The organism is Buttiauxella cochleicola (genome assembly GCF_021282405.1).
Classification (GTDB): domain Bacteria; phylum Pseudomonadota; class Gammaproteobacteria; order Enterobacterales; family Enterobacteriaceae; genus Buttiauxella; species Buttiauxella massiliensis.
The window spans coordinates 1-105,906 of the sequence record NZ_JAJSOU010000016.1; the positions used below are offsets into that span (position 1 = coordinate 1).

The window sequence follows — 105,906 nt, forward strand, 5'->3', positions numbered from 1 at the left end:
ATGCCGAACTCAGAAGTGAAACGCCGTAGCGCCGATGGTAGTGTGGGGTCTCCCCATGCGAGAGTAGGGAACTGCCAGGCTCCAAATAAACAAACAAGCCTCATGCGAAAGCATGGGGCTTTTTTGTTTTGTGTGATTTATGAAACTTCACCGACTTACAGATAAAAAGATTAGCTTGCTCACAATTATTGATGCAACTACCTTGAAACAGACAACTCTGAATAGCATCTAAATAATCACCTGCTTTACTGGATCTTTGGGCTTTACGCTTATTCAGGAAGACAGGGGATTAAAAAATGACTGAAGCAGCAACAACACATCAGGACAACGGAACGCTGACAGGTTCAGATACACGCCGTCGTATTTGGGCAATTGTGGGAGCCTCATCAGGGAATCTGGTTGAATGGTTTGATTTCTATGTCTACTCATTCTGTTCCCTCTACTTTGCACATATTTTCTTCCCTTCGGGCAATAGCACAACACAACTTCTACAAACTGCCGGGGTATTTGCCGCAGGTTTTTTAATGCGTCCGATTGGTGGTTGGCTGTTTGGTTATATTGCCGACAAGCACGGGCGTAAAAACTCGATGCTCATCTCTGTTTGCATGATGTGTTTTGGATCTCTGGTAATCGCCTGTTTGCCTGGTTATTCCTCGATTGGCACTTGGGCACCGGCACTTTTGTTGCTGGCACGTTTATTTCAGGGGCTATCTGTTGGAGGAGAATACGGTACAAGTGCAACTTATATGAGTGAAGTTGCAGTAGAAGGGCGGAAAGGTTTTTATGCGTCTTTTCAATACGTAACACTCATTGGTGGGCAACTGTTAGCGCTACTCGTTGTGGTTGTACTTCAACAAGTTCTCAGTGACGGAGAGTTGCGTGAATGGGGCTGGAGGATACCTTTCGCACTGGGCGCAGTACTTGCTGTTGTCGCTCTCTATTTACGCCGTTCATTAGATGAAACTTCAGATAAAGCGACCCGGGAACACAAAGATGCAGGGACTCTGGGTGGGCTTTGGAAAAATCGCAGAGCCTTTATAATGGTGCTCGGGTTCACAGCCGGTGGATCGCTAAGCTTCTATACCTTCACAACTTACATGCAGAAGTACCTGGTAAATACCGCAGGTATGCATGCCAACACAGCCAGTGCATTAATGACCTTCGCATTATTTATCTTTATGTTGGTGCAACCCTTCTTTGGTGCGTTATCCGACAAAATAGGTCGTCGAAATTCGATGCTTTGCTTTGGTGGCCTGGCAACGGTGATGACAGTGCCAATTCTGACTGCTTTACAAAGCGTTAGCTCACCTTATGCCGCATTCGGTCTGGTTATTCTCGCGATGCTGATCGTCAGTTTTTATACTTCAATAAGTGGTATTTTGAAAGCCGAGATGTTCCCACCTGAGGTGCGTGCATTAGGTGTTGGTCTGTCGTATGCGGTTGCAAATGCCTTGTTTGGCGGGTCGGCTGAATATGTTGCACTCTCACTTAAATCCATCGGAATGGAGACTGCATTTTTCTGGTATGTCTCAGGAATGGGGGCGCTGGCGTTTCTGGTATCGCTATTGCTACACCGCAAAGGGAAGGGCATCAAACTCTAATATTTAGCGAATTGCCATATTGCATAGCCGGTGGCTGCACCGGCTACATCCCATGTGAAATCTTTCCAGCTCCATCCACTTCCAGTTGCGCGGCTATCCCATAATTCTTTCGTGGCCCCAAGACTTACCGAAAATAAGAAGCCAAAATTCGCACTATGGGAGTCACTCCAGCCCTGATGCTGGCCATATTCGTTCCCTGCTGCGGATAAAATAGCCGATGCGATAAAGTGCTGCGCTTTATCCTGGCCTGACCATTGATCTTGCGCCATATGGCTGCAACCGCTGAGAAGTAATACAGAAGGGAGTAAAAGACGTAGCATTCATGATCCTCTGGCTACAAAAAAACCCTGCAAGCAGGGCTTTTCAGTATAGCGATGAACTACAGAATACGACTGATTAAACGATCTATACGTATACGGCGCAGGCGGCGAATAAGCTTACGCACCTTAACGGGATATTCCGCAATACTCTGTAGATCACGATAATGTTGAACGACTGTAGTGTGTGTGCGGATCAGATCCAATTCGTGGTCACGCTGGACAGTGAGTTCCTGTTTAGGATCATGAATCAGAATTGCGTTCTCCAGATCCAGACGCCACGCTCTTGGATTAAGGTTATTACCCGTTAGAAGCATCCACTCATCATCGACCCACATGCCTTTTAGATGGTAACTGTTATCGTCATCTTTCCACAGGCGAACAATCAACTGCCCGCTGTTTACGTAGTATTGTAAGCGGCTCAGGAAGCGGCGAAGGTTAATTTCATAGAGATAAGGCAGGGCGCCGATAATCTTAAAGGGTTGATCTTCTGGAATATAAAAATCATTTGCCGTTTTATCACCGACAATAATCTCAACCTGTTTCCCTTCACGTAAGAGCTGAATAATATTACGTACCAGCACAGCAGGCAGGTTGAAATAAGGCGTACAGATAACCAGTTTTTGCTCGGTACACGGCATCAAATGGTAGATGGTTTTATTGAGCAGACTGGTTTTACCCAAACCGACTAAAGGCGTAACGGCAAGTTGTTCGTTATCTGCATTACCCTGGAAATGGAAACTGGCATCTCGTAGTTCCTGGCGGAACAGACGGATATCGTTTTTAATCTCCGGGCTTTTTGGCCTGTGTAGCTTATCCAGGCGATGTACCGCACGACCATGTACCAGATTTTCCTGCATCCAGTTATACATGATGTCGGAAAGCTGCGGGTTACAGATGACCTGATAGCGATCATAACGATATTTATCATGCTGATGCAGATAGACGTCATTCACACTGGCGCCGCTGTAAATCACGCAATCATCAACAATAAAACCTTTGAAATGCAGAACGCCCAATGCTTCACGCGTATTCACTGGCACGCCGTAAACTGGGATATCTACGCCGGGATATTCCTCGGTCATACGATGATACCAGTCAGCATTGGTGTTGGTAGCGGCAGCTCCGATACGGCCTCGCTGCGCGCGATGCCAGTCCACCAGAACGGTCACTTCTATTTCCGGGCGTTGCTGTTTTGCCTGGTAGAGCGCGGTTAACACGGCTTTACCAGCATCATCTTGTTCAAGATACAATGCGACAATACAGATGCGGCGAGTTGCGCTCGCAATTTTTTGCAGCAGAACTTCACGGAAATCCGCTGGGGAGAAAAGGGTCTTTACATCATCAACTGACTGAGAAAGCTTCGGCAATTGGGCAAGGTGTTGTTGATGTTTATTACGTTTAAATTTAGACAACATCACAGTGCGTATCTTCTCTATTCATTGGATGGCCTTCTGCAAAATCCAGACGTCAGAACCTGCTGATAATACCACTACTAACCCGCAAAGTGAGTAAGTTTTCCAGTACCTTACTCACGAATCTATGCTTTTTATCAATGGAAGAGTCAGACTTACGATGCCATCTTCCAGTTGTATATCGACATCAAATCCTAGTTTTCGAGCTAATGAGACCATGCCACGGTTGTTCGGCATCGTAATGCCATTCAATCTCTGGAGCCCATGCTCACCCGTGTAGGCAATCAGTTTTTCCAGCAGCCTGCGACCCAATCCCAAACCCTTCAAATCAGAACGCACAAGTACGGCAAATTCGGCATCAATATTATCGGGATCGGAGATCGCGCGCGTAACACCGATGATCTCACTCTCACCATTCAGTTGGCGAACAGCGACAAAAGCCATTTCTCGATCGTAGTCGATCTGGGTCATATTGGCTAAATCTTCATGGGTAAATTCGTTGATCTCACTGAAGTAGCGGTAGTAGAGATCCTCTTTGGTAACCCGCGAAATAAACTGTTGTAGCAACGGTTCATCTTCCGGAAGAATTGGGCGGAACAGGCACTGTTCACCATTCTTGAGGATGACATCTTCTTCCAACTGGTAAGGATAGGGCCGGATTGCCAGCCGAGTTTCTGCATCCCCCTCGAATTTAGCGAGCTGTAAGGTCACGTCCAGGAGTGTGAACTCATTACCGGAGGCTAAAAGCGGATGAATATCCAGACGGCGGATTTCCGGGCAATCCACAATCAGGTTTGAAACCTGCACCAGCACCTGGCTAATACCAGGCACATCTAACGGGCGTAATGCACTGCGCCCACGTATTTTTCCGCTTTTGATCGCCTGAATAACGAGGTAGCGGGCGAGATTCATATTGAGTGGTGGTAAGGCCACCACAGCCTGCTGATCGGGGCGCCACTCGACGCCACCTTCGCCCAGCATAATAAGTGGGCCAAAGACTGGGTCATGTTCAACGACGATGCGCAGCTCCTGGGCACCGGCACGGTTAGCCATGCTTTGAACCAACAACCCGTGGATACGAGCTTGCGGCCACGTCATTTTAACTCGATCAATAATCGCATCAGCTGCTTGCTGAACCTCAGTGGCGGTTCTCAGGTAAAGCATGACACCTTGAACTTCAGATTTATGCGGGATATCAGGGGAGCGTAATTTCAACGCGACCGGATACCCAATCTGCTCGGCAATATGCACGGCTTCTGCACTGTCGCTGGCAATCCAGGTTGGCAGAGTGTTTAGCCCGTACGCTTGTAAAATAGGGCGCACTTCATGGGTATCGAGAGAAGTGGCTCCTTCGTTCAGTGCTTGTTGCAGCAGGGCATGAGCTTCACTGGCATTGGCTTTCAGATTGGCAGGTAACGCTGGTGTCTCACGCAGCTGTTTCTGGTTTCGACGATATTCCACCATATGCATAAATGCTGTTACCGCGCCCTCAGGTGTGCGGTATGTAGGAATGCCTGCATCACTGAATAACCGTCTGGCTTCCTGAGAGGAAAATTCACCACACCAGTTGGTTATTAGTGTGATGTATTTGCCGCGAGGATGTTTGTGGATTAAGTCGATTAACGCGGTGGCGCTTACCGTCCCGGGGGCCGCAGCACTCGGGGCATGGATGATCATCAGGGCATCATAATCCTGGCTATCCAGTAATATTTCGATGGCTCGCAAATAACGTTCAGGAGTAGCATCGTCGCGGAGATCCAGTGGATTGCCACTTTCAACACTGACGGGCAAAGCGCTCTTTAGCTTATTGAGAACTTCATCACTCAGCGTTGCTAGCTTACCGTTACGCAGCCATAACTCATCCAGTGCCAGCGCCGCAGGGGCAGCGCCATTGCTGACTATCATTAAACGCTCGCCACGCAGTGGCCGCATGTGGCTCAGGGTTTCTACCGCCGAGAACAGCTCATGAGTGTCCTGAACGCGTAAAAGACCTGCTCGTTGAATGGCTGCATCCCATGCAGCATCAAGCCCCAGATGGGTTTTAAGCAGTTCTTGTGCTTTGGCGCTGCGACCGCTTTTAATTACCAGGATCGGTTTGTTACGCGAAGCACTTCGCGCCGCTGAAACAAAACGTCGGGCATCGCTCAGGTGTTCGAGATAAAGCAGAATAGCGCTGGTTTTGGTATCGCGAGCCAGATAATCCAGTAACTCATCAACATCAATATCCAGACTGTCACCGAGCGCGATAAACCATGAGAAGCCCATTTCACGCTGCTGGGCCCAGTCCAGAATTGTGTTGGAAACTGCCGCTGATTGAGAAATAAAAGCCAGCTTACCTTTCTGAATGGGTACGGGTGAGAAACTCGCATTAAGTCCTTGCCACGGCGCAAGTAAGCCAAGGCTGTTTGGCCCCAGCAAACGCATTTGCCATTGAGTGGCACAGGCTAATAATTCAGGTAGTTGCTCAGGCGGAGCGGAGAGGATAATGCAGGCTTTACAGCCCTTTTCACCCAAGGCTTGCAGTAATTCAAGATTACGTTTTGAGTTGGTACAAATGACGGCAAGATCGGGCGGGAACGGAAGGCTTGCGATATCTGGCCATGCAAGAACGCCGCAAACCGCTTTATGGCTGGGTGTCACAGGCATTACCGGGCCGTTAAAGCCTCCAGCCAGGAGATTACGCATCATTAAGTAGCCTGCGCGATCTATTTTTGCAGAAGCCCCGATAACCGCGATTGATTTGGGGCGCAGTAGCGCCTCCAGCCCACGTTGACTCATAGCTCTCTCCCCTGAGAATTAACTCAGTGAGTTTAAACGCTTTCTGTCTCTGCTGCTGTGATGCTGGACTGATGATGGGGTTTGCCTGCCAGATATCGCTCGCGAAAAAGCGTGAAATGTTCTGTGAGGCCAACAGCTGCGTGCTCGTCGTCTGCAAGTGCGAGCAATGCTGCTGCGACTTCTGCTGTGCAGTATTGCCCGTCCGCGTGAGCTTCACGGAGTCGGTAAGCCGAGACAATACTCAAATCCACTGAAATGACCGGAAGATTATCCAGATAAGGGCTCTTGCGGAACATCTTACGCGCTTCAGTCCAGGTGCCATCAAGCATGATAAAAAGCGGTGGTTTCCCACTTTTAGGTGGCATTGTCAGTACTTCTCGCCCAGCGCTTGCGTAAGAAGCGGGGAATACGACCATCGGTTGATAGTCTGGTGAACTGACTAAATCGAGCAGTGCCTGTGATGGTTCGGTTCGTGACCACTGAAAAGCTTCTGTATCCGGCAAAATATCTGCAATGAGTCGCCCAGTATTGCTTGGCTTCATCGGTTCGGTGTCGAACATCACCAGGCAGAAACGGCTACGTGCATTCTGCGGCTGTAGTGTTTCGCACAGGCATTGTTTTAGCGGCAGCAAGCAACGTTGACAACGGCGGATGCGGTTACCACGAGCAAGGAAAGGGCGGGTTGCACGCGCCAGGCGTTCGGCACGAAGACGTAGGACGGCGTTTTCAGTCATCAGATAAATAAGCTTAAAAACGCCATTCTAACGTAGATGAGGCATTCGGGCACAAGAAACGTGCCCGTGAAATTAGATGTTTTCGTTCAGCCAACTATCAAACGGTGCTTTAGGCATCGCGCCGTTTAGCATGTCGACCATTTCACCTTTTTTGAACACCATAATGGTCGGAATGCTGCGGATACGGAAACGTGTGCTAAGTGCAGGTTCTGCTTCTGTATTTACTTTCACAAAACGTACTTTTCCACTGCGTTCTTCCGCTACATCTTCGAAGATTGGCGCAAAGTTCACACATGGCCCACACCACGGAGCCCAAAAATCCACAACTACGGGTAAATCATCTTGCAGCAGTTTATCAAGGGTTTCACTGGTGGCATTAATCACTTCGCCATCAAAAAGCTCATGGCCACAACGACCACATTTCGCACCGTCGTCAATACGCTCATCGGGGATGCGATTAATCGCCTGGCAGGCGGCACAAACGGTATTCATAGCTAACCTCTAAAGGATACGTTGTCTGAAAACAGTCAACTCGTCAGTAATGTTTCTTATATGTTAAATATTATCGGCGATTAATAGAGTACCAGCCAAGTGATTTATTCGATGGATATAATAGTTATTGGCTTTTGACCAAAGTTAATGGCTAAGCCGTGCCACATCGGGTAATCTGCGCGCCACGCGCTCAGCCAGGTGGAGAGAAGAATGAACGACGAATTTAAAGGTAAAAGCGGCAAAGTCAAAGTGATGTATGTCCGCGGTGACGATGACAGCGAAAAACGCAGCCAAAACCCGCGCACAGGTAAAGGTGGTGGGCGTCCTGCAGCACCGTCACGGGGTGAGGGCCGTCGTGGTCCACGTCGCGATGATAAGCCTGGCGCCGGGCGTGATCGGAATCGTAGTGATGATCGTGACGATCGCGGTGATAACCCGTGGCGTACGGTTTCACGACCGCCAAGAGAAGAAGTAGTTGAAGCAGGCGAGCAAATGGGTGCCAATGGCAGACCAATTGTTGATCCTGAAGTGATTCGCCGCCAGCGTGCGGAAGAAACTCGTGTTTACGGCGAAAATGCTTGCCAGGCGCTGTTCCTGAGCCGCCCTGATTGCATCGTACGCGCCTGGTTTGTCCAGAGCGTGACTCCGCGTTTCAAAGAAGCATTACGTTGGATGGCAGCAAACCGTAAAGCCTACCATGTGGTAGATGATGCTGAGTTAGTGAAAGCATCAGGTACTGAGCACCACGGTGGCGTTTGCTTCATCATTAAAAAGCGTCGTGGTATCACAGTTGATAGCTGGCTTTCTAAAGCTGGTGAAGAAGATTGTGTACTGGCTCTGGAAAACGTGGCTAACCCGCACAACCTTGGCGGCATTATGCGCAGCTGCGCACACTTCGGTGTGAAAGGTTTGCTGGTGGAAGATGCGGCAATGCTGGAGTCTGGTGCTGCTGTTCGTACTGCTGAAGGCGGTGCGGAGCATGTTGAAGCCATCAGCGGCGAGACTTTCGAAGACGGCCTGGAGCAATTCCGTAAAGCCGGTTATGCGATTGTCACGACATCAAGCCACAAAGGAACTCCGCTTTTCAAAGCTGAGTTGCCGAAGAAAATGGTTCTGGTGTTAGGTCAGGAGCGCGAAGGCGTTTCCGATGCAACCTTCGAAAATGCTGATATGAGCGTGGCGATTACCGGTACTGGTAATGTTGAAAGCCTGAACGTATCAGTAGCAACCGGTGTGTTGCTCTCTGAATGGTGGCGTCAAAACAAAGCGTGATGCTTTGTTAATGACTGCTTTAAAAAGCCAGCGAAAGCTGGCTTTTTTGTCTCTTTAGTCTGGCAATACAGGCGTCCAGTTAATCGCTGGCTGGTTGCGCTCAGTCAGATACTCATTAGTTTTAGAGAAGTGACCGCAGCCCATAAACCCCCGATGTGCTGATAAAGGCGAAGGATGGGGGGCTTGTAAAACATGGTGGCGATTGCGATCGATAAAGCTACCTTTCTTCTGCGCGTGCGAACCCCACAGCAAAAAGACCACACCTTCACAGTGTTCGTTGATAAGCGCTATCACTTTATCCGTGAACGTCTCCCAACCTAATTTCGCATGAGAATGCGCATTGCCTGCTTCAACAGTTAGTACGGTATTGAGCAACAATACGCCCTGGTGCGCCCAGCTTTCCAGATAGCCGTGGTTTGGCCGCGTAAAATCAGCAATATCGGTCTGTAATTCTTTATACATATTGGCTAATGATGGCGGCACTGCAACACCGGGAAGCACAGAAAAGGCTAGCCCATGCGCCTGTCCTGGGCCATGGTAAGGGTCTTGACCAAGGATCACGACTTTCACATCACCCAGCTCAGTAAACCTGAAAGCGTTGAACACATCTTTCTGAGGCGGATAAACAGTTACACCGGCTGCTCGCCGTTCGGCAACGGTTGCCAGGGTATTTGTGAAATAGGGTTGCTGCTTTTCTTGCGCCAGCACGTCGTGCCAGGTGAGGGGGGTAGTCATCTCGCTCTCCTGCGATTCGGAATGATGTTAGCTTAACCACTTCTTTCTACTAAGCAAAATGGTTGAGCGTCTATATGCGCAGGAACCTAAAAAAATTTGAAAATTTACATATTTTTTAATTTGAACGAGATGAGCTAAGTTGATGTAAAACAAATAAATGATATCATAGCCACATTGTAGGCATGGATTTAATTGATTTAAATCAAAGTTTGAAGCGACTTTGGCTAGTATAAAGATCAGTAACGCAACAATGGTTTTACCAATGAGCCAGCTTATGGCCCGAAATAGAATCACAAAATTAGCCCATAGGGAGAAATAAAATGATTACTGGTATCCAAATTACTAAAGCTGCAAATGATTCCCTCCTGAACTCAATCTGGCTGCTGGACAGCGAGAAAGGCGAAGCACGTTGTGTTTGTGCTAAAGCTGACTTTGCAGAAGACGAAGTTGTAGAAGTAAGCAAATTGGGTGAAATCGAATATCGTGAAATCCCAGTTGAAGCAAAACCTGAAGTTCGTGTGGAAGGTGGTCAGCACCTGAACGTGAACGTGCTGCGTCGTGAAACTCTGGAAGATGCTGTTAAGCACCCAGAAAAATACCCACAGCTGACCATCCGTGTGTCTGGTTATGCGGTGCGTTTCAACTCACTGACTGCAGAACAGCAGCGTGACGTTATTGCTCGTACTTTCACTGCTAGCCTGTAATTTCTAAAGCATTTAAAAAGCCGGTGCTCATGCGCCGGCTTTTTTATGGGTTTGGCTTAATAACAGTTATTAAACGGTTAAAAACCTAACTCAGATCGTAAAAAAACCGCCTCAATGGAGACGGTTTTTATATTCACTGACGATTTATTCAGCTGATTCGGTTTTAGCACTGCTAGGTTTTCGGCGCTTCCCGACATTCTTTTTATCGCGCAGACGAACTTTCACACGCGGTTTTTCTTTCTCGTCTTTTTTCTTCTCTTCGCGCTTTGCGAGCACTTTCTTCGACGGCTTACCAGTGAGTTTCTCACTTGGCGCACGAGTCGTTGGGCGCAGCTCATCAATTACACGCGATTTCATTGGTTCTTTCATGTAACGCGTGACTTTGCCCAGCAGCAAATGGTCATGCGCTTCAACCAGAGAAATTGCGGTGCCTTTGAGACCCGCGCGGCCTGTACGCCCTATACGGTGCAGATAGGTATCAGCAGTACGCGGCATATCGAAGTTGAACACGTGGCTCACTTCTGGAATATCGATACCACGAGCGGCAACATCGGTCGCAATCAACACGCTCACACGGCCATCAGTCAAACGCTTGATAGCTTCGGTACGCTTCATCTGCACCATTTCGCCTTCGAGGTAGCAGGTGTTGATTCCCGCTTCACGAAGCCATGCAACCAGTTCATGCACACGGTCGCGTTTACGGACAAACACGATTGAACGTGTAGTGTCTGGCTGCTTAAGCAAATGCACCAGCAGTGCAGTTTTGTGCTCAACGTTGTCTGCGCGGTAGTACCACTGGTGGATTTTCTTGCGCTCGCGAGTTGAGGAGGTTGCAGAAACTTCGACCGGATCTTCTAACAAACGCTCTGCGAAGTTCTTGATCGCGTCGCCTTCAAGCGTTGCGGAGAACAACATGGTTTGTTTGCGCCAGCGTGTTTCAGCAGCAATGGTTTCGATATCCTGCGCAAAGCCCAGATCCAACATGCGATCGGCTTCATCAAGAATCAGTGTCTCTACCGCACGGCAATCAAAGTTTTCTTCTTTGATGTATTGCAGTAGACGACCCGTCGTTGCAACAACAATATCCTGGTTCTCGCTGAACACTTCCGCGTGGTTCATATAAGCCACGCCACCGGTGATGGTTGCGATATCAAGATGAGTATGTTTTGCCAGTTCACGAGCGTGATCGGCCACTTGCATTGCAAGTTCACGCGTTGGCGTGACGATCAAAATACGTGGTGGGCCAGATTTCTTACGCGGGAAATCGACCAAATGCTGTAACACAGGCAGCAAATAAGCGGCTGTTTTACCGGTACCGGTTGGCGCGGAACCGAGGACATCACGCCCTTCAAGTGCAGGTGGAATGGCGGCAGCCTGAATAGCTGTCGGGCGGGTAAAGCCCTTGTCCTGGAGCGCGAGTAACAAACTCTCGTCAAGTTCCAGTTCGGAAAAAGTGGTTACAGTCATGGTCTTCCTCTATGTAGGGCGCCGATTATAGACGTTATGGCTGCGATCTTCATCTGTTTGTGTGGGTAACTGACGCTTTTCCTGGCAGCGAGTTTCCCCTATGCTACACCCGTTTCTCTATAGGGTAGCTAAGATGTGCAGTCAAAAAGCAGTATTGCGTCGTGATGGATTCACCTTTAAACAGTTCTTTGTCGCGCACGATCGATGCGCAATGAAAGTCGGTACAGATGGCACACTGCTTGGCGCCTGGGTGCCTGTTGCAAACGTGACTAGCGTGCTGGACATCGGTACAGGTAGTGGTTTGTTGGCGCTGATGCTCGCGCAACGCACACCTGATAATGTCACGATCGATGCTGTGGAGCTTGATCCTGTTGCCGCTGAGCAAGCTGCGGAAAATGCCAAAGGTTGCCAGTGGGCCCCGCGCATAACTGTGCATTGTGCAGATATCCGTGAATGGGCCGAGCAGGCGACACAGCGCTATTCGCTGATTGTCAGTAACCCGCCATTCTTTGAGCAGGGCAGCAATTGTGCATCGGCAGAACGAGCACAGGCGCGCTACACCACGACATTGGATCATAGCGCGTTGTTAAACAGCGCAACGCAGTTAATTACGGAAGACGGTTTTTTCTGTGTGATCATGCCTGAAACGGCGGGAACGGCGTTTACTGAACTGGCTAAAAAGCAGGGATGGCATGTTCGTTATCGTACCGACGTTGCTGATAACGAAACGCGCTTGCCGCATCGTGTCATGCTGGCGCTGTCACCGACAGACGGTGAATATTATACCGATCGATTAACGATTCGTGGGCCAGACCAGCAATATTCAGAAGGCTACTGCAGCCTGACCCAGGATTTCTATTTATTTATGTAGAGTGGCGAGAGAATGCTTGGCCCTGAGTTTTCGGCTAAATCCGGGTAGTCCAGCGTGTAGTGCAGACCCCGGCTTTCTTTCCGCATCATGGCGCAGCGCACAATCAACTCAGCAACCTGCACCAGGTTGCGCAGTTCCAGCAAATTGTTCGAGACACGGAAGTTGGCGTAGTACTCGTCGATTTCTTGCTGCAACATGGTGATACGGCGCAATGCGCGTTCCAGACGACGCGTTGAGCGCACAATACCGACGTAATCCCACATAAACAGACGAAGTTCATGCCAGTTGTGCTGGATAACAACTTGTTCATCCGGATTATCTACACGGCTGTCATCCCAGTCAGGTAAAGAGCGGGAAATGCGCGCATAAGGCATGCGCTTCATTATATCTTCCGCTGCAGACCAGCCATAAACCAGGCATTCGAGCAATGAGTTTGATGCCATACGGTTTGCGCCATGCAAGCCGGTATATGTCACTTCGCCTATAGCATAAAGCCCGTCAACATCAGTGCGGCCATTCTCATCTACCATTACGCCACCGCAGGTATAATGCGCAGCGGGTACTACCGGCACGGGTTCTTTGGTGAGATCGATACCCAGGCCCATCAGTTTTTCATAGATAGTTGGGAAATGGTGGCGCACAAACTCTTCCGGCTTGTGGCTGATATCCAGGTACATGCAATCTGCACCCAGGCGTTTCATTTCATGATCGATGGCGCGTGCCACGATATCGCGCGGTGCCAGTTCGCCACGCTCGTCAAAATCAGGCATAAAGCGAGTGCCATCCGGGCGCTTGAGATAGGCACCTTCACCGCGCAATGCTTCGGTCAGCAGGAAGTTGCGCGCTTGCGGGTGGAACAGAGCGGTAGGGTGAAACTGATTGAATTCCAGGTTTGCTACACGGCAACCCGCTCGCCAGGCCATGGCTATACCGTCACCTGAAGAGATGTCCGGGTTTGTGGTGTACTGATAAACCTTTGATGCGCCACCGGTGGCAAGGACCACAGCTTTCGCCCGACAAGTTTCTACTTTTTCGCGGTTACGGTTCCAAATCCAGGCACCGACAACACGGCGCGTGCCCGGCAGGCCGATTTTGTCCGAGACAATAAGATCGACAGCATTACTGCGTTCAATAACGCGAATATTAGGATGGCTCAGCGCTTTACCGACTAGCGTGGTTTCAACTTCTTTACCTGTGGCATCAGCTGCGTGAAGAATTCGGCGATGGCTATGCCCACCTTCACGAGTCAAATGGTAGCTTTCCGCACCATTTGCCTGGACCTCTGTGTCAAACAGCACGCCCTGGTCGATTAGCCATTGCACACAGTGGCGTGCATTACTGGCGACAAACTCCACCGCGTCACGATCACAAATTCCAGCACCTGCGATGAGAGTATCTTCTACATGTGAATCAATACTGTCCGTTTCATCGAACACAGCAGCGATTCCACCCTGAGCATATAAAGTTGAGCCTTCATTGATTGGGCCCTTACTCAGAACAATAACTTTGCTGTTTTCGGCAAGCCGTAAAGCAAGAGAGAGGCCAGCAGCTCCGCTACCGACGATTAATACATCACAAGCTAGTTCGGAATTTGCGTTCATCGTGTTTAATTTACTAAACAAAGGTTGGGCCAGCATATCACCCGATGTGGGCTCTAACACGCTTTTTTTAATCCAGTGTTATATGAACTAAACAAAAGAACTGAAGATCTCAGTTTCATCTGAATTATGTGCTGAATAAGCCATATTTGTTACAGGTCCGATGTTAGTGGCAGATTTTCTGATGAAAAATCATGATTCATGCGATACTCTGCAAGCAGTTTAGCGATCGCCTTTTAGGATAAAAAAGGTGTCACGGTTTGTGCCACGAAACTTATAATCAAGAAGAGATAATTCGTGGAACAGATCAGGAAAACAAAGGCGTAACGGAACTTTGCTCAAATCGAGCGCTCCAACCGTGAACTTGCTCAGATATGCAGAGTTCGGGTGGCTTTTCAATTACGCGTGGAAATAGGTTTGGGGAGACATTACCTCGGATGAGCGAGCAGTTAACGGATCAAGTCCTCGTCGAACGGGTCCAGAAGGGAGATCAGAAGTCATTCAATTTACTGGTAATTCGTTATCAGCATAAAGTGGCGAGTCTGGTTTCCCGCTATGTACCTTCAGGAGATGTTCCTGATGTGGTGCAGGAGTCTTTCATTAAAGCTTATCGTGCGCTGGATTCATTCCGTGGCGATAGCGCGTTTTATACATGGTTGTACCGTATAGCGGTCAACACGGCAAAAAATTATCTTGTTGCTCAGGGACGCCGTCCTCCATCAAGTGATGTGGACGCAATTGATGCGGAAAACTACGAAAGTGGCAGCGCATTGAAAGAAATATCGAACCCTGAGAACTTAATGTTGTCTGAAGAACTGAGACAAATAGTTTTCCGTACTATTGAGTCACTCCCGGAAGATTTACGCATGGCAATTACGTTGCGGGAGTTGGATGGTTTGAGCTATGAAGAAATAGCCGTCATCATGGATTGCCCAGTAGGGACTGTACGTTCTCGTATTTTCCGTGCACGGGAAGCTATTGATAATAAAGTTCAACCGCTAATCAGGCGTTGACGATAGCGGGTTACTGGAAGGGTAATTAGGCATGCAGAAAGAACAGCTTTCCGCTTTAATGGATGGGGAAACTCTGGATAGCGAACTGCTCGGTACTTTGTCGAAGGACAAAACATTGCAGAACAGCTGGGAGAGCTACCACCTAATCCGCGATACTATGCGCGGCGATACCAGTGAATTACTTCATTTTGATATTGCAGCCAATGTCATGGCCGCGATTGAAAATGAGCCAGTGCGTAATGTCACGCCACTCATTACTGAACAGCAGCCCGAACCTCAGCAATGGCAGAAAATGTCATTCTGGAATAAGGTTCGTCCGTGGGCAAGCCAACTCACCCAAATGGGCGTTGCAGCGTGCGTATCGCTTGCGGTAATCGTCGGGGTGCAGCACTATAATGGTCAGTCTGACAACCCTGCTCAGCCCGAGGCTCCGGTGTTTAACACCTTGCCGATGATGGGTAAAGCGAGTCCGGTAAGTTTGGGTGTGCCGTCTGACAGCACAGCCAGCACAGGTCAGCAGCAGGTACAGGAACAGCGTCGACGTATCAATGCCATGTTGCAAGATTACGAATTGCAGCGTCGTTTACACGCCGAGCAACTCCAGTTTGAACAGGCACAAACCCAGCAAGCTGCGGTACAAGTGCCAGGAAACCAAACTTTAGGAACTCAATCGCAGTAATGAAGCAACTTTGGTATGCCCTGTCTCTTATGACAAGCAGCCTGTTGTTCACCTCAAATGCCTCGGCGGACACTGTTTCGTCCGGGGCATTGTTGCAGCAGATGAACCAGGCAAGTCAGTCACTCAATTATGAGTTGGCATTTATCAGCATTAATAAGCAGGGGATAGAATCTTTACGCTATCGCCATGCAAGGCTTGATAATCGTCCGCTTGCTCAATTGCTTCAGATGGATGGCCCACGTCGTGAGGTTGTCCAGCGTGGCAGTGAAATCAGCTATTTTGAACCAGGACTTGAGCCGTTTACGCTCACTGGGGATTACATCGTTGATTCGCTCCCATCAATCGTCTACACCGATTTCAAACGTCTCACCCCTTATTACGACTTCATCTCTGTTGGGCGTACACGTATAGCCGATCGCCTGTGTGAAGTCATTCGTGTTGTGGCACGAGACGGTACACGTTACAGCTATATGGTTTGGATGGACTCTGAAACCAAATTACCACTGCGTGTTGATTTGCTGGATCGTGATGGCGAAACGTTGGAACAATTCCGCGTTATTTCTTTCAACGTTAGCAAAGAAGCAAATACCATGATGCAAAGTCTGGCAAAGGCAAATTTACCGCCATTGCTGTCGGTTCCAGGTGCTGAGAAAGTCAATTTCTCCTGGGCACCGACCTGGTTGCCACAAGGTTTTAGCGAGGTATCCAGCAGCCGTCGTCCATTGCCAACTGTTGACGTCCCGATTGAATCACGTCTCTATTCTGATGGCTTGTTTAGCTTCTCAGTAAACATTAGCCGCGCTGTAAGTAATAGTACCGATCAGCTATTACGCACGGGTCGCCGTACGGTCAGTTCTGAGGTTCGTGACAAAACTGAGATCACCATTGTGGGTGAATTACCTCCGCAAACAGCAAAACGTATTGCTGACAGTATCAAATTCAAGGCTGCGCAATGATCAAAGAGTGGGCAACAGTTGTCTCCTGGCAAAAAGGTGAAGCATTGCTGAGCTGTGATGTAAAAGCGTCATGCAGCAGCTGTGCTTCACGCGCTGGCTGCGGTAGTCGCATACTCAATAAGCTTGGCCCGCAAACCAATCACACCTTATCAGTTGCGTGTGATACGCCGCTGGTGGCCGGTCAAAAAGTCGAATTGGGCATTGCTGAAGGTAGCCTGATTGGTTCTGCCTTACTGGTTTACATGTCACCGTTGGTCGGTTTATTTCTGGTTTCAGCTCTCTTCCAGGCCCTGTTTGGGACAAACCTTGCAGCGATTTGTGGTGCGTTGCTGGGTGGGGTTGGCGGTTTTCTTATCGCGCGCGGCTTCTCTTTGAAGCTCAGTCGTCGTGAAACCTGGCAGCCTGTTATTTTAAGCGTTGCTCTGCCGCCTGATGCACTGAGAGTCGAAACGGTTACTTCTGCGGACAATCGGTGAAGCCTCTTCTACCCACGATCTATTTGACACACATTCCACCGGCTTTTCATCACTCAGCTACGCTTGCATGATGACCTGTTTCCTCGCTTTCTCGTTGTAGTGTAGAATGCGGCGTTTCAGGCAAAAGACAGCCATTGACATCATGCTCTGTACAGCGCATTGCGCCGAGCTTTCCCGGATTTGTAAGGCATAAAACCTCTAACTATGAAGAATATACGTAACTTTTCTATTATTGCCCACATCGACCACGGCAAATCGACGCTGTCTGACCGTATTATCCAAATTTGCGGCGGCTTGTCCGACCGTGAAATGGAAGCCCAGGTTCTTGACTCCATGGATCTGGAGCGTGAACGTGGTATTACCATCAAAGCGCAAAGCGTTACGCTGGATTACAAAGCATCTGATGGTGAAACTTACCACCTGAATTTCATCGACACCCCAGGCCACGTTGACTTCTCTTATGAAGTATCCCGCTCTCTTGCAGCCTGTGAAGGTGCATTGCTGGTGGTGGATGCCGGGCAGGGTGTAGAAGCTCAGACACTGGCAAACTGCTACACCGCGATGGAAATGGATCTGGAAGTGGTTCCAGTTCTAAACAAAATTGACCTGCCAGCAGCTGATCCAGAACGTGCTGCGCAAGAAATTGAAGACATCGTCGGCATCGACGCCGCCGATGCTGTGCGCTGCTCGGCAAAAACTGGTTTTGGTGTGACGGATGTTCTTGAACGCCTGGTGCGTGATATCCCAGGCCCTGAAGGTGATCCGGAAGCGCCATTGCAGGCACTGATCATTGACTCATGGTTCGATAACTATCTTGGCGTTGTTTCTCTGGTGCGTATCAAAAACGGTACCATGAGAAAAGGCGACAAAATCAAAGTAATGAGCACCGGCCAGGTTTATAACGCTGACCGTCTGGGAATTTTCACACCGAAACGTGTTGATCGTGATGTTCTGGGCTGTGGTGAAGTTGGCTGGTTGGTTTGTGCAATCAAAGACATTCTCGGCGCACCGGTCGGCGATACCCTGACCCTTTCGCGTAACCCGGCAGATAAAGCGCTGCCAGGCTTTAAAAAAGTGAAGCCGCAGGTTTATGCAGGTCTGTTCCCGGTTAGCTCAGACGATTACGAAAACTTCCGTGATGCGCTTGGCAAGCTTAGCCTGAACGATGCTTCCCTGTTCTATGAACCAGAAAGCTCCACTGCGTTGGGCTTTGGTTTCCGCTGTGGCTTCCTGGGTCTGCTGCACATGGAAATCATTCAGGAGCGTCTGGAGCGTGAATACGATCTTGATCTGATTACCACTGCACCTACCGTAGTTTACGAAGTCGAAACCACGACCGGCGAAACTATCTATGTTGATAGCCCATCTAAACTGCCAGCACTGAATAACATCGCAGAGCTGCGCGAGCCAATTGCAGAATGTCATATGCTGATGCCGCAGGAATATCTGGGCAGCGTTATCACTCTGTGTATCGAAAAACGCGGTGTGCAGACCAACATGGTTTACCACGGTAACCAGGTTGCATTGACTTACGAAATTCCAATGGCTGAAGTGGTTCTCGACTTCTTCGACCGTCTGAAATCAACATCCCGCGGCTATGCTTCTCTGGATTACAACTTCAAACGCTTCCAGACTTCTGACATGGTGCGTGTTGATGTACTGATTAACGGCGATCGTGTGGATGCCCTGGCATTGATCACGCACCGTGGTAACTCGCAGTTCCGTGGCCGTCAGTTGGTTGAGAAGATGCAAGAGCTGATCCCACGCCAGCAATTTGATATTGCGATTCAGGCGGCTATTGGCGCACATATCATCGCGCGTTCTACTGTTAAACAGTTGCGTAAAAACGTATTGGCAAAATGCTACGGCGGTGACGTCAGCCGTAAGAAAAAGCTGTTGCAGAAACAGAAAGACGGTAAGAAGCGTATGAAGCAAGTCGGTAACGTCGAATTGCCTCAGGAAGCGTTCCTCGCCATTCTGCACGTCGGCAAAGACAGCAAATAAATTAAGGAGTTGGCATGGCGAATATGTTTGCGCTAATCCTCGTGATAGCGACGCTGGTAACAGGCCTTTTATGGTGTATTGATAAATTTATCTTTGCGCCAAAGCGTCATGAAAAACAGGCGGCAGCGCAAGCTGCCACTGGTGATGCACTTGATAGCAAAACGCTAAAAAAAGTCGCACCTAAGCCAGGTTGGTTAGAAACGGGGGCATCCGTATTCCCGGTGCTCGCTATTGTCTTGATCGTACGTTCATTTATTTATGAGCCATTCCAGATTCCATCAGGATCAATGATGCCAACGTTATTAATTGGCGACTTTATCCTGGTGGAGAAATTTGCTTACGGTATTAAAGATCCGATTTACCAGAAAACGCTCATAGAAACGGGTCACCCAAAACGCGGTGATATTGTGGTGTTCAAATATCCACAAGATCCACGTCTGGATTACATCAAGCGTGCCGTTGGTTTACCGGGCGATCGCGTCAGTTACGATCCAGTGGCAAAAGAAGTCACTATTCAGCCAAATTGCAGTTCAGGTCAGGCATGTGATAACGCTCTGCCAATTACCTACAGCAATGTAGAGCCAAGTGATTTTGTGCAGACTTTTGCGCGTCGTAATGGCAGTGAAGCTAATTCTGGTTTCTTCCAGTTGCCGCTGAACCAGACTAAAGAAGACGGGATTCGCCTGTCTGAGCGCAAAGAAACACTGGGCGATGTAACTCACCGTATTTTAACTGTGCCAATCGCTCAAGACCAACTGGGTATGTATTACCAGCAACCGGGCCAGCAACTTGCTACGTGGATTGTGCCACCGGGCCATTATTTCATGATGGGTGATAACCGCGATAACAGCGCTGATAGCCGTTATTGGGGCTTTGTTCCTGAGGCAAATCTGGTAGGTAAAGCAACCACTATCTGGATGAGTTTTGAGAAACAAGAGGGTGAATGGCCAACGGGTGTTCGCTTAAGTCGTATTGGCGGAATTCATTGATCAATTAAATCCATTCAGATAACGACTTTCTATGTCGTTATCTATAGAATATCCCCCCGTATTAAGGTTGGCTCCCATAAGGGAGCCACGGCAAACGAAACAGCGTTGGTTCTCTTTTTCAGGTCTGTTCCGTGTGCTGAATAATTGACGCATTCATTAATTGGTATCGCATGAACCCCATCGTAATTAATAGGCTGCAGCGTAAGCTGGGCTACACTTTTGTACATCAGGATCTGTTGCAGCAGGCATTAACGCATCGCAGTGCCAGCAGCAAGCACAATGAGCGTCTGGAATTTCTGGGTGACTCCATTCTTAGCTACGTTATTGCAAACGCGCTTTACCATCGTTTCCCTCGTGTAGACGAAGGTGATATGAGTCGTATGCGTGCAACGCTTGTTCGTGGAAATACACTGGCAGAAATTGCCCGTGAATTTGAATTAGGCGAATGTCTGCGCCTTGGGCCGGGTGAGTTGAAAAGTGGTGGTTTCCGCCGCGAATCTATTCTGGCCGATACCGTCGAAGCCTTAATTGGTGGTGTTTTCCTCGACAGCGATATCCAGAATGTTGAGCGTTTAATTCTTTCCTGGTATCAATCTCGTCTGGATGAAATTAGCCCAGGCGATAAGCAAAAAGACCCTAAGACGCGTCTGCAAGAATATTTGCAGGGTCGCCACTTGCCACTGCCAGCTTATTTGGTCGTACAGGTTCGTGGTGAAGCGCACGATCAGGAATTTACCATTCACTGTCAGGTGAGTGGCCTGCCTGAGCCGGTGATTGGTACCGGTTCAAGCCGCCGTAAAGCGGAACAGGCTGCAGCTGAGCAGGCGCTTATCAAGCTGGAGCTGGAATAATGAGCGAAGAACAAACCTTTTGCGGATTCGTGGCCATCGTTGGTCGCCCGAATGTCGGCAAATCCACGCTGCTAAACCAGTTGCTTGGGCAAAAAATCTCTATCACTTCCCGTAAAGCGCAGACCACGCGTCACCGCATTATGGGCATCCATACTGAAGGCCCGTATCAGGCGATCTACGTTGATACCCCGGGGCTGCATATGGAAGAAAAGCGCGCCATCAACCGCCTGATGAACAAAGCTGCCAGCAGCTCCATCGGTGACGTTGAACTGGTTATCTTCGTGGTTGAAGGCACTAAGTGGACCGCCGACGATGAGATGGTGCTCAACAAACTGCGTGACGCGCGCGCGCCGGTAATTCTTGCGGTGAACAAAGTCGATAACGTTCAGGACAAAGGCATTTTGTTGCCGCACCTGCAATTCCTCGGCAGCCAGATGAACTTCCTTGATATCGTGCCTATTTCTGCGGAACACGGTATGAACGTAGACACCATTGCAAGCATTGTTCGCAAGCGTCTACCAGAAGCAATTCATCACTTCCCGGAAGAATACATCACTGACCGTTCACAGCGTTTCATGGCGTCTGAGATCATCCGTGAAAAACTGATGCGTTTCCTGGGCGCGGAACTGCCATATTCCGTTACCGTTGAAATTGAACAGTTTGTAGAGAATGCTCGTGGTGGTTTCGACATCAATGGCCTGATTTTGGTAGAACGTGAAGGCCAGAAGAAGATGGTTATTGGCAACAAAGGCGCCAAAATCAAAACCATCGGTATCGAAGCGCGTAAAGACATGGAAGAGATGTTTGAAGCCAAAATCCACCTTGAACTGTGGGTTAAGGTGAAATCCGGTTGGGCAGACGACGAGCGCGCGCTGCGTAGCCTGGGTTATACCGACGATCTGAAATAAGAAAATGGAAGGCTGGCAACGGGCTTTTGTCCTGCATAGTCGCCCCTGGAGCGAAACCAGCCTTCTACTTGATCTTTTTTCTGAAGAGTCCGGGCGCGTTCGTTTAATTGCGAAAGGCGCTCGTTCTCGCCGCTCTAATCTCAAAGGGACTCTACAACCCTTTACCCCCTTGCTGGTTCGCTGGGGCGGGCGCGGAGAAGTTAAAACACTCCGTAGCGCCGAAGCTGTCTCGCTTGCACTTCCCTTGAGTGGTATCACGCTTTACAGCGGCCTGTACGTAAACGAGCTGATTTCACGCGTGCTGGAAGACGAAACCCGTTTCTCCGAATTATTCTTCGATTACCTCCACTGTATTCAGGCTCTCGCTGGAACGAGCGGTTCACCCGAGCCCGCTTTACGCCGTTTTGAATTAGCTCTGCTTGGGCATCTGGGTTATGGCGTGGATTTTCTGCATTGCGCAGGAAGCGGCGAAGAAGTCAGCGATACCATGACCTATCGATACCGTGAAGAAAAAGGCTTTATCGCAAGCCTTGTTGTCGATCATTACAGCTTCACCGGACATGAATTAAGAGCGCTTGCTAACCGTGAGTTTCCTGACGTCGCCACGTTGCGCGCGGCTAAACGTTTTACGCGTATGGCCTTAAAACCCTATCTTGGCGGCAAACCTCTCAAAAGCCGCGAATTGTTCCGCCAGTTTGTGCCCAAAATTCGACCACTCAAATCACCTCAAGACCCGCAATAACGCAAGGCCCGTAGCCACGCTTTCCTTACCCGGTGTAAACTGCCTCAACTAAAACCGTTCTGACCTCGAGGATTGTCATGGCTGAATTACTGTTAGGCGTCAATATCGATCACATCGCAACTTTACGTAATGCGCGCGGTACGGCATACCCAGACCCAGTACAAGCAGCATTTATCTGTGAACAAGCTGGTGCTGATGGCATTACGGTTCACTTGCGTGAAGATCGCCGCCATATCACCGACCGTGATGTTCGTATCCTGCGTCAGACTCTTGATACACGCATGAACCTTGAAATGGCTGTAACCGAAGAGATGATTGGTATTGCTTGCGAAACCAAACCTCATTTCTGCTGCCTGGTGCCGGAAAAACGTCAGGAAGTGACCACTGAAGGTGGTCTGGATGTTGCTGGTCAGCTGGATAAAATGCGTGATGCCTGCAAACGCCTGGCTGATGCCGGTATTCTGGTTTCCCTGTTTATTGATGCTGACCACGCGCAAATTGATGCGGCTGTCGCTGTTGGCGCGCCATATATCGAAATTCATACTGGTTGCTACGCAGATGCAAAAGACGAAGCGACTCAGGCCAAAGAACTGGCGCGCATTGCGGAAGCGGCAACGTACGCCGCTGGTAAAGGGCTGAAAGTGAATGCGGGGCACGGTTTGACTTATCACAATGTGAAAGCCATTGCTCGCCTGCCAGAAATGCATGAGCTGAATATTGGTCACGCGATTATTGGCCGTGCGGTGATGAGTGGCCTGAAAGAGGCAGTGGCAGAAATGAAACGCCTGATGCAGGAAGCGCGTAGCTAATGGCGATTCTTGGCCTGGGCACCGATATTGTGGAGATTGCGCGTATTGAAGGCGTTATCTCGCGTTCGGGAGACCGACTGGCAAAGCGTGTACTCAGTGCCAACGAATGGCTGCAATATCAGGCGCACCAGCAACCGGTGCGCTTTTTGGCTAAACGTTTTGCAGTAAAAGAAGCGGCGGCGAAGGCGTTTGGAACGGGTATTCGCAACGGCCTGGCGTTTAACCAGTTTGAAGTGTTTAACGATCCGTTGGGTAAACCGCAATTACGTTTTTGGGAAGAGGCCGAGCGAGTCGCGCAAAAATTAGGTGTGCGTTCAGTGCATGTGACGCTTGCTGATGAGCGCCACTATGCCTGCGCAACAGTCATTATTGAGAGCTAAAGCTTGTCGGCGTGATGCAACTGGACAAATTTGTCCCACAGTTGCTCTTCGTTCTCAATGCGAGCCGGATCTTTGATGATGGTATTCGGGATCGGGCAGACTTTCTGGCAGGTTGGCGTTTCGTAATGCCCAACGCACTCGGTACAACGATCGGCGTTGATCTCATAAATACTATCGCCCATGGAAATGGCCTCGTTCGGGCACTCCGGCTCGCACATATCGCAGTTGATACATTTTTTAGTGATAAGTAGCGCCATGGGAAGATCTCGATAACATCAGAAACAGGGCGGGCATTATACGCCCAATCCCCGATCAAACCAGTTTTTTTACCAGTGCTTCACTGTGCCGAATACGCTTCGGTGCGTGCTCCAGATCCCTCTGTACCAGCGCCATAAACAGTAAATCGGTTAGCATCATCTGCGCGCTGGTGGAGGATATTGCCGCACTGCGTGTCGCCTGCTCTTCGGCGATGGTGTACAGACACAGCGTCGCGCGCTGCTGTAAAGCATTTGGCGTAAAGCCTGTGATGGCGAGGATCTTCGCGCCGGTGCGCAGGGTTTCATCTGCCGCGAGGTTTATCTCACGCCGTTCACCAGAATAAGAAATCGCCAGTAATACATCGTCACTGCTTGAGGCTTGTGCCGTCGCAAGTAGCGCATGCATGTCTTGCTCTGCCACTGCATTAATCCCGATTTTCATCAGCTTCCAGGCAAAGTTTTTGGCAACCAGCCCGGATGCACCGATGCCAACCAGCAGCACGCGTCGCGCGTCGCGCAGCATATTCACGCTCGCCAGTAGCTTTTCTTCGCTGTTGACATCAAGTGTTGCGTGCATCGCTGCCATATTATCTTTGATCAGTTTCTCGCCCACCAGCCGCAGCGGATCGTCTCCAAGAATAAGATTATGTACCGCGACTGATTGTGGTTGCTGGCCGCTGGCCATCGCTTCACTAATAGCGAGTTTCAGGGCAGGGAAGCCTTTGAACCCCAGTTTTTGGGAAAACTTCACCACGCTTGACTGGCTCACACCGGCTTCAGTAGCAAGCTGCTGAGAACTTAAATGGCGGGCGTAGTCGGGCTTTTCGAGCAGAAAGTCGGCCAGTTTACGGTCACTCTGTGCAAGCGTTGAGTAGCGGCTTCGGATACGCAGTAAACAGTTCATGTCCTCTCCAGTCTGCCGGGTCAATAATGTGAGCCGCTCCATAATAACGTAAATTACGCTCGCCTGAATGAATTTTATATTCCATTATGTTGGAACAGTAAGGAATTAAATATTCAAAGGTGCATGATGAATCTCGGCTCACTCGTTTCTGAAACTCGTAATCCACAAACAATGGATCTCGATTGCCTCTCAACACTCGAAATGGTTGAGCGTTTTAATCAACAAGACGCTCTGGTGGCGGGGGCAGTTGAAAAAACATTGCCGGAAGTTGCTCTTGCCGTCGATGCCGCAAGTGAATCACTCAAGGCTGGCGGGCGTTTGATTTATATGGGCGCGGGAACCAGTGGGCGTCTTGGCGTTCTGGATGCCTCCGAATGCCCACCAACGTTTGGTGTTCCGCACGGTTTGGTCATTGGCTTAATTGCGGGTGGTCCAGGGGCATTGCTGAAAGCCGTCGAAGGTGCCGAAGATAACCAGCAATTGGGTGAAGACGATCTGAAAGCATTAGACCTGACGGCTAACGATATGGTGGTTGGGCTTGCAGCGTCCGGCCGCACGCCCTATGTGATTGGCGGCCTGCGTTATGCGCGTAACCTTGGTTGCCGTACTGCCGCCATTTCCTGTAACCCGGGTTCCGCTATTGCGCAGGAAGCTGAAATTGCTATTTCTCCGGTCGTCGGCCCGGAAGCGTTGACCGGTTCTACTCGTCTGAAATCTGGCACTGCGCAGAAGCTCGTATTGAATATGATTTCCACTGGCGCGATGGTCAAATTAGGGAAGGTTTACCAGAACCTGATGGTGGATATGAAAGCCACCAATATCAAGCTGGTGGACCGCGCCTGCCGTATTGTTGTTGAGGCTACCGGTGCTGCTCGTATCGATGCCGAAAACGCGCTCAAACAAACTGATTATGAAGTAAAACCCGCCATTCTTATGATACTCACCGGCGTGGATGCTCAAACCGCGCAAGTGCGCCTGGCTGATAGCCACGGTTATCTCCGCTCCGCCTTAAAATAAAGGTACTGAATCATGGATAAGACAGCGGCTCTGGCCAGTGAGATTTTGCTCGGCATCGGTGGGCAGGCAAACATCGCCCGTCTCGAAAACTGCATGACCCGCGTGCGGGTAGAAGTGAATGACGATGACCTGCTGGATATTGCTGGTCTGAAAAAACTGCCAGGTGTCAGCGGTTATGTGAAACAGGGCCAGCAGCATCAGCTGATTGTCGGGCCAGGGCGTGCCGCACAAGTAGTGGATGCCATGCGCGAGCTGCTGCAAAGCAGCGGGCAGGTCATCACAGCAGAAGATGATATTGCGCAGAATAAGGCTCAAGCCAAAGCGCGTTACCAGGCGCCGATGAGCGAAGCGCTGCGTAAACTGGCTAATGTCTTTATTCCATTGATTCCAGCTTTTATTGCATCGGGTCTGATTACTGGAATTATCAACATTCTGAAGCGCCCGGATATTGTTGGCGACATGGCCACCCAGTACCCGAACATTCTCGGCTTACTCGCCATCTTCGGTAGCGCCGTGTTTGCTATCATGAATATTCTGGTGGGCGTCAACGCGGCCAAAGTATTCGGCGGTTCGATGGCGATGGGTGGCGTGATGGCGGGGATACTTTCCAGCCCGCAACTCGCGCAAATCCATCTGTTTGGTGAAAACCTCCAGCCTGGCCGCGGCGGCGTTATCGCCGTGTTGCTGGTGGTAGCGTTGATGTGCTGGATTGAAAAACGCTTACGCAAGTTGTTGCCCGGTTCAATTGAGCTGATCCTCAACCCGCTCCTGACGACTTTGATTACCGCTTCGATTGCTATTGTTGCTTTGCAACCGTTGGGTGGCCTGATTTCTGATGCGATTGCTCACGGCGCCACAATGGCAATCGACAAAGGTGGTCTGGTGGTTGGCGCGGTGCTTTCCGGCGCATTCTTGCCATTGGTGCTTTCGGGTTTGCATCAGGGGCTGGTGCCGATTCACGTTGAGCTTATCCAGACTCACGGGCAGAACGCCTTACTGCCAATTCTGGCGATGGCTGGGGTTGGGCAAGTTGGCGCTGCGCTTGCGGTCTACATGAAAACCCGCAATCAGCGGCTGAAAAAACTTATCAAAGGGGCATTGCCAGTCGGGCTGCTCGGTATTGGTGAACCGCTGATTTTCGGGGTGACTTTGCCGCTTGGTAAACCGTTTATTGGCGCGTGTTTGGGTGGTGCGGTTGGCGGGGCATTAATTAGCTACTGGAAAGTGGCGACGGTTATTACATTTGGCATTTCAGGTTTACCACTGGCATTAACCATTGTTACCGGAAAAGTGATGCTCTATCTGTTAGGCTTTCTGATAGCGGTTATCGCAGGGTTCTTATTTACGTGGTTTATGGGCTTTAACGATCCAGAGGAGTAACGTTTGACAACTCAGAGTGAGCGTCGGGTAGTATTTTTCGATTTAGATGGCACGCTTCATCAGCAGGATATGTTTGGCAGCTTCTTGCGCTTCCTGCTGCGTCATCAGCCTCTCAATCTGTTACTTGTCATTCCGCTTTTGCCGGTGATAGGTGGCGCGTTGCTGATTAAAGGACGTGCTGCTCGCTGGCCAATGAGCCTGTTACTGTGGGGGGCGACCTTTGGTCATAGCGAAACGCGCCTCAAGCAGTTGGAAGCAAACTTCGTCACCTGGTTCCGTGGGCAAGTTACAGCTTTTCCTGTTGTGCAGCAGCGCCTTACCGATTACCTGACAAGCTCAGATGCTGATGTCTGGCTGATTACTGGCTCACCGCAACCGCTGGTGCAGCAGGTGTATTTCGATACTCCCTGGTTACCGAAAGTGAAGCTGATTGCCAGCCAAATCAAGCGTTCCCACGGTGGGTGGGTGCTCACATTACGTTGCCTTGGGCATGAAAAAGTCTCACAGCTGGAACAGCAAATCGGCACACCTTTGCAACTCTACAGCGGTTACAGCGACAGCAACCAGGATAACCCTCTGCTCTATTTTTGCCAGCACCGCTGGCGGGTTACGCCGCAAGGTCAGTTACAGCAGCTCGAATAATTCCGTCTGGCATAACGACTGTGTATAATGCGCGCCCGAATATAGGCCGGAGAATCCCTTGTCAGAAAGCGAATTGAACCACGAACACTGGATGCGCCATGCGCTAACCCTTGCCCGCCGTGCGTGGGAAGAAGGTGAAGTTCCTGTCGGTGCAGTGCTGGTCCATAACAACCTGGTGATTGGTGAAGGTTGGAACCGCTCTATCGGGCGACACGATCCGACAGCCCATGCTGAAATTATGGCGTTGCGTCAGGGCGGTTTGGTGCTGCAAAACTACCGACTGCTGGAAACAACACTTTATGTCACCCTCGAACCATGCGTTATGTGTGCAGGTGCGATGGTGCATGGACGTATCGGAAACCTGGTGTTTGGTGCGCGTGATGCTAAGACCGGAGCAATTGGATCTCTGATGGACGTGGTAGGGCACCCTGGTATGAATCACCAGGTTATGGTGACTGAGGGCGTACTGGCAGAAGAGTGCTCGGCAATGTTAAGTGATTTTTTTCGAGCCCGCCGTCTGGAGAAAAAGGCCCTAAAGGAAAAGGCCCGTAGCTCGGAGTAGCTAGTTCTACAGGAGCTACTGCCGGGTAAGCTTCGGCATATTTTTCTTCTTGCGCTACCTGTTTCTCTTTTTCAAGCAAATATCCCGCAAGGCTAATGTGATACTTACGGATATTTTCCACATAGGCGTACGCCTCATGACCACGGGCGTAGCCATAAGTCGTTTTGCTGTAATACTGTTTTTGGCTCAGTAGCGGCAGCCGAGTTTTGACATCCGCCCAACTGTCCGGGTTACCTTTCTGCTTCGCCGTAAGCTGACGGGCATCAAGCATATGCGCATACCCCATATTATATGCCGTCAGAGCAAACCAAATACGCTCCTCCTCTGGCACGCTATCGGGCACTTTTGACATCATATCTTTCAGATAACGACTCCCACCTTCAATGCTTTGCTCTGGGTCTAAGCGGTCAGTAACACCGAGACTTTGCGCGGTATTTTTGGTCAGCATCATGAGCCCGCGCACGCCAGTTGGTGAGGTGGCCTGATCATCCCAGTGCGATTCCTGATACGAAATCGCCGCCAGCAAACGCCAGTCTATTTCAGTGGCATATTTTTCGAATAACGGCTGAAGCGTTGGTAGCACGGTATCAACCGCTTTTAGGAAGGTACGTGTATCTACGTAGTCAAAATCCCCAACGTGACCGAGATATTTCTCTTCAAGACGCGCAAAGGTGCCATCGCTATTAAGGCGGTTATAGAAATCGAGTAGCGCCGCGGAAAGGCTATCATCATTATCTAACGCGCTAAACCAGGTGACCGGCTGCTCGTCGGTCACATCCAGAGCGACAGCAAGCTGTGGATGGACGCGTTGGAAGGTGCTGATGGCAACAGAGTCCGCAATGGTAAAGGCAATCTCTCCATCAACCACTTTTTGCATCAGTTCAGTGCTGCTGTGTTGTTCATCGACTCGCCAGCTTAAATCCGGGAATTTTTCTGCTTTCAGCTTGTTCAAAGCATTAAGTGAAGTTACGCCAGGCGACAGTACCAGTTGGTTATCTTTGACACCTGCCAGCGTTTTGGGGCGTGGGCTGCCGATGCGATAAACCATCTGCTGAGAAACTGAATAGTATGCTGGTCCAGCTTGATAACGCTGACCGCGTTGCGCGTTATAGACCAGTCCTGCCGCAATCACATCGGCATCGTTATTATCAATGTCATCAAACAGTTCCTGGATATTCGGACGAACGGTGACTTCCAGCTTTACGCCAAGGTAGTCAGCAAACTGCTGAGCCAACTCGTAATCGAGGCCTATTTTTTTGCCTTGATAAAGGGTGTAGGTCAGCGGTGACTCAATAGTACTGACGCGTAAAACCCCCCGCGATTGAATAGCGGCGATACGGTTTTCGGCTTGTCCGAACCAGGGTATGGAGGGCCAGAGCGCCACTGCCAGCAACACGGTTACGGCACCGATGAGCAGATAATTAATCTTAAATCTTTTCAAATAGTTAATCTTCTGCGGTGCGTCGAGTCTTCGCTAACAACAGGCTTCAAAAGTTGAGGTTATACAAAAAGGTGTGGCGCATTTTGCTTAACAAAACGCCACCGCGCAACTTATTCAACATTTCTGGCTGAATTTTAACCAATGAAAAGTAATCCACTTATTTCTACGCAAACGGTTTCGTCGCGGCGGCGGATTATCTATAATGGCGCCCGTTTTCCCCTTGCGCCCACTGAAGCGTCCCCCTGGCGTTTCGAAGACGAGAGATCTTTGATGATGGAAATTCTGCGTGGTTCGCCCGCTTTATCGGCATTTCGTATTAACAAATTACTGGCCCGCTTTAATGACGCCAACCTTCCGGTCAGCGACATTTATGCCGAGTATGTTCACTTTGCCGATCTCGACGCGCCGTTAACGGCTGAAGAGCACGCCCGTCTGCAACGGTTGTTGAAATATGGTCCAACCCTTGCCGACCACGCCCCGACCGGCGACCTGATTCTGGTCACGCCGCGTCCTGGCACCATCTCACCCTGGTCCTCCAAAGCCACCGACATTGCCCACAACTGCGATCTGGCCAAAGTTAAGCGCCTTGAGCGCGGCGTGGCGTATTACATCACTGCCAGCACGTTGACCGATGCACAGCGCCAGGAAGTTGCCGCGCTGCTACACGACCGCATGATGGAAAGCGTATTTGGTTCGCTTGATGGTGCACAGCAGTTGTTCTCTCATCACACGCCTGCGCCGGTGCAAAGTGTTGACCTGCTCACGCAAGGTCGCGAAGCACTGGTTGAAGCCAACATCCGTTTAGGGCTGGCTTTAGCAGAAGATGAGATCGACTACTTACAGGATGCGTTCACCAAACTGGGGCGCAACCCGAACGACATCGAGCTGTATATGTTCGCGCAGGCCAACTCCGAACATTGCCGCCACAAAATCTTTAACGCCGACTGGGTTATTGACGGCGTTGAACAGCCTAAATCGCTGTTTAAAATGATTAAAAACACCTTCGAGAAAAACCCTGAGTACGTGTTATCAGCTTATAAAGATAACGCCGCAGTCATGGAAGGCTCACAGGTTGGGCGCTTCTTTGCCGACCACGAAGCGGGCCGCTACGACTATCACCAGGAAGATGCTCATATCCTGATGAAAGTCGAAACCCACAACCACCCAACAGCTATTTCTCCATGGCCGGGTGCTGCAACTGGTTCCGGTGGTGAAATCCGTGATGAAGGTGCAACGGGCCGTGGTGCTAAACCGAAAGCGGGTCTGGTAGGTTTCTCGGTATCAAACCTGCGCATTCCAGGTTTTGAACAGCCTTGGGAAGAAGATTTCGGCAAACCCGATCGTATCGTCACCGCGCTGGATATCATGACTGATGGCCCTCTGGGTGGTGCGGCGTTTAACAACGAATTCGGTCGCCCGGCTCTGACTGGCTACTTCCGTACTTACGAAGAGAAAGTGAATAGCCATAACGGCGAAGAGTTACGTGGTTACCACAAGCCAATCATGCTGGCTGGTGGCATCGGTAACATTCGTGCCGACCACGTTCAGAAAGGCGAAATTACCGTGGGCGCGAAACTTATTGTGCTCGGTGGCCCATCAATGAATATTGGTCTGGGTGGCGGTGCTGCATCCTCTATGGCATCCGGTCAATCTGACGCAGATCTGGATTTTGCATCCGTACAGCGTGACAACCCAGAAATGGAACGTCGCTGCCAGGAAGTTATCGACCGTTGCTGGGAACTGGGCGATGCCAACCCAATTCTGTTTATTCACGATGTGGGCGCAGGTGGTCTTTCCAACGCCATGCCTGAACTGGTTAGCGATGGCGGTCGTGGTGGTCGTTTTGAACTGCGCGATATTCTGAACGACGAACCTGGCATGAGCCCGCTGGAAGTGTGGTGTAACGAATCCCAGGAACGTTATGTTCTGGCGGTTGCGCCAGACCAGTTGCCGCTGTTTGACGAACTGTGCCGCCGTGAACGTGCGCCATATGCCGTCATCGGTGAAGCGACTGAAGAAAAACACCTGACGCTTAACGACAGCCATTTCGACAACCAGCCTATTGATATGCCGCTGGACGTGCTGCTCGGCAAAACGCCGAAAATGGAACGTAACGTTGAAACCCTGAAAGCGAAGGGCGACGCGCTGGACACTCGCAACATCACCATCGCAGATGCAGTTAACCGCGTATTGCACTTGCCGACCGTTGCTGAGAAAACCTTCCTTGTGACCATCGGCGACCGTTCCGTTACCGGCATGGTGGCGCGTGATCAGATGGTTGGCCCGTGGCAAATCCCGGTCGCTAACTGTGCGGTCACCACCGCAAGCCTCGATAGCTATTACGGCGAAGCGATGTCGCTTGGCGAGCGTGCTCCGGTTGCGCTGCTCGACTTCGCAGCATCGGGCCGCCTGGCTGTTGGTGAAGCACTGACCAACATTGCAGCTACGCAAATTGGCGCGCTCAATCGCATTAAACTCTCCGCAAACTGGATGTCCGCCGCAGGTCACCCTGGTGAAGACGCTGGTCTTTATGAAGCGGTAAAAGCAGTGGGTGAAGAACTTTGTCCAACGCTTGGCCTGACCATTCCGGTCGGCAAAGATTCGATGTCGATGAAAACCCGCTGGCAGGAGGGCACCGAGCAACGCGAGATGACCTCTCCACTGTCGCTGGTTATCACCGCGTTTGCCCGTGTTGAAGATGTGCGCCGCACCGTAACGCCACAGCTGCAAACTGAAGATAACGCCCTGTTGCTGATTGATTTGGGCGCGGGCCATAACGCGCTGGGTGCAACGGCGCTGTCTCAGGTTTACCGTCAACTGGGCGACAAACCAGCCGATGTGCGCAGTGCTGAACAACTGAAAGGCTTCTTTAACGCGATTCAGGCGCTGGTGGCCGAACAGAAACTGCTGGCTTACCATGACCGTTCCGACGGCGGTCTGTTGGTTACTCTGGCAGAGATGGCATTTGCTGGTCACTGTGGCATGGAAGCGGATATCGCAACTTTAGGTAGCGACCATCTGGCGGCACTCTTTAATGAAGAGTTAGGTGCAGTAATCCAGGTGAGAGCGGCAGATCGCGAAGCGGTTGAGAAAACACTGGCAGACCACGGCCTGGCAGATTGTGTTCACTTCCTCGGTAAAGCTGTTATGGGTGACCGTTTCACGCTGACCGCTGATAAGCACACGGTGTTTAGCGAAAGCCGCACCACGCTTCGCATGTGGTGGGCAGAAACCACATGGCAGATGCAGCGCCTGCGTGATAACCCAGAATGTGCCGATCAAGAGCATGAAGCGAAAGCCAATGACAACGATCCTGGCCTGAACGTTAAGCTCAGCTTCGACATCAAAGAAGATATCGCGGCACCATTTATCGCTAAAGGTGCTCGTCCGAAAGTTGCCGTGCTGCGCGAGCAGGGTGTGAACTCCCACGTTGAAATGGCGGCAGCCTTCCACCGTGCGGGCTTTGATGCCATCGACGTGCACATGAGTGATTTACTGGCCGGTCGCCGTGGTCTGGAAGATTTCCAGGCGCTGGTGGCATGTGGCGGCTTCTCTTATGGTGACGTGCTGGGTGCAGGTGAAGGCTGGGCGAAGTCCATTCTCTTTAACTCACGGGTGCGTGACGAGTTTGAAACCTTCTTCCACCGTCCGCAAACCCTGGCTCTGGGCGTGTGTAACGGTTGCCAGATGATGTCGAACTTGCGTGAACTGATCCCGGGCAGCGATTTGTGGCCACGCTTTGTGCGTAACCACTCAGATCGCTTTGAAGCGCGTTTCAGCCTGGTTGAAGTGACTTCAAGCCCGTCGCTGCTGTTGCAAGGCATGGTCGGCTCACATATGCCAATCGCGGTTTCACACGGCGAAGGGCATGTGGAAGTGCGCGATGCGGCTCATCTGGCGGCACTGGAAAGCAAAGGTCTGGTGGCACTGCGCTTTATCGATAACTTCGGTAAAGTTACGCAGAATTACCCGGCGAACCCGAACGGTTCACCAAACGGTATCACTGCCGTAACCAACGAAAGTGGGCGTGTCACCATTATGATGCCGCACCCTGAGCGTGTGTTCCGTACTGTTAGCAACTCCTGGCACCCAGCCGAGTGGGGCGAAGATAGCCCGTGGATGCGTATTTTCCGCAATGCGCGTAAGCAACTTGGTTAAGCCTTAATAGAGTCCCTGCTTCGGCAGGGATTTTTTTGTCACTAAAACCCGACATTCACTATTTTTTACTGTCTCCAAATGGAGACGTTTAACATATTGATTTTAAAGGTCTGTGAGGTGGGGCTCTATTGGTGTTGCTAAATAGCGACAGTGCGCTCAAAAAATAGCCTATGTTATTCATGTGCGTTATTGCAAATAAACATAATGGAAACATTGATGTATGTAATTTGTAGCAACTGTGGCACATATAATGCATAATACTGCGCAGTGGCTCATTCACCTTCTTATGTCAGCCCCCGCAAGGGTTGTGCTACATAAACCATAGAATGATGCACTCAAGGTGCCTGCCGTCCGACTTTTGATTATTGCCAGTCTTGTACTGCTTTATCATGCTCCGGGCGAAACGTTGAGTAAGGCACCGCCTGATTCCAGAACAAAGGCAGAGATTATTCTCTGCCTTTGTTGTTTCTGCGTTCAAGACTTTAAACTCCCGCCAATCCCCGCTAGCATCAAATTATCCGCAGTCCCAATGAGATAAGTCTATTGAACCAGTGGCATTTTTTCCCGCGATCCTTACGTCAGCTCGTCATGATGGCCTTTTTGCTGGTGCTGGTTCCACTGTTGGTTCTGGCATGGCAAGCCTGGCAAAGCCTTAATGCGCTCAGCGATCAGGCTGCGTTAACTAATCGCACCACGCTGGTGGATGCTCGCCGCAGTGAAGCTATGACAAACGTTGCTCTGGAAATGGAACGTAGCTATCGCCAATATTGTGTGCTGGATGATGCAACGCTTGAGACGGTCTACCAGGGGCAGCGAAAGCGTTACACGCAAATGCTCGAAGCGCATTCCGGTGTTTTGCCTGATAACCATCTTTATAAAGACCTCAGCCAGTCGTTAAACGACCTTGCCAACATACAATGCAAAAATAGCGGCCCAGATACCGCTGCTGCTGCACACCTTGAGAACTTCGCGGCCAAAAATGCTGAGATGGTACAAGCGACACGCGCGGTGGTGTTTTCCCGTGGACAGCAACTTCAACAAGAGATTGCCGAGCGCGGACAGTTCTTTGGCTGGCAGGCGCTGGTATTATTCCTGTTGAGCTTTGCATTGGTCATTATCTTTACGCGCATGATTATCGGCCCGGTGAAAGGTATCGAGAAGATGATTAATTTACTCGGTGAGGGGCGTTCATTGGGTAATTCGGTATTGTTTAAAGGGCCGAGGGAACTACGTTCTGTTGGGCAGCGAATTGTCTGGCTCAGTGAGCGCCTTTCCTGGCTTGAGTCCCAGCGCCACGAATTTTTGCGCCATATTTCCCACGAATTAAAAACACCGCTAGCCAGTATGCGTGAAGGTACCGAATTGCTTGCCGATCAGGTTGTTGGGCCGCTGACCACCGACCAAAAAGAGGTGGTGGAAATTCTTGATAACAGTAGCCGCCACTTACAAAAATTGATTGAGCAGTTACTGGATTACAACCGTAAACTGGCAGATGTCCCACTCGAGATGGGTAAAGTTGAACTGGCACCACTGGTGGATGTCATTATTGCCTCTCACAGTTTGCCTGCACGGGCTAAAATGATGCGTACCGAGTGTGATATTAGCCCGGTTGCTTGTCTGGCGGAGCCGATGTTGTTAATGAGCGTGCTGGATAATCTCTATTCCAATGCGGTGCACTATGGGTCTGAATCCGGTACCATTTATCTACGAAGCTCGCAGGTGGGTCACTTGCTCTATATTGATGTGGGTAACACAGGTGACCCCATTCCGTCCGCGGAGCGAGAGATGATCTTTGAACCTTTTTATCAGGGAAGCCACCAGCGTAAAGGTGCAGTTAAAGGTAGCGGCCTGGGATTGAGTATCGCCCAGGATTGTATCCGTCGTATGCATGGCGAATTGCACCTGATTGATGATGAAACGGCAGATGTCTGCTTCCGAATCGAGTTACCTGTCTTTCCCGAGAACAAATAAAAAATGAAAGCGACTATTTTTCACGTGTTGCGTAACGGCTTAATCCCATGCCTACGCAGCCCAGTTTCAATTCGCCCGCTGTCCGCATTACTTGTGCCATTACTATTGGCGAGCTGTGTTCAGAATACTGTGCCAAAAGATGTTAAACACCCACAACTAGCGGAAGAGCCGGAACAGCAACTGGCCGATTACTTGTCTACGGAGTGTGAGGATATCTGGCAAAACCAGAGCCATGACTCAATGAGTAACCCTCTCTATTGGCTTCGGGCGATGGATTGTGCGGAGCGTTTAGCGCCGATTCAGGCGCGGGCTGAAGCACGTCGCTGGCCATCTGATAGTTGGCGCGACACGTTCAAAAGAGGGATTTTGTTGGCGAATGCCAAAATTAGCCCAACCGAGCGCCGCCGTTACATGGTTAAGCTGGATACGATGACGACAGAAGTGCCTTCACAGGTGCGCTCGTTATTCCAGGTCTGGCGTGATGGGCAAGCGTCATTGCTGGCGCTGTCAGATGAACGTACCCGCTACAGCAAACTACAACAGTCGTCAGACAACGAGCTGGATACGTTGCGTGAACAACAGCAACGTCTCAGAGGCCAGCTCAGCCTGACGACTCGCAAACTGGAAAACCTGACGGACATCGAACGCCAGCTTTCCAGCCGCAAACCTGCCGGTGCTGAGTTGCCGGACAATACCAAGCCCGCGCAGGAGGCGAAACCATGACGCAACGTAAGCCTGCAAGACTCCTGTTGGTCGATGACGATCCAGGCCTGCTTAAACTTCTCGGTATGCGCCTGACCAGTGAAGGTTATACCGTTTCCACCGCGGAAAGTGGTGCTGAAGGGTTACGTCTCCTGGGACGAGAAAAAATCGACTTAGTGATTAGCGACCTGCGGATGGATGAAATGGATGGCATGGCGTTGTTTGCCGAAATCCAGAAAGCACAACCGGGAATGCCGGTTATCATTCTGACCGCTCACGGTTCTATTCCGGATGCCGTGGCCGCAACACAGCAGGGCGTATTTAGTTTCTTGACTAAACCAGTTGATAAAGATGCGCTCTACAAGGCGATTGACGATGCTCTCGAGCATACGGTCACTGCCGGTGATGATATGTGGCGCGACACTATTGTTACACGCAGCCCGACGATGCTGCGCTTGTTGGATCAGGCGCGCATGGTGGCCCAGTCGGATGTCAGCGTGCTGATCAACGGGCAAAGTGGGACCGGTAAAGAGATCCTTGCGCAGGCTATTCACAACGCTAGTCCGCGCAGCAAGAAGGCATTTATCGCTATCAACTGCGGCGCGTTGCCGGAACAGTTGCTGGAATCCGAACTGTTTGGTCATTCACGCGGCGCATTTACTGGCGCGGTCAGCAGCAGAGAAGGGCTGTTCCAGGCCGCAGAAGGCGGCACGTTATTCCTTGATGAAATTGGCGATATGCCGATTCCTTTGCAGGTCAAATTACTGCGCGTGTTGCAGGAGCGCAAAGTGCGCCCGCTAGGCAGTAACCGCGATCTCGATATCGACGTACGTATTCTTTCCGCTACCCACCGCGATTTACCCAAAGCGATGGAGCGCGGTGAGTTCCGTGAAGATCTGTTTTACCGTCTGAACGTGGTGAGCCTGAAGATCCCGGCCCTGCAAGAACGCGCGGAAGATGTGCCTTTGCTGGCGAATCATTTATTACGTCAGTCAGCCGATCGCCATAAGCCATTTGTTCGTAGCTTTTCGACCGATGCAATGAAACGCCTGATGGCGGCAAGTTGGCCTGGCAATGTGCGCCAGTTGGTTAACGTGATTGAACAGTGCGTTGCCTTGACATCCGCTCCCGTTATCAGCGAAGCGCTGGTTCAGCAGGCTCTGGAAGGTGAGAATACTGCGCTGCCTACTTTCGTTGAAGCACGTAACCAGTTTGAGCTGAACTATCTGCGAAAATTGCTGCAAATGACCAAAGGCAATGTGACCCAGGCGGCACGTGTAGCGGGGCGCAACCGTACCGAATTCTACAAATTACTCTCACGCCATGAACTCGATGCCAATGACTTTAAAGAGTAGTTTGTGGTAGTTTGAAGCCACGATTACTGTAACCAGGCAGCACACTTGAGTTGTGCGGGAACCGGAAATACCATGAAAAAAATTGATGCGATTATTAAACCGTTCAAACTGGATGACGTGCGCGAAGCGCTGGCAGAAGTTGGCATCACCGGCATGACGGTAACTGAAGTTAAAGGTTTTGGTCGTCAGAAGGGGCACACCGAACTGTACCGTGGTGCCGAGTACATGGTGGATTTCCTGCCAAAAGTAAAAATTGAAATTGTCGTAACTGACGACATCGTTGATACCTGCGTGGACACCATTATCCGTACTGCGCAAACCGGTAAAATCGGCGATGGTAAAATCTTTGTCTTTGATGTGGCGCGCGTAGTGCGTATCCGTACTGGCGAAGAAGACGACGCAGCAATTTAATAATTGTATGTCGGATGTCGCTTGCGCTAATCCGACATACAAAAAGCAGTCCCACGGTGGATTAGCGCGAGCGACATCCACCGTGTTTTTTGATCACATCACTTTATGCGGACCAAAACATTCATAATGAATCCGGTCTTGCTCAACACCCAACTTCACCAATTGCTCAGCAGCAAAACGCATAAAACTCACCGGGCCGCACAGATAAAACTGCATATCTGGCGCGCTGATTTTGCTCTCAAGTGCGACTAAATCCATCAGCCCTTCGCTATCAAATTTTGCCTGTGCACGGCAGCTTTCGGATGGTGTGCGATACCAGACGTGGCGCTCAAAGCGTGGCAACTGTTCACCCAGGTGATTCACTTCATCCGCAAATGCATGTACGTCACCATGTTCAGCCGCATGGAACCAGTTCACCTGCGCGCTATGGTCATTTTTCGCCAGCGTATCGAGCATTGCCAGCATCGGCGTTTGGCCAACCCCTGCTGAAATCAACGTAACCGGCGTTTGCGCTTTCACGTCCATAAAGAAATCACCGGCAGGCGCGGCCAGATGCACTTCATCGCCCACTTGTGCGTGATTGTGTAACCAGCTTGAAACCTGGCCTAAATCTTCACGTTTCACCGCAATGCGATAGCTTTTGCCATCTGGCTTGCGGGTCAATGAATATTGGCGAATCTCCTGATGCGGGAAGCCTTCAGGTTTGAGCCATACGCCAAGGTATTGGCCTGGTTGATAATCAGCGACCGGTTTGCCATCCAGCGGTTCAAATTCGAAGCTAGTGATAAGTGCGCTCTGCGGCTCTTTTGCCACAATCCGAAAAGCACGTGTCCCTTCCCAGCCGCCATTTTTCGCCGCGTTATCCTGGTAAATTTCAGCCTCACGGTTGATAAATACGCCAGCCAGAACACCGTATGCTTTGCCCCAGGCATCCAACACTTCCTGGCCCGGGCTAAACATTTCATCCAGCGTTGCTAACAGATGACCACCGACGATGTCGTACTGTTCCGGTTTGATCTGGAAGCTGGTGTGTTTCTGCGCGATTTTTTCTACCGCTGGTAGTAACACCGCCAGATTTTCAATATTGGTCGCATACGCACAGATGGCATTGAACAGCGCTTCACGCTGATCGCCATTGCGCTGGTTGCTCATATTGAAGATCTCTTTCAACTCGGGATTATGGCTGAACATGCGATCGTAAAAGTGCGCGGTAAGTTTTGGACCGGTTGCTGCAAGCAGGGGAATAGTCGATTTCACTGTAGCGATGGTTTGTGCATCAAGCATGGTGTTTCTCCATTTTCGGGCAGGTTTTCTAATTGATGTATTTTAAATGCATCTTATAAAACTCGCCGCCAAAATAAAAGTACTACATTGTAAATGGATACTTACTGAGTCGATTCGGCTCACAGAACATGAAATTTCTGCATGTTGATGATGAATTAATATCCGCAGAAATAGCTTGCCACTTTTGGCTTCAAACCCTTGCTGGATGCCGAGCCAATCGTTTGCGTAAAAACCTCTGTCAAGACCTATCACCTGATACCAATTCGGTTTACACTGTTGCCCGTTGTTTGAGAGAGCCCTCAAAGCTGTTCGAATTTTTACTGTTAGCTGAGTCTGGAGATGCGAATGTTAAAACGTGAAATGAACATTGCCGATTACGATGCCGATTTATGGCAGGCCATGGAGCAAGAAAAAGTACGTCAGGAAGAGCACATTGAACTGATCGCCTCCGAAAACTACACCAGCCCACGCGTGATGCAGGCTCAGGGTTCTCAGTTAACCAACAAATACGCTGAAGGCTACCCAGGCAAACGCTACTACGGCGGTTGCGAATACGTTGATGTGGTTGAACAACTGGCTATCGACCGTGCAAAAGAGCTGTTCGGCGCTGATTACGCTAACGTGCAACCGCACTCCGGTTCACAGGCTAACTTCGCGGTATACACCACTTTGCTGGAACCAGGCGACACCGTTCTGGGTATGAACCTGGCACACGGTGGCCACCTGACTCACGGCTCCCCGGTAAACTTCTCCGGCAAGCTGTACAACATCGTTCCTTATGGTATCGATGAAAGCGGTCATATCGACTACGCAGATCTGGAAAAACAAGCTAAAGCCCATAAGCCGAAAATGATCATCGGTGGCTTCTCTGCTTATTCCGGCGTGGTTGACTGGGCAAAAATGCGTGAAATCGCAGACATGGTTGATGCCAAACTGTTCGTGGACATGGCACACGTTGCTGGCCTGATTGCCGCGGGCGTTTACCCGAACCCGGTTCCACATGCGCACGTTGTTACAACGACTACGCACAAAACTCTGGCAGGCCCACGCGGTGGTTTAATCCTCGCGAACGGCGGCAGCGAAGAGCTTTATAAGAAACTGAACTCCGCTGTGTTCCCTGGTGCGCAGGGCGGCCCACTGATGCATGTCATCGCGGGTAAAGCTGTTGCACTGAAAGAAGCAATGGAACCTGAGTTCAAAACTTACCAGCAGCAAGTTGCTAAGAATGCAAAAGCAATGGTTTCTGTGTTCCTGGATCGCGGTTACAAAGTGGTTTCTGGCGGTACTGACAACCACCTGTTCCTGCTGGATCTGGTTGATAAAAACCTGACCGGTAAAGAAGCTGATGCTGCATTGGGTCGCGCGAATATCACCGTGAACAAAAACAGCGTGCCAAACGATCCGAAGAGCCCGTTTGTGACTTCTGGTATCCGTATCGGTACTCCAGCGGTAACTCGCCGTGGCTTCAATGAAGCAGACGTTCGCGAACTGGCTGGCTGGATGTGTGATGTGCTTGATAGCATCAACGACGAAGCTGTTATCGAACGCACCAAGCAAAAAGTTCTCGATATCTGCGCACGTTTACCTGTGTACGCTTAATATCGTCTGACATTGAAACCCCGGCTTGCCGGGGTTTTTTTATTCCTGCTCGTTATTACATCTCATTTAACGCGACTTCTGCGTACAAATACCCAATCCCCATGACTTGCTGTGGCCTGCTTAATTGCCCAAAACTAATCTGTGTGGCATTCATCTTTAATGAGTCGCCGTGATCAAATGGATTGAATCCAATTTGCCTGTCGATAGTTGCGAGCCAGCTGTCACCAAAAGCACAGCTTCTACCATAAAACAGAATCTGATTGATATTCAGGATATTGAGGAAGTTGTACAGACTTAGCCCAATAGCGTTTGCGGCACTTTCGACCCAACGGCGTACTTGTTCATTGCCTTCGTGCCAGGCAGCAATAAGCTGTGTTGAGGTAATCGATTCAGGGTCGAGCTTAGGCGTTCCTGGTTGTGATTTTAACCATATGCGCGCCTGTTTTTTTAACGCACTTAACGAAGCTACTGTTTCCAGGCAACCATAGCGCCCGCAGTCACAAGCCATGCCGTCTGGGTTCACAATGGTGTGACCGATTTGCCCACTGCCATACAAACTGCCGCGATAAATCTGCCCGTTGATGACAAACGATGAACCAATTCCATAATCGACATTTATCACGCAGAAATCCTGGCGGTTTGCTGGATTTTGCCACTTTTCTGCCAGAGCTAGCATCACACAGTCGTTATCGACTCTTACCGTTACACCAAGCTTTTCCTCCAGCAGATATTTAATTTCTACCGGCTCACGCCACGGAGCCTGTGGCATGGTTTGCGAAACACCTGTCACAGGATCGACTTGTCCATGAATAGCCAGAGCGAGATTGATGACTTTTTTCGACCAGATTTTGCGTTGATTACGCCAGATGTTCTCAATAGCAGCCAGTAACGCCTGCGGTGCGGCGGCATTCACATGGATACGCTCAAATTCCCCTTGCGGTGAAAGCTGTGCGTCGCACAGTTGGCTTTCAATACTGGTGGGGGTGACATTCATGCACAGAATGAAATCGCCATCAGGTGGAATTTGGTAACTGCCGCTGTTAATGCCTCGGTTGCTGAGGTTTTCGCTGGAGTGGCTCAGTTTGCCATCGCTCACCAACTCCTCAAGGATCTTACTCACCGCTGGAATGGACAGCCCGGTGTACTGCGCAAACTGCGATTTACTTAGCCGCTTATGCTGCCAAACCAGTTTCATAATCGTCTGGCGGTTAAGTTGGCGCACGCGTTGATTATTCAGCCCTGAATTATGCATTTCACTAAACCCCGTTAACTTTATTGTGTGAGCATTAAGCGCTCTAAGCCGTAATGAGTTCTCTACACTGCAAACATAACGTATTTCACTGTTATTTGTTTACTGGAGAGGCGAAATGTACGGAGCCGTTAGCGTCTGGCAAGAGACGATTGCTTTACCCACCTGGACTACCGGTGCGGAAGACCCGAATCCTATGTTTCTGGAGAACCGTGTCTATCAGGGATCTTCAGGTGCTGTTTATCCTTACGGTGTTATTGACACACTTACTGGCAATCGCGAGATGCGTGATTACAACGCGGTGTGGATTGAGAACGACTTTATCCGCGTAATGTTATTGCCTGAGCTGGGAGGCCGTATTCATCGCGCCTACGACAAAGTGATGGAGCGCGACTTTGTTTACTACAACGAAGTGGTGAAACCAGCTTTGGTTGGACTGGTCGGGCCGTGGATTTCCGGTGGTATCGAATTTAACTGGCCGCAGCACCATCGGCCAACCACGTTTATGCCGGTAGATGTGACTTTCCAGAAACATGAAAACGGTGCGCAAACCGTCTGGCTCGGTGAAGTTGAGCCAATGCGCGGCCTACAAGTGATGACCGGCTTTACGCTATATCCAGAAAAAGCGCTGATTGAAATTACCGGAAAAGTATTCAATGGCAACGCCACGCCGCGTCATTTCCTGTGGTGGGCGAACCCCGCGGTAAAAGGCGGTGATGATCACCAAAGCGTATTCCCGCCCGATGTCACGGCGGTATTCGATCACGGTAAACGCGATGTTTCCGCTTTCCCGATGGCCCACGGCACTTACTACAAAGTTGATTATTCCGCAGGCGTGGATATCTCGCGCTACAAAAATATCCCGGTACCAACCTCGTATATGGCGGATAAATCAGATTACGATTTTGTTGGCGCCTACCATCATGGCGAGCAGGGCGGTTTATTACATATTGCGGACCACCATGTTTCACCGGGTAAGAAACAATGGTCATGGGGAAACTGTGATTTCGGCCAGGCCTGGGACCGTAATCTAACCGATGAAAATGGTCCTTATATTGAGTTGATGACCGGTGTGTTTACCGATAATCAGCCCGATTTCACCTGGATTGCCCCTTACGAAGAAAAAGTCTTCGTCCAAAACTTCCTGCCATACAGCCAACTTGGCACTTTGCAAAATGCCAACACTCAGGTGGCGATAAAACTCGAACGTCTCAACGGTGAACTACATCTCGGCGTGTACGCCATTGCGCCGTTGGTTGGTGTGACGCTGGAAGTTGAATCGGCAGGAAACACACTGTGGAAAACCACGCTTTCTCTGCAACCGGCGCAGGCGTGGCAAGAAACGGTCAACGACACCTGGCCGCAGCGCCTGACGCTCAATCTGCGTGATGCGCAGGGCTCACTCATTCTCAGCTATTGCGAACATGTCCCTGAAGATTTACCACTTCCACAACCAGCAAGCGTGCCCGCTAAACCGCATGACATCACCAATTGTGATGAGCTGTATTTTATCGGACAACATTTGGAGCAATACCTCCATGCCAGTCGTTCAGCATTAGATTATTACCAGCGAGCGCTGGCATTAGATCCCGAGGATTACCGCTGCAACGTGGCGCTCGGCCAGCTTGAATTTAACCGTGGCAACTGGGAACTTGCTGAACAGTACGCAGATGCGGCATTGAAACGCGCACATCGTCTGAATAAGAACCCGCAAAACGGTGACGCAAGTATGTTGCGCGGTGCTGCCAAAGAGAAGCAGGGCGAGCTCGATGGCGCATTTGATGATTATTTCAAAGCAAGCTGGAGTGGCAACTGCCGCGATGCAGCATTCTACGCGCTGGCACGTCTGGCGCTGCGTAAGGAGGAGGCTTCTCAGGCACTGACTTTGGTAAACCAAAGTCTGAAATTTAATGCCAGCAATAACCTGGCGATGGGGCTGAAAGCGTTGGCACTGCATCAAACGTGTGAATCACAAAAAGCACTCGACTGGATTGCGCAGCAGCTTGAGGAATACCCGCTGAGCTATGTTCTGCACTACGCTCGCTGGACCATCACGCAAAGTGAAACGGACCGCGCCGAACTGCTGCGTGTCACTGGCAAACGCGGCGTGAACGCATGTGTGTTAGCTGGCTGGTTGGTGAGTATTGGTAAAGACTCGGCGGCGAAAGATCTACTCAAAGTGCTCGATTCGCAAGAAGCGATGCCGCTGTTATGGCGAGCTTCTCTTGAAACTGACCACGCCCTGCAACATGCGTTTGTGCAGCAGGCGCAGGAACGCTTTGCTCGTAAAGTGCGCTTCCCAAATACCCTGGATGAAGTGCAAATGCTGCAACGACTGCCACACGACGGTTTTGCGCAATACCTGCTCGGCTGTTTCTGGTACAGCAAACGCCGGTATAACGAGGCGGTTGCCTGTTGGCAATTTGCCGCGCAACAACTTCCCGAGTTTGCTGCAGTACAGCGTGTGTTGGGGATTCATGCCTGGAATAAAACACACGATTTAAGGCTCGCCGAAAGCTATCTGCAACGAGCGGTTGAACTTGAGCCCGATAACGCCCGCTTCCTGTTTGAACTCGATTATCTGCAAAAACTTAACGGGCGCGCTACCGAGACGCGTTTGGCGAATCTCGCAGCTCGTCGTGATGTGGTACTTAAACGCGACGACCTCACCGCTGAATTGTTGAGCTTGTGGAATATTCACGGTGAAACTGATGCGGCGGCGCAAGTCCTGGCACGGAGAAAGTTCCATCCTTGGGAAGGTGGTGAAGGCAAAATCACCGGGCAGTATCTGATTAACCTGCAATACCGTGCGCTGGAGTGCATTGCCAATAAACAGTTTGGCGAAGCAGAAGAGTTACTTCAGCAAGCGCTCAGTTACCCGGAGAACTTAGGTGAGGGGCGTTTAGTTGGCCAGAGCGATAACGATATTTGGTATCTGCTCGGCTGGTGTGCACAGCAACTCCAGCAGCCGGAGCGTGCTCAGCTTTATTTTGAACGTGCGCTGGAAGGGGGCTCCACTCTGGAAGCCGGACGTTACTACAACGACCAACCCGTCGATTACCTGTTCTACCAGGCGATGGCGCTGGTGCGCACAGGTGACAAAGAGCAGGCTCAACAGCAATTCCGTAGCTTTATTACCTGGGCTGATACGCACTTTAACGACCCGTCTGAACCCGATTTCTTCGCCGTATCGCTGCCAGATTTGGTCGCGCTGGATGGTGATCGTCAGACTGCACACCAGCAACACTGCCTGTTTGTCGCAGCCCTTGGGCATCTGGGATTGGGGGAACACTCCGAGTTCGAAGCAGCATTGAAAGCTTTACTGTCACAAAACCCGGCACACGACAAAGCGCACTTGCTGCATTTGGCAATGCAGCGCGGCGTCTTTGCCTGAGCGCTGAAATAACAATAAACGGCGGGAGATAAATCCCGCCTCCTCTGTATCTCTACAAAGTGAGGAATAACAATGAAAACTGTGCAGACACAACTACGCATGGGGTATGTATGGACTATCTGTCTGGTGGCCGCCTGTGGCGGTTTGCTATTCGGATATGACTGGGTGGTAATTGGTGGTGCTAAACCCTTCTACGAAGCTTACTTTTCAATAACCGATCCCGCTCAGTCCGGCTGGGCGATGAGTTCCGCATTGGTAGGTTGTATTTTCGGCGCGCTGATTTCCGGCTGGTGTGCAGACCGGTTCGGGCGCAAAACACCGCTTATCATGTCGGCGATACTGTTTACTGCATCGGCCTGGGGTACGGCGATGGCCAGTAACTTCGATATGTTTGTGGTTTATCGCATCGTCGGTGGCGTGGGGATTGGTCTCGCATCAGCATTAAGCCCGATGTATATCGCGGAAGTGAGCCCGGCTGAAAAACGCGGCAAGTTTGTTGCTATCAACCAGCTAACCATTGTGATTGGCGTACTGGCAGCACAGCTTATTAATCTATTGATTGCCGAACCGGTTGGTACCGCGGCGACCATGCAGCAAATTACTGAAAGCTGGAACGGGCAGGTGGGCTGGCGCTGGATGTTTGGTGCAGAACTGGTTCCGGCGCTGGCGTTTTTAGTGCTGATGTTCTTTGTCCCTGAATCGCCACGCTGGCTGGCACGTGCCGGGAAAAATGAACGCGCTCACCAGATGCTTAAACGCATCGGTAACCAGAAATACGCCGACGACACCCTGAATGATATTTTGCAAACGCTGAACAATGACACGCAAAAAGTCTCCTGGAGTGCGCTGTGGCAGCCGCAGGTCAAGCCGATCATTATCATCGGTATGGTGCTGGCTGTGTTCCAGCAGTGGTGCGGGATTAACGTGATATTTAACTATGCGCAGGAGATTTTTGCCTCCGCAGGTTTTGATATCAACAGCACGCTGAAATCCATAGTCGCGACGGGTTTGATTAACCTGATCTTCACCCTCGCCGCACTGCCGCTGGTGGACAAAATTGGCCGCCGCAAGCTGATGCTGTTTGGTGCTGCGGGTTTGACCATCATCTATGCATTAATTGGTGCAGCATATGGTCTCGGTATTATGGGGCTGCCGGTGTTGATCCTCGTTCTGGCGGCGATTGCGATTTATGCTCTGACATTGGCACCTGTTACCTGGGTTCTGCTATCAGAAATTTTCCCTAACCGTGTGCGTGGTCTGGCGATGTCCTTAGGCACCCTGGCGTTATGGGTTGCCTGTTTCTTGCTGACGTATACCTTCCCGTTATTGAACGCCAGTCTCGGGGCTGCGGGTAGTTTCCTGTTATATGGCGTGATTTGTGCGGCAGGCTTTGTCTATGTGCGCCGTTATGTTCCGGAAACTAAAGGCGTGAGCCTGGAAGCGCTGGAAAAACGTATGGCAGACCAATACGGTGCAGCGGCAAAAGTGCGTGCTGAAAGAGCGGCGCACTGAGTTATGGAAAGTCTGAAACTCGAAAATGAACACTTACGTTTAGCCGTCGCCCCGCAAGGGGCGGCAATCCTCAGCCTGGACTCGCTAAAGCACCAGGAACCGATTCTTTATACAGCTGAAAATGCATTATTCCCGATGCTGCCGCTGGCAAACCGAGTCGCCGGGAATTGCTTTCGGCTACACGGAGAAATGGTCACACTGCCGAAAAGTCCGGTCGATGAACAATTTTTTCTCCATGGGGATGGCTGGCTGAAAAGCTGGCAGGTCGAAACCGAGGATAGTCAGCAGATTGTTTTAACGCTGGATAGTCAGCATGAGTGCGGGTTTGATTATCACGCGCGGCTGGTTTACCGGCTGGAAGATAAATGTTTTATCGCGGAGCTTCAACTCACTCACCGGGGAAGTAAGCCGATGGTTTATGGGCTGGGTTTTCATCCCTTTTTCCATCTCACACCCACGACACACGTGCAGTTTGGAGCAACGGGCTTCTGGCCTGAAGGAGAGAGTCACTTACCTCTTGAGTGGAGTGACCAACTGACGGCACAAACCAATTTCATCACGGCGAAAATTCCGGACAACCACTGGCTGAATGTTGGCTATTCCGGTTGGAACGGTTTGGCGTTGATTGAATCTGGTGACCTGCTTGTGCAGCTAAAATGTTCCACGCCGTACTTGATGGTGTTCCGTATGGCAGACGAACCATTTATTTGCCTTGAGCCACAAAGCCACCCGGTGAATGCCCATAATATGGCCGGGCAGCCGGGTTTGGTGTTGTTGAGGCAAGGGGAGACGACACGGTTGCAGATGGAAGTCGTTGTTTTGTAGTGAGCGGCAGTTTTGTGTCGGATGACCATACTATTTCAACGTGTTATTAGTCTGTTAATGATTGCTTGCATGCCAGCCAGTGCTCGGACACACTAACGCCTCCAAAACGGGAGGGATCATGGTTTTGCATTCAACGCGCTGGCTGGCGCTCAGTTATTTTACCTACTTCTTTAGCTACGGGATTTTCTTACCATTCTGGAGCGTATGGCTCGCTGGAGTAGGACTACCGCCTGAAACCATCGGGCTGTTATTAGGGGCAGGATTAATCGCCCGTTTCCTCGGCAGCTTGCTGCTGGCACCTCGAGTTACCGACCCCTCCCGACTTGTCTTTGCACTCAGAATCCTCGCCTTACTCACATTACTTTTCGCCGTCGCATTCTGGTTTGGGCAAACCGCCACCTGGCTGTTGATTGTGATGGTCGGTTTTAACCTGTTCTTCTCACCGCTGGTGCCGCTTACCGATGCGTTGGCCGGAACCTGGCAGCGTCAAATCACCATGGATTATGGTCGTGTGCGCCTGTGGGGATCGCTGGCGTTTGTGATTGGCTCCGCCATGACGGGCAAGCTGGTGAGCATGTATAGCTACCAGGCAATTCTGGTGCTGCTGAGTATTGGTGTCGCGTCGATGTTAATCGGCATGATGCTGCGCCCATCCGTGATGCCGCAAGGTGAAACTCGCCATAAAGAAGGTGCGGGTTGGCCTGCGTGGAAGAAACTGGTGCTCGGTTCATGGCGATTCCTGGCCTGCGTGACATTACTTCAAGGCGCACACGCGGCTTACTACGGATTCAGTGCGATTTACTGGCAGGGCGCGGGATATTCCGCCTCGGTTGTCGGCTATTTATGGTCGCTGGGCGTGGTCGCGGAAATTGTGATTTTTGCTCTGAGCAACAAGCTGTTCCGTAACTGGAGTGCGCGTGACTTGCTGCTGCTTTCTGGTGTGACTGGAATACTGCGCTGGAGTCTGATGGCGTATACGACCGATTTGCCGTGGCTGATTGCTGCGCAAATCCTTCACTGCGGCAGCTTCACTGTTTGCCACCTGGCGGCGATGCGTTATATCTCGGCTCGCGAGGGTAATGAAGTCATCCGTTTGCAGGCCGTCTATTCAGCGGTAGCAATGGGTGGTGGTATTGCCATTATGACGATGTTCTCCGGCTACCTTTACCAGCATATGCAGGGTGGGGTGTTCTGGATTATGGCGTTGGTGGCCGTTCCTGCATTGTTCATTCGGCCACGTCCCATCTCATATTGCGTTAACACTCAATAATCTTACGGATCTGCTGCTGCTGGTGTTCACCCAGCGGCAGCGTTACGTGAATCAGTGGCGGTGAGTAAAGTGGCAAAGTGGTGGAGTAGGGTGTAATCACCAACACCACTTCTTTCGGCGCTCCCTCTTTTTGATAGCTGTGAATCGTCAGATGTTTAATATTGAGCGGCAGTAACGTGAGCTCGCGCAGCTGCTGTTCAATACTCTGTTCAAGTTCAATGTTGTTGCCAGTGAGCAGCAAAACCTGCTTTTCATGCAGATCATTTTCCTGCATCAGCCACGCTCCGAAGATCACCGCCACCAGTCCCACTTCTTCATCTGAAAAACGCATTTCAAAATGGTTTTCAAAATCATTGAACGCTTCACGTGTGGTGCGCATCAGGCGTGGGTAAAGACGAGTTATTTCTTCCGGTAGGCTGTTATCAATCCCAATACCGAACTGGCAACGATCCAATGCCTGAGCAAGATGGATGTAGAGCTGGTCGCTCAGGCCTTGTTCATCGCTAAAGGACATACCCGCCAGCTCGCGAAAGCGCGCAATCATTCCGAAAATGGCCGAGCGTAAGCGTAAATCTTGCTCATGATTGTCACGAATCGGGTCGGGAGTACGTAGTAACTGGAATAATAGGGCCAGGAATAATTGCTCGTTTTCGTTGGCTGATTGCAGCACGCGACGCTTCCAATGGCGGGCAATCTCAAGTGCCGCCACAAACTCCGGGCGAATTTGTGTCCACGCGCGTTGCTGCTCGGTGAATTCTGGCGTGATCCCGGCATGGTGCTGGTGCAAGCAGTACTGCAAAAACAGTGTTAAAAATTGCACATCACGGCTATCAAATTGCCTTTGCAAGCGTCGTGCGCAAAGCCCGATCAGCGCCTGGAGGTTCTTCTCGTCATATAACGCGGTCAGAATTCCTTGCTGTTTAAGCTGTATTTTGAGCGCCGGGGTAAAATGCTGCTGCACAAAGTGTGGGCACAAACGCAATGCACGGCGTAGCCAATGCAATAAGCACAGACGGCGGTCTAAAGGCGTGCCCTCAATCCGATAGCTACCATCCTGTTGCGTGATAAGTCTCAGCCGGTGATAGCGCTGGATTTCATCACCCGTGTCGGCTATATCTTGCAGGGCTTTGGTGTCATCGACCCCGTTGAGTCTTGCGAGGATCTCAGGAGTGACGGTTTGGCCCGGTATGTATAGCAACAAAAGCAGGTGGCAGCGGCGCTGCGGACTGGAGAGTACAGATGGTGGTGGGGAGAGCAGTGTCATCATCCGCATAACCGAGTCAAAGTAATTAATGCTAAGAGTAGCTAAACCTTTTGTCGTAGAGAGTCACATTTGAGCTTTTTAATTACGTAATTCTGACTGGCTCACAGAATTTTAAGCTTGAGAGAATAATGAGCAGGAAAATGTGTAACAGAATTGCGTTTTTCGCCTTAAATAGCGTGCTTTTTAGCCCAGTGGCTTTGGCACATCCACATAGTTTTATCACCCTTGTGACGACGGTGATGACCGAAAATGACCAGCTTACTGGTCTTAAAATGCAGTGGACGATGGATGAAATCACTTCAGCAGATCTACTGTATGACGCAGGGAATGCCAAACCGGACTCGCCAGTGTGGAAGAAGTTGGCAGCCGAAGTCATGGCCAATGTTTTAGGCCAGCATTACTTCACCGAATTCTGGCATAACGGTAAAAAAGTGACCTTTAATAACCTGCCACCAGAGTATGGCCTTGCACGGGTAGGGCACCAGGCAGTATTGACCTTTGTTTTACCCCTTGCACATCCGCAGCCATTGAAGGGGCAGACGTATCAGTTTGCGACGTTCGACCCGACCTATTTTGTTGATATGAGTTACGACAACTCCAGTGATGCCAAATTGCCGAAAACATTAGCCTCACTTTGCAAAATCTCAGTGAAAACCCCGCAGCCGAACGAAGATACGCTGGCCTTCGCACAATCGCTGGATAAAGCCGATGCCCCTCCCGAAGATATGGAACTGGGTAAACAGTTTGCTCAACAGGTGATATTGCAATGTCAGTAATGCCTTCAGCTAAACCCCATTCACGCCGTTGGCTTCACCTGTGGCCGCTGGCATTTTTCCTGCTGGTTTGCGCAGGAGCACTTTACAGCTTGTGGCATTACTGGCCGCAAATCCTCATTGAAAGTGCGATGTGGCAGAAATCGATTAACCAACAAATGAGCACCCTCCTGCGTGAGGTTGCCGAGAACCCTACCCGGGCGGGTTGGTCATTGCTGTCATTTAGTTTTGTTTACGGTGTGCTTCACGCATTGGGGCCAGGCCATGGGAAAATAGTTATTACGACCTGGCTTGCGACACATCCTTCGCGCCTGAAAAGCAGCCTTAAATTGACGTTTGCAGCATCTTTATTGCAAGGAGTGGTGGCGATTGGGTTGGTAACGGTAGTGCTGGGGATTTTGGCTCTGCCTTCGCGCCAATTGCACATGAGCAGTTTTTGGCTCGAGAAGGGAAGCTATTTGCTGGTGGGTGTTTTAGGTGTGATGTTGTGCGGTCGAGCCCTGGGTAAATTGCAACGTGTGCTGCGAAAACCGAAGCGTTTCACTTCATTCACGCCTCATCATGTACATGATGAAAAATGTGGTTGTGGCCATCAGCATTTACCCACGCAGGAACAGCTTGCAGCAGGAGAAGACTGGCGTGCCCGAATGATGATTGTTTTATCCATGGGTATGCGCCCATGCTCTGGGGCAATTATGGTGCTGCTGTTTAGCAAAGTGATTGGCGTGTATAGCTGGGGAGTGTTGTCGACGCTTGCGATGGCTGCAGGTACATCTATTACCATTTCTGGCCTGGCTTTTTTAGTCCACGGTTTCCGTCAGCTTGCGGTACGCATTAGCGGGAATAAAGCACCCGTTTTATGGCGGCAAGTCGCCTGGGCGACACTGGCATTTGCAGGTGGTGGAATTTTAGTATTAGCAGCAGTGGTGATGTGGCTGAGTGCTCAACCGGTAATGCGAGGGATACGACCGTTTTAATTGAATGCCTTCCCGACGGGAAGGCATTTTCCGAGATTAACGCTTCAGCGCTTCGCTCAGTTCATCACGCATTGTTGCCAGCATCGCTTTAACAACACGTGGGTTACCTGCAACGATGTTGCCGCTGGTCAGGTAGTTGTGGCCGCCGGTGAAATCACATACCAGGCTACCAGATTCGCGAGCAATCAGTTCACCTGCTGCGAAATCCCAAGGCTTCAGGCCAATCTCGAAGAAACCATCAACACGGCCAGCCGCAACGTATGCCAGATCCAGAGCAGCAGAACCGGTGCGACGGAAGTCAGCACACTGCGTGAACAGTTTGGTCATGATGTTCATATAAGGAGTAGCGTGTTGCTTCAGTTTGAACGGGAAGCCAGTTGCCAGAATGGTGCCATCGAGGTCGCGTGCATTGCTGCCGCGCAGACGGTAACCGTTCAGCTGTGCGCCTTGACCACGAACAGCTGTGAACAGCTCATTACGCATTGGGTCATAAACAACAGCAACTTCGGTGCGGCCCTTAACACGGACAGCGATAGATACAGAGAAGTGTGGCAAACGTTTGATGAAGTTTGAAGTGCCATCCAGAGGATCGATAACCCATTGCACATCCTGCTCGGTACCCGCCAGTTCGCCTGATTCTTCAGCGATAATGGTGTGTTGCGGGTAGGATTTGCGGATAATTTCGATAATCAGACGCTCGGCGTCTCTATCTACGTTAGTCACAAAATCGTTACTCCCTTTTTGACTCGCTTCTACAGCGTCAGGGGTTTCGTAGTTCTTGACAATTAAATTGCCCGCCTTGCGCGCTGCGCGCACGGCGATGGTGAGCATCGGATGCATCGGTCTCTCTCTGGATGTTAAAGAACGGGAAAACGCGGCGGAGTATAGCAGAGCGTTCGGAATATGTCCCAGGGTTATGATAGGATATCGCGATAATCTTTTCAGGCTATGAGTCAACGATGCTGCAAAACGTACGTATAGTGCTGGTTGAAACCTCCCACACCGGCAACATGGGCTCCGTAGCCCGTGCAATGAAAACCATGGGGCTGACAAATCTGTGGTTGGTTAATCCACTGGTGAAACCTGACTCTCAGGCAATCGCGCTCGCTGCGGGTGCCAGTGATGTTATTGGCGAAGCGAAAATTGTTGATACCCTCGACGAAGCCCTGGCGGGTTGTAGTCTGGTGGTAGGAACGAGCGCTCGTTCACGCACGCTGCCATGGCCGATGCTCGACCCACGCGAATGTGGTCTAAAGACCATTTCTGAAGCGCAAGATGCGCCAGTGGCGATTGTGTTTGGCCGTGAACGTGTTGGTTTGACCAATGACGAATTGCAGAAATGCCATTATCACGTCGCGATTCAGGCTAACCCGGAATACAGTTCACTGAACCTGGCGATGGCGGTACAAATCCTCGCTTATGAAGTGCGCATCGCCTGGCTTGCTACACAAGAAGAAGGCAAAGAAGCTGTCGTTGTTGAAGACCAGACTCAGTATCCATCGGCTGACGATCTCGAGCGTTTTTACGTTCACCTGGAGCAAGTATTGCTGAAAACCGGCTTTATTCGCACCAGCCATCCGGGCCAGATTATGAGCAAATTACGCCGCTTGTATAACCGCGCACGCCCGGAAACTCAAGAACTTAACATTCTGCGCGGCATGCTTTCTTCTATTGATAACGAGAAAAAATCCGGCAAATAATACTTGAGTAAATTACTAGGTTAAATAGTTGACCAATTTACTCGGGAATGTCAGACTTGCGACCTGCTATGTGACAATCACATTTATAAAAAACCCCCGGTTCGAGGGGCGATTTGAGGTTAAGTAAGACATGAGACTGACATCGAAAGGACGTTATGCCGTGACCGCAATGCTTGACGTTGCGTTGAACTCCGAATCAGGCCCGGTACCGTTGGCTGATATTTCTGAACGTCAGGGAATCTCTCTCTCCTACCTGGAGCAGTTATTCTCCCGTCTGCGTAAAAATGGCCTGGTTGCCAGCGTACGTGGTCCAGGCGGTGGTTATCTGCTGGGTAAAGAAGCAAATAGCATCGCAGTTGGCGAAGTTATCAGTGCTGTAGATGAATCTGTTGATGCCACGCGTTGCGCGGGCAAAGGCGGTTGTCAGGGTGGCGATAAGTGCCTGACTCACGCGCTGTGGCGCGACCTGAGCGATCGTCTGACCGGTTTTCTGAATAACATCACCTTGGGTGAACTGGTGAATAACCAGGAAGTGTTGGACGTCTCTGGCCGTCAGCAAAATGAAAACCATCGTAGTACGCGCGCTCAAGACGCAATCGACGTCAAACTGCGCGCCTAATTTACCCGTCATATTTCGGGTTGCAACTATGTTGGCCGCACTTGTTCACCCCAGTCACTTACTTGATGTAAGCTCCTGGGGACTCTCAAGTTTGCCGCCTTGCTGCAACACGAACTATTTAGGGTAAAGATAAAATAGAATTTTAGAATGCTTGTCGTTTCTTAAAGAACGGCAATTCCCAAAATATTTCAAGTTGCAGGAAGGCGGCAAACGAATGAGTCCCGATGAGCTTAGTAAACTAAGTGATTCGGGTGAATGAGAGCAGCCAACGCATCTGTAACTTGAAAGATGAAGGGGATTTTGAATTGAAGTGATGTACGGAGCTTAAGAGCAATGAAATTACCGATTTATCTCGATTACTCTGCGACTACGCCGGTTGACCCGCGTGTTGCGCAGAAAATGATGCAGTTTTTGACTATGGACGGAACCTTCGGTAACCCGGCTTCTCGTTCTCACCGTTTCGGTTGGCAGGCAGAAGAAGCTGTAGATATCGCCCGTAACCAAATCGCTGAACTGGTTGGTGCAGACCCGCGTGAAATCGTCTTTACCTCCGGTGCAACTGAATCTGATAACCTCGCTATCAAAGGTGCGGCTAACTTCTATCAGAAGAAAGGCAAGCACATCATCACCGTTAAAACCGAACACAAAGCTGTGCTGGACACTTGTCGCCAGCTTGAGCGTGAAGGTTTTGAAGTGACTTACTTAGCACCACAGAGCAACGGTATCGTTGACCTGAACGTGCTGGAAGCGGCGATGCGTGACGACACCATTCTGGTTTCTATCATGCACGTGAATAACGAAATCGGCGTGGTGCAAGATATCGCGGCAATCGGCGAAATGTGCCGCGCGCGTGGCATTATCTATCACGTGGATGCGACTCAGAGCGTGGGCAAGCTGCCTATCGACTTGAGCACCTTGAAAGTTGACCTGATGTCGTTCTCTGGTCACAAAATTTATGGCCCTAAAGGCATCGGCGCGCTGTATGTTCGCCGTAAACCACGTATTCGTATCGAAGCTCAGGTACACGGTGGCGGTCACGAGCGCGGTATGCGTTCTGGTACTCTGCCTGTTCACCAGATTGCTGGTATGGGCGAAGCTTACCGTATCGCGAAAGAAGAGATGGAGACAGAAATGTCCCGTCTGCGCACGCTGCGTAACCGTTTGTGGAACGGCGTGAAAGATATGGAAGAAGTCTATCTGAATGGCGACCTGGAAAATGGCGTGCCAACTATCCTCAACGTGAGCTTTAACTACGTTGAAGGCGAGTCGCTGATTATGGCTCTGAAGGACCTCGCGGTTTCTTCCGGTTCTGCCTGTACATCAGCAAGCCTCGAGCCATCCTACGTGCTGCGCGCACTGGGCATGACCGACGAACTGGCTCACAGCTCTATCCGTTTCTCTTTGGGTCGTTTTACTACTGAAGAAGAGATCGACTACACCATCGAACTGGTACGTAAGTCCATTGGCCGTCTGCGCGAACTTTCTCCACTGTGGGACATGTTTAAGCAGGGCGTGGATATTAATTCCATCGAATGGGCTCATCACTAATCGTTCGTTTCGAACGTCGATATCGGATTCAGGAAAACTAAAAATGGCTTACAGCGAAAAAGTAATCGATCACTACGAAAACCCACGCAACGTTGGTTCTTTTGATAATAGCGATGATAACGTCGGTTCCGGCATGGTGGGTGCACCAGCGTGTGGTGATGTGATGAAGTTGCAGATCAAAGTCAACAATGAAGGTATTATTGAAGACGCTCGCTTCAAAACCTACGGCTGTGGCTCTGCCATCGCTTCCAGCTCGCTGGTGACCGAATGGGTCAAAGGTAAATCTCTGGATGAAGCGCAAGCCATCAAAAACACCGACATTGCAGAAGAACTCGAACTGCCACCGGTGAAGATTCACTGCTCAATCCTGGCAGAAGACGCGATTAAAGCGGCTATTGCGGATTATAAAAGTAAGCGTGAAGCTAAATAGTCTTTTCAAAATAATTTGAGTTGCAGCCAACGCCGCTGCAGCTTAAAGAATGAAGAAAAATCAATTGAGGTTGTTGTATGTCGATTACCCTTAGCCACAGCGCTGCCGATCGTGTGAATGCCTTCTTAGCTAATCGCGGTAAAGGATTTGGTCTGCGTTTGGGCGTTCGTACTTCAGGCTGCTCCGGCATGGCTTATGTTCTTGAATTTGTTGACGCACCGATGGCAGAAGACACCGTGTTCGAAGACAAAGGCGTGAAAGTGGTCGTCGATGGTAAAAGCCTGCAATTTTTGGACGGCACCGAACTCGACTTCGTGAAAGAAGGTCTGAACGAAGGGTTTAAATTTACTAACCCGAACGTAAAAGATGAGTGCGGCTGCGGCGAAAGCTTCCACGTCTGATTTCAGCTCATACCCCACGCCTGTGGGGTATGACGCTTTACCACCATGTTAACCCTGAGTCTGTTATGGATTACTTCACCCTCTTTGGGTTACCGGTAGGCTTCACCCTCAACAAAGAGCTGCTGGCTACCCGTTACCAGGAGCTGCAACGCCAGTTCCACCCTGATAAATACACCAGCCGTCCACAAGCGGAACAACTGCTTGCGGTGCAACAATCTGCGAACATTAATCAGGGCTGGCAAACGCTGCGTCACCCGCTGCCGCGCGCTGAGTACATCCTTTCATTAAACGGTTTTGATCTGGCGAATGAACAGCATACCGTGCGCGATACCGCGTTTTTGATGGAACAACTCGAATTACGCGAAGAGCTTGATAACATCGAGCACGCCAAAGACAGCGACCGCCTGGAATCCTTTAGTGCCAACGTGAATGCGATGGTGAAAACCCGCATGGCGCAAATGGTACAGCAACTGGACAACCAGGAGTGGACGCAAGCGGCGGATACTGTGCGTAAACTTCGTTTTCTCGATAAACTGCGCAGCCAAATAGAACAACTCGAAGAAAAGCTGCTCGATTTTTAACTGGAAGCTCAATATGGCGTTATTACAAATTAGTGAGCCGGGTCTGAGTGCGGCACCTCATCAGCGCAAGCTGGCGGCGGGCATTGACTTAGGCACCACCAATTCACTGGTTGCAACTGTTCGCAGCGGGCAAGCTGAAACGCTGCCTGACCATGAAGGTCGTCACCTGTTACCTTCTGTGGTGCACTATCAGCAACAAGGTCTGAATGTTGGATATGACGCGCGTGCGCAAGCCGCAACTGACCCGGCAAACACCATCAGCTCGGTAAAACGTCTGATGGGCCGCTCGCTGGCGGATATCCAGACGCGTTACCCGCATCTGCCTTATTCATTCAAAGCGAGTGAAAACGGCCTGCCGATGATCGACACCCCGGCCGGGCTGCTGAACCCTATTCGCATTTCATCCGACATCCTTAAAGCCCTTTCCGCACGCGCAACCGAAGCGCTGGAAGGCCAGCTTGATGGCGTGGTGATTACCGTTCCTGCTTATTTCGACGATGCACAACGTCAGGGCACTAAGGACGCAGCGCGTCTGGCTGGCCTGCATGTGCTGCGCCTGCTCAATGAACCGACCGCAGCGGCTATCGCTTACGGCCTGGATTCCGGCAAAGAAGGCGTGATCGCGGTCTACGATTTAGGCGGCGGTACCTTTGATATTTCCATTCTGCGCTTAAGCCGTGGCGTGTTTGAGGTGATGGCAACCGGCGGCGATTCTGCGCTGGGCGGCGATGACTTTGACCACCTGTTAGCCGACTGGCTGCGTGAGCAAGCCGGCGTGGCTGACCGTAGCGACGACCGTGTGCAGCGCCAGTTGCTGGACGCCGCGATTGCCGCCAAAATTGCCTTAAGCGATGCCGAAACTGTCACAGTGGAAGTAGCTGGCTGGACTGGCTCCGTCACTCGCGAGCAGTTCAACGAGCTGATTGCAGCGCTGGTAAAACGTACTTTGCTGGCCTGCCGTCGTGCGCTGAAAGACGCAGGCGTGGACGCTGACGAAGTGCTGGAAGTGGTGATGGTTGGCGGTTCTACCCGTGTGCCATTAGTGCGCGAGCGTGTCGGCGAGTTCTTCGGTCGCACGCCGCTGACCTCCATTGACCCGGATAAAGTCGTCGCCATCGGCGCGGCAATCCAGGCGGATATTCTGGTGGGTAACAAGCCGGACAGCGAAATGCTGCTGCTGGATGTGATCCCGCTGTCGCTCGGCCTCGAAACCATGGGCGGCCTGGTCGAGAAAGTCATTCCACGTAACACCACTATTCCGGTTGCGCGTGCTCAGGACTTCACTACCTTTAAAGACGGCCAAACGGCAATGTCGATTCACGTGATGCAGGGCGAGCGCGAACTGGTAAAAGATTGCCGTTCATTGGCACGCTTTGCACTGCGCGGTATTCCGGCGATGCCTGCGGGCGGGGCGCATATTCGCGTTACCTTCCAGGTTGATGCTGACGGCTTATTGAGTGTTACCGCTATGGAGAAATCCACCGGCGTTGAAGCGTCTATCCAGGTGAAACCTTCTTATGGCCTGAGCGATGGCGAAATCGCCAGCATGATTCAGGACTCCATGAGCTATGCCGAGCATGACGTGAAAGCGCGCATGCTCGCAGAACAAAAAGTCGATGCGGCCCGCGTACTGGAAAGTTTGCAGGGTGCATTAGCTACAGATGCTGCGCTGTTGAGCGGTGCAGAACGCGCAGATATCGACGCGGCAATGGTGGCACTCCATGCCGCTGCTGCCGGTGAAGACATTGATGCGATTGAACAAGCCATTAAAAACGTAGACAAACAAACACAGGATTTTGCCGCTCGTCGTATGGATGAATCAATCCGTAAGGCGCTGAAAGGCCACTCCGTGGACGAGGTTTAACATGCCAAAGATTGTTTTTCTGCCTCATCAGGATTTGTGTCCAGATGGCGCAGTTTTGGAAGCGAATGTCGGTGAAACCATTCTTGATGTTGCGCTGCGCAACGGTATCGAGATTGAACACGCCTGTGAAAAATCCTGTGCTTGCACCACTTGCCACTGTGTGGTGCGTGAAGGTTTCGACTCCCTTGCTGAAAGCACGGAAGACGAAGACGACATGCTGGACAAAGCATGGGGTCTCGAACCTGAAAGCCGCTTAAGCTGCCAGGCGCGTGTAACGGATGAAGATCTGGTGGTTGAAATGCCACGTTACACCATCAACCATGCACGTGAGCACTAACAGGAGTAGCTTATGGGACTGAAATGGACCGATAGCCGCGAAATTGGTGAAGCTCTGTATGACAGCCGTCCGGATCTTGATCCAAAAACGGTACGTTTTACCGATATGCATCAGTGGATCTGCGAACTCGAAGATTTTGACGACGAGCCAGGCGCATCCAATGAAAAAGTTCTGGAAGCTATTCTGTTAGTCTGGTTAGATGAAGCGGAATAAAAATCAACGGGCTGCCTCTGGCGGCCCGTTTTTCTATGAAGCATGAGCTGAAAAGTATAAGGAAAAGAAAATGTCAGAAGCCATGAAAATCACGCTATCCACGTCGCCTGCCGATGCGCGTTGGGGCGAAAAAGCCGCGTATAGCATCAACGACGAAGGGATTACCCTGCACCTGACAGGCAAAGATGACCTGGGGCTAATCCAACGTGCGGCACGTAAAATTGACGGCCAGGGTTTGAAGCACGTCCAGCTGGCGGGTGATGGCTGGGATGTCGAGAAAAGCTGGGCATTCTGGCAGGGTTACCGTGCGCCAAAAGGTACCCGTAAAGTGGACTGGGCTGTACTGAACGACGAAGAACAAAAAGAACTCAATAACCGCCTGAAAATCATTGATTGGGTTCGCCACACCATCAACACACCAGCCGAAGAACTCGGCCCAGAGCAACTTGCTTCTCGCGCGGTTGACCTGCTGTGTGATGTCGCCTGCGACAACGTTTCTTACCGCATCACCAAAGGCGAAGATCTGCGCGAGCAGAACTATATGGGTATTCATACTGTTGGCCGTGGTTCGGAGCGCCCACCAGTACTACTGGCACTGGATTACAACCCAACCGGCAACCCGGATGCACCGGTTTATGCCTGCCTGGTCGGTAAAGGTATCACCTTCGATTCCGGTGGCTACAGCATGAAGCAAAGCGCGTTCATGGATTCCATGAAATCCGATATGGGCGGCGCTGCCACCATTACCGGTGCACTGGCGTTTGCTATCACTCGCGGCCTGGACAAGCGCGTGAAACTCTACCTGTGCTGTGCTGATAACCTGGTAAGCGGTAACGCCTTCAAATTGGGTGACATCATTAAATATCGCAACGGCAAAACCGTTGAGATCATGAACACCGATGCGGAAGGCCGCCTGGTGTTGGCTGATGGCCTGATTGACGCTTGTGCACAAAAACCAGAACTGATCATCGACTGCGCAACCTTAACCGGTGCGGCGAAAACCGCGTTGGGTAACGATTATCACGCGCTGTTCAGCTTCGACGATGGGTTGGTAAACCGTTTGATGGAAAGCGCTGCGGCAGAAAACGAGCCATTCTGGCGCTTGCCGCTAGCTGAGTTCCACCGCAACCAACTGCCGTCTAATTTTGCCGAGCTGAACAACACCTCCAACGCGTCCTTCCCTGCGGGTGCGAGCACGGCTGCCGGGTTCTTGTCCCACTTCGTGGAAAACTATCACGAAGGTTGGCTGCACATTGACTGCTCTGCTACTTACCGTAAAGGTGCGGTTGAGCAGTGGTCTGCTGGCGCAACAGGCATTGGTGTGCGCGCGATTGCGAATCTGTTGACTGGAAAGTAACGTTACCTCAAGTTAATGTCGGATGTCGCTAACACTAATCCGACCTACGAAGGTAATGAAAGCAGTTGTAGGGTGGATTAGCGAAGCGACATCCACCATATTGCTGGTAAGCGAGCGGTGGATAGCACTCTATTTATCTACCCAACAAATTTTCATTCTGTTTTCCCCTGGAACCACCATGTCAGAAGCAAAAAACGATCTCGAAACCCTGCTTGAGCAGGCCGCCACTGAACCTGCTCATCGCCCGGCATTCTTCCGCGTGTTACTGGAATCCACCGTTTGGGTACCGGGAACCGCCGCTGAAGGCGAGGCCATTGACGCGGATAGTGCCGTTGAATTGCAACACTGGGAAAAAGACGATGGCACCTCAGTCATTCCGTTCTTCACTTCTGTTGAGGCGCTGCAACAAGCCATCAGCCACGAGCAGGCATTTGTTGTGATGCCCGTGCGTACGCTGTTTGAAATGACGCAGGGCGCGACACTGTTTCTGAACGCTAAACTGCCGACCGGCAAAGAATTTACCCCGCGTGAAATCACTCATTTAATCAGTGATGAAAGTGACCCTTTAACTCAGCAGGAAGTGCTGGATGGCGGGACTTCTTTGCTGCTTTCCGAAGTGGCTGAACCGCCAGCACAAATGGTCGACTCCCTGACTACGCTGTTTAAAAACCTGAAAACCGTGAAGCGTGCGTTTATCTGCTCCATTAAAGAACGTGCAGACGAGCAGCCGAACCTGCTAATTGGCATTGAAGCAGAAGGGGAAATCGAAGCGATTATTCGCCAGGCGGGAAGTGTCGCGTCCGATACCTTACCGGGCGATGAACCGGTTGATGTTTGCCAGGTCGTAGAAGGCGAGAAAGGTATTAGCCACTTTATGATGGCTCACATCACACCTTTCTACGAACGCCGTTGGGGAAGTTTCCTGCGCGATTTCAAAACCAACCGCATTATTTGATGGTTTATGCTGTTGCCTGCAACAGCAGTAAATCAATCAGCATCACCAGATTCGACTCAAAAGACGTAATGCCTGCGGCTTCGGCCGCATAGTGAATCGCCTCGTCGTACAGTGCAAAATGCACGTCAGCCAGCCCTGATAAACTGTTTGGCGAAGCTCGCGTAAATGCCACAATCGACATTCCCACATTTTGCGCAATTCGCGCCTTATCCAACACCTGCTCAGTTTCACCGCTACGAGAAATGGCGATGAATACTTGATACTTCGAGGCATTACTTAGAAATATTCCCCGGCTATCGCCTGGCCCGGAAATAAAGGCAGTTTTTCCCAGCACCTGAAGTTTCTTTGTCAGATATTCCGCGAACAAATAAGAAAAACCAGCACCGTACAAAAAGAAGCTCTCTTTTTCACGTAGCAATGCGGCGAACTGCGCCATTAATTCCGGCGTTACCCAACGGAATGTCTGGCGGTAATTATCGACAAACTGATCAAATAAAACCGGCAGTGCGGAAGCAGACTGGGCTGGCTGGTTAGCAATATGCGGAGTGCTGGAAAGTAGTTGCTTACAGTGCCAGATAAACTCGCTAAAACCGCTAAACCCTAGCTTTTGGCACAGGCGCATGATGGTCGCGCTGGAAACAAATGTCGCCTGGGCCAGTTCCCGCACCGTGATATTCCCCACCAGCAGCGGGTGGTTGGTCAGATGCGAGAGCACGCGATATTCAGCGCGGGTTAAAGATTCCCCGCGCTCCAGCAGACCGGCCAGGCGGTTATCCATTATTGTGATTGAGCCGGTTCAACAGGCAAATCTGAACGCGCACCCCATTCGCTCCACGAACCGTCGTACAGTGAAACGCCATTCACACCCAGCGTGGTTAACGCCAGCACCACAACTGCGGCGGTAACGCCGGAGCCACAGCTTGCGATAATCGGTTTTTCAAAGCTCACGCCCTGACGGGTGAAGATTTCATTGAGATCGTCGGTGGTTTTCAACTGGCCATTTTCAACCAGATCGTTCCACGGCACGTTGAAAGCACCAGGAATGTGCCCACGCCGTAAGCCGGGGCGCGGCTCGTCAACTTGCGCGTTAAAACGTGGAGCAGGGCGGGCATCAACAATTTGCGCAGTGCCTTCATGGCTAACCAGCAGAACATCGGTCAGGCGCTTAATAACCATTGGATCGAAATTCACGTCGAATTCACCTTCCGGTAATTTAACGTCACCCTGCTGTAGAGGCAGTTCTTCGCGCTGCCAGTCGGCCAGGCCGCCTGCAAGAATCGACACATTTTCAACACCGAAAGTACGCAGCATCCACCATGCTCGCGGTGCGGAGAACAGGTTGCCTTCATCGTAAACAACCAGATGTTTATCACTACTGATACCCAGCTCTCGCATGGCGACTGCAAAGGCTTCAGCACGCGGCATCATATGCGGCAGAGGGCTGGTGTGGTCAGAAAGGGCTTCAATATCGAAAAATATCGCGCGTGGCAGATGGCCAGCACGGTATTCGCCAGCGATATCCCGATGCTCCTGGCCTGGAGGCAACATGCGAGCATCAATAATCTGGATATTCTCATCATTAATATGTTCTGCGAGCCAGTCGCCTGCAACGAAGAAAGAAGTGGACATGGTTGCCTCCGAATGATTATTCACTATCGGATTGTCGGTGTTTTTCACCAAACCGACAAGCAACCATGTCCACTGCTGCGAGGTGCCTCGTATTTATACCCGTCATACTTCAAGCTGCAGGGGTGTTGGCTGCGCTCACTTACCCCGGTCACTTACTTAAGTAAGTGACCGGGGATAAGCTCCCTTGCCGCCTACCTGCAACTTGCAACTTGCAACTTGAATTATTTAGGGTACATCACAAAACTAAACCACTTTTTCGCCATCTTTCCATGCTTGTTGTAGTTTCGGCCAGTAATCGCGATTGGCTTCAATCATATCGTCGAGAATCGCTTTGGCGTGCTGCATCGTCGGCACGGTGCGGTTAAGCGTAAACGCCTGTAATGCCTTCTCGTAACTGCCTTCGATGGTCGCTTCAACCAGCAGTTGTTCAGATGCTAACTGCTGCATCAACAATGTCTGGTGGAACAGAGGAACCGCACCCATGCGTACCGGTTCTGGCCCTTCTGAAGTGATATAAGCTGGGACTTCAACCATTGCGTCATAAGGCAGGTTTGCAATCGCCCCTTTGTTTTCCACAATCACCAGATGGCGCTGGCGCAAATCAAAGGCCAGTGAACAGGCGACATCAACAATAAAGGCACCGTGTACGCCGACATGGAATGCGTCAGGCAAAATACCGGTTTGCTTATATTCAGCGGCGGCAGAAAACAGTTTCTTCTCGCGCCCATCCATCACTTCGTTGGCACGAGTGTAATCAGGGTTTTGGTGCTCAACGATGTCGTTTGGCATCAGGTAATACTGCAAATACGGGTTCGGAAGATATTCCGGGAAATGGTCCATAATCGGCTTAATGTGACGCCAGGTTTTCACCCATGACGGGTCGGAATGCTGCGGATCGGTTTGCGCGGCATCTTCTGTCAGCAGGCCAAACTTAGCGATATGGCGACGCAGCTCTGGCAGGCGGTCTTCACCATCAACCAGCACGCGGGTAAACCAGCCGAAATGGTTCAGGCCGAAGTAATCAACTTCGAGCTTGTGGCGATCAACTCCGAGGATGGCACCCATATTGCGCATTGCCGCAACCGGCATATCGCAAATATTTAAAACGCGAGCTTTCGGGCGCAGACGGCGAACCCCTTCAGCAACAATTGCCGCCGGGTTGGAATAGTTCACAATCCACGCTTTTTGATGGGCGTAACGCTCAACAAAATCACATAACTCGACCATCGGCAAAATGGTGCGCAAACCATATGCCAGCCCGCCTGGCCCGCAGGTTTCTTGCCCAACCACACCATGGCGTAGTGGGATTTTTTCATCCTGCTCACGCATCTTGTATTGCCCAACGCGCATTTGTGCGAAGACAAAATGAGCTCCGCTAAACGCCACTTCCGGGTCAGTTGTTACGGTGAATTTTATACTTTGGCTATGGTCGCGGATGACTTTCTCAACCACCGGAGCAATGACCGACTGGCGCTCGCCATCAATATCGTAAAGGCGAATTTCAGCTAACGGGAAATCGGCCAGGCGCACCATCAGGCTTTTAATAATGCCCGGAGTGTAAGTACTTCCGCCACCGGCAATGGACAAAATAAATGGGGGTTTAAACATCATTGACTCCTTTAGAGAAACGTCTCTACTGCTTCACGCATTTTTTTGACATGCAGCCCGTAGACCACCTGAACGTTATTACCTTGTTTAATCACCCCTTTCGCACCCGTTGATTTGAGGCGGGGTTCGTCGATAATTGACACATCGCGCACCGTAACGCGCAGACGGGTGTAACAGTTGTCGACCACTTCAATATTCGCGCGGCCACCGAGGCCTTCGACAATCGCTTCACCCAAGCCATCATTGTTGCCTTTGGCTTGATATTCTTGTTTGCTATACAGTTTTGTCTCTTGGTCATCGCTCTCACGCCCCGGTGTTTTCATATCGAAACGGCGAATCAGGAAGCGGAACACCAGGAAATAAATCACCGACATCATCAGCCCGACGGCGATATACATCGGCCAGTTGGATTTTTCAGTCCCAAGCGGCAGGTTATAGAGAATGAAATCGATAATCCCGTTGGCACCGATGGCGTGAACGCCCAGCAAATAGAACAGCATCATGCCGATGCCGGTCAGAACCGCATGCACGCCAAACAACAATGGGGCGACAAACAGGAAGGAAAACTCCAGTGGCTCCGTGACCCCAACCAGCATGGATGTCAGCGCTGCAGGGATGAGAATCGCTTTGGCCGCAGCTTTGCGTTCGGGTTTCGCCGTCATGTACATGGCGAGTGCTGCCGCAGGGAGGCCGAACATTTTGCTGATTCCACGGGCGTCCCACACCACAGTGCTGCTCAGTTGATGCACGCTCGGGCAGGCCATTTCTGCAAAGTAAATATTGCGCGCGCCCTGGTAAATATTGCCGCAAACATCGGCCGTACCGCCTAATTCGGTATACAGGAATGGGGTATAAACAAGGTGATGCAGGCCCGTTGGTACCAGAATGCGTTCCAGGAAACCGTAGATGGCTACGCCAAACGCCCCGGCACCTTTAATCGCCAGCGCCAGTGCGCTGATGCCATGTTGAGCAAACGGCCAGAGTTCGCTCATCACTACGCCGAGTAACATTGAAACCGGCAGCATAATAATGGCGACAAAACAGTGACCGGAGTAAATCGCCATCGCACCAGAAAACTGTACGCTGGAATAGCGGTTGTATAAGTATCCCGATAGTGCGCCTGTGAGGATCCCAGCGAAAACGCCCATCTCAAGCACCTGGACACCCAACACCATGCTTTGCCCTGCGGCACGCATTTGGTCGGCAGGAGCCAGTTCGCCTTGAAGCTGTAACGTTACGTTCATCGCATTAATAAATACGATAAAAGTAACCAGACCAATTAATGCAGCATATCCTTTGTCTTTGGCCGCCAGACCAATGGGGATGCCGACGCCAAATACCAGCGCCAGGTTCGCCAAAACCGATACCGCTGATTTGGAGATGAGAACGCCCGTGTGTTGAATAGAGGAATGGCCAAGGAACGGTAAATATTCGGCCAGGTTGCCATTGCCCAATACATTACCAAACGCGATAAATAAACCGACGATGGGTAAAATAAGCACAGGCCCGTAGAGTGATTTTCCGAAGTTTTGTAGAGCGTTAACGGCACTTTTCATTTAGCAATCTCTTATTATCACTTTGGCTAAACACCGCGTTGAGGCAGCGACTCAGAGCGAAATGTAGCAAGGAAAAAGGCATGCAATCCATCTATCTTATTGTTTTAAAAACAAATAACTCAGAAGGTAACATGTAACCTTTCAGGCTGTGATCGCGCTTGCACTTTGACACGGTTTACTGATGAAACCGTTGCACGATGCCAGCTTCCCTTTGCGAGTGAGTACGCAATGCAGAATTTGGATACTTTCGTTTTTCTGATGAACCCGCATAATAGTTGTAGAACTTGGTGATTTAATGGGCCTTATCGGCCAGGGATAAAAATGAGATCAATTCGTCTGGTAGGACTGGCTGCAACGCTAATGGCTGCATTGGCGCTTACGGGCTGTGACAATAACGACAAATCAAAACCGGTGGCGAAGAGCGAAACTTCCGCTCAGCAACAGGTTGCTGCCCCTGTTAAGCCTGATGCCTCGCAGCTCGAAAAACTGGCGAAGGATTCTGCGGGCAAGCAGCTGAAATTGCTTGATGCCTCTGAAGTACAGCTTGATGGCGCAAGCACGTTGGTCCTCACATTCTCTATCCCTTTAGATCCCAACCAGGACTTCTCCCGGGTGGCGCATTTAGTCGATAAAATCAGTGGGAAAGTTGATGGCGCGTGGGAGCTTTCAGCCGACCTTAAAGAATTGCGTTTACGCCATCTCGAGCCGAAACGTGAACTGATTTTGACCGTTGATAGTGGGCTGCTTGCGCTCAATAAAGCGACATTCGATAGTAATTTTGAGAAGCAAATTTCAACCCGTGATATTCAACCGAGCGTTGGTTTTGCCAGCCGGGGGTCATTACTTCCCACTAAAGTTATTGCCGGTTTACCGGTCATGGCGCTCAACGTCGATAAAATTGATGTCAATTTCTACCGCATAAAAAGTGAATCACTAGGTTCCTTTATTAGCCAGTGGCAATACCGAAACTCAGTATCTAATTGGGAATCAGACAATTTATTAAAACTTGCTGACTTAGTTTACAGCGGCAGGTTCGATCTTAATCCTGCGCGTAATACCCGTGAAAAACTATTGCTACCGTTAGGCGAGATTAAACCGCTGCAACAGCCAGGCGTTTATATCGCGATTATGAATCAGGCGGGGCATTACAGTTACAGTAACGCGGCAACGTTGTTCACTTTGAGTGACGTCGGGGTGTCAGCGCATCGTTACCATGACCGCCTGGATGTGTTTACTCAAAGCCTTGAAAATGGTGCTGCACAATCAAATGTCGAAATCACGTTGCTTGATGAAAAAGGGCACACGCTGGCACAGGCTAAGAGTGATGGCGATGGTCACGCGGTGCTTGAAAAAATAGAAAAAGGCACGTTGTTGCTGGCGAGAACAAGCGAGCAGACTACGATGCTGGACTTAAACCGCCCGGCGCTGGATCTGGCCGAGTTTAACATTGCTGGAGAACCCGGTTTCAGTAAGGAGCTGTTTATGTTTGGCCCAAGGGATCTCTACCGCCCTGGGGAAACAGTACTGTTGAATGCATTGTTACGTGATAGTGATGGGAAGGTATTACCAGCGCAGCCAGTAAAACTGGAAGTTGTAAAACCTGATGGTCAAGTCGCCAGAACGCAGGTCTGGAAATCAGAAAATGGCTTATATCAGTTCAGTTATCCGCTAAGCCAGGATGCACAAACGGGTAATTGGCAAGTGCGTGTAAATACGGGTGATAACCAGCCACGTATTTGGGCTTTTAAAGTTGAAGACTTCATGCCCGAGCGTATGGCTCTGAACATCACAAACCAATCGCAATCCATTGGCCCTGATGAGTCTGTGAGCTTCCAGATTGCCGGGCGGTATCTCTATGGTGCACCAGCCTCGGGGAACAGCTTGCAAGGGCAATTGTTCCTGCGTCCATTACGTGAAGCTGTATCGTCCTTACCAGGTTTCCAGTTTGGCGACATCAACGAGGAAAACCTCACCCGAAATCTTGATGAGGTTCAGCTTCAGCTTGATGAACAAGGCAAAACAACGGTAAGCACCGATAGCCAATGGGCAGATGTTCACTCTCCGTTACGGCTGGTGCTGCAAGCCAGCTTGCTGGAATCAGGTGGCCGTCCGGTAACACGCCGTGCTGAGCAAGCTATCTGGCCTGCTGAAGCACTGCCAGGCATTCGTCCTCAATTTGCTAGTAAAGAAATCTACGATTACCGCACTGACAGCACACGAATCCAACCGATAGTCGACGAGGACACGAACGCTGGTTTTGATATTGTTTATGCCAATGCTAAAGGTGAGAAACTGGCGGTTTCTGGTCTTGATGTGCGTTTAATTCGCGAACGTCGGGACTACTTCTGGAACTGGGAAGAGGGCCAGGGCTGGCAGTCGCAATACGATCAGAAAGATCTCGTAGAGGCTGAACAAAAACTGGATCTTGCCGCAGGTGAAACGGGCAAAGTGGCTTTCCCGGTTGAGTGGGGTTCCTACCGTCTGGAAGTTCGCGATCCTGACACTAATATCGTCAGCAGCATTCGCTTTTGGGCAGGCTACAGCTGGCAGGACAACAGCGATGGAGAGGGGGCTGTGCGCCCTGACCGTGTAACGCTGAAAATTGATAAACCGAGTTATAAGCCTGGTGACACCATCAATCTGCATATTTCTGCTCCGGCGGCTGGCAAAGGCTATGCAATGGTTGAATCCAGCGATGGCCCGCTGTGGTGGAAAGAAATTGATGTTCCGGAGAAAGGTCTGGATATCGCGATTCCGGTCGATAAAAGTTGGCAGCGGCATGATCTCTATCTCAGCACGCTTGTTATTCGACCTGGGGATAAGAGCCGCGCCTCCACGCCAAAACGTTCTGTTGGGATTTTGCATCTGCCACTGGGAGATGAAAGTCGCAGACTGGCGCTTTCTTTAGAAGCACCAGCCAAAATGCGTCCGAATCAAAACCTCACGGTAAAAGTAAAAACCAAGCCGATTAACGGTGAAATGCCAAAGCAAATTCATGTGCTGGTTTCAGCTGTTGATAGCGGCGTACTGAATATTACCGACTATAAAACCCCAGATCCGTGGGAAGCCTTCTTTGGCCGTAAACGTTATGGAGCGGATTTATACGATATCTATGGCCAGGTTATTGAGGGTGAAGGGCGGCTTGCAGCTTTACGTTTTGGTGGTGATGGCGATGAAGGTGACGAATTAAGCCGTGGCGGTAAAAAGCCGGTAAACCATGTCACTATCATTGCTCAGCAAGCTCAACCTGTACAACTGGATGAAAAGGGTGAAGGTACTGTCACGCTCCCTATTGGTGATTTTAATGGTGAGCTACGGGTAATGGCGCAAGCCTGGACCGATGACCATTTTGGTAACAGTGAGGAAAAAGTTGTTGTTGCGGCTCCGCTGGTTACTGAACTTGCAGCACCACGCTTTATGGCCAGTGGAGACAGCAGCCGCCTGGCTATGGATCTCACCAACCTGACAGACCAACCTCAACAACTCAGTATTAACCTGAAAACTACCGGCTTGATTGCGCTGAACTCTGCTTCAGTGCAATCCGTGACGTTATTACCAGGTGCGCGTAAAACCGTGTTTATTCCGGTTCGTGCATTGGACGGTTTCGGTGATGGGGAATTAACAGCACAAATTACTGGGCTTAGCTTGCCGGGTGAAACTTTTGCCGCACAGCAAAAACAGTGGAAATTAGGTGTCCGTCCTCCGTTCCCGGCGCAAAACATCAACAGTGGTGCGGTGCTTGCAGCGGGTGAAGTGTGGGATATTCCACCGCAGCATATTTCCGGCCTGGCACCAGCAACACTTGAAGGCCAGTTGCTATTGAGTGGTCGGCCGCCGCTAAACCTCGCCCGCTATATTCGTGAACTGAAAGCCTATCCATATGGCTGCCTGGAACAGACGACTAGTGGGTTGTTCCCGTCGCTTTATACCAACCAGGCACAGTTAGCAGCTCTGGGTATTACAGGAACTAGCGATGAACAGCGCCGCGCTGCAATCGACCTGGGGATTGCTCGCCTGCTGGATATGCAACGCGACAACGGCAGTTTTGGGCTATGGGATAAAGAAGGGCCAGAAGAATACTGGCTAACAGCGTATGTGACCGATTTCCTTGTTCGTGCGAGTGAGCAGGGTTATAGCGTTAATACTGATTCGCTAAATAAAGCTAACCAGCGCCTGCTACGTTATCTCCAGGATTCCGGAGTTATCGCTTTACGCTACAGCGATGATGCTGCTGCCAGTAAATTTGCTGTTCAAGCGTACGCCGCTCAGGTATTAGCCCGTCAGCAAAAAGCGCCATTGGGTGCCTTGCGTGAACTTTGGTTGCGCCATAGCAGCGCTCGTGCAGGCTTACCGCTGGTACAACTTGGTGTGGCATTGAAGTTGATGGGGGACGCACCACGAGGCGATGAAGCTATCAAGTTAGGTTTGCAAACCAGTCGTAGCGACGAGCGTATCTGGATGGCAGATTATGGCAGTGAGTTGCGTGATAAAGCGATGATGCTAAGTCTGCTTGAAGAGAACAAATTGCTACCAGAACAGCAGAATCAATTGCTGATGGACCTCTCTAATCTTGCATACAGCCAGCGCTGGCTTTCCACGCAGGAAAGTAATGCGTTGTTCCTGGCGGGTCGCAACTGGCAAACGGCGAAAGGGGATTGGCAGTCACAGGTATCTTTTGCAACCGATTCATTATCGGGTACTCAATCAGTGACTCGTAATTTGTCCGCTGAACAACTCGCTGGCCTACAGATTACTAATACCGGGACGGGTAATCTCTATCTTCGATTGGATACGGTTGGTTTTCCGCAGCAGGCTCCAGCGCCTTACAGCAACGTGTTGCATATTGAGCGCCATTTCCTTGATGCGAAAGGCAACAGCAAGTCGTTGTCAGAATTGAAAAGTGGTGAACTGGTGATGGTCTGGCTGGATGTATGGGCAGATAAAAATGTGCCTGATGCACTGGTGGTCGATTTGTTGCCTGCCGGGCTTGAGTTGGAAAACCAGAACCTTTCTGAAAGCAGCGCCAACCTGAGTGACAGTGATAGCCAGGTTCAGGGTCTGTTAACCCAGATGCAGCAGGCGGATATCCAGCATATGGAGTTCCGTGACGATCGCTTTGTTGCCGCGTTACCGCTCAATGAAGGGCAGCATGCGACCCTGGTTTATCTTGCTCGCGCTGTGACTCCGGGAAGCTATAACGTGCCGGTTTCGCAAGTGGAGTCGATGTATGTACCTCAGTGGCGGGCAACAGGAACCAGCACCGGCATGCTGACTGTTCATCCGTAACTGGCAAGGCAAAATGCTAAAGCCATTTCGCTGGCGGCATCGCTATTTCCTGGTGGTGCTGCCAATTATTTTATGTCTGGGGATTTGGCTGGCAGACAAGCTTTGGCCGCTGCCGCTTTCTCAGGCTAATCCCGCTCGAGTTGTCGTCGCGGCTGATGGTACTCCATTGTGGCGTTTCGCTGATGAGAACGGGATCTGGCGCTATCCGGTTACGTTAAACGATGTTTCACCTCGTTATCTCGAAGCATTAATCAACTATGAAGATCGCTGGTTCTGGGATCATCCGGGAATTAATCCTCTATCGATTTTGCGTGCAGCCGGGCAGGATTTGCTTAGCGGCAAAGTGATTTCCGGTGGCAGTACATTGACGATGCAAGTCGCCCGCTTGCTTGACCCGCACCCTCGCACATTTGGGGGCAAAATCCGCCAGGTTTGGCGCGCTTTGCAACTCGAATGGCATCTATCGAAAGAACAAATTCTCACGCTCTACCTTAACCGCGCACCGTTTGGCGGGACGTTACAGGGAGTGGGGGCTGCCAGTTGGGTTTACCTCGGAAAATCCCCGCAACACCTGAGTTATGCTGAAGCCGCTTTACTGGCGGTTCTTCCGCAAGCACCAAGCCATTTGCGCCCGGATCGCTGGCCTGAGAGAGCTCAAGCCGCACGTAACAAAGTTCTTATGCGTATGGCTGAGCAAGCCGTCTGGGAGCCACAGCAGGTAAAAGAATCTCTCGAAGAACCGGTATGGCTGGCGCCACGGCAAATGCCGCAATTGGCCCCGTTGCTTTCACGCTATTTGGTGAATCGCAGCAAAGATCAGAAAATAACGACGACGCTCGATGCGCCATTGCAGCGCCAGTTGGAAGAACTGGCACTCAACTGGAAAGCTCAGCTCCCGCCTCGCTCATCAATGGCGATACTGGTCGTCGATCACACCACGATGGAAGTGCGTGGCTGGGTAGGTTCAGCCGATATCACCGATCAAAGCCGTTTCGGGCACGTCGATATGGTGACTGCCATTCGTTCGCCCGGATCGGTGCTGAAACCCTTTGTTTATGGTCTGGCGCTGGATGATGGGCTGATTCACGCCACGTCATTGTTACAGGACGTGCCGCGCCGCTTTGGTGATTATCGGCCAGGGAATTTTGATACCGGTTTTCATGGCCCGGTGAGTATGAGTGAAGCGTTGGTGCGTTCGCTTAATCTCCCGGCAGTTCAGGTGCTAGAAGCGTACGGCCCTAAACGTTTTGCCGCGCAATTGCGGAACATTGGTTTGGATTTGCGCTTCCCGCAAGGCAGTGAACCTAATCTCTCGCTGATCCTTGGCGGCGGCGGTGCGCGTCTTGATCAGATTGTCGCCGCATATAGCGCTTTTGCTCGCCATGGTCGAGCCGCGCAGTTACGTTTACAGCCAGAGCAACCATTAGTCGAACGCCCCTTGATGTCGGCTGGTGCTGCCTGGATTATTCGCCGCATTCTTGCGGGAGAGGCGCAGCCGCAGCCCGATGCCACATTGCCAGCAATCGTGCCTTTAGCCTGGAAAACAGGCACCAGTTATGGATATCGAGATGCGTGGGCAGTTGGAATTAATCCACGTTATGTGATTGGTATCTGGACAGGGCGCCCGGATAGCACACCGGTTGCGGGGCAGTTTGGCTTAGGAAGTGCTGTACCGCTACTTAATCAGGTTAACAACTTACTACAAGCCAGCTCCGCGGTGCAGCAGGCGCGTCTGCCGGTTGACCCTCGTCCGCCGTCTGTTTCCGAAGGGCAAATTTGCTGGCCGGGTGGGCAGAATTTGCCAGCCACAGACCGTAATTGTCGGCGCAGATTAACGGGCTGGTTACTCGATAATAGCGAGCCGCCCACGCTTGAAGCACCGGGCCAGGAGGGGATTCAGGGGTTAAGAAAGGTCATCTGGTTAGATGAACAGGGAAAACGCGTGGCTGCTGATTGCTCGGGAGCCAGACAGCAGATTATCTCTTTGTGGCCGCTGCCGCTTGAACCATGGTTACCGATAAGTGAAAGACGTACGGCCCGCTTGCCGGAAGTGTCAGAACAATGCCCGCCCCAGCAGAAAGATGAAGTTACGCCTTTATTGTTGTTAGGGGTTCGCGAGGGCGCTATTTTGAAGCGTCTTCCCGGTGAGTTGCGTTTACCGCTTCGTTTAAGTGCTCAGGGAGGACAGGGCGATCGCTGGTGGTTTTTGAACGGTGAACCGGTCAATGGAAATAGTAGCGGAATCGCACTAAATCTGGATAAACCGGGAGCGTACCAGGTTTTGGTTCTTGATGAAGCTGGGCAGATTGCCGCGGCTCATTTTGTATTGCAGTAGAGCGTTAGTCTAATTTTTAGGCGTTTGCATTAAAAATGTTGCTGATATTCATCTTATTTTAAAAAAATGTTACCCGCATCCATAGGCAACGCGAGACTTGCTCATTATAATCGGCGCCAAATCATAACCGGTTATCCCTACAGGGTCCGGGCAAACAGAACAAACACAGAGGTAATCATGGCTATTGAACGTACTTTTTCCATCATCAAACCAAACGCGGTGGCAAAAAACGTTATTGGTAATATTTATGCTCGTTTTGAGTCCGCAGGGTTTAAGATTGTTGGCGCAAAAATGCTGCACCTGACTTCTGAACAGGCTCAGGGTTTCTATGCTGAGCACGAAGGCAAGCCTTTCTTCGACGGTCTGGTTGCATTCATGACTTCCGGCCCAATCATGGTTAGCGTACTGGAAGGCGAAAATGCCGTTCAGCGTCACCGTGACATTCTGGGTGCAACAAATCCGGCTAACGCTTTGGCTGGTACTCTGCGTGCAGATTACGCTGACAGCTTCACCGAAAACGGCACTCACGGTTCTGATTCTGCTGAATCTGCTGCGCGTGAAATCGCTTATTTCTTCGCGGAAGGCGAAGTTTGCCCACGCACTCGCTAATAAGCATTAACTGTTAAGCTACAGTTACATTTTATTTGTATGTACGTCGCTTTCAGCCATGGCTTCTGTGCCATAGAATTTGTACAATGATACGCCCCGGATGAGCTTGCTCTTCGGGGCGTATCTTTTTAACCCACCTGGGGCCGTAACGTGTAACAACGAGGCCGGAAGAAATTATGTCAGAGCAAATTGTCACTCCTGAGACACCTGTTTCAGTCGTTTCCAACAAGTCCGAAAAAATTAACCTGTTGGACCTTAACCGCCAGCAACTGCGTGAGTTTTTTGCCGAAATGGGCGAAAAACCATTCCGCGCCGATCAGGTCATGAAATGGATGTATCACTATTGCAGTGATGACTTCGATGAAATGACTGACATCAACAAAATTCTGCGTAACAGACTTAAAGAAGTCGCTGAAATCCGCGCTCCTGAAGTTGCCGAAGAACAGCGTTCTGCCGATGGCACCATTAAATGGGCAATCCGCATCGCTGACCAGCTCGTTGAAACGGTGTATATCCCTGAAGAAGACCGCGCCACACTGTGCGTTTCTTCCCAGGTTGGGTGTGCTCTGGAATGTAAATTCTGCTCAACAGCTCAGCAAGGCTTCAACCGTAACCTGCGTGTTTCTGAAATCATCGGTCAGGTATGGCGTGCGGCGAAAATTATCGGCGCGCAAAAGAAAACTGGCGTACGTCCTATTACCAACGTCGTGATGATGGGCATGGGTGAACCGCTGCTGAACCTCAACAACGTGGTTCCAGCAATGGAAATCATGCTTGATGACTTTGGTTTCGGGCTTTCCAAACGTCGCGTTACGCTTTCTACTTCAGGTGTGGTTCCGGCGTTGGATAAGTTGGGCGACATGATTGATGTGGCATTAGCCATTTCTCTGCATGCACCGACTGACGAAATTCGCGACCAGATTATGCCAATCAACAAAAAGTACAACATCGAGACTTTCCTGTCCTCTGTGCGTCGTTATCTGGAGAAATCCAACGCCAATCAGGGCCGTGTCACTGTGGAATACGTTCTGCTGGATCACGTCAACGATGGTACTGAGCATGCGCATCAATTGGCAGAATGCCTGAAAGATACGCCATGTAAAATTAACTTGATCCCATGGAACCCGTTCCCTGGGGCGCCATATGGCCGTAGCTCCAACAGCCGTATCGACCGTTTCTCAAAAGTATTAATGAGTTACGGCTTCACTACCATCGTGCGTAAAACGCGTGGCGATGATATTGACGCGGCTTGTGGTCAGCTGGCTGGCGAAGTGATTGACCGCACCAAACGTACGTTACGTAAGCGTATGCAAGGTGAACCTATTGATGTTAAAGCAGTCTGATAAACTATTGCGCTAGTCAGATAAGAACCCTGTGGCAGTGATGCTGCGGGGTTCAAAAAACACATAGTTATATCTTGCAGTTATGCAAGTTTGGCTAGTGACTTTAAGATTAATAATTACGGTGCGTTTCACCGTACTTTAAGGCAGTATGTAACGGTACAACAATAGTTTAGGCGCATCTATTTAAGCCATCGCTGGTCGCAATTGACTGACAACATTAAAAATGGTGTCTATGGTTAACTCATCAGTGATTAAGTCGTTCACAAAATGCAGCATATTTATGTGAACAAGTAGTTTGAGCTGAATGTTATGTTGTCTGGAGTTTTACCTTCCAGAACACAGATTTGTTTCGCGAAGCGGGAGAGCGTGGTCAAGCGGAAACGCTGTGCTACAAGACTCCTGCCTAATTCCTCAATCGAACAGTCCCAGCAATTGTAGCTAATGAATACTGAAGCCACTCACGAATCAAATGCAGAAAAAACCACGGGTGAACGTTTACGTATTGCCCGTGAAGAACTCGGTCTTAGCCAACAAGCCGTGGCCGAACGCCTGTGCCTGAAAGTTTCTACCGTTCGGGATATTGAAGATGACAAGGCACCTGCCGAGTTAGCGTCTACCTTCCTGCGTGGTTATATCCGTTCTTATGCACGTCTTGTGCGTATTCCGGAAGAAGAACTGTTGCCAATGATGGAAAAACAGGCACCTATCAGGGCTGCTAAAGTGGCTCCGATGCAAAGTTTTTCACTGGGGAAACGCCGTAAGAAACGTGACGGTTGGCTGATGAGCTTTACCTGGCTCGTGTTGTTTGTCGTTGTCGGCCTGACAGGTGCATGGTGGTGGCAAAACCACAAAGCGCAGCAGGAAGAGATTTCGACTATGGCCGATCAATCTTCAGCTGAACTTTCTGCCAGCAACAGCAACTCTCAGTCAGTACCTTTAACTACCAGCGATTCATCTACTGCTGATACTTCTGCACAGCAACCTGTGCAGACTCCAGCGGCATCGCAGCCTGCTCCAGTGACTGACTCAGCATCAAATCAGGCTCCGGCAGAAACGGCTCAGCAAACCACTACAGCGGATTCTTCCGCAGTAGTGGCACCAAGCCAGGCACCTGTAGATAACGCGCAAGCCACTGCAACACCTGCGACTCCGGCGCAAAATGCCGCACTCCCTACCGATCAGGCTGCTGTGGCTACGGCTCCTGCAGCTGACCCGAATGCATTAGTGATGAACTTTAACGCTGATTGCTGGCTTGAAGTGACTGACGCAACCGGCAAGAAATTGTTCAGCGGTATGCAGCGTAAAGATGGCAATTTGAATTTAGCCGGTCAGGCACCTTATAAGTTGAAAATTGGTGCTCCAGCTGCGGTTCAGATTCAGTTCCAGGGTAAACCTGTCGATTTGAGTCGCTTCATCAGAACAAGCCAGGTTGCACGTCTGACAGTAAGTGCTGAATAATCGCAGCCAGCATGACGCGTAATTGTGGAGATTTATAATGCATAATCAAGCCCCAATTCAACGTAGAAAATCCAAACGGATCTACGTAGGGAATGTGCCAATCGGCGACGGGGCACCGATCGCCGTTCAGTCTATGACCAACACCCGTACTACGGATGTTGAAGCTACTGTTAACCAGATTCGAGCCTTAGAAAGAGTTGGGGCAGATATCGTTCGTATATCCGTGCCAACGATGGACGCAGCAGAAGCGTTCAAGCTCATCAAACAGCAGGTCAACGTCCCGTTGGTCGCTGATATCCATTTTGACTATCGTATCGCCCTCAAAGTTGCTGAGTATGGCGTCGATTGCTTACGCATCAACCCTGGCAACATTGGCAACGAAGAGCGTATTCGCGCCGTTGTAGATTGTGCCCGGGATAAAAATATTCCGATCCGTATCGGTGTTAACGCCGGATCGCTGGAAAAAGATCTGCAAGAGAAGTATGGCGAGCCAACGCCCCAGGCGTTGTTAGAATCAGCGCTGCGTCATGTCGATCATCTGGATCGTCTCAACTTTGATCAGTTCAAAGTGAGCGTAAAAGCCTCCGACGTTTTTCTGGCGGTTGAATCCTATCGTTTACTGGCTAAGCAAATTGATCAACCGCTGCATCTTGGGATCACCGAAGCTGGCGGCATGCGTAGCGGATCAGTGAAATCGGCGATTGGCCTCGGCTTACTGCTTTCCGAAGGCATCGGTGACACGCTGCGCGTATCACTGGCTGCCGATCCGGTTGAAGAGATCAAGGTCGGTTTCGACATTCTGAAATCTTTGCGAATCCGTGCTCGCGGTATTAACTTTATCGCCTGCCCAACGTGTTCACGCCAGGAGTTCGATGTTATTGGTACCGTGAACGCTCTCGAAGAGCGCCTGGAAGACATCATCACGCCAATGGATGTTTCAATTATTGGTTGTGTGGTGAACGGGCCGGGCGAAGCGCTGGTTTCCACTTTGGGCGTGACCGGTGGCCACAAAATGAGTGGTTTCTACGAAGACGGTGTGCGTCAGCGCGAGCGAATGGATAACGAAAACATGATTGCGCAGCTTGAAGCGCGTATTCGTGCCAAGGCTTCCATGCTTGATGAATCGCAGCGGATTAGTATCCAGCAGTTGGAAAAATAGAGCGAAACATGGGAAGCATTCGGCTTCCCGTGTATGATTGAACCCGCCAGACGTTTTGCTAAAGCAAGCAGTCTGATTTCGGGTTCATTTTTTGTATAAATTCGGTAGAGAATAAACGTGGCAAAAAACATTCAAGCCATCCGCGGCATGAACGATTACCTGCCTGGCGAAACCGCCATTTGGCAGCGCATTGAAGGCATTCTGAAACAGGTGCTCGGCAGCTACGGTTACAGTGAAATCCGTTTGCCGATTGTAGAGCAGACCCCGTTATTCAAACGCGCAATCGGTGAAGTGACCGACGTGGTTGAAAAAGAGATGTATACCTTTGAGGACCGCAACGGCGATAGCCTGACTCTGCGTCCTGAAGGCACCGCGGGCTGCGTGCGTGCCGGTATCGAACATGGTCTTCTGTACAATCAGGAACAGCGCTTGTGGTACATCGGGCCGATGTTCCGCCATGAGCGTCCGCAAAAAGGGCGTTACCGCCAGTTCAATCAGCTGGGTGTCGAAGTATTTGGTCTGCAAGGGCCAGATATTGATGCTGAGCTTATCATGCTGACCGCTCGCTGGTGGCGTGCATTGGGTATCGACCAGCACGTAAGTCTGGAACTGAACTCAATTGGTTCGCTAGAAGCGCGTGCTAACTACCGTGATGCGCTGGTCGCGTTCCTGGAACAGCATAAAGAGAAGCTTGACGAAGATTGTCAGCGTCGCATGTACAGCAACCCATTGCGCGTACTGGACTCTAAAAATCCTGAAGTTCAGGCTCTGCTGGATGATGCGCCGACGCTTGGCGACTATCTGGACGAAGAGTCCCGTGAGCATTTCGCAGGGCTGTGCCAATACCTGGATGCTGCTGGTATCGCGTATACCGTGAATCAGCGCCTGGTACGCGGTCTGGATTACTACAACCGCACCGTTTTCGAATGGGTGACAAGCAGCCTGGGTTCCCAAGGCACCGTTTGCGCGGGTGGCCGTTACGACGGTTTGGTCGAGCAACTGGGGGGCCGTGCGGCACCTGCTGTTGGCTTCGCCATGGGTCTGGAACGACTTGTTTTACTGGTTCAAGCTATCAACCCGGAATTTAAAGCAGAATCTGTTGTCGATATTTACCTGATATCGTCAGGTCAGGGAACGCAAGCGGCAGCGATGCTGTTAGCTGAGCAATTACGTGATCAGGTCCCGGCTATTAAGCTGATGACCAACTATGGCGGTGGCAACTTCAAGAAGCAGTTCGTCCGTGCTGATAAGTGGGGCGCTCGTGTAGCTCTGGTGCTGGGCGAAACCGAAGTTGCAAGTGGTCAGGTCGTCGTGAAGGATCTGCGCACAGGTGAGCAAACTACCGTTGAGCAAGTAAACGCGGTCGCTCATTTGCAGGCGCTACTGGGTTAATTTCCCCGGTGATAAATCGTTAAGGAGAAGGACTGCGTGGAAATTTACGAAAACGATAACGAACAGGTTGATGCAGTAAAACGCTTCTTTGCTGAAAACGGCAAAGCGCTAGTGGTTGGTGTCGTATTAGGTATTGGCGCACTGGTTGGTTGGCGTTACTGGAACGGTCATCAGGTTGAAAGCTCGATGGCTTCTTCTCTCGAATATCAAACTGTGACAGATGCTGTGCGTGCCGATCAACCTGCAACACTGAGTGCTGCAGAGAAATTCGCTGCCAGCACAAAGAATACATATGGTGCTTTAGCGTCGTTGGAATTGGCTCAGAAGTATGCTGATAACAATGATCTGGCGAAAGCGGCAGCTCAATTGCAGCAAGGCCTGAGCAGCACCAGCGATGCAAATTTGCAGGCGCTGATCAACGCACGTCTGGCACGTATTCAAATACAACAAAAGCAATCTGATGCGGCGCTGAAAACCCTCGACAGCATTAAAGGCGAAGGTTGGGTAGCGATTGTTGCTGATTTGCGCGGTGAAGCGCTGCTCAGCAAAGGGGACAAGCAAGGTGCACGCGATGCGTGGAGCAAAGGCTCACAAACTGATGCTTCTCCAGCCCTGCGCGAAATGATGCAGATGAAAATTAATAATTTGTCGAGCTAAGAGGGACCCGATGCAATTGCGTAAACTACTTGTACCAGGGCTGATTTCTCTGACGCTGCTCAGCGGTTGTTCACTGTTTAGCGGTGAAGAAGACGTGGTAAAGATGTCTCCACTGCCGACAGTTGAAAACCAGTTTGAACCTGAAAAATCATGGAGTACTTCCGTTGGTAGCGGTATTGGTGATTTCTATTCCAATCTGCATCCAGCATGGCAGGACGGCAATATTTATGCCGCAGACCGCCGTGGTACCGTTAAAGCCGTTAACGCGGATGATGGTAAAGAAGTCTGGTCTGTTGATCTGTCTGAAAAGACAAACTTCTACTCCAGCAACCTGCCAGCACTGCTTTCTGGTGGTGTAACAGTTGATGGTGCACACGTATACATTGGGAGTGAGAAAGCGCAGGTTTATGCGCTTAACACCTCTGATGGTAGTATTGCGTGGCAAAGTAAAGCTGCAGGCGAAGTCCTTTCTCGTCCTGTGGTCAGCGACGGTGTAGTTCTGGTTCACACCAGCAATGGCCAGCTTCAGGCATTTGATGAAACTGATGGTGCAGTGAAATGGACCGTCAACCTGGATATGCCAGCACTTTCTCTGCGCGGTGAATCTGCACCGGCAGTAGCGTTTGGTGCTGCGATTGTCGGCGGTGATAACGGTCGCGTTAGCGCTGTGTTAATGAAGCAAGGTCAGCTTATTTGGCAACAGCGTATCTCTCAGGCAACCGGTGCTACCGAAATTGACCGTTTGAGCGATGTTGATACCACACCTGTCATTGTTAATGGTGTGGTCTATGCTCTGGCATATAACGGTAACCTGACTGCACTGGACTTACGTTCAGGTCAGGTGATGTGGAAACGTGAACTGGGTTCAGTAAACGACTTCATCGTTGATGCGAATCGTATTTTCCTTGTCGATCAGAATGACCGCGTTGTGGCTCTGAATGCTGATGGCGGTGTAACGCTGTGGACGCAAAGCGACCTGCTGCACCGTAATCTGACCTCTCCTGTTCTGTACAACGGTTATCTGGTTGTAGGTGACAGCGAAGGGTATATGCACTGGATCAATGCCGACGATGGCCGCTTTGTTGCTCAACAAAAAGTGGACAGTTCTGGCTTCCAGACTGAGCCAGTTGTTGCCAGCGACAAGCTGTTGATTCAGGCGAAAGACGGTACGTTGTACGCTATCAAGCGTTAAATTTGCCTGAAGTATTTTTAAGTGCGAAACGGTTCCGGTAGTCCAGGAGCCGTTTCCTGTTTTTAGAAACGATGTGATTTGACGTCGTTTTAAGATGAATTTTGAGTTATGAGGTTTTAATCATGGTACCTGTGGTTGCGCTTGTCGGGCGCCCTAATGTCGGAAAATCCACGTTGTTTAACCGCTTGACGCGTACCCGAGATGCGCTGGTCGCGGATTTCCCGGGGCTGACTCGCGACCGCAAGTATGGTCGTGCTGAAGTGGAAGGTCGCGAATTTATCGCTATTGATACCGGTGGTATTGATGGCACGGAAGACGGCGTTGAAACGCATATGGCGGCACAATCGTTGTTGGCGATTGAAGAAGCCGATGTCGTGCTGTTTATGGTTGATGCGCGTGCAGGCCTGATGCCTGCCGATGAAGCTATTGCTAAACACCTGCGCTCACGTCAGAAACCTACCTTCCTGGTAGCGAATAAAACTGATGGTATGGACCCTGACCAGGCGGTTATTGATTTCTACTCTCTGGGTTTAGGTGAGATTCACCCTATTGCTGCTTCTCATGGCCGTGGCGTGACAACCCTGCTTGAACACGTTCTGATTCCTTTCATTGACGAAAAAAATCCGCGTGAGCCGGAAGAAGAAATTGATGAAGATGCAGCCTATTGGGCTGCATTCAATGCTAAACATGGCATTGTGTCTGAAGATGACGAGATGGAAGAAGAAGAGGAAGAAGAAGCCTTCAACCCTATCGATTTACCCATCAAGCTGGCGATTGTTGGCCGTCCGAACGTAGGTAAGTCAACGCTTACTAACCGTATTCTTGGCGAAGACCGCGTTGTGGTTTACGACATGCCGGGCACTACCCGTGACAGCATCTACATCCCAATGGAACGTGATGAGCGCGAATTCATTCTTATCGACACCGCAGGTGTACGTAAGCGTGGGAAAATCACTGAAACCGTTGAGAAATTCTCGGTAATCAAAACGCTGCAAGCGATTGAAGATGCCAACGTTGTATTGCTGGTAATTGATGCTCGTGAAGGTATTTCCGATCAGGATCTCTCTCTGCTCGGCTTTATCCTGAATAGTGGGCGCTCACTGGTAATTGTGGTCAACAAGTGGGATGGTCTGAGCAACGAAGTCAGAGAGCAAGTTAAAGAGACCCTGGATTACCGTCTTGGTTTTATCGACTTTGCTCGCGTTCATTTTATCTCTGCGCTGCACGGTAGCGGTGTAGGCAACTTGTTTGAGTCTGTTCGTGAAGCGTATGACAGTTCTACTCGTCGCGTAAGCACGGCGTTACTGACTCGTATCATGTCTATGGCTGCTGAAGATCACCAGCCACCGTTGGTACGTGGCCGTCGCGTTAAGCTGAAATATGCTCACGCCGGTGGTTATAACCCACCAATCGTTGTGATTCACGGTAACCAGGTAAAAGACCTGCCAGACTCCTACAAACGTTATCTGATGAACTACTTCCGCAAATCGCTGGATGTAATGGGTACGCCAATTCGTATTCAGTTCAAAGAAGGGGAGAACCCGTTTGCCAACAAACGTAACACCCTGACGCCGAACCAGATGCGTAAACGTCAGCGCTTGATTAAACACATCAAGAAAAGCAAATAATTTGTTGCGGAGATAACCGCTTACGAAAAGTAAAAACCCGGTTTTCACACCGGGTTTTTTTATAACCGTTATTCCTTAATTTGATACTTACTTTGCAGTTCACTCAAACGCTGTTGATAAGAGTCTGCAAGGCATGCGTTTTTATCGTCTTCCTTCCAGCACTCATTTCTTCCTTTAATCCATCCACGCTGCTCGGCTTTAAGCGTTGAATTATTATGGGATTTTACCAGCGCCTGTTTGTAGGTTTCGGTCAATTTAAGATCCATTGCTGATAGCGTGGAGCTTTGGCAGATAAGATCTTCCATGCTGCCTTTAGTTACCGCAGCACAAGAAAATGATGGGCCAGCTTTGGCTGGGGTTTTCTTCTGTGCAGTAGGCGCAAAACTCACTTCATCCTCGGCTAAACAGACCCCATGGATACGGTTCGGGCCTGTGAAAGAAATGTCAGGATTACCTTCTGTTGAACGCACAATACTGATAACCGTTTTTCCACTGGTTGCTTCCCAGTAGGATGGGCTGCTCTGTTTAACCGTTGCTTTTTTGCCATCAACCCAAACGCCACCATTGCCGTCGCTGTAGACGCCAGTAGTTTTCCCACAGCTAAAATTGAATGCCTGTGGCGGAGCGGCGAATGAAGCCAGAGGAAGTAGGGCAAGTGCAATGAGAGTGTACTTTTTCATGATCAAACCTTAGGTCAAAGCAGTGATATTTTACTAACGATTATAATATAAAAAGTAAAATAAAATATAATAAGGTCTCATATAATTGTGGTTCTATAACTCATACAATATAAAATCCCACAAAGAAATATCACTTTGTTATTAATGAAACGATAATGCATTCATAACAAAAAATATAAAAATGATACATTATCTATATCCTTTCTAAACGAGCGGCTTTTAATCACCTGAAAGCTTGCATCATCAAACCTCTCTATGTATTACTTAATAAAAGAGAACACATTAGCGAACAATCAAAATGTTAAAGTCAACACTTGGTCTGATGAAATATGTTGTGATTTTGTTTTTTTCTTTATTTTCATTTATTGTCAGGTCAGATGATTCGATAACTAATATTAAAAATAATCACAGCATTACTTTTTCCTATTTGGAGGGTGAGTTTCCATTTTCCTACACACTGGCAGGTAAACCCACGGGTATAGCTATTGATTTATGCAAAAGCGTGGCTGAACATCTTGGGAAGGAATTGGGGGGAAAGCCACTGGAGATTCATTGGATTAAAGTATCTCCAGCCGCACGTTTCCAGTCACTGCTGACTCATAAATCTGATGTTGAATGTTCTAACATAACCAATACCAGTGATCGAAGGCAATTTCTATTATTTTCAATACCTTATTTTTATGCTTCTACCGCATTTATTTCACATAAAGAGGATCACCTCGGCAGCATCAAAATGTTGTCCGGCCATACTATTTTTGTCACTTCCGGTGATATCGCCGTGGAGGCTGTAGCAAAGTTAAATGTTAGGTTAGGTTATTCGCTTTTTACCCATCTTTCTCAATCGGCAGTATCGGGGTTTGAGGAGATGAAAGTGACTAATAATTCTGTATTTGTTGCTGATGATGTTTTGCTGTATTCGCTCAAGGCTGCAAGTGCAAAACCGGGTTGCTATAATATCTCCCAGGATAATCTTATTGCTGCACAACCATTTGCATTAGCGTTGCCCCGTCAATCAATTACGCTGCAAAAAGCAGTTAATAATGCAATGATGGAAATGTTTTTTACTAACGAATTTGACAAGATTTATAACAAATGGTTTTTATCGCCAGTACCACCGGATAACATTTTAATTAATATGCCGATGCCAGCTCGGTTGAAGCAGGAAATAGCGAAATGGAACGTTCAATATCCGTCGCTGGCCCATAAAAAACTATTCTAAACCGATAAGCGGCTTAATTCTCTGCCGCAAGGCGGGGTTATCGCTTTCATCTTTCAGTTTTACACCAGTTAAACGGCGCAAAAATGCTTGCTCTAGTAACCAGGCGAGTTTAAATGCGCCAGCACAATGACTCAGCCCTTCCGGGCGAATATTAGAAATACAGTTGCGTTCTGACTCCAGTCGTTTGCGCTCTGGTTTCCACGTCAGATACACGCCCAAACTATCAGGCGATGAAAGTCCGGGGCGCTCGCCAATCAGCATTGCTACGGCTTTGCAATTTAGTATCTCACCAATATCATCTCCAAGTGCAACACGCGCCTGATGCGCCAGTACGACTGGGGCAAGCGTAAGCCCAAGCGTTTTTACATAGGGCAGAAGTTCACGAATTAACGCAACAGATTGACGGTGGACCGCATGAGAAGAAAGCCCGTCACCAATCACCAGCAACAGGTCGTAACTTCCAATATTGCTGGTTAGTAGCGTATTCCGACTTCCATCACTCAACTGGCGACCTAAATCGGGCCGGTTCAAATAGATGTGTCTGTCTTCAGCAGCACTCTTAACTGTGAAGGTCATTAGGCCCAATTCGGCTAATTCGTTGCTGATCTCATCACTATGGAATGGTTGATGAACTGCGTCCCTGGCCTGCGCGTGAGCAAGGCCAAAATTCAGCACTTCTTTGGTTGGCAGACTTGCGCCACTGCGTCCAAGTGCGATGCGCGCATCGGTGAACTCCCGCAGCAATGTCCAGGCATCTGAATTCATAAGTTTACCCCTTAAGGGAGAGCGGCCAGCAGTGGATGGTTGATCCCGTTTAAGCGAAGCTGCCCATGAGTATCAATGATCTGCATACGGATCAGCCATTCAGCGAACTCAGGTGCATGTTTAAGTCCCAACAAGCGGCGGACATACAGGGCGTCGTGGAATGAAGTGCTTTGATAGTTGAGCATGATGTCATCAGCACCCGGCACACCGATTAAAAAGGTGAGCCCGGCGTTGCACAGCAGAGTAAGCAAGGTATCCATATCATCCTGGTCCGCTTCGGCGTGATTGGTGTAGCAAACATCACAACCCAACGGCAGCCCCATCAACTTGCCACAGAAATGATCCTCCAGGCCGGCACGAATAATTTGTTTACCGTCATACAGATATTCAGGGCCAATAAATCCTACGACTGTGTTTACCAGCAACGGATTGAAATGACGTGCGACAGAATAGGCGCGGGCTTCGCAAGTTTGCTGATCAACACCATGATGCGCATTAGAAGACAGACAACTGCCCTGGCCGGTTTCGAAATACATCACGTTAGTGCCGAGCGTACCGCGATTTAAACTTAACGCTGCATCGTAAGCCTCTTGCAACAGCGCCAGATTAATTCCAAAACCACTGTTGGCGGCTTCGGTTCCCGCTACAGACTGAAAAACTAAATCTACGGGGGCACCACGTTCAATCAGCTGCAATGTGTTAGTCACATGAGTTAATACGCAGGACTGAGTCGGAATAGCAAAACGGCTGATGATGTCATCCATCATGTAGTTCAGTCGTTCAAGCACGGGCAGGCTATCGCTTGCCGGATTAATACCCACCACCGCATCACCTGCACCGTACAGCAACCCATCGAGCATACTGGCAGCTATACCTTTCAAATCATCGGTTGGGTGATTGGGTTGCAAACGTACGCTGAGCCGGCCAGGTAATCCGATGGTATTGCGAAATTTTGTCGTCACCTGGCATTTGCTCGCTGCCAGGATCAAATCCTGGTTGCGCATCAACTTACTTACTGCTGCTGCCATTTCCGGTGTGATGCCTTTTGCGACGCTGCGTAAGGTCTCGCTATCGGTGGTGTCATCAAGCAGCCAGTCACGAAAATCACCTACGGTTAAATGGCTGATGGTCTTGAAAGCAGTTTTATCGTGAGTATCAATAATCAGGCGGGTGACTTCGTCATCTTCGTATGCAATTAGCGGGTTATCGAGAATTTCACGCAATGGTACGTCAGCCAACGCTATTTTTGCGGCCATCCGCTCTTCAGCTGATTCTGCTGCGATTCCTGCCAGGTTATCCCCGGATCTCGCCGGGGATGCTTTAGCCATTAGCGCCTTGAGGCTGGCGAACCGATAACTGCGATGCGCCAGAGTGGTGTTATACATTTCTCCTCCTCAGGAGATTGCCCGAAGTTGTGGATCCAATGCCGCACGCTCTCGTGCACTCGCTGTGGTTCTGAACCAGATATAACCTGCCAACATCATGGCGGCGAAAATCATCGCCAGTAATGTGTTGTAGTATACCATCGCAGCCAGACACAAGACGGCCATCGCCAGGGCAAAGGCAGGGGCAAACGGGAAGAGTGGGGCTCTGAAAGGGCGGATGAGATTTGGCTCGCTGCGGCGCAATTTAAACAGTGCCGCCATCGATGTGATGTACATAACAATCGCGCCAAATACGGACATTGTTACAATACAGGCGGTGAGCGGCATTCCACTGATGGTGATAAGTGAGTCAGAGAAAATAGCTGCGATTCCCACAACACCGCCCGCAAGAATTGCCAGCGTCGGCGTGCGAGTCCGGCTATTAAGTTTGGCGAGACTTGCAGGTAGATAGCCCGCTCGTGCCAGAGAATAAATTTGGCGGGAATAGCCCATAATAATGCCGTGGAACGAGGCAACTAAGCCGAACAATCCCAGCCAAACCAACATATGCAACCAACCGCTGTTACTGCCAACCACCACTTTCATTGCCTGCGGTAGCGGGTCGTTAATGTTAGCTAGCGTACGCCAGTCGCCGACGCCGCCAGCGAAAACCATCACGCCAATGGCCAGAACAGTCAGAGTGATAATACCGCCGCCAAGTGCGCGTGGAATGGTGCGTTGTGGGTCTTTTGCTTCTTCTGCCGCCATTGAAGCGCCTTCAATGGCGAGGAAAAACCAGATAGCAAAGGGAATTGCGGCAAACATCCCAGGTAATGCCAGCTCGCTGAAACTATTTGAGCCAGCCCAGCCATTGGCCGTGAAATTCTCCCAAGAGAAACCCGGTGCTACCACGCCCATAAATACCAGCAACTCGAAGATAGCCAGCAGCGTGACAATTAATTCAAAGGTGGCGGCAATACCGACGCCAAGAATATTGAGGATCATAAAGATGAGATACGCGCCGCAGGCTATCCACTTAGGATCAATCGCCGGGAATTGAACATTGAGATAGGCGCCAATTGCCATGGCAATGGCGGGCGGTGCGAAAACAAATTCGATAAGCGTCGCGAAACCAGCAATGAATCCTCCGGTAGGCCCAAATGCCCGGTAAGCGTAAGCAAACGGCCCACCGGCATGAGGAATTGCCGTAGTCAGTTCGGTGAAGCTAAAGATAAACGCGCAGTACATTGCGGCAATCGCGATTGCGACAATCAGGAACCCCATCGTTCCCGCCTGAGCCCATCCATAACTCCAGCCGAAATACTCCCCGGATATTACCAGCCCTACAGCAATTCCCCAAAGACGGAAGCTGCCCAGTGTTCTTTTTAGTGTTGTTGTTTGCGTTGTCATTATTTACTGCCTCGCCATTAGTCACAGTATTTGTAAGGCGATGCAAACAGAATGCCAGAATATAAAATTAAAATTAATCATATAGATAGTGATGTCTGGATGAACAAGACGGGAAGTGTTGAAGTGTGTTGCACTGTTTTGGGGTGCGATATTGTTACATTTGGGAGAGTAGGCGACAAAGAGCGTTAATGATGCTTATTCGCCTGTTTGTCTTTATCATCGAAGACAACAGGCTCAGGCTTTCATTGAAGTGTTGTAAGGAGTGATGATGGAAATTAAATGCCCAGTGTGTGAACAACTGCTACAGCAAACAGACTCAGGTGCGCACTGCGAAAGATGCCAGCAGGAATTTCACCTGGAGGCCCGCTGCCCGGATTGCCACAAACCGTTGGAAGTCTTAAAAGCTTGTGGGGCCGTCGACTATTTCTGCCAGAACGGCCACGGGTTGATTTCAAAAAAACGCGTCGAATTTGTGCCCGTTGCTGACTAAATTCTAACTTTTCGCCGCAATTTTACGTTTGCGAACAGGTTTCACCGGTGTAATGCCGGTGACCTGGCTTTCCACCCAGCCATCTTCAAGACGCGTAGTGAGCGTATCCCCGGAATGCACCTGTTTGGTTTTCTTCAGCACTTTGCCGTCTGTCGCGGTTGTCACGCTATAACCACGCGCAAGTGTCGCCAGAGGACTGACCGCTTCAAGCTGTGCGATAGCGGTACCAAAGCGCTGGCGGGTATTGTTCAGCTGTGCGGTAACAACCTGCGATAAACGATATTCAAGCTGTTGCAGGCGAGTCTGCGCACGATGGATTCTTGGCTGCGGTTGTTGCTGATTCAAACGCTGCATCAGGCGTTGCTGCAGTTGGGTACCGCGGCGCAGCTTTGCGTCCATTGCGACGGTCAAGCGTTGCTGTAAACGCTCAAGCGTGGTTTGCTGGCGTGCTAAACGCAGTTGCGGATGTTGCTGTTGTAAACGGTGATACAAACGAGTGAAACGCTGCGTGCGTTGGGCGAGATAGTAATCCATCGCCATTTCCATACGCTGCTGGTGGGACTGAATCTGGCGCAATAATTCAAGCTGGTTACGGCTGATAATCTCTGCGGCAGCAGAAGGAGTAGGGGCGCGAACATCTGCCACAAAATCGGCGATCGTGACGTCAGTTTCATGCCCTACGGCGCTAACGACCGGGATCTTACTTGCGAAAATAGCCCTGGCAACGCGCTCATCGTTAAAGCTCCACAAGTCTTCCAGTGAACCGCCGCCGCGCCCAACAATCAGCACATCACACTCTTTGCGCAGGTTCGCAAGTTCGATGGCGCGAACAATTTGCATTGGCGCATCGTTACCCTGCACCGCAGTCGGGTAAATGATCACCGGCAGCGAGGGATCACGACGTTTTAGCACATGCAAAATATCATGCAGTGCAGCACCGGTTTTTGACGTGATGATGCCAACCTGACGGGCAGGCGCCGGCAATGGCTGCTTGTGAATTTGGTCGAACAAACCTTCAACGGTGAGGCGCTGTTTTAATTCTTCATATTGCTGCTGCAACAGCCCTTCACCGGCAGGCTGCATACTTTCAACGATTATCTGGTAATCGCCACGCGGTTCATAAAGCGTGATGGTGGCACGCACCAAAACCTGCTGCCCATGTTGCGGGCGGAAAGTCACTCGCCGATTACTGTTGCGAAACATTGCTCCGCGAATCTGAGCTGTATCGTCTTTAAGTGTGAAGTACCAGTGACCGGAAGCCGGTTGGGTAAAGTTGGAAATTTCACCGCTGATCCAGACTTGCCCCATCTCTTGTTCCAGCAGCATGCGGACCGTCTGATTCAGACGGCTGACGGTAAAAATTGAAGGGGAATTTATCGATGACATGTGAGCCAGATCAAATTTTAAATCAGCGGGTTATTCGGTCAATAGTATCTTTCATATCGTACTTGGCAAGGAGTTTTCTGAAAAAAGTGTGGATGCAATCGATTCCGCTCTGTATAATGCCGCGGCAATATTTTATCTGTTCTCATTCACCCCAGGTTGAGATATTGCCATGCTACGAATCGCTAAAGAAGCACTGACGTTTGATGACGTTCTCCTCGTTCCAGCTCACTCTACAGTTCTGCCTAACACGGCCGATCTCAGCACCCAACTGACCAAAACTATTCGTTTGAATATCCCTATGCTGTCCGCAGCCATGGATACCGTAACGGAAGCCCGTCTGGCCATTGCATTGGCTCAGGAAGGTGGACTTGGTTTCATTCACAAAAACATGTCGATTGAACGCCAGGCTTCTGAAGTCAAACGCGTGAAAAAACACGAAAGTGGTGTTGTTACTGACCCACAGACCGTGTTGCCGACAACCACCCTGCACGAAATTAAAGAACTCACCGAGCGTAACGGCTTTGCGGGTTACCCTGTCGTGACCGAAGGTAACGAACTGGTTGGTATTATTACTGGCCGTGATATTCGTTTCGTTACCGACCTGAGCCAGCCTGTTAGCGTGTACATGACTCCGAAAGAGCGTCTGGTTACCGTGAAAGAAGGCGAAGCGCGTGATGTCGTTTTATCCAAAATGCACGAAAAACGTGTTGAGAAAGCGCTGGTTGTAGACAGCAATTTCCATCTGCTCGGCATGATCACCGTAAAAGACTTCCAGAAAGCAGAACGTAAACCTAACGCCTGTAAGGACGACCAGGGCCGTCTGCGTGTTGGGGCAGCCGTTGGCGCAGGTGCAGGCAACGAAGAGCGTATCGACGCTCTGGTGGCCGCTGGTGTCGATGTTTTACTGATTGACTCCTCTCATGGCCATTCCGAAGGCGTTCTGCAACGTATTCGTGATACTCGTGCTAAATATCCTGACCTGCAAATCATCGGCGGTAACGTCGCGACTGCTGCTGGCGCTCGCGCTCTGGCTGATGCCGGTGTGAGTGCGGTTAAAGTGGGTATCGGTCCAGGTTCAATCTGTACTACTCGTATCGTTACCGGCGTAGGTGTTCCGCAAATTACTGCGGTTGCTGATGCTGTTGAAGCACTGGAAGGGACGGGCATTCCTGTTATCGCTGACGGCGGTATTCGTTTCTCTGGTGATATTGCTAAAGCTATCGCTGCTGGTGCATCTGCGGTAATGGTTGGCGGCATGCTGGCAGGGACTGAAGAATCTCCAGGTGAAATCGAACTTTACCAGGGCCGTTCTTTCAAATCCTACCGCGGTATGGGTTCTCTGGGCGCGATGTCTAAAGGCTCTTCTGACCGTTACTTCCAGACTGACAACGCAGCCGACAAACTGGTACCGGAAGGTATCGAAGGTCGTGTGGCGTACAAAGGTCACCTGAAAGCGATCGTTCATCAGCAGATGGGCGGCCTGCGTTCCTGTATGGGCCTGACCGGCTGTGCTACCATCGACGACCTGCGTACCAAAGCGGAATTTGTACGCATCAGTGGTGCGGGCATTCAGGAAAGTCATGTGCACGATGTGACGATCACTAAAGAGTCCCCAAATTACCGCATGGGCTCTTAATTCTTTTCGACCTGATTGCTCGTCATACTTCGAGCTGCAAATGCGTTGGCTGCACTCGCTCACCCCAGTCACTTACTTTTGTAAGCTCCTGGGGATTCACGAGCTTGCCGCCTTTTTGCAACTCGAATTATTTAGAGCCAATGTTTAGGGCGATTTACTTTATCTGTTTCACTTGCCTCGGAATAAGCGTCAATGACGGAAAATATCCATAAACATCGCATACTTATCCTTGATTTCGGTTCTCAGTACACCCAACTGGTTGCGCGCCGTGTGCGTGAGTTGGGCGTCTACTGTGAGCTGTGGGCATGGGATGTCACGGAAGCACAGATTCGTGAATTCAATCCAAGCGGTATCATCCTTTCTGGTGGCCCGGAAAGTACTACTGAGCTGAACAGCCCACGCGCTCCTGAATATGTCTTTACCGCTGGCGTGCCTGTATTTGGCGTGTGCTACGGCATGCAGACCATGGCGATGCAGCTTGGTGGCCATGTTGAAGGCTCCAACGAACGTGAGTTCGGTTACGCGCAAGTTGAAGTGAAAACTGACAGCGCGCTGGTTCGTGGTATTGAAGACTCCCTGAGTGCAGATGGTAAACCTTTGCTGGATGTCTGGATGAGCCACGGCGATAAAGTCACCGCGATTCCTTCGGACTTCGTGACCGTTGCCAGTACTGAGACTTGCCCGTTTGCAATTATGGCAAACGAAGAAAAACGTTTTTATGGCGTGCAGTTCCACCCGGAAGTGACTCATACCCGCCAGGGCCAGCGTCTGCTGGAGCGTTTTGTTCTGGATATCTGCGGCTGCGAAGCGCTGTGGACGCCGGCAAAAATTATCGAAGATGCGATTGTTCGCCTGCGTGAACAAGTCGGCAACGACAAGGTGATTCTTGGCCTGTCCGGTGGCGTGGATTCTTCCGTTACCGCGATGCTGCTGCACCGCGCCATTGGTGACCGTCTGACTTGCGTGTTCGTAGATAACGGCCTGCTGCGTTTGAATGAAGCAGAGCAAGTGATGGATATGTTTGGCGACCACTTTGGCCTGAATATTATTCACGTTAAAGGCGAAGAGCGTTTCCTGTCCGCGTTGAAAGGCGAGAACGATCCAGAAGCGAAACGTAAAATCATCGGCCGCGTGTTTGTTGAAGTGTTCGATGAAGAAGCGCTGAAACTGGAAGATGTGAAGTGGTTGGCTCAGGGCACCATTTACCCTGACGTTATCGAATCTGCTGCCTCAGCTACCGGTAAAGCACACGTCATCAAATCTCACCACAACGTGGGCGGCTTGCCGAAAGAGATGAAGATGGGGCTGGTTGAGCCGTTGCGTGAACTGTTCAAAGACGAAGTGCGTAAAATCGGCCTGGAACTCGGCCTGCCTTACGACATGCTGTACCGTCATCCGTTCCCGGGCCCAGGCCTTGGCGTGCGTGTGCTGGGCGAAGTGAAGAAAGAGTATTGCGACCTGCTGCGTCGTGCTGATGCGATCTTTATTGAAGAACTGCATAAAGCAGATCTCTACAACAAAGTGAGCCAGGCGTTCACTGTGTTCTTGCCGGTGCGCTCTGTTGGCGTGATGGGAGATGGCCGTAAATACGATTGGGTTGTCTCACTGCGTGCAGTTGAAACCATCGACTTTATGACAGCGCATTGGGCGCACCTGCCATATGATTTCCTTGGCCGTGTCTCCAACCGCATTATCAACGAAGTTAACGGCATTTCCCGCGTGGTTTACGATATTTCTGGCAAACCGCCAGCAACTATCGAGTGGGAATAATCAGTCGTTAGGTAACAATAATAACTGTCGTTTCTTCATTGAATTAAAGCCCATTTTTTAATGGGCTTTTTTTTATGGTGCAGTCTGGCTGAGTCGAGTGTGCAGCCAGGGGAGCAGCTGTTTTTTGCGACTTAACATTCCGGCGATGGTAACGGGCGCGTTATCGGCAAGTGCCGGGCCAGCAAAATAGAGCCTTGAGCACTCCGTGCTGATATCGGTCAGCATCAAAACAACCAACCCGGCCCCTGATGTGGTGACCCGCAGATCCATGGCTGATTTAAGCTCATCAATCAGCGGCTCCGCCTGCTCAAGAGAATATAATTCGAGTTGTGCGGCGAGGACTTTATTCCCCAAAATATCGAACATTTTACTGTCTTTGTTGAGCAACTCATCCGCGCTCAAGCCGATGATATCTGTCTTGGCCGTCAGCAAATCACGAATGAAATCCTCACGCTCAATTTTTGCGAGAGCACAGAGCTCATCAACGGCCAGGTGGTCGTCTTCAGTGGTGGTCGGTGATCGAAGTGCGACGGTATCACTTAATACGGCACCCAATAGCAAAATGGCTTCACCAGGGGATATCTCACGGCGATGAGCGGGAGCCATCAACTGCCATAACAATGTCGCACTGCTGCCGACAGGTTTAATCCAGACTTCAGGAGGGAGTTGGGTGATCAGGCCGCCAAGACGGTGGTGGTCGATAATTCCGACAACATTGCTTTCATTGAGCGAGGCCGGCCCTTGTGCGGGTTCGGTGAAATCAACCAGCCAGACATCTTTGCCAGCAAGAGAATCATTAAGCAGTGGCGGGGGCGTCAGGTCAGCATGGCGGAAAATGTAGGCTGTTTCTTTATTTAACTCACCTAGGCGAAACGCCTGAGCATGTTGCCCTTTAATCGTTAGCCAACGCGCAGCCACATAGGCCGTGCAGATGGTATCGCTGTCCGGATTTAAATGGCCAAAGACATGTATCATTTAATCTCTCCTGCTCACAATTCTATGTGCTTCGCGGCTTAAGCTAAAATTCGTTCTGCCCAGACGCTTATATCATCACCGCTGCCGAGGTCGGCCTGCACCAGGCCATTCACCATGAAGGTCGGTGAAACATGAATCCCATTCTGGCGGGCATATTTACTGTGCCACTTAATATCATTCTGCAATGCCGGATGAGCAAATGCCTGCGCCAACTGCACGCCGCTATAACGTTCGATACGGTCAATAATCTGCTGCGGAGTAGCATCCATATTTGGCCCGCTGCAATGATCGGTAAACTCAAATTCTTCACGATGATCGGCAACGGCTTGCATCACTTTAAGCGCCGCTTCCCGGCCTTCTGGCAGGGTGGATGCCGCCAGAATACAGCGCACAATCACACCTGAAAACATGTGCCATGGTTGCGACTGAAGGCGAATTTTCACCGTGACGTTATCTTCACCCACTTTTTCCAACAGTGCGCCGAGCTTATTGAACGCGCGAACTGAGAATGGGCAGGTCGGCTCAAGAAAAACTTCAAATGTACGTGGACCATGACCCAAGACAAGTGGCTGGGCATTCGGTTTATCGTTTTGACTCATAGCGATCCCTTTATTGTGTTTTCAGCATTGGTATGCGAAACAACTTATCAGATATTGAACGGATTTATACTTCGTCTGAAGACCAAACCGGATAGTCGGTATAACCCGCTTCTTTGCCGCCAAACAGTGCGGCGTGATTGCTAATAGGTGCCAGCGGCAAGTTTTCCTCAAGGCGGCGCGGGAAATCAGGGTTGGCAACAAACGGGCGTCCAAAAGCAACTAAATCGACGATACCTGCCGCCAGATACTTTTCTGCTTTCTCCTGGGTGTAATTCCCCGCCACGATAATGGCACCGCTGAAAGTCGCCCGTAGTGTTTCACGGAATTCATACGGCACCTGAGGTGCGTCATCCCAGTCGGCTTCCGCCAGATGGATAAAGGCAATGCCTTTTTGCTCACACCATGCCGCCAGTGCCAGAATCGCTTCGATGGCCTGCGGGTCGTCCATTCCACGCTGAGTAATAAACGGAGCCAGGCGAATACCGGTTTTGTCGGCACCAATGGCATCGCTAATGGCTTCCAGCACTTCTTGCGCAAAACGCACGCGGTTCGCCAGGCTACCGCCGTATTCGTCGGTGCGTTTGTTGGAGCTGCGGCGCAGGAACTGGTCAATCAAATATCCGTTGCCACCATGAACTTCTACGCCGTCGAAACCGGCGTCAATGGCATTGAGCGCCGCCTGGCGATAATCGGCAATCACCTGGCCAATATCGTCGTGCGTTAATTCGCGCGGAACGGGGCAGTCCACCATTCGACCTTTGCCGTCTTCGCCCACGACCCAAACTTGTGCATCCGGCGCTAATGCTGAGGGCGCGACCGGCTTGCCGTCCGCATGGAAACTTTCATGGGACATGCGGCCAACGTGCCACAGCTGCGAGAAGATTTTCCCGCCCACCTGATGAACCGCATCCGTCACCAGGCGCCAGCCGGTAATCTGCTCCGGAGAGTGGATACCCGGCGTCCAGGAATAACCCTGACCTTGTGGCGAAATTTGCGTGGCTTCGGTAATGATAAGTCCGGCACTTGCACGTTGTTGGTAATACTTTGCCATCATCGCGGTAGGGATATTACCTGGCTGCGCGGAACGAGAACGCGTCATTGGCGCCATAACAATACGGCTACGGGTTTCAACTGATCCTACACGAGAGGCCTCAAACAGGTGACGTGATTTCATTTATTCGACTCCGAGATAATTATGACGCCTTGACTTTACGTCCTGCTTGCCGTTTTGATAATGGCATTGAAATCTGATTATCTATTCAGGAAATTAGAATAATGGGTAAGCTCGAAGATATGACCCTGCTAGTTGCCGTGGTTGATGCCGGTGGGCTGGCGGCAGCGGGTAGGCGGATGAATTTGTCGCCTGCGACCATGACTGCGCGACTAAAAGCATTAGAGGAACGCTATCAGACGCGCTTTTTTAACCGTTCAACACGGGCCATTGCATTGACTCGTAGCGGTGAAGAGTTTTACTACGCCGCTCTGCGTGTGCTTGAGGAAGTGGAATTGGCCGAATCGAAACTGATGCAGAAAGAGGGCATTCTGAGCGGCACGTTACGGATTGCAGCACCGTCTGATTTTGGGCGTCAGTACTTATCACCTGCGTTACTCGATTTTTCTCGCCAGCATCCGGAAGTTAAAAGTTCGTTGTATCTGAGCGAGGATGTGGTGGATCTGATTTCTTTGCGGCTCGATATGAGCATTCGCTTTGGTAATCTGCCGGACAGCAATCTGGTAACGAAAGTCATCAGGCAAAACTATCGCGTGCTGGTGGCATCGCCTGCTTATCTTCTTGCTCATGGGGAACCGCATTCAGTGCAAGATCTGGCCGGACATCGCTGCCTGGTGATGGAGCGTCGTGGAACGCTGATGAATGAATGGCGCTTTGAGGCTGAAGGGGAAATGCAAAGTGCACGCGTTACACCTGCCATGGTGTGCGATGACGGTGCACTTTTGCGCCAGTGGGTGCTGGCCGGGGCCGGTATTGCCAGTAAATCCTGGTGGGATGTTAAACGCGATGTTGAACAAGGGCGGCTGAAAGTGTTGTTGGCAGACAGTTTCATTGGCTTTAGCAGGCACGACAAAAAACAGGTGGGGCTACAGTTTGTTTACCCGCAGCGCCGCTTTCAGCCATTACAGGTTTCCATGTTCAGCGAATTTTTCATCAACTGGTTGGATAATGAATAAATCGGCCGGGTAATAGGCGTGACAAATCCCACTGGCGGTTATCAGTGTTATAATTTTTAATTAAAATAAGGCGTTACCGGTTAGTGCTATCCACTGACAGGCTACTTTGTTGTGCTTCTACTTTGTCCTGATGATGGTACCAGGCACCGATGGCAGAATAGACAAAACGGCCGAAAAGGAAGAGAAAACTGATGAGCAGAATAATGCGGGTCATACGATTGTTAAACTTATGTCGTCTTCGCATACTCGTAACCTGTGTCACGCAAATGATCCTTGATGTTTACCCGTCAACCGCGGGCGACGGTGATATTTATACACAGTGATGCCCCAAGGTCAATTCCGGGTCATCGGTGAATAACGTACTAAATCATTTCTCCCTGTTATATAAACATTTCTTAATATTAGTTGATTAGTATATCTACAGTTATTTTTGTGAATTATTCACTATTGGACTTTAATCTCCATCAAGAAATTGATTTAGATCATCTTCGTAACTCAATCCCTAACTAGAATCTGCACTCTATTCCATAGCGATATGGTTTTATCGGCCAGGTTGGAAGCCTGTTCGAAACTTACCCGAGCTGGACGACAGGGTTCTTGGCGATAACTAATGTATCTGGCAAGCTGGTATAACAAGTATAAAAATCAATGGTGGGCGCTGCCTCTGGTGCTGCCGAGTCTACTTTTCCCTATAGCCGAATGGTGTAATGCCAATACCGTCATGGACGGAGGGCGCGTATTCCTCGTCTATATGCCACTTGGGTTAATGACAGCGTTTTTGATGGTTTTCGGTTGGGCAGCACTGCCGGGAATTATTGTTGCGTTACTCCTCCGATATGTCCCTCTAAAAGGTGAAATTGCTGCATTACTGGCAGTAGTTCACTTTATCGTCCCTATCACGATTAGTTGGGGTGGCTACCGTATTTTCGTTCCACGGCGTGGCTCAGTGATGTTTGGTGCTATCAAACTTACAGCTCAACGCATGCTGTGGTTGGTGTTAGTTAACGCTGCAACATTTCTAGTTATCTACCAGATAGGGGTTTTCTTCGGTTGGTATGATGTATCCAACAATATCGGTGCAGAAAACCCTCTCCACACCCGGACACTCATTAATTTTCAGGCGGTGCTGATTGGTTGTTTGACGGGGATGCCTTTCTTTTACTCCGTCATTCGTATGTTCCGAAATCCACGTTTTATGTTTTCATTTTTCTCGCGGATGAAAGCTCAAATGCAGTCGGGCGTGACCAAAGTCGAGATTACGCTATGGGCTGTGTTGGTCATCGTACTGGTAAGCCTGCTGTTATTGCCCTTCAATGATTTCAGCACCATTTTCACTACGGATTACACATTAACGCTGATTCTACCGCTAATGTTGTGGGGAGCGATGCGCTTTGGTTTTCTGTTTATCACCACGTCATGGACGGTGATACTGACGATCCTGTGCAGCGGTTTTCATAACTATTTGCCGCCATATATGGGCTTTCAACTCCATCTGGCCATAGCCTCATCCTGTTACGCAGTGTTTTCTATCACCATATACTTGATGGCTGTTGTCACCACTCGTCAGCGTTTTTTGCATAGCAAGGCGCGCCGTGTTGCTTTTATAGACCCCATCGTTCAAATGCCCAATTTGCGCGCGCTTAATCGTGACTTATCTCGTTATCCTTGTTCAGCTCTGGCTTTTCTACGCGTGCCTGAACTTGAGCTTTTAGGTCGTAATTACGGGGTGCAACTTCGTATTCAATACAAGCAGCAACTCAATGAATATCTGAATCCGATATTAACCGCCAGCGAACGTGTCTATCACTTGTCTGGGCATGAGCTGGCTGTTCGGTTGAACTATGACTCTTATCATGAGCGTATCGACGCCCTTGACCATCGTGTTAAGCAGTTCCGCTTTATGTGGGATGGTATGCCGATGCAGCCACAAGTGGGTATCAGCTTTTGTTATGTACGCCAGCCTGTCACCCATATTTACTTCCTGCTAGGTGAGCTCAGCACCATGGCTGATTTGTCACTTTCGACATCAAAGCCTGAAAGCTTGCAGCAGCAAGGCACAAACCAAGTGCAGAATGCGGTGAGAAAGAAAGTGGAGATGATGAACCGCCTGCAAGTCGCCATTGATTCAGGGAATTTCATCTTGATGGCGCAACGTATTGAAGGGATTCGTGGCGACTCTTACCATGAAATCTTGCTACGCATGAAAGGGGATAACGAAGGGGATGCGATGTTTATGCCCGATGCGTTTTTGCCTGTGGCACATGAGTTTGGCTTGTCTTCTAAAATCGATAAATGGGTATTAGAAGCGACGCTTAAGTTTATGAATAATTATCGTAAACAGCTTCCTGGTAGCCGTTTCTCAATTAACCTCACCCCCGCTTCTGTAGGGCGTTTGCAGTTTGCGAGCGAAGTGAAACGTCTACTGGAGCGTTACAAAATTGAACCCTGGCAGCTTATTTTCGAAGTCACCGAAAGCAACTCATTAACCAATCTTGAGCAAGCTAACGCGACCTTGACTATGTTGCAAAATATGGGCTGTCGGATTGCTATTGATGATTTTGGTACGGGATATGCCAGTTATGCGCGGCTGAAAGATATTAGCGCGGATATCCTGAAAATTGACGGTAGTTTTATCCGGAATGTCCTGACCAGTAGTCTGGATTATCAAATTGTTGATTCAATCTGCCAGTTGGCACGGATGAAAAAGATGCAGTTGGTTGCCGAGTATGTTGAAAGCGAGGAGGTCAAAGCAGCGGTGCAAAGTCTGGGGATTGATTACATACAAGGATATTTGGTTGGACGACCACTTTTGCTTGAGAAGCTTGTCATTCAGGAAAATCGAGATACCGAGTAACCAAACGCCCTGAGGGGCGCTTGGTTGTGTAAACAATCAGGCGGTGGTGTTCGGCCTGGCTTCTTCTTCAATCTTAAGCTTCCAGCCTGGTGTGTTATCCCAATACTGCTGTTCGCGCTCTAAATCGAGCAATACCAAAGTGTTCAGGCTGAACCAGTCGTGTGGGAAACGCAGTGTCCATTGGTGCTCGTCAGTTTCTAGCACCAATGTCGGCGGAGTGGTTGTTGCCTGACGTTGGTTATTCAGTAACACGCCCAGGCGCAGAATTTGAATTAGCGGTAGGAACTGCTTTTTCTTAAACAGCGTAAATCGTGGTAGGTCATCAATTTTTACTGCTTTGCGATGATAACGAACCAGAGAAGCGATGAGCATCTGTTGCTCTTGATTAAAGCCAGGCAAGTTGCTGTGTTGCAGGATATAAGCCGAGTGGCGGTGTAGCCCACTATGGTTAATATTCAGTCCAACTTCGTGCAACATCGCTGACCATTTCAACAGCGCGGCCATTTGCGGATTAGCTTGTTTTGGGTTTTGTAGTTCCCACTGCTGATAGATATGCTCAGTCGTTGTCAGTACGCGTTTAGCCTGATCGCTATCAATATGGTACTGGTTTGCCAGACTCTGTGCGGTACGGATACGAATATCCTGATGGCGGAAGCGGCCCTCCATTTCATACAGCACACCTTCACGCAGAGCCCCGTCAGACAGACGTAACTCTCGAATGGCCAGCGAGTCGAAAACACCGCAGAGAATCGCAAGACCGGGCACAAACACCGCTTTACGCTCTTCCGATAACCCCGGAAGGCTCATAGTGCTGAAACTCTTATACTTCAGCACTTCATCACGCAGCATTTCCAGGCGTTCAGGGGTGATAATCCCGTCCTTTTCGCCCATGTTGACCAGCACTTCATGCGCCGCTTTGATGGTGCCTGAGGCCCCCATCGCCACATTCCAGCCCTGTAAGCGGTACTGCCAGGAGAGGTTTTCCAGCTTCTGTACAGCTGCGAGGCGAGCGCGTTTAAAGTTTTCTGGGGTGATATTCCCTTTTAGGAAAAAGTTTTGTGCGAAGCTCACACAGCCCATGCGGCGGCTTTCGACCAGCATTGGCTCGAAATCCTCACCAATGACCAGTTCGGTTGATCCGCCTCCAATATCAATCACCAGCTTGCGGCCTTTTTCCGGCTGGGTATGTTCTACACCCATGAAAATCAGACGCGCTTCTTCGTTACCGGAGATAATTTCAATTGGGTAGGGGATAACCTGTTCGGCACGCTTAAGAAACTCTTCGGCGTTTACGGCCAGGCGTAAACTGTGAGTACCCACGATACAGACGTTTTCCGCAGAGAACCCCTGAAGACGTTCAGCAAATAACGCAAGGCACGACAGCCCACGTTCCATTGCTTCTTCGCTTAACTCGTTTTCAGCATTCAGACCATCGGCCAAATGGACGCGTTGTTTCAGACGACCAATGATTTGCATTGCGCCATCTACCACACGTGCGATAACCATGTGGAAACTGTTCGAGCCAAGGTCTACCGCTGCGAACTCTTGTGGCCGTGGAGCATGTTTTTTTATCGGCATGTTTTTATCATCAACATAGTTTTATAGTCGACATAGTGCGTTATTCAGGTTGTTCAAGAGATTTAATGTAATCGTAAATCGCCAGTTGCGAGCGTACCTTACGGCGGTTACCGCGCGGTACATAGCGATTACTCAGTTCTTTGTCGATGTAGCGCGCTTTTACCGTATCACTGAACAGTATTTCAATGATATCCAGCACCCGTTGTTTCAGGCGCGGGTCGAGAATAGCGACGGCCACCTCGATGCGGTAATCAATGTTGCGCGTCATCCAATCGGCAGAGGAGAGATACACTTTTTTGTCGCCTCCATTTTCAAAAACATAGACGCGATCGTGCTCGAGATAGCGGTCAACGATACTGATTACGCGGATATTGTCGCTGATACCTTCCAGATTCGGGATAAGCGAACACATGCCACGAATCAGCAGATTTACTTTTACACCTGAGCTAGAAGCCGCATACAGGCGGTCTACCAGCCCTTTATCGACCAGGTTGTTCAGTTTCAGCGTGATGCCAGATGGCTCGCCGTTTTGTGCATTAGCGATTTCTTTATCGACCAAATCGTAAAGCAGGCGGCGTGAGTTCTGTGGTGAAACCATCAGATGCTCGAATGTCACCGGGCGATAAGGGTTTTCGATAAAGTTAAATACGCGGCGTACTTCGTTGGTGATGCGTGCATCGCAGGTCAGTAACGAATAGTCGGTATAAAGACGTGCGGTTTTCTCGTTAAAGTTACCGGTACCGATGTGGGCATAACGCACCACCTCTTCACCTTCTTTACGGGAAATCAGGAACAGTTTGGCGTGAATTTTCAGACCCGGGGCTGAGAAAATAACGTGTACGCCCGCTTCAGTCAGGCGTTTAGCCCAATGTATATTGGCTTCTTCGTCAAAGCGCGCTTGCAGCTCAACTACCACGGTGACTTTCTTACCGTTGTGCGCAGCATGAATCATCGATTCGATAATGCGCGAGTCTTTTGCCACGCGATAAATATTGATTTTAATCGCCAGCACGCTTGGGTCGAACGACGCCTGGCGCAACAATTCCAGTACGTGCTCAAAGGTGTGATACGGATAGTAGAGCAGCACGTCACGATTACGTATCGCATCAAAGCCGTTACGGAATTTATCGAACCAGATATGACGCAAGCGCGGCAGTGGCTTGTTGATTAAATTGGCTTTGCCGACATTCGGAAAGTTAATGAAGTCTTTAAAATTGTGGTAACGGCCACCGGGAATAATGGAGTCGTAGTTGGTGATGGTCAGCTTGTTACGCAGCATTTCAACCATCGCATCAGGCATATCACGTTGATACACAAAACGCACAGGCTCAGCGGTCAAACGCTGTTTCAGGCTTGATGACATCAGTTCCAGCAAACTCGATTCCATTTCCGTTACCAGATCGTATTCTGCGTCGCGGGTCATTTTCATTGAGTAGGCGTTCAACGAATCGTAATCGAAGAAGCCTTTGAAAATATCGTCCAGGCAATAACGCAGAATGTTATCTAGCAGGATCATCGGTTTGCGGCGGCGCGGGGCTTCCGGCGGCAAATTCACAAAGCGCGGCACTTTATCTGATGGAATTTCTAGCAGCGCATAGCGAATATCGTCGCCCTGAATAATCTCCACCGCCAGATAGGTGTAATCATCTTTAAGAAACTGCACCAGGTCGGTGTCGTGGTTAATCAGGATCGGTGTGATGTGCTGGCGCAAATAGTGTTTAAAGTAATGTCGTAGCCAGTTTTGCTGATTCGGGGAAAGCTGGCGTTCATTGATCAAGAAGATCTGGTTACGCGCCATTTCCAGCAGCAGATCGTTATATAGCCCATCAAATTCTTGATCGGCCTTAAGAACACGCGCCTGAATTTTGTTGAGCAAATGGCGCGAGTTAGGAGCCGTACCTTGTTCTTCGCTGATCAGAATGCGCCGTTTTAGTTCGGCGAAACGAACTTTGTAAAATTCATCAAGGTTATTCGAATAGATGCCGAGAAAACGCATTCTCTCAATCAGCGGGTTAATTTTATCCGCTGCTTCCTGGAGCACACGTTCGTTAAAAGACAACCAGCTCAGTTCTTTTTCGATATACAGCTTATCCTGACCCATTAGCCCTCACACTCCGTTTTCGTGGACGTTAAAATGCCGTCACGTCTGTCATTATGGCGAGCTTTGCCGTGGAATGTCCAACGATGGCCGTAAAGTATGACAAATCGTGATGAAGTTTAATAAGCGTTGTAGGGCGGAGGCGTGAAAAAGGGGCCGTAGCCCCTAATGCCGATCGTTTAAGGATCAGTTGACCGATCCGGTGGCTCGTGTAAAAAGGGTTCATGCACAACATGGACCCTTTTTAAATGGAACTTTCACAAGCTCTCGGTATTATCAATCTCACTGCCCCCGATGAAG

General features: G+C 50.3%; 88 protein-coding genes, 1 rRNA gene and 1 pseudogene. 60 read left to right on the top strand and 30 right to left on the bottom strand.

Features of this window, described 5'->3' with window-relative positions; translation table 11 throughout:
* Together rrf and LVQ79_RS18605 are read left to right on the top strand one after the other, a co-directional pair.
* Positions 1-80, top strand: a 5S ribosomal RNA gene (gene rrf / locus LVQ79_RS22685); the annotation flags it as partial.
* Positions 81-296: 216 nt separating this feature from the next.
* Entirely contained in the window at positions 297-1,601 is a 1,305-nt protein-coding gene (locus tag LVQ79_RS18605) for an MFS transporter (RefSeq protein WP_232866044.1), read from the top strand.
* Here LVQ79_RS18605 and LVQ79_RS18610 read toward each other — a convergent pair.
* The 5 genes from LVQ79_RS18610 to trxC form a co-directional block, all read right to left on the bottom strand.
* A complete protein-coding gene (locus LVQ79_RS18610) occupies positions 1,598-1,921 on the bottom strand; it encodes a YfiM family lipoprotein (protein ID WP_232866046.1) in 324 nt (107 codons plus the stop codon). The two genes, LVQ79_RS18605 and LVQ79_RS18610, sit on opposite strands and share 4 nt — an antisense overlap.
* Positions 1,922-1,980: 59 nt before the next feature.
* The gene (gene pssA / locus LVQ79_RS18615) at positions 1,981-3,336 is read right to left on the bottom strand and encodes a CDP-diacylglycerol--serine O-phosphatidyltransferase (RefSeq protein ID WP_151995835.1); all 1,356 of its coding nucleotides are present in this window, start codon (positions 3,334-3,336) and stop codon (positions 1,981-1,983) included.
* 114 nt (positions 3,337-3,450) lie between these two features.
* On the bottom strand, positions 3,451-6,111 hold the full coding sequence (locus LVQ79_RS18620; protein ID WP_232866047.1) for a bifunctional acetate--CoA ligase family protein/GNAT family N-acetyltransferase: 2,661 nt from the start codon (positions 6,109-6,111) through the stop codon (positions 3,451-3,453).
* 32 nt (positions 6,112-6,143) lie between these two features.
* Positions 6,144-6,845 (bottom strand): tRNA-uridine aminocarboxypropyltransferase, encoded by a 702-nt coding sequence (locus LVQ79_RS18625; RefSeq protein ID WP_232866048.1) that lies wholly within the window; start codon positions 6,843-6,845, stop codon positions 6,144-6,146.
* Between the two features lie 72 nt (positions 6,846-6,917).
* Positions 6,918-7,337 carry a thioredoxin TrxC gene (gene trxC / locus LVQ79_RS18630; RefSeq protein ID WP_232866049.1) on the bottom strand — a complete coding sequence of 140 codons (420 nt, stop codon included), beginning with the start codon at positions 7,335-7,337 and terminating at the stop codon, positions 6,918-6,920.
* 210 nt (positions 7,338-7,547) lie between these two features.
* Here trxC and LVQ79_RS18635 point away from each other — a divergent pair, with 210 nt between their 5' ends.
* Complete coding sequence (locus LVQ79_RS18635; protein ID WP_064513145.1) at positions 7,548-8,609, top strand: tRNA/rRNA methyltransferase; 1,062 nt, start codon at positions 7,548-7,550, stop codon at positions 8,607-8,609.
* A gap of 54 nt (positions 8,610-8,663) precedes the next feature.
* Here LVQ79_RS18635 and ung read toward each other — a convergent pair whose 3' ends face one another.
* Entirely contained in the window at positions 8,664-9,344 is a 681-nt protein-coding gene (gene ung, locus LVQ79_RS18640) for a uracil-DNA glycosylase (RefSeq protein ID WP_232866050.1), read from the bottom strand.
* 320 nt (positions 9,345-9,664) lie between these two features.
* Here ung and grcA point away from each other — a divergent pair, with 320 nt between their 5' ends.
* A complete protein-coding gene (gene grcA / locus LVQ79_RS18645; RefSeq protein ID WP_232866052.1) occupies positions 9,665-10,048 on the top strand; it encodes an autonomous glycyl radical cofactor GrcA in 384 nt (127 codons plus the stop codon).
* A 144-nt stretch (positions 10,049-10,192) separates the two neighbouring features.
* Here the strand turns inward: grcA and srmB are convergent, their stop codons facing one another.
* Entirely contained in the window at positions 10,193-11,515 is a 1,323-nt protein-coding gene (gene srmB / locus LVQ79_RS18650; RefSeq protein WP_232866054.1) for an ATP-dependent RNA helicase SrmB, read from the bottom strand.
* 133 nt (positions 11,516-11,648) lie between these two features.
* On the opposite strand from srmB, the gene trmN reads away from it, so the two are divergent.
* Positions 11,649-12,386: a tRNA(1)(Val) (adenine(37)-N(6))-methyltransferase TrmN gene (gene trmN / locus LVQ79_RS18655; RefSeq protein ID WP_064560373.1), complete on the top strand. Its 738-nt coding sequence runs from the start codon at positions 11,649-11,651 to the stop codon at positions 12,384-12,386.
* Here trmN and nadB read toward each other — a convergent pair.
* Positions 12,371-13,987, bottom strand: coding sequence for an L-aspartate oxidase (gene nadB, locus LVQ79_RS18660; protein ID WP_232866055.1), 1,617 nt, complete (start codon positions 13,985-13,987; stop codon positions 12,371-12,373). The two genes, trmN and nadB, sit on opposite strands and share 16 nt — an antisense overlap.
* Before the next feature lie 322 nt (positions 13,988-14,309).
* On the opposite strand from nadB, the pseudogene rseD reads away from it, so the two are divergent.
* The 12 genes and pseudogenes from rseD to acpS form a co-directional block, all read left to right on the top strand.
* Positions 14,310-14,399: pseudogene (rseD, locus tag LVQ79_RS22690) on the top strand (rpoE leader peptide RseD); the annotation flags it as partial.
* A 22-nt stretch (positions 14,400-14,421) separates the two neighbouring features.
* Positions 14,422-14,997: an RNA polymerase sigma factor RpoE gene (gene rpoE, locus LVQ79_RS18665; RefSeq protein ID WP_034459318.1), complete on the top strand. Its 576-nt coding sequence runs from the start codon at positions 14,422-14,424 to the stop codon at positions 14,995-14,997.
* Between the two features lie 31 nt (positions 14,998-15,028).
* Positions 15,029-15,676 (top strand): anti-sigma-E factor RseA, encoded by a 648-nt coding sequence (gene rseA, locus LVQ79_RS18670; protein WP_064513130.1) that lies wholly within the window; start codon positions 15,029-15,031, stop codon positions 15,674-15,676.
* Positions 15,676-16,632 (top strand): sigma-E factor regulatory protein RseB, encoded by a 957-nt coding sequence (gene rseB / locus LVQ79_RS18675; RefSeq protein ID WP_232866057.1) that lies wholly within the window; start codon positions 15,676-15,678, stop codon positions 16,630-16,632. The genes rseA and rseB overlap by 1 nt, the downstream gene beginning before the upstream one ends.
* Positions 16,629-17,108, top strand: a complete 480-nt coding sequence (rseC, locus tag LVQ79_RS18680; RefSeq protein ID WP_232866059.1) for a SoxR-reducing system protein RseC — start codon at positions 16,629-16,631, stop codon at positions 17,106-17,108. The genes rseB and rseC overlap by 4 nt, the downstream gene beginning before the upstream one ends.
* A gap of 204 nt (positions 17,109-17,312) precedes the next feature.
* Entirely contained in the window at positions 17,313-19,112 is a 1,800-nt protein-coding gene (gene lepA, locus LVQ79_RS18685) for a translation elongation factor 4 (RefSeq protein WP_064513124.1), read from the top strand.
* A gap of 14 nt (positions 19,113-19,126) precedes the next feature.
* A complete protein-coding gene (gene lepB, locus LVQ79_RS18690; protein ID WP_034459309.1) occupies positions 19,127-20,101 on the top strand; it encodes a signal peptidase I in 975 nt (324 codons plus the stop codon).
* 170 nt (positions 20,102-20,271) lie between these two features.
* Positions 20,272-20,952 carry a ribonuclease III gene (rnc, locus tag LVQ79_RS18695; RefSeq protein WP_151995826.1) on the top strand — a complete coding sequence of 227 codons (681 nt, stop codon included), beginning with the start codon at positions 20,272-20,274 and terminating at the stop codon, positions 20,950-20,952.
* On the top strand, positions 20,952-21,860 hold the full coding sequence (gene era / locus LVQ79_RS18700; RefSeq protein ID WP_064513120.1) for a GTPase Era: 909 nt from the start codon (positions 20,952-20,954) through the stop codon (positions 21,858-21,860). The genes rnc and era overlap by 1 nt, the downstream gene beginning before the upstream one ends.
* 4 nt (positions 21,861-21,864) lie before the next feature.
* Complete coding sequence (gene recO / locus LVQ79_RS18705; protein WP_034459297.1) at positions 21,865-22,602, top strand: DNA repair protein RecO; 738 nt, start codon at positions 21,865-21,867, stop codon at positions 22,600-22,602.
* A gap of 77 nt (positions 22,603-22,679) precedes the next feature.
* Positions 22,680-23,411 carry a pyridoxine 5'-phosphate synthase gene (gene pdxJ, locus LVQ79_RS18710; RefSeq protein WP_064560354.1) on the top strand — a complete coding sequence of 244 codons (732 nt, stop codon included), beginning with the start codon at positions 22,680-22,682 and terminating at the stop codon, positions 23,409-23,411.
* Positions 23,411-23,791 carry a holo-ACP synthase gene (acpS, locus tag LVQ79_RS18715; protein WP_120065337.1) on the top strand — a complete coding sequence of 127 codons (381 nt, stop codon included), beginning with the start codon at positions 23,411-23,413 and terminating at the stop codon, positions 23,789-23,791. The genes pdxJ and acpS overlap by 1 nt, the downstream gene beginning before the upstream one ends.
* On the opposite strand, the gene LVQ79_RS18720 is transcribed toward acpS, so the two are convergent.
* Both LVQ79_RS18720 and LVQ79_RS18725 read right to left on the bottom strand, forming a co-directional pair.
* Entirely contained in the window at positions 23,788-24,048 is a 261-nt protein-coding gene (locus LVQ79_RS18720) for a YfhL family 4Fe-4S dicluster ferredoxin (RefSeq protein ID WP_064513115.1), read from the bottom strand. The two genes, acpS and LVQ79_RS18720, sit on opposite strands and share 4 nt — an antisense overlap.
* Before the next feature lie 55 nt (positions 24,049-24,103).
* Positions 24,104-24,952, bottom strand: a complete 849-nt coding sequence (locus tag LVQ79_RS18725) for a MurR/RpiR family transcriptional regulator (RefSeq protein ID WP_232866061.1) — start codon at positions 24,950-24,952, stop codon at positions 24,104-24,106.
* Between the two features lie 126 nt (positions 24,953-25,078).
* On the opposite strand from LVQ79_RS18725, the gene murQ reads away from it, so the two are divergent.
* The 4 genes from murQ to tadA are packed head-to-tail and all read left to right on the top strand — an operon-like array spanning position 25,079 to position 28,553.
* Entirely contained in the window at positions 25,079-25,969 is an 891-nt protein-coding gene (gene murQ / locus LVQ79_RS18730; protein WP_232866135.1) for an N-acetylmuramic acid 6-phosphate etherase, read from the top strand.
* A 12-nt stretch (positions 25,970-25,981) separates the two neighbouring features.
* Positions 25,982-27,349: a PTS transporter subunit EIIC gene (locus tag LVQ79_RS18735; protein ID WP_232866062.1), complete on the top strand. Its 1,368-nt coding sequence runs from the start codon at positions 25,982-25,984 to the stop codon at positions 27,347-27,349.
* A 3-nt stretch (positions 27,350-27,352) separates the two neighbouring features.
* Positions 27,353-27,991, top strand: coding sequence for a phosphatidylglycerophosphatase C (gene yfhb, locus LVQ79_RS18740; protein ID WP_034459281.1), 639 nt, complete (start codon positions 27,353-27,355; stop codon positions 27,989-27,991).
* Positions 27,992-28,049: 58 nt separating this feature from the next.
* The gene (tadA, locus tag LVQ79_RS18745; RefSeq protein ID WP_232866063.1) at positions 28,050-28,553 is read left to right on the top strand and encodes a tRNA adenosine(34) deaminase TadA; all 504 of its coding nucleotides are present in this window, start codon (positions 28,050-28,052) and stop codon (positions 28,551-28,553) included.
* Here the strand turns inward: tadA and mltF are convergent.
* A complete protein-coding gene (gene mltF, locus LVQ79_RS18750; protein ID WP_232866064.1) occupies positions 28,438-29,994 on the bottom strand; it encodes a membrane-bound lytic murein transglycosylase MltF in 1,557 nt (518 codons plus the stop codon). The genes tadA and mltF overlap by 116 nt on opposite strands.
* Before the next feature lie 270 nt (positions 29,995-30,264).
* On the opposite strand from mltF, the gene purL reads away from it, so the two are divergent.
* From purL to glnB, 5 genes are all read left to right on the top strand, one after another.
* On the top strand, positions 30,265-34,152 hold the full coding sequence (gene purL, locus LVQ79_RS18755; RefSeq protein WP_232866065.1) for a phosphoribosylformylglycinamidine synthase: 3,888 nt from the start codon (positions 30,265-30,267) through the stop codon (positions 34,150-34,152).
* A gap of 588 nt (positions 34,153-34,740) precedes the next feature.
* Complete coding sequence (locus tag LVQ79_RS18760) at positions 34,741-36,123, top strand: sensor histidine kinase (protein WP_151995837.1); 1,383 nt, start codon at positions 34,741-34,743, stop codon at positions 36,121-36,123.
* A gap of 3 nt (positions 36,124-36,126) precedes the next feature.
* Complete coding sequence (gene qseG, locus LVQ79_RS18765) at positions 36,127-36,846, top strand: two-component system QseEF-associated lipoprotein QseG (RefSeq protein ID WP_232866066.1); 720 nt, start codon at positions 36,127-36,129, stop codon at positions 36,844-36,846.
* Positions 36,843-38,180 (top strand): two-component system response regulator GlrR, encoded by a 1,338-nt coding sequence (gene glrR / locus LVQ79_RS18770; RefSeq protein WP_064513100.1) that lies wholly within the window; start codon positions 36,843-36,845, stop codon positions 38,178-38,180. Before qseG ends, glrR begins: the two co-directional genes overlap by 4 nt.
* Positions 38,181-38,252: 72 nt before the next feature.
* Complete coding sequence (gene glnB / locus LVQ79_RS18775; RefSeq protein ID WP_002438074.1) at positions 38,253-38,591, top strand: nitrogen regulatory protein P-II; 339 nt, start codon at positions 38,253-38,255, stop codon at positions 38,589-38,591.
* 93 nt (positions 38,592-38,684) lie between these two features.
* Here the strand turns inward: glnB and hmpA are convergent, their stop codons facing one another.
* Positions 38,685-39,875 carry an NO-inducible flavohemoprotein gene (gene hmpA, locus LVQ79_RS18780; protein WP_232866067.1) on the bottom strand — a complete coding sequence of 397 codons (1,191 nt, stop codon included), beginning with the start codon at positions 39,873-39,875 and terminating at the stop codon, positions 38,685-38,687.
* Between the two features lie 345 nt (positions 39,876-40,220).
* Here hmpA and glyA point away from each other — a divergent pair, with 345 nt between their 5' ends.
* Positions 40,221-41,474 carry a serine hydroxymethyltransferase gene (gene glyA / locus LVQ79_RS18785; RefSeq protein ID WP_154152297.1) on the top strand — a complete coding sequence of 418 codons (1,254 nt, stop codon included), beginning with the start codon at positions 40,221-40,223 and terminating at the stop codon, positions 41,472-41,474.
* A gap of 55 nt (positions 41,475-41,529) precedes the next feature.
* Here glyA and LVQ79_RS18790 read toward each other — a convergent pair whose 3' ends face one another.
* Positions 41,530-42,726 (bottom strand): ROK family protein, encoded by a 1,197-nt coding sequence (locus tag LVQ79_RS18790; protein ID WP_232866069.1) that lies wholly within the window; start codon positions 42,724-42,726, stop codon positions 41,530-41,532.
* Positions 42,727-42,841: 115 nt separating this feature from the next.
* Between LVQ79_RS18790 and LVQ79_RS18795 the strand changes: the two genes are divergently transcribed.
* From LVQ79_RS18795 to LVQ79_RS18810, 4 genes are all read left to right on the top strand, one after another.
* On the top strand, positions 42,842-46,117 hold the full coding sequence (locus tag LVQ79_RS18795) for a DUF5107 domain-containing protein (protein ID WP_232866071.1): 3,276 nt from the start codon (positions 42,842-42,844) through the stop codon (positions 46,115-46,117).
* 72 nt (positions 46,118-46,189) lie between these two features.
* On the top strand, positions 46,190-47,629 hold the full coding sequence (locus LVQ79_RS18800; RefSeq protein ID WP_232866073.1) for a sugar porter family MFS transporter: 1,440 nt from the start codon (positions 46,190-46,192) through the stop codon (positions 47,627-47,629).
* 3 nt (positions 47,630-47,632) lie between these two features.
* Positions 47,633-48,454, top strand: a complete 822-nt coding sequence (locus LVQ79_RS18805; RefSeq protein ID WP_232866075.1) for an aldose 1-epimerase — start codon at positions 47,633-47,635, stop codon at positions 48,452-48,454.
* A gap of 118 nt (positions 48,455-48,572) precedes the next feature.
* Complete coding sequence (locus LVQ79_RS18810; protein ID WP_232866077.1) at positions 48,573-49,724, top strand: 3-phenylpropionate MFS transporter; 1,152 nt, start codon at positions 48,573-48,575, stop codon at positions 49,722-49,724.
* On the opposite strand, the gene csiE is transcribed toward LVQ79_RS18810, so the two are convergent.
* Positions 49,711-50,991 carry a stationary phase inducible protein CsiE gene (gene csiE / locus LVQ79_RS18815; RefSeq protein ID WP_232866079.1) on the bottom strand — a complete coding sequence of 427 codons (1,281 nt, stop codon included), beginning with the start codon at positions 50,989-50,991 and terminating at the stop codon, positions 49,711-49,713. The genes LVQ79_RS18810 and csiE overlap by 14 nt on opposite strands.
* A gap of 137 nt (positions 50,992-51,128) precedes the next feature.
* Between csiE and LVQ79_RS18820 the strand changes: the two genes are divergently transcribed.
* Positions 51,129-51,764, top strand: a complete 636-nt coding sequence (locus tag LVQ79_RS18820) for a DUF1007 family protein (protein WP_232866082.1) — start codon at positions 51,129-51,131, stop codon at positions 51,762-51,764.
* Entirely contained in the window at positions 51,755-52,738 is a 984-nt protein-coding gene (locus tag LVQ79_RS18825) for a nickel/cobalt transporter (protein WP_232866083.1), read from the top strand. The genes LVQ79_RS18820 and LVQ79_RS18825 overlap by 10 nt, the downstream gene beginning before the upstream one ends.
* Before the next feature lie 36 nt (positions 52,739-52,774).
* On the opposite strand, the gene suhB is transcribed toward LVQ79_RS18825, so the two are convergent.
* Positions 52,775-53,578 carry an inositol-1-monophosphatase gene (suhB, locus tag LVQ79_RS18830; protein ID WP_151995806.1) on the bottom strand — a complete coding sequence of 268 codons (804 nt, stop codon included), beginning with the start codon at positions 53,576-53,578 and terminating at the stop codon, positions 52,775-52,777.
* A 119-nt stretch (positions 53,579-53,697) separates the two neighbouring features.
* On the opposite strand from suhB, the gene trmJ reads away from it, so the two are divergent.
* The 11 genes from trmJ (at position 53,698) to sseB (ending at position 62,743) form a co-directional block, all read left to right on the top strand.
* Positions 53,698-54,438 carry a tRNA (cytosine(32)/uridine(32)-2'-O)-methyltransferase TrmJ gene (gene trmJ, locus LVQ79_RS18835; RefSeq protein WP_064513080.1) on the top strand — a complete coding sequence of 247 codons (741 nt, stop codon included), beginning with the start codon at positions 53,698-53,700 and terminating at the stop codon, positions 54,436-54,438.
* Between the two features lie 130 nt (positions 54,439-54,568).
* Complete coding sequence (gene iscR / locus LVQ79_RS18840; protein WP_232866085.1) at positions 54,569-55,057, top strand: Fe-S cluster assembly transcriptional regulator IscR; 489 nt, start codon at positions 54,569-54,571, stop codon at positions 55,055-55,057.
* A gap of 333 nt (positions 55,058-55,390) precedes the next feature.
* Entirely contained in the window at positions 55,391-56,605 is a 1,215-nt protein-coding gene (locus LVQ79_RS18845; RefSeq protein WP_151995804.1) for an IscS subfamily cysteine desulfurase, read from the top strand.
* A 43-nt stretch (positions 56,606-56,648) separates the two neighbouring features.
* On the top strand, positions 56,649-57,035 hold the full coding sequence (gene iscU / locus LVQ79_RS18850) for a Fe-S cluster assembly scaffold IscU (RefSeq protein WP_064513073.1): 387 nt from the start codon (positions 56,649-56,651) through the stop codon (positions 57,033-57,035).
* A 77-nt stretch (positions 57,036-57,112) separates the two neighbouring features.
* Positions 57,113-57,436, top strand: a complete 324-nt coding sequence (iscA, locus tag LVQ79_RS18855) for an iron-sulfur cluster assembly protein IscA (protein ID WP_064513071.1) — start codon at positions 57,113-57,115, stop codon at positions 57,434-57,436.
* Positions 57,437-57,501: 65 nt separating this feature from the next.
* On the top strand, positions 57,502-58,017 hold the full coding sequence (hscB, locus tag LVQ79_RS18860) for a co-chaperone HscB (RefSeq protein WP_232866087.1): 516 nt from the start codon (positions 57,502-57,504) through the stop codon (positions 58,015-58,017).
* A 13-nt stretch (positions 58,018-58,030) separates the two neighbouring features.
* Positions 58,031-59,881, top strand: a complete 1,851-nt coding sequence (hscA, locus tag LVQ79_RS18865; protein WP_232866089.1) for a Fe-S protein assembly chaperone HscA — start codon at positions 58,031-58,033, stop codon at positions 59,879-59,881.
* 1 nt (position 59,882) lies between these two features.
* A complete protein-coding gene (gene fdx / locus LVQ79_RS18870) occupies positions 59,883-60,218 on the top strand; it encodes an ISC system 2Fe-2S type ferredoxin (RefSeq protein WP_034459208.1) in 336 nt (111 codons plus the stop codon).
* A 12-nt stretch (positions 60,219-60,230) separates the two neighbouring features.
* A complete protein-coding gene (gene iscX / locus LVQ79_RS18875; protein ID WP_120065263.1) occupies positions 60,231-60,431 on the top strand; it encodes a Fe-S cluster assembly protein IscX in 201 nt (66 codons plus the stop codon).
* A gap of 70 nt (positions 60,432-60,501) precedes the next feature.
* Complete coding sequence (gene pepB, locus LVQ79_RS18880; protein ID WP_232866091.1) at positions 60,502-61,788, top strand: aminopeptidase PepB; 1,287 nt, start codon at positions 60,502-60,504, stop codon at positions 61,786-61,788.
* Between the two features lie 178 nt (positions 61,789-61,966).
* Entirely contained in the window at positions 61,967-62,743 is a 777-nt protein-coding gene (sseB, locus tag LVQ79_RS18885; RefSeq protein WP_232866093.1) for an enhanced serine sensitivity protein SseB, read from the top strand.
* Between the two features lie 4 nt (positions 62,744-62,747).
* Here the strand turns inward: sseB and LVQ79_RS18890 are convergent, their stop codons facing one another.
* The 4 genes from LVQ79_RS18890 to LVQ79_RS18905 form a co-directional block, all read right to left on the bottom strand.
* The gene (locus tag LVQ79_RS18890) at positions 62,748-63,521 is read right to left on the bottom strand and encodes a MurR/RpiR family transcriptional regulator (protein ID WP_232866095.1); all 774 of its coding nucleotides are present in this window, start codon (positions 63,519-63,521) and stop codon (positions 62,748-62,750) included.
* On the bottom strand, positions 63,521-64,372 hold the full coding sequence (gene sseA / locus LVQ79_RS18895; protein ID WP_232866097.1) for a 3-mercaptopyruvate sulfurtransferase: 852 nt from the start codon (positions 64,370-64,372) through the stop codon (positions 63,521-63,523). Before sseA ends, LVQ79_RS18890 begins: the two co-directional genes overlap by 1 nt.
* A gap of 243 nt (positions 64,373-64,615) precedes the next feature.
* Positions 64,616-65,980, bottom strand: coding sequence for a 6-phospho-alpha-glucosidase (locus LVQ79_RS18900; RefSeq protein WP_232866137.1), 1,365 nt, complete (start codon positions 65,978-65,980; stop codon positions 64,616-64,618).
* Between the two features lie 11 nt (positions 65,981-65,991).
* The gene (locus LVQ79_RS18905) at positions 65,992-67,536 is read right to left on the bottom strand and encodes a PTS transporter subunit EIIC (RefSeq protein WP_232866099.1); all 1,545 of its coding nucleotides are present in this window, start codon (positions 67,534-67,536) and stop codon (positions 65,992-65,994) included.
* Between the two features lie 321 nt (positions 67,537-67,857).
* Between LVQ79_RS18905 and LVQ79_RS18910 the strand changes: the two genes are divergently transcribed.
* The 10 genes from LVQ79_RS18910 to der all read left to right on the top strand — a co-directional run bounded on the left by LVQ79_RS18910 (position 67,858) and on the right by der (position 84,595).
* Positions 67,858-72,822 (top strand): alpha-2-macroglobulin family protein, encoded by a 4,965-nt coding sequence (locus tag LVQ79_RS18910; RefSeq protein ID WP_232866101.1) that lies wholly within the window; start codon positions 67,858-67,860, stop codon positions 72,820-72,822.
* 13 nt (positions 72,823-72,835) lie between these two features.
* Complete coding sequence (gene pbpC, locus LVQ79_RS18915) at positions 72,836-75,157, top strand: peptidoglycan glycosyltransferase PbpC (RefSeq protein ID WP_232866103.1); 2,322 nt, start codon at positions 72,836-72,838, stop codon at positions 75,155-75,157.
* Between the two features lie 177 nt (positions 75,158-75,334).
* Positions 75,335-75,766: a nucleoside-diphosphate kinase gene (ndk, locus tag LVQ79_RS18920; RefSeq protein WP_064513049.1), complete on the top strand. Its 432-nt coding sequence runs from the start codon at positions 75,335-75,337 to the stop codon at positions 75,764-75,766.
* 176 nt (positions 75,767-75,942) lie between these two features.
* Positions 75,943-77,109, top strand: coding sequence for a dual-specificity RNA methyltransferase RlmN (gene rlmN / locus LVQ79_RS18925; RefSeq protein ID WP_232866105.1), 1,167 nt, complete (start codon positions 75,943-75,945; stop codon positions 77,107-77,109).
* Positions 77,110-77,550: 441 nt separating this feature from the next.
* Positions 77,551-78,567 (top strand): cytoskeleton protein RodZ, encoded by a 1,017-nt coding sequence (rodZ, locus tag LVQ79_RS18930; RefSeq protein WP_232866107.1) that lies wholly within the window; start codon positions 77,551-77,553, stop codon positions 78,565-78,567.
* 37 nt (positions 78,568-78,604) lie between these two features.
* Positions 78,605-79,726: a flavodoxin-dependent (E)-4-hydroxy-3-methylbut-2-enyl-diphosphate synthase gene (gene ispG, locus LVQ79_RS18935; RefSeq protein WP_232866109.1), complete on the top strand. Its 1,122-nt coding sequence runs from the start codon at positions 78,605-78,607 to the stop codon at positions 79,724-79,726.
* Between the two features lie 117 nt (positions 79,727-79,843).
* A complete protein-coding gene (gene hisS, locus LVQ79_RS18940) occupies positions 79,844-81,118 on the top strand; it encodes a histidine--tRNA ligase (protein WP_064555058.1) in 1,275 nt (424 codons plus the stop codon).
* 36 nt (positions 81,119-81,154) lie between these two features.
* Positions 81,155-81,775, top strand: coding sequence for a YfgM family protein (locus LVQ79_RS18945; protein ID WP_232866110.1), 621 nt, complete (start codon positions 81,155-81,157; stop codon positions 81,773-81,775).
* Positions 81,776-81,785: 10 nt separating this feature from the next.
* Positions 81,786-82,967 carry an outer membrane protein assembly factor BamB gene (bamB, locus tag LVQ79_RS18950; protein ID WP_232866112.1) on the top strand — a complete coding sequence of 394 codons (1,182 nt, stop codon included), beginning with the start codon at positions 81,786-81,788 and terminating at the stop codon, positions 82,965-82,967.
* 122 nt (positions 82,968-83,089) lie between these two features.
* Positions 83,090-84,595: a ribosome biogenesis GTPase Der gene (gene der, locus LVQ79_RS18955; RefSeq protein ID WP_232866114.1), complete on the top strand. Its 1,506-nt coding sequence runs from the start codon at positions 83,090-83,092 to the stop codon at positions 84,593-84,595.
* A gap of 68 nt (positions 84,596-84,663) precedes the next feature.
* Here the strand turns inward: der and LVQ79_RS18960 are convergent, their stop codons facing one another.
* Positions 84,664-85,275, bottom strand: coding sequence for a lysozyme inhibitor LprI family protein (locus tag LVQ79_RS18960; protein ID WP_232866115.1), 612 nt, complete (start codon positions 85,273-85,275; stop codon positions 84,664-84,666).
* 298 nt (positions 85,276-85,573) lie between these two features.
* Between LVQ79_RS18960 and LVQ79_RS18965 the strand changes: the two genes are divergently transcribed.
* A complete protein-coding gene (locus LVQ79_RS18965; RefSeq protein WP_232866117.1) occupies positions 85,574-86,494 on the top strand; it encodes a transporter substrate-binding domain-containing protein in 921 nt (306 codons plus the stop codon).
* Here LVQ79_RS18965 and eutC read toward each other — a convergent pair.
* From eutC to eat, 3 genes are read right to left on the bottom strand one after another with little or no spacing between them, the layout of a single operon-like run.
* A complete protein-coding gene (eutC, locus tag LVQ79_RS18970) occupies positions 86,486-87,259 on the bottom strand; it encodes an ethanolamine ammonia-lyase subunit EutC (protein ID WP_232866119.1) in 774 nt (257 codons plus the stop codon). The genes LVQ79_RS18965 and eutC overlap by 9 nt on opposite strands.
* An 11-nt stretch (positions 87,260-87,270) precedes the next feature.
* Positions 87,271-88,644 (bottom strand): ethanolamine ammonia-lyase subunit EutB, encoded by a 1,374-nt coding sequence (locus tag LVQ79_RS18975; protein WP_232866120.1) that lies wholly within the window; start codon positions 88,642-88,644, stop codon positions 87,271-87,273.
* 9 nt (positions 88,645-88,653) lie between these two features.
* Positions 88,654-90,033 (bottom strand): ethanolamine permease, encoded by a 1,380-nt coding sequence (gene eat / locus LVQ79_RS18980; protein WP_232866121.1) that lies wholly within the window; start codon positions 90,031-90,033, stop codon positions 88,654-88,656.
* 268 nt (positions 90,034-90,301) lie between these two features.
* Here eat and LVQ79_RS18985 point away from each other — a divergent pair, with 268 nt between their 5' ends.
* Positions 90,302-90,523, top strand: a complete 222-nt coding sequence (locus LVQ79_RS18985; RefSeq protein ID WP_151995782.1) for a zinc ribbon domain-containing protein — start codon at positions 90,302-90,304, stop codon at positions 90,521-90,523.
* Positions 90,524-90,526: 3 nt separating this feature from the next.
* On the opposite strand, the gene xseA is transcribed toward LVQ79_RS18985, so the two are convergent.
* Positions 90,527-91,909, bottom strand: a complete 1,383-nt coding sequence (gene xseA / locus LVQ79_RS18990; protein ID WP_232866122.1) for an exodeoxyribonuclease VII large subunit — start codon at positions 91,907-91,909, stop codon at positions 90,527-90,529.
* Positions 91,910-92,078: 169 nt separating this feature from the next.
* Here xseA and guaB point away from each other — a divergent pair, with 169 nt between their 5' ends.
* A complete protein-coding gene (gene guaB, locus LVQ79_RS18995) occupies positions 92,079-93,545 on the top strand; it encodes an IMP dehydrogenase (protein WP_151995780.1) in 1,467 nt (488 codons plus the stop codon).
* Between the two features lie 192 nt (positions 93,546-93,737).
* Positions 93,738-95,315, top strand: coding sequence for a glutamine-hydrolyzing GMP synthase (guaA, locus tag LVQ79_RS19000; protein ID WP_064513022.1), 1,578 nt, complete (start codon positions 93,738-93,740; stop codon positions 95,313-95,315).
* A 72-nt stretch (positions 95,316-95,387) separates the two neighbouring features.
* Here guaA and LVQ79_RS19005 read toward each other — a convergent pair whose 3' ends face one another.
* From LVQ79_RS19005 to LVQ79_RS19015, 3 genes are all read right to left on the bottom strand, one after another.
* Positions 95,388-96,290, bottom strand: a complete 903-nt coding sequence (locus LVQ79_RS19005) for a DHHA2 domain-containing protein (RefSeq protein ID WP_232866123.1) — start codon at positions 96,288-96,290, stop codon at positions 95,388-95,390.
* A gap of 38 nt (positions 96,291-96,328) precedes the next feature.
* Positions 96,329-96,889, bottom strand: a complete 561-nt coding sequence (locus LVQ79_RS19010; RefSeq protein ID WP_232866124.1) for a DsbA family protein — start codon at positions 96,887-96,889, stop codon at positions 96,329-96,331.
* Between the two features lie 64 nt (positions 96,890-96,953).
* Entirely contained in the window at positions 96,954-98,063 is a 1,110-nt protein-coding gene (locus tag LVQ79_RS19015; RefSeq protein WP_232866126.1) for an alkene reductase, read from the bottom strand.
* A gap of 101 nt (positions 98,064-98,164) precedes the next feature.
* On the opposite strand from LVQ79_RS19015, the gene LVQ79_RS19020 reads away from it, so the two are divergent.
* A complete protein-coding gene (locus LVQ79_RS19020; protein WP_232866128.1) occupies positions 98,165-99,076 on the top strand; it encodes a LysR family transcriptional regulator in 912 nt (303 codons plus the stop codon).
* Positions 99,077-99,149: 73 nt separating this feature from the next.
* On the opposite strand, the gene LVQ79_RS19025 is transcribed toward LVQ79_RS19020, so the two are convergent.
* The gene (locus tag LVQ79_RS19025) at positions 99,150-99,338 is read right to left on the bottom strand and encodes a YfgG family protein (RefSeq protein WP_072009456.1); all 189 of its coding nucleotides are present in this window, start codon (positions 99,336-99,338) and stop codon (positions 99,150-99,152) included.
* A gap of 348 nt (positions 99,339-99,686) precedes the next feature.
* Here LVQ79_RS19025 and LVQ79_RS19030 point away from each other — a divergent pair, with 348 nt between their 5' ends.
* Positions 99,687-101,930, top strand: coding sequence for a sensor domain-containing phosphodiesterase (locus LVQ79_RS19030; RefSeq protein ID WP_232866129.1), 2,244 nt, complete (start codon positions 99,687-99,689; stop codon positions 101,928-101,930).
* A gap of 36 nt (positions 101,931-101,966) precedes the next feature.
* Here LVQ79_RS19030 and ppx read toward each other — a convergent pair whose 3' ends face one another.
* Both ppx and ppk1 read right to left on the bottom strand, forming a co-directional pair.
* Entirely contained in the window at positions 101,967-103,508 is a 1,542-nt protein-coding gene (gene ppx, locus LVQ79_RS19035) for an exopolyphosphatase (protein WP_232866131.1), read from the bottom strand.
* Between the two features lie 40 nt (positions 103,509-103,548).
* A complete protein-coding gene (gene ppk1 / locus LVQ79_RS19040; protein ID WP_232866133.1) occupies positions 103,549-105,609 on the bottom strand; it encodes a polyphosphate kinase 1 in 2,061 nt (686 codons plus the stop codon).
* Positions 105,610-105,906 lie beyond the last annotated feature (297 nt).

Excerpts from the sequence above, each read along its gene's own strand:
- LVQ79_RS18605 (WP_232866044.1), top strand. The coding sequence starts at position 297 with ATGACTGAAGCAGCAACAACACATCAGGACAACGGAACGCTGACAGGT.
- LVQ79_RS18610 (WP_232866046.1), bottom strand. The coding sequence starts at position 1,921 with ATGCTACGTCTTTTACTCCCTTCTGTATTACTTCTCAGCGGTTGCAGC.
- pssA (WP_151995835.1), bottom strand. The coding sequence starts at position 3,336 with ATGTTGTCTAAATTTAAACGTAATAAACATCAACAACACCTTGCCCAA.
- LVQ79_RS18620 (WP_232866047.1), bottom strand. The coding sequence starts at position 6,111 with ATGAGTCAACGTGGGCTGGAGGCGCTACTGCGCCCCAAATCAATCGCG.
- LVQ79_RS18625 (WP_232866048.1), bottom strand. The coding sequence starts at position 6,845 with ATGACTGAAAACGCCGTCCTACGTCTTCGTGCCGAACGCCTGGCGCGT.
- trxC (WP_232866049.1), bottom strand. The coding sequence starts at position 7,337 with ATGAATACCGTTTGTGCCGCCTGCCAGGCGATTAATCGCATCCCCGAT.
- LVQ79_RS18635 (WP_064513145.1), top strand. The coding sequence starts at position 7,548 with ATGAACGACGAATTTAAAGGTAAAAGCGGCAAAGTCAAAGTGATGTAT.
- ung (WP_232866050.1), bottom strand. The coding sequence starts at position 9,344 with ATGACTACCCCCCTCACCTGGCACGACGTGCTGGCGCAAGAAAAGCAG.
- grcA (WP_232866052.1), top strand. The coding sequence starts at position 9,665 with ATGATTACTGGTATCCAAATTACTAAAGCTGCAAATGATTCCCTCCTG.
- srmB (WP_232866054.1), bottom strand. The coding sequence starts at position 11,515 with ATGACTGTAACCACTTTTTCCGAACTGGAACTTGACGAGAGTTTGTTA.
- trmN (WP_064560373.1), top strand. The coding sequence starts at position 11,649 with ATGTGCAGTCAAAAAGCAGTATTGCGTCGTGATGGATTCACCTTTAAA.
- nadB (WP_232866055.1), bottom strand. The coding sequence starts at position 13,987 with ATGAACGCAAATTCCGAACTAGCTTGTGATGTATTAATCGTCGGTAGC.
- rpoE (WP_034459318.1), top strand. The coding sequence starts at position 14,422 with ATGAGCGAGCAGTTAACGGATCAAGTCCTCGTCGAACGGGTCCAGAAG.
- rseA (WP_064513130.1), top strand. The coding sequence starts at position 15,029 with ATGCAGAAAGAACAGCTTTCCGCTTTAATGGATGGGGAAACTCTGGAT.
- rseB (WP_232866057.1), top strand. The coding sequence starts at position 15,676 with ATGAAGCAACTTTGGTATGCCCTGTCTCTTATGACAAGCAGCCTGTTG.
- rseC (WP_232866059.1), top strand. The coding sequence starts at position 16,629 with ATGATCAAAGAGTGGGCAACAGTTGTCTCCTGGCAAAAAGGTGAAGCA.
- lepA (WP_064513124.1), top strand. The coding sequence starts at position 17,313 with ATGAAGAATATACGTAACTTTTCTATTATTGCCCACATCGACCACGGC.
- lepB (WP_034459309.1), top strand. The coding sequence starts at position 19,127 with ATGGCGAATATGTTTGCGCTAATCCTCGTGATAGCGACGCTGGTAACA.
- rnc (WP_151995826.1), top strand. The coding sequence starts at position 20,272 with ATGAACCCCATCGTAATTAATAGGCTGCAGCGTAAGCTGGGCTACACT.
- era (WP_064513120.1), top strand. The coding sequence starts at position 20,952 with ATGAGCGAAGAACAAACCTTTTGCGGATTCGTGGCCATCGTTGGTCGC.
- recO (WP_034459297.1), top strand. The coding sequence starts at position 21,865 with ATGGAAGGCTGGCAACGGGCTTTTGTCCTGCATAGTCGCCCCTGGAGC.
- pdxJ (WP_064560354.1), top strand. The coding sequence starts at position 22,680 with ATGGCTGAATTACTGTTAGGCGTCAATATCGATCACATCGCAACTTTA.
- acpS (WP_120065337.1), top strand. The coding sequence starts at position 23,411 with ATGGCGATTCTTGGCCTGGGCACCGATATTGTGGAGATTGCGCGTATT.
- LVQ79_RS18720 (WP_064513115.1), bottom strand. The coding sequence starts at position 24,048 with ATGGCGCTACTTATCACTAAAAAATGTATCAACTGCGATATGTGCGAG.
- LVQ79_RS18725 (WP_232866061.1), bottom strand. The coding sequence starts at position 24,952 with ATGAACTGTTTACTGCGTATCCGAAGCCGCTACTCAACGCTTGCACAG.
- murQ (WP_232866135.1), top strand. The coding sequence starts at position 25,079 with ATGAATCTCGGCTCACTCGTTTCTGAAACTCGTAATCCACAAACAATG.
- LVQ79_RS18735 (WP_232866062.1), top strand. The coding sequence starts at position 25,982 with ATGGATAAGACAGCGGCTCTGGCCAGTGAGATTTTGCTCGGCATCGGT.
- purL (WP_232866065.1), top strand. The coding sequence starts at position 30,265 with ATGATGGAAATTCTGCGTGGTTCGCCCGCTTTATCGGCATTTCGTATT.
- LVQ79_RS18760 (WP_151995837.1), top strand. The coding sequence starts at position 34,741 with ATGATGGCCTTTTTGCTGGTGCTGGTTCCACTGTTGGTTCTGGCATGG.
- qseG (WP_232866066.1), top strand. The coding sequence starts at position 36,127 with ATGAAAGCGACTATTTTTCACGTGTTGCGTAACGGCTTAATCCCATGC.
- glrR (WP_064513100.1), top strand. The coding sequence starts at position 36,843 with ATGACGCAACGTAAGCCTGCAAGACTCCTGTTGGTCGATGACGATCCA.
- glnB (WP_002438074.1), top strand. The coding sequence starts at position 38,253 with ATGAAAAAAATTGATGCGATTATTAAACCGTTCAAACTGGATGACGTG.
- hmpA (WP_232866067.1), bottom strand. The coding sequence starts at position 39,875 with ATGCTTGATGCACAAACCATCGCTACAGTGAAATCGACTATTCCCCTG.
- glyA (WP_154152297.1), top strand. The coding sequence starts at position 40,221 with ATGTTAAAACGTGAAATGAACATTGCCGATTACGATGCCGATTTATGG.
- LVQ79_RS18790 (WP_232866069.1), bottom strand. The coding sequence starts at position 42,726 with ATGCATAATTCAGGGCTGAATAATCAACGCGTGCGCCAACTTAACCGC.
- LVQ79_RS18795 (WP_232866071.1), top strand. The coding sequence starts at position 42,842 with ATGTACGGAGCCGTTAGCGTCTGGCAAGAGACGATTGCTTTACCCACC.
- LVQ79_RS18800 (WP_232866073.1), top strand. The coding sequence starts at position 46,190 with ATGAAAACTGTGCAGACACAACTACGCATGGGGTATGTATGGACTATC.
- LVQ79_RS18805 (WP_232866075.1), top strand. The coding sequence starts at position 47,633 with ATGGAAAGTCTGAAACTCGAAAATGAACACTTACGTTTAGCCGTCGCC.
- LVQ79_RS18810 (WP_232866077.1), top strand. The coding sequence starts at position 48,573 with ATGGTTTTGCATTCAACGCGCTGGCTGGCGCTCAGTTATTTTACCTAC.
- csiE (WP_232866079.1), bottom strand. The coding sequence starts at position 50,991 with ATGATGACACTGCTCTCCCCACCACCATCTGTACTCTCCAGTCCGCAG.
- LVQ79_RS18820 (WP_232866082.1), top strand. The coding sequence starts at position 51,129 with ATGTGTAACAGAATTGCGTTTTTCGCCTTAAATAGCGTGCTTTTTAGC.
- LVQ79_RS18825 (WP_232866083.1), top strand. The coding sequence starts at position 51,755 with ATGTCAGTAATGCCTTCAGCTAAACCCCATTCACGCCGTTGGCTTCAC.
- suhB (WP_151995806.1), bottom strand. The coding sequence starts at position 53,578 with ATGCATCCGATGCTCACCATCGCCGTGCGCGCAGCGCGCAAGGCGGGC.
- trmJ (WP_064513080.1), top strand. The coding sequence starts at position 53,698 with ATGCTGCAAAACGTACGTATAGTGCTGGTTGAAACCTCCCACACCGGC.
- iscR (WP_232866085.1), top strand. The coding sequence starts at position 54,569 with ATGAGACTGACATCGAAAGGACGTTATGCCGTGACCGCAATGCTTGAC.
- LVQ79_RS18845 (WP_151995804.1), top strand. The coding sequence starts at position 55,391 with ATGAAATTACCGATTTATCTCGATTACTCTGCGACTACGCCGGTTGAC.
- iscU (WP_064513073.1), top strand. The coding sequence starts at position 56,649 with ATGGCTTACAGCGAAAAAGTAATCGATCACTACGAAAACCCACGCAAC.
- iscA (WP_064513071.1), top strand. The coding sequence starts at position 57,113 with ATGTCGATTACCCTTAGCCACAGCGCTGCCGATCGTGTGAATGCCTTC.
- hscB (WP_232866087.1), top strand. The coding sequence starts at position 57,502 with ATGGATTACTTCACCCTCTTTGGGTTACCGGTAGGCTTCACCCTCAAC.
- hscA (WP_232866089.1), top strand. The coding sequence starts at position 58,031 with ATGGCGTTATTACAAATTAGTGAGCCGGGTCTGAGTGCGGCACCTCAT.
- fdx (WP_034459208.1), top strand. The coding sequence starts at position 59,883 with ATGCCAAAGATTGTTTTTCTGCCTCATCAGGATTTGTGTCCAGATGGC.
- iscX (WP_120065263.1), top strand. The coding sequence starts at position 60,231 with ATGGGACTGAAATGGACCGATAGCCGCGAAATTGGTGAAGCTCTGTAT.
- pepB (WP_232866091.1), top strand. The coding sequence starts at position 60,502 with ATGTCAGAAGCCATGAAAATCACGCTATCCACGTCGCCTGCCGATGCG.
- sseB (WP_232866093.1), top strand. The coding sequence starts at position 61,967 with ATGTCAGAAGCAAAAAACGATCTCGAAACCCTGCTTGAGCAGGCCGCC.
- LVQ79_RS18890 (WP_232866095.1), bottom strand. The coding sequence starts at position 63,521 with ATGGATAACCGCCTGGCCGGTCTGCTGGAGCGCGGGGAATCTTTAACC.
- sseA (WP_232866097.1), bottom strand. The coding sequence starts at position 64,372 with ATGTCCACTTCTTTCTTCGTTGCAGGCGACTGGCTCGCAGAACATATT.
- LVQ79_RS18900 (WP_232866137.1), bottom strand. The coding sequence starts at position 65,980 with ATGTTTAAACCCCCATTTATTTTGTCCATTGCCGGTGGCGGAAGTACT.
- LVQ79_RS18905 (WP_232866099.1), bottom strand. The coding sequence starts at position 67,536 with ATGAAAAGTGCCGTTAACGCTCTACAAAACTTCGGAAAATCACTCTAC.
- LVQ79_RS18910 (WP_232866101.1), top strand. The coding sequence starts at position 67,858 with ATGAGATCAATTCGTCTGGTAGGACTGGCTGCAACGCTAATGGCTGCA.
- pbpC (WP_232866103.1), top strand. The coding sequence starts at position 72,836 with ATGCTAAAGCCATTTCGCTGGCGGCATCGCTATTTCCTGGTGGTGCTG.
- ndk (WP_064513049.1), top strand. The coding sequence starts at position 75,335 with ATGGCTATTGAACGTACTTTTTCCATCATCAAACCAAACGCGGTGGCA.
- rlmN (WP_232866105.1), top strand. The coding sequence starts at position 75,943 with ATGTCAGAGCAAATTGTCACTCCTGAGACACCTGTTTCAGTCGTTTCC.
- rodZ (WP_232866107.1), top strand. The coding sequence starts at position 77,551 with ATGAATACTGAAGCCACTCACGAATCAAATGCAGAAAAAACCACGGGT.
- ispG (WP_232866109.1), top strand. The coding sequence starts at position 78,605 with ATGCATAATCAAGCCCCAATTCAACGTAGAAAATCCAAACGGATCTAC.
- bamB (WP_232866112.1), top strand. The coding sequence starts at position 81,786 with ATGCAATTGCGTAAACTACTTGTACCAGGGCTGATTTCTCTGACGCTG.
- der (WP_232866114.1), top strand. The coding sequence starts at position 83,090 with ATGGTACCTGTGGTTGCGCTTGTCGGGCGCCCTAATGTCGGAAAATCC.
- LVQ79_RS18960 (WP_232866115.1), bottom strand. The coding sequence starts at position 85,275 with ATGAAAAAGTACACTCTCATTGCACTTGCCCTACTTCCTCTGGCTTCA.
- LVQ79_RS18965 (WP_232866117.1), top strand. The coding sequence starts at position 85,574 with ATGTTAAAGTCAACACTTGGTCTGATGAAATATGTTGTGATTTTGTTT.
- eutC (WP_232866119.1), bottom strand. The coding sequence starts at position 87,259 with ATGAATTCAGATGCCTGGACATTGCTGCGGGAGTTCACCGATGCGCGC.
- LVQ79_RS18975 (WP_232866120.1), bottom strand. The coding sequence starts at position 88,644 with ATGTATAACACCACTCTGGCGCATCGCAGTTATCGGTTCGCCAGCCTC.
- eat (WP_232866121.1), bottom strand. The coding sequence starts at position 90,033 with ATGACAACGCAAACAACAACACTAAAAAGAACACTGGGCAGCTTCCGT.
- LVQ79_RS18985 (WP_151995782.1), top strand. The coding sequence starts at position 90,302 with ATGGAAATTAAATGCCCAGTGTGTGAACAACTGCTACAGCAAACAGAC.
- xseA (WP_232866122.1), bottom strand. The coding sequence starts at position 91,909 with ATGTCATCGATAAATTCCCCTTCAATTTTTACCGTCAGCCGTCTGAAT.
- guaB (WP_151995780.1), top strand. The coding sequence starts at position 92,079 with ATGCTACGAATCGCTAAAGAAGCACTGACGTTTGATGACGTTCTCCTC.
- guaA (WP_064513022.1), top strand. The coding sequence starts at position 93,738 with ATGACGGAAAATATCCATAAACATCGCATACTTATCCTTGATTTCGGT.
- LVQ79_RS19005 (WP_232866123.1), bottom strand. The coding sequence starts at position 96,290 with ATGATACATGTCTTTGGCCATTTAAATCCGGACAGCGATACCATCTGC.
- LVQ79_RS19010 (WP_232866124.1), bottom strand. The coding sequence starts at position 96,889 with ATGAGTCAAAACGATAAACCGAATGCCCAGCCACTTGTCTTGGGTCAT.
- LVQ79_RS19015 (WP_232866126.1), bottom strand. The coding sequence starts at position 98,063 with ATGAAATCACGTCACCTGTTTGAGGCCTCTCGTGTAGGATCAGTTGAA.
- LVQ79_RS19020 (WP_232866128.1), top strand. The coding sequence starts at position 98,165 with ATGGGTAAGCTCGAAGATATGACCCTGCTAGTTGCCGTGGTTGATGCC.
- LVQ79_RS19030 (WP_232866129.1), top strand. The coding sequence starts at position 99,687 with ATGTATCTGGCAAGCTGGTATAACAAGTATAAAAATCAATGGTGGGCG.
- ppx (WP_232866131.1), bottom strand. The coding sequence starts at position 103,508 with ATGCCGATAAAAAAACATGCTCCACGGCCACAAGAGTTCGCAGCGGTA.
- ppk1 (WP_232866133.1), bottom strand. The coding sequence starts at position 105,609 with ATGGGTCAGGATAAGCTGTATATCGAAAAAGAACTGAGCTGGTTGTCT.